Source organism: Bradyrhizobium sp. KBS0727 (assembly GCF_005937885.2).
In the GTDB taxonomy this organism is placed as follows: Bacteria; Pseudomonadota; Alphaproteobacteria; order Rhizobiales; family Xanthobacteraceae; genus Bradyrhizobium.
Window position 1 is genome coordinate 3,837,143 of the sequence record NZ_CP042176.1, and the last position, 115,343, is coordinate 3,952,485.

The following is a 115,343-nucleotide window of genomic DNA, read 5'->3' on the forward strand; positions in this document are numbered from 1 at the left end:
GACTTCAGAGCGTTACGTCGTAAAGTCGTTTCAGGCGCTCGGTGATGATGTCCAGAAAATCCTGCAATTCGGTTTTATTGGGGACGGGGCCAGCTTCGGCGCCAAATGACAGCCACGCATTCCACGGGTTCGATCCGTAAACCGTGACTTTCAATCCGCGGCTCGGGCAGCCTTCGACCTCTCTCAAGTCAGCAGCGATCATGGCTGCCAGCTCATCGGCAGTTTTCCTTTCTTTGGCCGACGTCATGGGAGGAAAAAAAGCACGGTCGGGCGCCGTCGGGATGGGCGGCGGCTGTGTAGGTTCCGGCGCTTCGCTTGCCGGGCTGGCCTTGGTAGCTGGGTTCAACTCCACCGGGTAGCGTTCCTTGTTGCGAAGAACAAAGCCGCCATGCGGAATATAATCGCCTGACGGCTTTGTCAGTGTGGGCTCGGACCCTTGGGGGAAATTGTCCGATGTTTAAGAGTAACGCTTACGAATGAGTTGACAACAAAACTCCGGTATTAAGCTTGATGGAGACTCCACAGGTTAATTCTGGAACCGACTCCGCGGTCTCCGGATTGTTCGCCCGGGACTGGGTCACCAACTCTCAGCAGGAGGCTCCTAATGAATATGTTCGTCTCGTCCGCGGCGGTTGCCGCTGCGCCAGCTGTTGCCATGAACTCGGCCGCCCATGAGCCGCCCTCGGTCGATCACAAAGCCATCCTGGCTCGCGTCGAGCAAATCGTCGATCTGCTCCGCACGCGATATATCTGCGAGGGGTGGAAGATGGATGAGGGCAGTGCGGCGCGCGCTTTGGATTATTTCAAGCGGCACGTCTATGGGCCTGCCTTCAAGGATGAAGATGAGGACACGGCTGCATACTATCAGGCGTTAGAATTCTTCAGTTCGCACGGTCAGAGCCTTGACTGGATCCATGGCGGCAATCCCGGGGGGATGATTTGCACGCTTGCGCACCATTCGAAGCGCGCAAACGAAGCCGGAGACGCTCAACTGAGTGCGCTGGAGGAGGAGATCTTCGAGCTCAATGAATTGTACCATGAGCATGACGAGGAAATATGTCGGCTCCAAGCCGCCTGGGTGGGCGAACTTCATCGGCTCGAGGATCTTCGGTGGACCGGAGGCGTCTACTCAACCGCAAAGGAAAACTGGGAAACCGTTAAAGCTATGCCAGAAGCCAAGGAGCAGTCCCGCCTTGTCGCACTCACTGAACGGCATGGGCAGAAGATGGATGCGCTGATCAAGCAGATGTGGACGACACCCGCGAGTACGCCGGAGGGGCGGCGCTCGAAGCTGTTAGTCCTGCTCGTTTGCGTCATGGGAGACAAATGGACTGTGGTCGATGAAGACGCGGACTGGGAGATTGAGCTGGCCCGAAAGCTGATGATCGAGTTTGTGGGCGGTGAGCCGGCGAGGGAGCTACTGGGCCAATTTGCCTGAACACCCGGGCAATCGTGAGGGCCGCCCGCCGGTTCACGCCCGGCGGGCCAACACGACGAGCGCGGCGATACAAAACAGAATTATCAGCAGTGCACCTATACCAAGCGGGCCTTCGGCCGCGAGCCTTGCAAGTAGTCTCCGAGCTTGATGGCGATCGTGTTGGGTCCGGTGAACATGGTGGCCTCCGATTCTTCGAGGCTTCCCATTCGTGGCAGATCGAAAAAATCGGCAACGCACCGGATGAAGTGTAAGTGTACGCTGAAACGCGCGTAGAACTGCGCTAATTTAGCATTATATAGCAATATCAATATGTTATGATGTATATGGCGGAAGGGGTGTCCTGTCAACCACATTGATTTTGCTTGTTTTTCCGAGGTCAAAATAGCCAAACCCACGGTCTCGCCTACGGCATTGACAGTCACGCAGGTCGCCGAAATCAGAATAGTTAAACCGAACCCGGCGGTCGGACGCCGGACATGCATTTCCGCTCTGCCCAAGCAACTCAGACATCAACTTGTTCCGCAATCGCCAGCGCATCATCAACCTCGATGCCGAGATACCGAACCGTACTTTCGATCTTAGTATGTCCGAGCAACAGTTGGACGGCCCTTAGGTTGCCTGTCCGGCGATAGATCAAGGTAGCTTTTGTGCGGCGCAATGAATGCGTCCCAAACAGTCTCGGGTCCAGTCCGACGCTGCCGATCCACTCCGAGACGAGGCGGGCGTATTGGCGGGTTGTCAAACTGCGCTCAGGACCGCGACGGCCGGTCGCCAGGCCGTTTACCTGTGGCCTGTAGATAGTCATCGACCGCGCGGCGGGTCTGTTCGCTCAATTCAAATCTGACAGGCCGCCCGGTTTTCTTTTGCCGGACAGTTGCGCGATCGGCCGTATGTCCGCCTGCGGCGATATCCTCGACTCGGATTGCGACGACATCACAGCCACGAAGAAGCTTACTGTCGATTGCCAGATTGAACATTGCCAGATCCCGAACGCGGCCATCGATCTGGAGCTTTGTCCGGATCGACCAGACGTGTTTGGGTCGCAGCGGCGGCTTTGCCCCGGTCAGCTTTCCCTTGTTCCACGGCACTCGCTTGGGCGAGGGGGCAGCTTTCACTTGATCCTGCATGGCCATACTCCTCGGCTCGGTTACAGAGGCGAGAAGCGTGTGCCACCGGATTAGGCATTGGTTATCAGTTCGGTTTTCGGACTAACCGGTCGGGCGGAAAACGCCCTTTGGCGTTTGACCTTCTGACCATGTCCGCTCCTGAGGGGATTTTGTTGCAAAAGTCGAAAATCGAATGACCGCAAAAATCTCGCAAAAGCTGATCTTTGGACTTCTCTGCTGCTGCATCGTTCTTCAGCGCCACTACTGAGACCCGTGATCGATTCTGGATGAAGCGATATGGTCCCTCACGCCGCGGCGGGTAAAACGCCTCAGTGGCTCTAAGAATTTTTGTTCGCCACCCCAAAAAGACTTTTGCAACAATATCGGCACTTTTCGGACATGGTGCGATGTCCGAGTTGAGTCTGCTTTCGGGGGTAATGCGGAAGTTGGATTTCGAGCCCACCAAGGGCAGCTTATGGCGCGAAACGGTCATTCGTGCTCCCTGAATCCATCGCAAGCCCATGGTATCTTTGAGAACTACCAAATTAACACTCAGTAGCGAGTGATGAACGGCTTGAGTTGGTGTGGCGGGAGAGTAGGTGCTCGCAGGGCGAATTGCGGTAAACGGAATCTCACGAGATGGTCATTGCGGTAGCGAGCCTCGTTCAGCTCCCTCAGTTGCGACTCTGGCGTCGGAGTAGAAGCAGGAGATAATCGTGGTTACTCGGCATGCGACAAAACGCCAGCGGCACTTGATATGTCTTAGTGCGGTACGCGCCATAATCAAGATATCGCTTACAGCTGTGTTGATGTGTTGCACCGGCACAATGGCGACCGAAGCGGCTGACCTATATCGAGCGCAGGCAATCGTCACGGGCCAAGGCGAGGCAAACCGCATCATCGGCTTCGCCTCTTGTTTGGAGGACGTTCTCATAAAAGTATCCGGTGCGCAGAAGCTTGCGGGCGACCGTCGATTGGCAGCATACAAACCGAAGGCGAAAGGTTTCGTCAGGGCATTTAGCTATCACGACCAAATGTCGGGCACTCCAACTCGCGACGAGCAGGGCACCCGCGATCGACCATACGATCTGATCGTCGACTTTGATGAAAAGAAAATCGACGACGTTCTCAAGGCACTTGGCCTCAAGCCGTGGCTTTCACGCCGTCCGGTCCTTGGGGTCTTTGTCGAGATGCAACAAGACCTGAAAAAGTACATGGTCACAGCTGATGCAGACCAGTCCGAATTACAACGTGAATCACTGCTCGCAGCAGCCGGCAAGCGGGGGATGACTATTGCGTTGCCCGGCGTGGCAGCATTGGCGAAATTGAGCATCAATGGCGTGGGGCTCAGGACGATGACTTCCTCGACATTGGCTTCGGTCGCGGCCCAGCAGGGTGGGGAAATCGCTCTGGTCGGGCGATTGGTCTGGGTCGATCGGGAGCTCGGATGGGCCACGCAGTGGCAGATGGACTGGCAGAGCCGGACACACCGATGGCAGGTTCGCGGAGTCACGTTTGATGAAGCTTTCCGACGCGGCATCGGCGGCGCTGCTCAGATTTTATCAAACAACGGCGATCCGGCATAGCCGGGCAGAACGCGACGTTGATAGAATTAGACCGTCATGAAGGCTGTCGAACGACCGCTCCTGGCGCAAAGCGGCCGTTCGACAAAGTTCCGACGTCAGCAAACCCGAAATCAGCCAAGGCTAAGCGCGTCGTGCGCTTTTCCGAGCCGAGCCTTTGATGGACGCTGCAAGGCCGGCTACCAGTCATCGTCGTAGATCCACTCTCCTCGGAATCGAGGCGGCGCTCTTGCGTGCGGCGACTGAAGTGTCCGCTCGGGCTTGCGCAAGGTCGGAGTCGGCTGCGCAGGAGGCGGTGACTTCTTGAGCGGATTCTGCTCGGAGACCCTCGCTAGTACGCGTTTCATCTCTTCCTGGTTCGCCTTTAGCTCCTCAATGGCCTTTGAACTGTCGCGGACCAGTTGTTGTTGGTTCGCCTTGAGCTCTTCGATGCTTCGCTCCAGATTCGCGAGATCGCGTGCTCACACGCGCAAGCTCTTCACCCGCGCGTGTGATCTGTCCGTAGGCGTGGGCGAGTCGTTCATCGGCGCGCGGGACCGGAGCATCGGGGGGCTGATTTGCCTTCGAAGTGGGTATGGAGTTCATTGGCGTTTCCTTTTCCGTCCAACGTCATCCCAAGGTTGAGGTCGACTGTTCGTCGGGTCGAACAGCCGCCAACGCCGCGTTTAGTCTTGTTCAAAGAATGGCCGTATGATGGAGAGAACGCTCGTCTGATGTTCGGACATCAGCGGAGCGGCTGGTCCGTTTCGTGCCATCGTCCGTTTCTGGCGCTGCTCAAGCCGTCGTCTTGTTGCGACCTTGGGCCTTAGCGCGCTCCGGCGAGGATCGTCGCACACCGGGACCCGGATGCACATGAACGGCCTTGGCGGTCAGCGGTTCACCGCATTCCGAGCAGACCATGACGGGATCGAACATCTTCTTGCAGCTCTTGTGTTCGTGCAGCAGCGGCCGACCGCGCGAGTCGACCATGTGGATGTTGCCCCAGTGCACGATTGACATGATGATCGGATAGAGGTCGAGACCCTTCTGCGTCAGGATATACTCGTAGCGCTTGGGCGCTTCCTGATAGGGGATTTTGCGAAGTACGCCAAAACGGACGAGCTTTTTCAGCCGGTCGGCGAGCAGGTGCCGGGTTATCCCGAGCGACGACTGAAACTCGTCGAACCTGCGGATCCGAAGAAAACATTCGCGCAGGATGAGCAGGCTCCAGCGGTCACCGATCACCGCCACGGTGCGCGCCAGCGAGCACGGCTCCTCTTCGAGGGCATCCCATTTCATCAACGTCTCCAGCAAATCTGCAGCGGCAAACAAATAAATTCTAAATTAGAACTCACGCCATTTCAATGGGATATCGCATTACCAGCCGATCAGCGGAAGATGGAATGATAAACATCATATTGACAGTTCTAAAATAGAACTCTATCGGTGGCGACAAGGTCAACCGGGCGGCGAGCAATTCTTCGCCCATCGAAGGGAAGGGCGTTCCATGGCTGCTCCGCTCAAGGTCGAGTTTCACTTCGATTTCGGCAGTCCCAACGCCTATCTCGCCGAACTGGCGCTGTCGGCGATCGAGCAGCGTACGGGCGTCAAATTTGATTACGTTCCGGTGCTGCTCGGCGGCGTCTACAAGGCGACCGGCAACATGTCGCCCGCCGAGTCGCTGCGCGGGATCAAGAACAAGCCTGAATACAATGCGCTTGAAACCGAGCGTTTTCTGCGCCGTCACAACATCGCGAAGTTCAAGTCGAACCCGTTCTTTCCGGTGAACACCCTGACGCTGATGCGCGGCGCCGTCGCAGCCGAGTTCGAGGGGCTGTTTGAACCCTATTTCCGCGCCGCCTATCACCACATGTGGGTCGAGCCCAAGAAGATGGACGATCCCCAGGTGTTTCGCGAAGCATTCCTGGCTTCCGGGCTCGACATCGATCGCATCGTCGCCCGTGCCCAGCAGGACGACGTCAAGAAGAAGCTGATCGAGAATACCAACAGCGCGGTGACGCGCGGCACGTTCGGTTCCCCGACCTTCTTCGTCGGCAACGAGATCTATTTCGGCAAGGACAGTCTGCGCGAGGTCGAGGACGAAATCCTGGCGCAGTTGGGCACGACGCAGCGCAAGACCGCGTGAACATACTTCAGGCTCCAGAGCGAATTGAGCCCGAAAAGGGCCTTGCAACGGGAGGTGTCATCGGTGGGTAGGCAGCAGCGTACAGTCGAGATCGTGAACATGTTGCCGCACCGTATCCATGAGGTGATGGATCCGCATGTTGCCGCCTCGCCGGATCGGACGGCGCTGATCGATGACAACGGCACGCTGACCTATCGCGAGCTCGATCGTGCGGTTGAGGGCACCGTGGACGCGCTGCGGGCGCTCGGCATCCGCGCCGGCGATCGCGTGATGCTCGTCAGCGAGAATTCGATTCCGCTCGCCTGTCTGCTGTTCGCCGCCAGCCGCCTCGATGCCTGGGCGATTGTTGCCAATCCGCGCCTTTCGCCCCGCGAACTCGACCAGATCAGGGACCACAGCGGCGCCCGGCGCATGTTCTTCACGGCTGGCGTCTCGGAAGAGGCGGCCGCGCACGCCGCGCGCTACGACGCGCCGGTGCAGGATGTCGGGACGCTGCGCGGCATCGGCGTTTCCGCGCTGAACAAGGCGACGCAGCCCGAGCCGGTCGAAGCCGACGGCGCACAACAGGTCGCGGTCCTGATCTACACCTCCGGCACCACCGGAGCGCCCAAGGGCGTCATGCTTACGCACCGGAACCTGCTGTTCTCGGCCAGGAGTACCGCGAGCTTGCGCAACATGACGGCGGAGGACGTACAGTATTGCGTCCTGCCGATCTCGCACATTGTCGGCATCTCGCTGTTGACGATGACGCTGATGGTCGGCGCGGTGACCCGGCTGGTCAGCAAGTACAGCCCGGCCGGACTCGCCAAGGCGCTGGCCGAGGAAGGCGTCACGATTCTCAACGGCGTGCCGGCCACCTATCAACGACTGCTGGAATACAAGCAGACGGCAGGCTTGCCGAAACTGGAGCGTGGCGCGCTGCGGCTGATGGGCGTCGCGGGGGCGCCGCTCGATCTCGAACTCAAGGTGCGCGTCGAGAAGGAACTCGGACTTCCCCTCTTCAACGCGTTCGGCATCACCGAATGCTCGCCCGGGATTTCCAGCGTTCGGCCGGAGGCGCCGCGCAACGACAACTCGGTCGGTCCCCTGATTTCGGGCATCGAGGCCCGAATCGTCGGGCACGACGGCGCCGCGGTGGCGAACGGCGAGATCGGCGAGCTGCATGTCCGCGGGCCCAACGTGATGCGCGGCTACTACCGCGCGCCTGATCTCACGGCGAAAGCGATCGATCCGGGCGGCTGGTTCAACACCGGTGACCTCGCGCGCTTCGAAGGCGATGCGCTGTTCATCGTCGGCCGCACCAAAGAGATGATCATCCGTTCCGGCTTCAACGTCTATCCGGCCGAGATCGAGGCGGTTCTGAGCACCCATTCCGACGTGGTGCAATGCGCCGTGGTCGGACGGCCGGTCGAGGGCAATGAAGAGATCGTAGCCTTCGTTCAGCTGCTGAAAGGCACCGGAGCTACCGCGCAGGACCTGATGGCTCATGTCGCGCCGCAGCTCACTTCCTACAAGCGGCCATCCGAGATCATCCTGATGGACGCGCTGCCCGCTACATCGACGGGCAAGCTCCTGAAACACAAATTGGCGGAGTCGCTGCGCAAATGAAGCGGGCGAGATCGCTTCACCCTTAGCAAATGCGGAGAATATCCTTGCAGAAGAGAAACAGAACAGTCGCGGTCATCGGCGCTGGCGATTTTATCGGCGGCGAGATTGCCAAGAAGTTCGCCTCCGAAGGCTTTACGGTGTTCGCCGGTCGCCGTAACGGCGACAAGCTCGCACCGCTCGTCAAGGATATCGAGGCCGCCGGCGGCGAGATCCATGCCCGTTCGCTCGACGCGCGCAAGGAAGAGGAGATCATCTCCTTTCTCAACGATGCCGACAAGCATGCACCGATGGAGGTCTGCATCTTCAACATCGGCGCCAACGTCAATTATCCAATCCTCGACACCACCGAGCGCGTGTTTCGAAAGGTCTGGGAGATGGCGTGCTACTCCGGCTTCCTGGCGGGTCGCGAGGCGGCGCGGCTGATGCTGCCGCGCGAGGGCGGCAAGATCTTCTTCACCGGCGCCACCGCGTCCTTGCGCGGCGGGAGCGGCTATGCCGCCTTTGCCAGCGCCAAGTTCGGCCTGCGCGCCGTGGCCCAGGCGATGGCACGTGAATTGGGTCCGAAAAACATCCATGTCGCGCATCTCATCATCGATTCCGGCGTCGATACCGAATGGGTTCGCCAGCGCCGCATCGAAGCGCTGGGACCGAACGCGCTCGACAATCCCGACCTGCTGATGCCGCCGTCGTCGGTCGCGACATCCTACTGGCAGCTCTACCAGCAGCCGAAAAGCGCCTGGACGTTCGAACTGGAAATCCGCCCATTCGGCGAGAAGTGGTAGGGAGCATCTGCGATGGAGCTCGCGCTTTCGCCTGAAGATGCCGCGTTCCGCGACGAGGTCCGTGCCTTCATCGCGGACAATTATCCGGCGGAGATGCGGGTTGCCAATCCAGAGACCGATTTGAGCAAGGAGCAGATGCTGCTGTGGCATCGCATCCTGCACAGGAAGGGCTGGATCGCTCCGCTCTGGCCGAAGGAATATGGCGGACCCGGCTGGCCGATAACCAGGCGTTTCATCTTCGAACAGGAGACGACGCGCGCCGGCACGATGCCGCCATTGGCCTTTAGCGTCACCATGGTCGGACCCGTCATCTACACCTTTGGCAATGAGGCGCAGAAAAAGAAGTTTCTGCCCCGCATATTGTCGGGCGAGGACTGGTGGTGCCAGGGCTATTCCGAGCCGGGATCGGGCTCCGACCTCGCCACCGTCCGCACCAAGGCGGTGCGTGACGGCGACCACTATATCGTCAACGGTCACAAGACCTGGACCACGCTGGCGCAGCACGCCGACTGGATCTTTTGTCTGGTCCGGACCGATCCGACTGCAAAACCGCAATCCGGTATTTCGTTCCTCCTGATCGACATGAAGTCGCCGGGCGTCACCGTGCGCCCGATCATCACCATCGACGGCTCGCACGAGGTCAATGACGTGTTCCTGGAAGATGTCCGGGTTCCCGTCGCGAACCTGATCGGTGAGGAGAACAAGGGCTGGACCTACGCGAAATTCCTGCTCGGCAACGAACGTACCAGCATGGCCGGCATTGGCCGTTCGACCCGCTACATCGACAGACTGAAGAAGATCGTGAAGGCTGAGATTCCGGTCGACGACCCCGCGCATCTCGAATTCGTCAAAGAAATCGCCCGCGTCGAACTCGACGTGTTGGCGCTGGAGGCGACCGAGCTGCGCGTCGTGGCGCAGATGGCACGCGGTATCGATCCAGGGCCGGCGGCATCGCTGTTCAAGATCCGTGGCACCGAAATCTTCCAGAACATCACCGAACTGACCCATCGCGCGATCGGCAATTACGGCCTGGCGATCCGCGAGCATCCGGTCAGCGCCAATCACTTCATGCCGGGACCGGACTACGGCCACACCGCGTCGGAAAAATACCTGAACTCGCGCAAGCTCAGCATCTACGGCGGATCGAACGAGATCCAACGCAACATCATCGCCAAGGCGGTACTCGGCCTCTAGAGCACGATCCGGAAAAGCGGGTACCGGTTTTCCGAAAAGGTCATGCTCGAACAAAAGATAGACCGGCAAACAGGGGAATCGGATGGATATCCAGTTCACGGAAGAGCAGGAACTGCTGCGATCCAGCGTCCAGCGCCTGTTGCGCGACCAGTATGACTTCAACGCGCGCCGCAAGATCGTCGCGAGCGAAGAAGGCTGGAGCCGCCAGCGATGGCAGGCGATCGCCGAACTCGGCCTGCTTGCTGCGCCGTTCTCCGAAGACGCCGGCGGGCTTGGCGGCGGACCGCTATCGACCATGATCATCATGCAGGAGTTCGGCCGTCATCTGGTGGTCGAGCCATTTGTCGAAACGGTCGTGCTCGCGGGTGGCCTGATCGAACGGCTCGGCTCCAGCGAACAGAAACAGGGCCTCATCCCCGGCATCATCGCCGGCGAGAAGACCTGGGCGCTGGCCTGGACCGAAAAGGGCGCGCGTTTCGACCTCGCCAATGTTGCGACCACGGCGCGCCGCGACGGCAAAGATTTTGTGCTGAGCGGCGAAAAGACCGTCGTCATCGCCGCACCCTGGGCGGACTATCTGATCGTCTCCGCCCGCACCTCCGGCCATCACCACGATCGCGGCGGCGTCAGCCTGTTCGTGGTCGATCGCCGTGCCGCCAATCTCGACCTGCAGAGCTTCAAGACCATCGACGGCCGCCGCGCCGCCGAGATCGGCCTGCGCGACGTCAGGGGACAATTGCTCGGCAGCGAAGGCGAGGGCGTGGCCGCGCTGGAAGCCGGTCGTGACCGCGTAATCGGCGCGCTCTGTGCGGAAGCGGTCGGCGCGATGGCCGAACTGAACTCGGCGACGCTGGAATACGCCAAGACCCGAAAACAGTTCGGCGCGACGATCGGCTCCTTTCAGGTGTTGCAGCACCGGATGGTCGACATGTTCATCGCGCACCAGGAAGCGCTTTCGCTGATGCAGCACCTCAGTCTCAGCCTGAACGCCGGCGAGACCGATATCTCGCGGCTCGCTTCCGGTGCCAAGTCGAAGATCGGTTATGCCGGCAGGTTCGTTGCCGACCAGGCGGTTCAGTTGCATGGCGGCATGGGCATGACCGACGAACTGAATGTCGGCCATTACTTCAAGCGGATTTCTTCCATCAACATCCAGTTCGGCGATCCCGCGTTCCATGTGTTGCGCTACGCGCAGCTCGATGCGGCCGCCTAAGCAGAGAGGCAAGCATGACCACAGGAGCAGTTATCGTTTCCACCGCCCGCACCGGCGTCGGCAAGGCCTATCGCGGCGCACTCAACAACACCGAAGGCCCGACCCTGGCCGGCCATGTGATCGCCGAAGCCGTGAAGCGCGCCGGCATCGCTCTCGGCGAGGTCGAGGACGTGGTGATGGGCTGCGCCATGCAGCAGGGCACCATGGTGATGAACGTCGCGCGCAAGGGCGCGATCCGCGCCGGCCTGCCGGTGACGGTCGCCGGCACCACCATCGACCGGCAGTGCGCCTCCGGCCTGCAGGCGATTGCGGTCGCCGCGCGTTCGGTGATTCATGATGGCGTTGAGATCGTGATCGGTGGTGGCATCGAGTCGATTAGCCTGGTGCAGAACGAGCACATGAACCGCTTCCATGCCGTCGACGACGAGTTGATGGCGATGAAGCCGGAAATGTACATGTCGATGCTGGAGACCGCCGAGGTCGTCGCCTCGCGCTACAACATCGGCCGCGATCGGCAGGACGAGTACTCGCTCGAATGCCAGCGCCGTGTCGGTGCGGCGCTGCAGGGTGGCCGTTTCAATGACGAGATCGTGCCGTTCACGACCAAAATGGCCGTCGTCAACAAGGACACCAAGGAGATTACCTATCAGCAGGTGACGCTGACCAAGGATGAAGGCCCGCGCCCCGACACGACGGCCGAAGGTCTTGCGAAGATCAAGCCGGTGTTCGAGGGCAAGACCATCAGCGCCGGCAACGCCAGCCAGCTCTCCGACGGCGCCTCGGCCTGCGTGATCATGAGCGACAAGATCGCAGCGCAAAAGGGCCTGAAGCCGCTCGGCATCTTCCGCGGCTTCGTCGCCGCTGGCGTCGAGCCGGATGAGATGGGGGTCGGCCCGGTGGTCGCGATCCCGCGGCTCTTGAAGCGGCACGGCCTGAAGATCGACGACATCGATCTCTGGGAGCTGAACGAGGCCTATGCGGTGCAGGTGATCTATTGCCGCGACAAGCTCGGCATCGACCCGGAAAAGCTCAACGTCAATGGCGGCTCGATCGCGATCGGGCACCCCTATGGCATGACGGGATCGCGGCTGACCGGCCACCTCCTGATCGAGGGCCGGCGGCGCAAGGCGAAATACGGCGTGGTGACCATGTGCATCGGCGGCGGCATGGGCGCAGCGGGCCTGTTCGAAATCGTCCACTGATCGGAAAAATGGAGTTTTCACGTGAAGACAGCAATCACTGAACTGTTCGGCATCCAGCATCCGATCATCCAGGGCGGCATGCACTATGTCGGCTTTGCCGAAATGGCCGCAGCGGTGTCGAATGCCGGCGGTCTTGGCATCATCACCGGCCTGACCCAGAAGACGCCGGAACTGCTCGCCAAGGAAATCGCCCGCTGCCGAGACATGACCGACAAGCCGTTCGGCGTGAACCTGACCTTCCTGCCGAGCTTCACCGCGCCGCCCTATCCGGAATATATCGCCGCGACCAGGGAAGGTGGCGTCAAGGCGGTCGAAACCGCCGGCCGCAGTCCCGAGCAATACATGCCGGCATTGAAAGCGGCCGGCATCAAGGTGATCCACAAATGCACCTCGGTGCGGCACTCGCTGAAAGCCGAGAAGATCGGCTGCGACGCCGTCAGCGTCGATGGCTTCGAGTGCGGTGGCCATCCCGGCGAGGACGACATTCCGAACATGATCCTGTTGCCGCGTGCCGCGGATGAACTGAAGATCCCGTTCGTCGCCTCGGGCGGCATGGCGGATGCCCGCAGCCTGGTCGCCGCGCTGTCCATGGGTGCCGCCGGCATGAACATGGGCACGCGCTTCATCGCCACCAAGGAAGCACCTGTTCATCCCAATGTGAAGAAGGCGCTGGTCGAGGCCAGCGAGCTCGACACCGCGCTGGTGATGCGCGCCCTGCGCAACACCGAGCGCGTGCTGAAGAACAAGGGCGTCGATCACCTCCTCGAGATCGAGCGCGAGAAGGGCGCCAGCCTGAAGATCGCTGATATCCACGAGCAGGTCGCGGGCGTGTATCCGAAGGTGATGCTCGACGGCGAAATGGATGCCGGCGCCTGGAGCTGCGGCATGGTGGTCGGGCTGATCCACGACATCCCGACGGTGAAGGAACTGATCGATCGCATCATGGCCGATGCCGAGCAGATCATCCGCCAACGTCTGGTCGGGTTCCTCGACGGCGTTGAACCGGCAAAGGCGATGAAGGTCGCATGACGTGAGCCGTGACCATCCGAACCTGACGGCCTGAGAAGCAAAGCGCACGGCTCGAACCGGCGCAAAGGGAGAGAGACATGAGTATCAGACTGGGTTTCGCGGCCGCATCTGTGGCCGCATCGCTGCTCGCGTCGTCAGCTCTGGCCGCCGACGAACCCGGCGTCACCGCGACGGAGATCAAGATCGGCGGGATATTCCCGTTCAGCGGTCCGGCGTCGTCGATCGGCCTGGTTGGCAAGGGCGTGGTGGCCTATGTGCAGTTGATCAACGATGGCGGCGGCATCAACGGCCGCAAGATCAACTACATCGCGATGGACGATGCCTATAGTCCGCCGAAAGCGGTAGAGCACGCCCGCAAGCTGGTCGAAAGCGACGAGGTATCGTTCATCTTCGGACAACTCGGCACACCCGGCAATTCGGCGACGGCGAAATATCTCAAGGGTAAAGGCGTTCCCTCGATCGCGATCGTCAGTGGCTCCAGCAAATTCACCGAGATCGCAGATTATCCGCTGACCACGACCGGTCTCGTCAGCTACCAGACCGAAGGAAGAATTTACGCCAAATTCCTCGACAAGGCCTTGCCCGGCGCAAAATATGCGATTCTTTTTCAAAACGACGATCTCGGCAAGGACTACGTCAGCGCCTTCAAATCGTTCCTGAAGGGAGAGTTCGACAAGCGTGTCGTCACCGCGGCCTATGAGGTGACCGAGCCGACCGTGGACTCCCAGGTCGTCAACCTCAAGAGCTCGGGTGCGGAGGCGCTGTTCATCGCCGGGACACCGAAATTCGCCGCGCAGGCAATCCGCAAGGTTGCCGAGATCGGCTGGAAAGCCAAGGTCATCGTCAACTTTCCGTCGGGTTCGATCGGCGGCACGTTGAAGCCGGCCGGCCTTGAGAATTCCACCGGCGTCATCGTCGGAACCATCAACAAGGATCCCACCGATGCGAAGTGGAGCGGCGACGAAGGCATCCAGGCTTACAAGGCGTTCTTTGCCAAGTACCTGCCGGGCGCGGATTTCGAGAACACCAGTTATCTCACCGGTTACATGCAGGGCATGATCCTTGAAGCGGTACTCCGGCAGTGCGGCGACGACCTTTCCCGAAAGAACATCGTCAAGCAGGCCAAATCGCTCAGTCACGTCGTGCTTCCCACCGCCTTTCCGGGAATCGAAGTGAACACCAGCGAAACCAGCAACATGATCTGGAGCCAGATGCAGTTGCAGCGCTGGAGCGGCAGCATCTGGGAACCGTTCGGCGGGATTTTGGACGCAAGCTCCGAGTGATGCAGGAGAGGATGGGGAGCCGTGAAGCACGGCCGAGCCCCCATCTCGCGGATTAATGGCATGAATGGAGAAGCAGCATGACTAAAGTCGGGTTTCATCAATATCCGCCGATGGACCAAGTGATCTTCGGAAAGCCTGCGGGCCAGGCCTTGCGCGAGGAGGCCGAGCGGCGCGATGCCAAGCGCGTGTTCCTCATCGTCAGCAAAACGCTGAACACGCAGACCGACGAGATCGAGAAGATCCGCAGCGCGCTCGGCGGCAGATATGCCGGTACCTTTGACGGCGTTCCGCAGCATACGACGCGTGCGTCGGCCGTTACGGCGACGGCGGCGGCTGCCGCGGCGAAAGCGGATTTGATCGTCGCCGTGGGAGGCGGATCCGTCGTCGATGCGGCCAAGATCGTCCTGATGTGCCTTGAACACAATATCACCGACGAATCCGGCCTCGATGGATTCGAGTTGGTCTCGACGCCGGAGGGGCCGCGGCCCGGACCATTTCGCGTGCCGAAGATAAGGATGATCGCGATCCCCAGCACGCTGTCGGGTGGAGAGTATAACTCCGGAACGCTGGTGACGGACTCGCGCAGGAAGCTGAAGCAGATATTCAGTCATCCCATGATGATGCCGCTGTCGATCATCCTGGATCCCCAGATCACGCGGCATACCCCGCAGACGCTGTGGCTCGGATCCGGGACGCGCGCGATGGACCACGGGATCGAAGCAATTTGCTCGCCGGGAGGCAACCCGCTGGTGGAAAGTGTGTGCCTGCGAGGTCTGCGGTACCTGCATGATGGCCTGTTGGCCACGAAGGAAAACCCGGACGATCTGGAAGCCCGGCAATTTTGCCAGCTTGGCTCCTGGATGTCCGCCTTCGGCTTGCAATGCCGCGTTCCGATGGGCGCAAGCCATGCGATCGGACACGTGCTGGGCGGTACTTGCGATGTTCCGCACTATCTTTGTACAGCCGTCATGATGCCGAGCGTGCTGAAATACAATCAACCGGTAACGGACGAAGCGCAAAAGCGAATCGCCGAGGCATGGCGCGCGCCGGACGCCAGGGCCAGCGATACCTTCGCCCGGTTCATCGGTCGACTGGAACTGCCCGGCCATCTTTCGGAGGTCGGCGTGACCAAGGACAAGTTTGAACTGATCGGCCGCAACGCGATGCTGTCGGTATTCGCCCGAGCGAACCCGAGGACCATCAAGGGTCCGGAAGATATCGTCGAGATTCTCAGGCTTGCTGCATAGAGGCGCATTCAGCGCGAAGCATCGATCGTCAGACAGGAGCAACGGCCGCATGACCCTTCACCAATCTCCAGATGCCCTCTCTGAAGGCCCCAAATTCGCGCCACGTGAAATCCGGATCGAGAAACGCCCCGACGGGACGCTCGTCCTGCGGTCCCCGATCGCGTTCGAGGACCCGCAATGGTCGATCCTGGATTTCATTCCGGAATGGGCGGAGAGGGCGCCGCAACGGGTATTCCTTGCCCAGCGCGGCCGCGACGGCGAGTGGCAGGAGATCACCTACGCCGAACTATGGCAACGCGTGCAATCGGTCGGGCAGGCCATGATCGATCTCGGCGCCAGGCGCGGCGACAGATTGGCGATCCTCTCCGGCAATTCGATCGAGCATGCGATCGTGATGTTCGCGGCGATGTCGGTCGGGGTCGTCGCCGCTTCGATATCACCGAACTATTCACTGATGCCAGGCGGACTGGCTCGCCTGCAGGATATCGCAACGCTGCTGCAGCCTTCTCTCGCCTTCGTGCAGGACAGTGAGGTCTTTTCGGGCGCACGCAAGATTCCGGAGCTTGCGTCCGCGATCTGGATTGCGGCCGATCAAAAGCCCGGAACCGTTTCAATCCAGTCGCTCTACTCGACGACCCCCGGCGCGGAGTTCGAGCAGGCCGTTCGTTCGATCGACAAGGAGGCCGCCGCAAAAATCCTGTTCACCTCGGGTTCGACGGGGCTGCCGAAGGGTGTGATCAACACGCACAAAATGATGGCAAGTTCGCTGCAGATGGGTGCGTTGCTGGTATCGCCCCGCGAGGCACCGGTGCAGGTCGAGTGGCTTCCGTGGCATCACACGATGGGAAGCAACGTCATCCTGAACGGCATTCTGAAACATGGCGGCACGCTCTATATCGACGAGGGGCGTCCGGTCCCGCAATTGTTTCACAAGACGATTGCCAATCTGAAGGACGTATCGCCGACCGCCATGTTCAACGTGCCGGCGGGATACACGCTGCTGTGCGAAGCCCTCGAAACCGATCCGGATTTGCGGACCAGTTTTTTCCGGCAACTCGACCGGATGAGTTACGCCGGCGCGGCGATATCGCGGACCACGCTCGACAAGCTCTATCAGTTGGCGAAGGCCGAAACAGGCAGGCCGATTCCGGTGATGTCCGGGTACGGTGCCACCGAAACGGCTCCCACGATCAGCACCACGCACTGGGCGACCGACACGCCGGGCGAGTTGGGACTTCCGGCTCCGGGGGTGGAATTGAAGCTCATCCCCGCCGGCGACACTTATGAGGCCCGCGTGCGTGGCCCGAATGTGACGCCAGGTTACCTCGGCCGGCCGGATCTGACGTTGGCGGCGTTTGACGATGAGGGTTTCTATCGGGTCGGCGACACCATATCCTTTATCGATCCTGCCAACCCAGGTCGCGGACTTCGCTTCACCGGCCGGGTTTCCGAAAATTTCAAGCTCGCCAACGGGACATGGGTGGCCGTCGGCAGTCTGCGAGCCGCACTGCTGGCGGCCACGCACGGCGTCTTGCAGGACATCGTCATTGCCGGCGAAAATCGTCACTCATGCGCCGTGCTGGGCTGGCTAAATCCAGTCATGGCCAGGAAGCACGCTGCCAATCCCGATGGCAATCTCAACTGCGACCCGGGCGTGATCGCAGTTCTCCAGCAGAGCCTTCGGCTTTACAATGCCGGTGTCGGAAGCAGCGAGCGCATCTGCGCCCTGACGCTGCTCGAAGAGCCGCCTTCGCTGGCGGCCGGCGAGATCACGGACAAAGCCTACGTCAATCAACGCGCCGTCCTGATCAATCGGGCGGCGCAGATGGAACTTGTCTATTCGTCCGAGCCGTGTGGCCAGGTGGTGGTCATTTAGGAGACAACGAGATATCCCGGCTTCGGCAGTCGAAACAGGAGCGGTTGAGATGGCAAACGATCGGATCGAAATCGACACCGGAACCGGCGAGTTGTTGTGCGAAATCCGCGACCGCGTCGCGGTCATCACGCTCAACCGCCCCGAGGCGCGCAACGCGCTCTCCGACCATCTGACGCCGGCCCTGCGACGGATGATCAAGCGATGCGGCGATGACCCTGCCGTCGGTGCGCTGCTGATCACGGGTGCCGGCAATGCCTTTTGCGCCGGCGGCGATGTCAAGGGCATGGGTGGCAATTCCAACAAAGCCGAAATGCCGTTCGAAGAACGCGTCGCCGACTTGCGGACCAAGCAGCGCACCTTGACCGGCGCGCTGGTAGCGGTGAGGAAACCGACGATTGCAGCACTTCCAGGTCCCGCGGCGGGCGCGGGGATGGCGCTCGCGCTTGCCTGCGATATTCGCGTTGTCGGCGAATCCGCGATCATGTCCACCGGATACGCCCGCATCGGGTTGACGGGCGATTACGGTGTCGCGTGGTTACTGACCCGGTTGGTCGGAACCTCGCGCGCGAGGGAACTGATGTTCCTGTCGGAAAGGATCGATGCCCGCCGCTGCGAGACACTCGGTCTCGTCAATCGCGTGGTGCCCGATACCGAGCTTCGCGAGGCCGCCTTTGCGCTCGCGAAATCGCTGGCCGAGGGGCCGTCGATCGCGCTGGCCCACATCAAGGACAACCTCGACCACGCCCTGAAGTCGGATTTTCTGGATTCAATGGATCAGGAAGCGGAAAACATGGTGCGGTCGTCGCGCACGGCCGATCACAAGGAGGCGGTGCGCGCCTTCATCGACAAGCGCAAGCCTGCGTTCGCAGGCCATTAGAGCCGTCTGGCCCGTTAGCTCACGCCGAATTTGATTGTGTTATATTATGAATGTCATCTAACATAATGAATTCAAGACCGAGCGTTCGGTGCCCAATGCTGTTGAAAACCCTGTCACGGCGATGCAAGTCTTTTGGAGGCGCCGATGCCTGACAAGCCGATTGCCATAGTCACAGGCGTCGGTCCGGGCACCGGCTCCGCGATTGTTCGGCGCTTCGCCGCAGAGGGATTTCGTGTCATTGCGCTGGCGCGCTCGCCGGATCGCATCCGCGCGCTGGAACAGGAACTCCCCGATACCCACGCGATGATCTGCGATGTCTCCAGCGAGAGCCAGGTCGCGGAAGTCGTTGCCGGCATCCGCAAATCATACGGCTCCCCGAGTGTCCTCATCCACAACGCGGTGGGAGGCGGGTGGGGAACATTTCTTGAGATCGAGCCGAAAATGCTCGATCGGAATTTCCAGGTGAACGTGATGGGACTGTTGTATCTGGCGCGCGAGGTGGCGCCGGACATGATCAAGGCAGGCAACGGCGCCATCCTCGTCACCGGCAACACATCCGCCATTCGAGGCAAGGCGAATTTTGCCGGCTTTGCCCCGACCAAGGCAGCCCAGCGCATTCTTTCGGAATCGATCGCGCGTGATCTCGGGCCACGCGGTATCCACGTCGCCTACGTCCTTATCGACGCGGTGATCGATGTGCCGCGAATGCGCGAACGTCTGCCAGCCGCGCCGGACGAGTTCTTTATCAAGCCGTCCGCAATCGCCGACGAACTGTGGCATCTCTACAAGCAGGACCGCTCGGCATGGTCCTTCCTCAGCGAGATTCGCCCATTCGGGGAAAAATGGTGAGCATGAGCATATGTGAGAGCCCGCCATGCGCTACGTGAAAGGCCACGGCCTGCAGACCCGGAACCGGATCGTCGAAAATGCTTCCCGTGCGCTTCGGCAAAGCGGTGCCGAGGGCATGAGCGTGGCCGACTTGATGAAGCTCGCGGGTCTCACGCATGGCGGCTTCTATTCTCATTTTGAATCACGCGAAGCGTTGGTCATCGACGCATTTACCCTGGCGATGGACCGAACGGTCGCTCAATGGATGAGCCTTACGAAAGCAATGCCGGTCGAGCAACGGTTTGAGGTCTTCGTTGAGGCTTATCTGACCCCGAAGCATCGGGATGATCGCGCACAGGGTTGCGTGCTGCCGGCGCTCGGAGCCGACATCGCCCGTTCAAGCAAGCAGGCGCGGCGCATATTTGCGCGGAAGCTCGACGAAATGATCGACGTGGTCGCCGGGTTCTTCCCGGGAGAACCACCGAAGCAGGCGCGCCAGATCGCGACCGCCGCGCTTGCAACCATGATGGGCTCGATCGCCCTCGCGCGTGCGGCCGGCAACGACAGGCTATCGGACGAGATTCTTGGCGCCGGCCGCCGGGCCCTGAGCGGCAGATCCGCGAGACGAAAATCACCGACGGCATCGAATGTTCGACGACCGAACAAAACCCGTAAGGAGACGAGCGATCATGACTGAACATGTGAAAACCGAGATCGACGCTGGCATCATGACATTGACGCTGGCCCGTGCCGACAAGAAGAATGCCCTGAGTAACGCCATGTATAGCGCGCTGTCGGATGGGCTGGAGCGCGCGGAGAAGGATCCGGCTATCCGTGTGGTCCTGTTCCAGGGCGACGGCGACAGTTTTACGGCCGGAAATGATGTTGCCGATTTCAGCGCCCAGGCCAATGGCAAGGACACTGGCGAGCCGCAGGCGCATCGGTTCGTCAGCAATCTCGGCAAGGCCACCCGTCCGCTCGTCGCCGCTGTGCAAGGCAACGCGGTGGGTGTCGGCACCACGATGCTACTCCATTGCGATTTGGTATTCCTGGCCGACACCGCAAAGCTGATGACGCCGTTCGTCAACCTGGCGCTGGTTCCGGAAGCCGCATCGAGCTGGCTGATGCCGGCGCGGATCGGGTACGTCCGTGCCTATGCGATGTTTGCGCTGGGAGAACCGCTCGACGCCGCCAGTGCGTTGGCCTGCGGTCTGGCCAACGCCGTGGTGCCGGTCGCCGATCTGCGCGCGAAGGCCCGGGCCGCGGCCGAAGCCCTGACCCAGCGGCCGGCCGGCTCACTGAACCACACCAAGGCGTTAATGCGCGACATGGACAAGATCGCCGCTCAAATCAGCCGGGAAGGCGCGTTGTTTCGCGAGCGTCTACAGACTAGCGAAGCCCGCGAGGCATTCGCGGCGTTTGCCGAGCGCCGCAAGCCTGACTTTTCGAAGTTTGCGGGATAGATCGCATTCCTCTGATTGCAAGCAAGGGGGCCATGCATACGTTGATCCATCCAGGTTTTGCGGCGGCTGACTGAAAGCAAGTAATCGGAGGTTTGTCGGTTATTGGATGGCCGCTTTTGGCGGATTTTGTTGCAAAAGTCGAAAATCGAATGACCGCAAAAATCTCGCAAGAGCTGATCTTCGGACTTCTCTGCTGCTGCATCGTTTTTCAGCGCCACTACTGAGACCCGTGATCGATTCTGGATGAAACGATATGGTCCCTCACGCCGCGGCGGGTAAAACGCCTCAGTGGCTCTAAGAATTTTTGTTCGCCACCCCAAATAGACTTCTGCAACAATATCGGCGCAAAGCCGACGTTCGCCGGTGTGCGGAGTGCCAGAACCGGTCTTTGCGTGCACTGTGTTAGGGCGGTGGGCCCGCGTTGCGACATCGGATTGCCGCGTTTCAGCGCGCTTTCAAGGGAAGGACAAAGATCTGGCCGGGATATATACGATTTGGATCTCGGATCCGGTCTCGGTTCGCTTTGTAAATGACCGCGTATCGCGTGCCCACGCCGTAGGTGACATGGCTGATGCGCCACAGGCTGTCGCCACGAGATACGACCGTGGTCGCAATCTTGGGCCCGACCACGGGGGACGATGAGCCTCCATCTGACAGACGGGCGGCAGCAGTTGCGCGCGGCAGCTCTGAAACAGCAACGTCCTGCCGCTTCGCAATATGCAGAGGAGGCTGGGAGAGCAGGCGCGCTTGAGACGACCTAGTGGCGCGATCCAGGGATAATCGATTTGTCGCCGCCGTCTCTGGAACATTGAACGGCACGTCAGCGCGCGATCGGTTCACGTCGACCACGACGCCTTGTTTGGATGTTGCCATCGTGCCGTCGGGCAATCTGGACCTCAACCTCAGCTCGTAATCCCCAAGCGGCAGGCGGGGAGGGACCATAACGAATTGTCCAGATTGATCTGCTGTCGCTCCATCAAGGCGCTCGCCGTTTCGCAACAGTTCCACAATCGCGCCTGGCGCTGCCCTGCCAGCGATGACTGCGTCGCCCGTTCGCTCAATGCGGGCGATGTCGAAAACGGGCACAGACCCGTCGGTGACCGGCGGGGGTGGCGAAACGGCAAGTTCAGCTGCCACGGCGTTTGCGTCAGCTTGCGCTGTTGCGAGCGCCGCCGAACTCTCATCTCGAGCGCTCGATGCAGGTGACGAAACCGTTGGCGCCGCGGTTGCGGCGCCCGTTTCAACCGGCGGCTCGCGCCGTATGTGCGTGATGCCGAAGACAAGTGCTGCACCACATGCTGCAACAAGCGCGAGAGACGGCACAACTGTTCGGCTCATCGATGTGGCCGTCATTTTACGCGATCCTCAGCCAGATCGTCACCGGCTGACCCTGCGCTGATTTTTTCCACTCATCAAGTCCGACCAACCGGATATTCTATCGGTCAGTTCTGCTGACCAATGCACATCGTGGAGAAACGCGGATAGATAGACCGTGTGAGCCCTCGCGACCTGTGCAGAAGCTTGACGTCTGCCGGTGGCGCAAGGCAGACCCGTGCGTCTGCTGTCAAAGGCCGTTGTCGGTTCTTGCGCTGGCTCTCACGCAAGGAGTGCAGCTATGCCTCGTTCAAAGCCTGCGCGATGTCCGCGATCAGATCGGACGGGTGTTCGATGCCGATCGACAGCCGGATCGTGGAGTCGAGAACGCCTATCTTTTGGCGGATGTCAGCCGGAACGCCGGAGTGGGTCATGCTTGCGGGCAGGCTGGCAAGCGACTCGGTGCCGCCCAGGCTCACCGCCAGCTTGAAGAGTTGCAGCGCGTTCAAGAATTTGAATGCGGCGGCTTGGCCTCCGACAATGTTGAACGAGAACGTGGAGCCCGCGCCGGTGCATTGCCTCGCAAACAGACGGCCGGCGGGGGAGGCCTCTTCGTGGTGAGCAAGATAATGGACCTTCGCGACCTTGGTGTGGTCGCGCAGGTAATCCGCCACGAGCCGCGCGTTTCTGTCAGCTTTTTCCATGCGGATGCTCAGTGTTTCGAGCGACCGGCTGATCATCCAGCAGGAATGGGGGTCCAGTTGGGTGCCGATGGCGCCTCGCAACGCTTTGATGTCTTTCATGAGGGCTCTTGAGCCGAGCGCAGCGCCCGCGATCAGGTCGGAATGACCGCCGATATATTTGGTTAGCGAGTACAACGAAAGATCCGCGCCGTGTTCGATCGGCCGCTGAAACACTGGCCCCAGCAGCGTATTGTCGCAGGCGACGATCGGCGTGTGCCCCTGAGCCTGGCCGATCATCTCGGCGACGCGGCGGACCATCGCGATATCGACCAGGCCGTTGGTCGGAGTTGCGGGGGTTTCGATGAAGATCACCACCACCCGGCCCTTTCGCATGGCATCCTCCGCCGCCAGCCTTACGGCAGATTCGTCGATGCCGTCGGCAAAGCCCACGGCGCCGATGGAGAGGCCCGCAAGCGTCTTCGCAAGCAGAGTTTCCGTCCCGCCATAGAGCGGTTGAGAGTGCAGAATGACGTCGCTAGGGCGGGCGAACGCGAGAATCGTGGTCGCAATCGCCGCCATGCCGGACGAGAACAGCGCGCATTTCTCGGTGCGCTCGTAGACAGAGAGCCTGTCCTCGACGATCTCGCTGTTGGGATGATTGAACCGCGAATAAACCAGGCCCGCACTCATCCCCTCGGGAGGCTCGCGCCGACCCGAGACGAAATCGAAGAAGTCCTGTCCGTCTTCGGCGGTCCTGAAGACGAAGGTCGAGGTCAGAAAGACCGGTGGTTTGGCGGCTCCTTCCGACAGTTGCGGATCGTAGCCGTAGTTCAGCATGAGCGTTTCGGGATGCAGCATGTGGTTGCCGATGTGGGTCTTCGACGGAAACGGTTTCACCATGGCCTGCCTCGCTGTCTTGATTCGGAACGTTGCCCTGCGTTGGGGTCTTCCGCAATGACGATGCGGTCAGGAACGGTGGATGCGACGGCATCCAACGGCTCCAGTCAACGTTGCCAGTATCAGCGTAGCAACATCCGGAACTGATTTCACCGCGCCCGAGGCTGATTTCGCAGCGCTCATCTGGGCTGCTGGCTTCTGTCCTGGGAGATCACATTGTCACGTGGGAGCGGCAGGAGCGCCTGGTCCGCTCCTGGCGCGTAAGCGATCACCGGCATGACGCCGGTCGTCGACGATCAGAGCTCGATCTGCTCGGCGATATTTAGAGCGTCATCCACCTCGATCCCGAGATATCGGACGGTGCTCTCCAGCTTCGAATGGCCCAGGAGGAGTTGCACAGCGCGCAGGTTGCCAGTCTTACGATAGATCTGGGCAGCCTTCGTGCGCCGGATCGAGTGCGTGCCATAAAAGGTCGACTCTAAGCCGATGCTTTCAACCCAGCGATGCACCAGCCGGGCATATTGGCGAGTGGATATGTGGGGTCTTGCATGAAGTCGACTTGGGAAGAGATATCGGGAGCCAGTGGTCCCGAGCATCGGTAACCAGGCTTCAACGGAGCTCCTCGACTGCTCCGTGATCTCGAACTGGACTGGTCGACCTGTCTTCTTTTGCACGATCGTTGCTCGGTGCCGCACCTTTGCTCCTGAACAAATGTCGTTTAATCGAAGTTTGACCAGGTCGCAGGCGCGAAGCTTGCTGTCGATCGCCAAGTTAAAGATGACAAGGTCGCGCCACGATCGTGAGATTTCCAGGCGAACGCGAATGGACCAGACGTGCTTCGGTTCGAGAGGTTTTTTCTGGCCGATGAGCAATCCCTTATTCCAAGGTCGTTGGTCTCTGCCGACAGGACGTACAAGCATGGGGGCTCCTCCGCCACCCCGCCCTCCGCGTCGCTCTATCGCGAGCGTATTATTTATGACGACTGAGCAGTCTGGCTCTCCCCAAAAAGAATTCGCGACCGACCACTTCTGGCGCAAAGCGGTCTTCCACCAAATTGTGCCTTCAAAAATAATATTGAAGATAGCCAAAAAGCATACCGCTTCGTGGCTTTCGACCGTAGGTTCACAACCGCTCGGCCGAGCACCGAGGTCAATGTTGAATGTTTTCAATGATATCGAAGAGCGGGTAGGGAGGATTGGTGATCACCGCTCATGCTAAGATGGCCGAGGCCCGCTCCACGGTCTCGACCATCAAGATTAGAAAACGTCAGTCGTTTATGAGCAATACGGTCGGCAGCCGGAGCGTGCTTCGGCGGCTTTCGCCTCCCGCTCGATCCGTTTGACCTGAACGATGTCAATGCCAGCGCGGACCTCCTGGCGGGCAGCGTCTCGCTTGATCCGGGCGTCGCGTAGCGAGACGTCCTTCAACGGGCCCAAGCCGTGCCAACGTTCCTTGCCAGCGAACCAGTAGCGATATGACCGGTTTCGAGCCGTTGCACTGGCGACGACGAGGTAAAGGCCGTCGCCGTCTGGATATTTCCCCGGCGTGATCTGGCGAGCGACTTCCAAAGGCGTAAGTTTTCCAGCCATCGCTGTTCCTCCGAAAAGCGTCCGCCAAACTCACGGTGGAAAACCACGGTCGACGCTTTGATTAGGGAGAACACTGGAGAACATCCAAGTACAGCGTTCTAACTCAAAGCACTGAAATTACTGTGGATTTCGAACAATGGCGAACAAGGGAGGACAGTATACTGGCGGAAGGGGTGGGATTCGAACCCACGGTACCCTTGCAGGCACGCCGGTTTTCAAGACCGGTGCCTTAAACCACTCGGCCACCCTTCCGTTGCAGCGACATCAAGCACTTAGGGGGCGGGAGATCAAGAACGGTCTGTGAACAAGTCGTTTTGGGGCAATCTAGGGGCCAATCCTGGGAACGATCGAGCAAACCGGCCGCGAATTTGTCGATTGCGTCAGCCGGGTTGGCATCGGGGCCCAGGTCCGTTTCCGCTTGGCGTAGGTCCGGAGATCGACCGCCGGGTCATCGCCGATGCGCTCGGGGTGCTCTCAAAACCGACAAGCCGTCCTGGCGGGAGTATATTAGCGAGCGTGGCGCTGAGCCCGTTGAGCAGGATCAAAATCGATCTCGTAACGTTGGGTACGGTGCACGCGTTGATGTGAGGACTGCCACGACATGCGCGCAATGGTTCTGACGGCGCCCGGTTTGCAGCTCCAGTTTCAGGAACGAGATGATCCGGTGCCGGGGCCCGGCGCGGTACGTATCAGGGTCAGCGCTTGCGGCGTGTGCCGGACCGATCTGCATGTTGTGGATGGAGACTTGCCGGTCCCAACCTTTCCCATCATCCCCGGCCACGAGGTTGTCGGCCGGGTCGAGGCGCTCGGTGACGGGGTAACCGCCCTTGAAATCGGCACGCGCGTGGGCGTTCCCTGGCTTGGGTATACCTGCGGTCAATGTGACTATTGCAGGAACGGCCGCGAGAACTTGTGCGATCGTCCGCAATTTACCGGCTACACGTGCGACGGAGGCTTTGCCTCCCACCTGGTCGCTGACGCCCGCTATTGCTTTCCGCTCGGCGAGGCAGACGACGACGTTGCCATTGCGCCCTTGCTGTGTGCCGGCCTGATCGGTTGGCGCTCCCTGGTGATGGCGGGCGAGGGAAAGCATCTTGGAATTTATGGCTTTGGTGCCGCCGGACATATCATCGCCCAGGTGGCTCGCTCGCAGGGACGCTCGATCTATGCGTTTACGCGCGCTGGCGATATCGAAGCGCAGCGCCTGGCGCGATCGCTGGGAGTGGATTGGGCGGGAGGATCGGACGAGCAGCCGCCGGTCCCTCTGGACGCCGCCGTCATTTACGCGCCGGTCGGCGCGCTGGTGCCGATCGCGTTGCGCGCCGTGCGCAAGGGTGGCCGCGTGGTTTGCGCCGGGATTCACATGTCGGATATTCCTTCGTTCCCCTACAACATCCTGTGGGAAGAGCGGCAACTTGTTTCGGTCGCCAATTTGACGCGCCGCGACGGCGTGGAATTTTTCAATGTTGCGGCTCGAGCCGGTATCAAGACGCATACCACTGTCTTCCCACTGAAGCAGGCGAACGAGGCGCTGGCGAAATTGCGCGCGGGACAGATTACCGGCGCCGCGGTGCTGCAGCCATGACGGCGCCGACAGCAGCCGCGCTGGCGAAAGATTCCGAGGCCGCGACCCAGGCGCACGTGCTCGGTTTCCTCGATGCCTCCGGTTTCAAGCGGATAGACACCCACGCCTCCGTGGTGTTCCTGGGCGGCAACCGCGTGCTGAAGATCAAGCGCGCCGTGAAGCTGCCCTTCCTGGATTACTCGACGCTGGAAAAACGCCGGCTTGCCTGCGAGGAGGAGCTGATGGTCAACGCCGGCAACGCTCCGGAAATCTACCGGGGCGTGGTCGCGATCACGCGCGGCGGCGACGGCGGTCTTGCAATCGGCGGCGCCGGGGTGCCGGTCGAATGGGCGGTCGAAATGGCGCGCTTCGACGAGACACAGACGCTCGACCATATCGCGGCTGCGAACGCTATCGATCAGCCGCTCGCGCTGGCGATGGCCGATACGATCCTGCTAGCGCACGACAAGGCGCCACGCGCCGGCGGCGAAACCTGGCTTGATTCCATTCCGGAGATTATCGACCGCAACACCGATAAGTTCCACGCGGTGCGCGGTCTCGATGCGGCCGCCATCGACCGGCTCGACGCGACCAGCCACGATTACGTCAAGCGTCTGCAAACCCTGCTCAGCCGTCGTGTCAAACAAGGCTTCGTGCGGCGGTGCCACGGCGATCTCCATCTCGCCAACATCGCGCTGGTGAACGGCCGGCCGCTGCTGTTCGACGCCATCGAATTCGACCCGTCGATCGCCACTACGGATATTCTCTACGATCTCGCCTTCACGCTGATGGATCTGGTTCATTTCGGCGCGCTGCACGCCGCCAACGCGCTTTTCAACCGCTATCTCTCCGGCGCGGAAGATGATCTCGACGGCCTCGGCCTGTTGCCGCTGTTCCTGTCGATGCGGGCGGCGATCCGCGCCCACGTGCTGTTCACTCGAAGCGAGCAGGCCGCACACGGCGAAGCAGCCTGGCAGGAAGCGAAGCGCTATTTCGACCTGGCCGGGCGGCTCATCAAGCCGGAGCCGCCGCGCCTGATTGCGATCGGCGGCCTGTCGGGAACCGGCAAGTCGGTGCTCGCGCGCGAGCTGGCGGGTCTGATCGGGCCGCCGCCGGGGGCCGTTATGATCCGCTCGGATGTGGTTCGCAAGCGCCTGTTTGGCGTCAGCGAAACCATGACGTTGCCGGAAACTGCCTATCGAGCCGCGACCACCAAGCGCGTCTATGATCTTCTGTCGTCGACCGCGGAGCGAATTCTCGCCCAGGGTTGTTCGGTCGTGCTCGATGCGGCCTTCATCCAGGAGATGGAGCGGACAGCCGTCCCGGATATCGCACGCAAACAGAATGCTGCATTCTCCGGACTGTTCCTGACGGCTGATCTTGCGACCCGGATGGCCCGGATCGAACGGCGTCAGGGCGATGCGTCGGACGCCACACGCGAGGTTGCCGTGATGCAGGAGACGTTCGCGACCGGCCATGTGGAATGGCAAATGGTCGATGCTTCCGGAGCGCCCGGCGACACGCTGCGCCGCGCCTGTGCCGGCGTGCCCGGTCTCGCACCGGCCGTGGGGCGATGATGCTGGCCGGCCGAGCCAGAGCCTCCGGCCGGAACGCCGTCCGGATGGCCCGCCTCGATTGCGCGAGCGCCTTTCGCAAGATGGCACAGGATTGCGTTGCCGGCATCAAGGCGCAACACGGCAGTGCTTGTGCCGGCGATGCCGAGGCCGTGCACCGGATCCGGGTCGCCATCACCCGGTTGCGTGCCGCTGTAGCGTTCTTTGCGCCGATTGCGGTCGACGCGGAATGGCTTCGTTTGAAGCAGGAAATCGCCTGGCTCAACACCGCGCTCGGGGCCGCGCGCGACAGCGATGTGATGACGGAGTATGCAAGCCGCAGGCGCTATCAGGCCTGGGCCGTTCGCGTGATCGGCGCGGATCTCCATCGGCGACGGACGCAGGATCACCGGCAGCTGGTGCGCTGCCTGCGGTCGGCCCGCGCCCGGCGGCTGATCGACGCGCTATCGGTCTGGACAAGGCAGGGGGCATGGCTGGCGCGCTGGGAAGCGACCGTCCGCCGCGGTGACGCGGAGTCGCTGCAAGCCTATTGCGCGCGCGAACTCAACCGCTGGCGCCGGCGGTTGATCCGCAAGGGGCGGCATCTTTCGACCTTGGGCGCGGCGCGCCGTCACCGTCTCCGGATCAGGGCCAAGCGTTTCCGCTATATGCTGGAAGCATTGACGAATATATTCACGACGCGCAGCCGTGCCGAGATTCGTCGCATGCACAGTGCGGCGAAACGGCTGCAGCGCACGTTGGGCGATTTGCGCGACCTCAAGCGTTTTGCCGGACTGTCGCCCTCATCGGCTGCCAAGCGCGACAAGGGCCGCCCGCCGGGCTATCGTCGCCAGCAGGAAAAGCTCGGAAGCGCGGCGGTCAAGGCCTGGCGCGAGCTGAAGCGGGCCGGAGCATGCTGACGCCTCCTGTGACCAGCGTCGGACGCCGGGCTTGATGTGCGTCAACGCCCGCCGCGGATGCCTCGGCTAGTCTTTCTATCATCGTTCGGAGCGCGCGCACAGCGCGATCCCATCAATATCGGGGAGAACGGCCATGTTCAGAAATATGTTGGTCCACGTTCCGACGGAGCGATCGGTCAGGCCGGTCATCGACGTTGCCATCGCGCTTGCGGCCGCGCGTCGGTCGCATCTCGATGCGGTTGCGATCGGCTACGAATCCATGAGCGCGGTCGGGATGGTGGTAGAAGGCGGCAGCGCCGCTGTTACCGCGGTCATGGGTTTCGAGGAGGCGCGGGCCCAGGAGCGCGCAAATGCCGCGATCTCGGTGTTCGAGGTCGAGGCCAAGCTTGCCGGGATCGATTACGGCACGCGGACATTCACGGCAATCCCTGCCGATGCCGAGCAGGACATCGGCGCGCTGTCGCGGCTTTACGACATGACCATCGTGCTGCAGCCGGAAGCCGGCAATGCCAGTTATGACAACATCATTCCGCAGGGAATTCTGTTCAATTCCGGTGGACCGATGCTGATGGTTCCGCACACCCACAAGGGACCGCTCGAAACCCGTCACGTCGGCATTGCCTGGGACGGCAGCCGGCTGGCCGCCCGCGCGGTGCGCGATGCGATGCCATTCCTGATGGGAGCCAAGGCGGTCACCGTGATCGCGGTCAATGAGGACGCAAGTGCGGCTTCGTCGAACGATCTGGTCGGCCATCTCGGCCGACGCGGCATTGCGGCGCGTGCCCAGCGGTTGAGGGTCGACCGCGGCAATATCCAGGGCGCTATTCTGTCGATCGCCGCTGAAAGCGATATCGGCCTGCTGGTGATGGGCGGGTTCGGCCATTCGCGGATGCAGGAGCGAATTCTGGGCGGCGTCACGCGGGACATGTTCGCCTCGATGACGGTCCCGGTGCTGATGTCGCACTGATCGGCCGACATGCCGCAACAGTCTGCGGAGCGCGGCAAATGCGCCTTGCCGTGGCGCGAGGTGTCATGGAACCGACGTTCCCGTCGCAGTCTTGCTGGGCGACCGGTTTGATGCATCTCAATGTCCCGATGGATGCCCGCCGCTATCCTTTCCCGAGACCCCTGAAATCGGAGATCGCCATGACCGAACTGTCTGAACAGGTTGTTTCCGGTTCGCAAGAATCGGCTGCCAACGGCGAGGTGCAAGCCTCGCAGTTGAACCGGAATGCTGTGGAATTCATGATCGGCGCTCAAAAGCTGATGTTCGAGGAATTCGTGTTCTACACCGACGAGATGCTGGAGCGGACACGGACCGAGATGAAGCTTTTCACCGAATTCGCTGCAAAGATGGCGGGCGCACATTCCGTCAAGGACGTCAACACGATGTGCCGGGAATGCGGCCAGCACCAGCTCGACTTCCTGCGTCGTGACTCCGAGCGGCTGTTCAGGCATGGCGAGCGGATCATCGCGACGACGTCCCACCTGATCAGCGGCGATCCCTTGAATTGACGGGCGGCTATCCGGCATCCGTTGAAACAGACCAGCGATAGACAGCATGCAGCCACAACCGACCCTGCCGACGGCGGAAGCCACCGTCCTGCCGTTTCGTACCCAGGTCCCGGGCGGGGGCGATGACCGGCAACCGGCGGCGCTGCCCGAGCCGCGGACCGCACCGGCGCAGCAGGAGACAGAGACCTATCAGGCAGATCGAGCGTTTCACGCGATGCTGGCGCGGCTGAGCGGCGGCATTTCGCCGGTGGCGTTGCTGTTGGCCTATACCGACTGGCTTTCGCATCTGGCAATATCGCCGCAGCGGCAGATCGAGATTTTCCAAGAAGCGGCGGCGAATGCGAACAAGCTGGTTGGCGCCGCGCAACGCGCCTTTTCGCCGGGACAGCGGCCCTGGGCCCTGATCGAACCGCAGCCGCAGGACCGGCGTTTTGCCCGGCCGGAATGGGAAAAGCCGCCCTTCAATCTGATGGCGCAGGCGTTTTTGCTCGGCGAGCAATGGTGGCACGACGCCACCAGGGGCGTGCGCGGTGTTTCGAAACAGAACGAAGCGATCGTCGAGTTTTCGGTACGGCAGATGCTGGACGTGCTGTCGCCGTCGAACTTTGCCGCGACCAATCCGGAGGTCCTGAACAAGGCGCTGCTGAGCGGCGGCGCGAACTTCGTGTCCGGTTGGCAGAATCTCTGCAGCGACTGGATGCGGCTGTTGTCGGCGGGCAAGGATCCGGTCAAGGCCGGCGATTTCGTCGTCGGCGAAACCGTGGCGACGTCGCGCGGCAAGGTGGTGTTTCGCAACGCGCTGATCGAACTGATCCAGTATGATCCGACCACCGCCAAGACGCATCCGGAACCGGTGCTGATCGTGCCGGCCTGGATCATGAAGTATTACATTCTGGATCTGTCGCCGCAGAACTCGCTGGTGAAATACCTGACCGGTGAAGGCTTCACCGTGTTCATGATCTCATGGCGCAACCCCGGCGCCGAGGACCGCGACATTGCCTTCGACGATTATCGCAGGCTCGGCGTTGAGGCGGCTCTCGACATGATCGGAGCTATCACGCCCGGCCATCGGGTCCACGCGCTGGGCTATTGCCTTGGCGGCACGTTGCTGTCGATCGCCGCAGCCACCATGGCGCGCGACGGCGACGACCGCCTGAAGTCGGTGACCCTGCTGGCGGCGCAAACCGATTTTACCGAGGCAGGCGAACTGACCTTGTTCATCAACGAAAGCCAGATCGCGTTCCTCGAAGACATGATGTGGGAGCGCGGCGTGCTTGACACCACGCAGATGGCCGGCGCGTTCCAGTTGCTGCGTTCCAACGATCTGATCTGGTCGCGGTTGACCCGTGACTACCTGATGGGCGAGCGGGCGACGCCGAACGATTTGATGGCGTGGAATGCGGACGCCACCCGGCTGCCGTACCGGATGCATTCGGAATATCTGCGCAAGCTGTTCCTCAACAATGACCTCGCCGAGGGCCGCTATCTGGTCGAGGACAAGCCGGTGTCGCTGTCCGATATTCACATGCCGATGTTCGTGGTCGGCACGGTTCGCGATCACGTCGCGCCGTGGAAGTCGGTCTACAAGATCAACCACCAGGCCGATGCCGACATCACTTTCGTTCTGACCAGCGGCGGCCACAATGCGGGCATCGTGGCGCCGCCCGGCGAGCAGGGGCACACCTACCGGATCAAGACCAAGGCCGCCCACGATGCCTATACCGGTCCTGACGATTGGCTGAAGACGGTGCAGCCGGTCGAGGGATCGTGGTGGCCGGAATGGACGCGATGGCTGGCGGCACAATCAGGAGAACCGGTCGCGCCGCCGCCGATGGGTATCAGGCTCGCGGACGGGCAAGGCCTGCCCGACGCGCCCGGTGACTATGTTCGCCAATAAGCTCGTCGTATCGTATCTGGCGAAGCCGCCGGTCTACTGACGCGCGGAGCGGCTCGAAAAGCCCAGCACGGTATAGAGCGGGCAGCTCTTGAAGAACGCGGTCACCAACAGCACCAGCCCGATCAGGCCGGCCCAGTGCCATCCCTGAATCGAAAGCCCGTCCTGGAGAGCATAGGCAACCAAGGCCAACCCGACCACGATGCGCACATACTGATCGATCGTTCCGACATTTACCGGCATGGTACGTCTCCTCGGATGAATGAACGCCACACAACTGTCGCATACGCCGCCGGACTGGGCCTTGATCTGTCGCAACGCCGACTGGCCCACAACTCGTAGAGAAGACAGGCGCGGATCTGTCATCTGGCCGAGATCGTGCCGGGTTACACCATCGCGCCGGCGCGGGTTAGGCGACACCGAGTGCCGGTCTTTCGACAAGACTGGACTCCAACAAAACCAGCGAACGGGACGGCGATCCGAGGCGAGCTCTTCCCGCTCCAGCGACTCGTTGCACACGCCACGCGACTGGTTCACAAAGGCCGGCACCGGCCGGATAACAAACACCGATGTCGACCTATCGCCTGAAACATCTGCTGTCGCCCCGATCGGTCGCGCTCGTCGGCGCCAGTCCGCGCCAGGGCTCGGTCGGCCGCGCCATTCTCAGCAATATTCGCAAGGCGCAGTTCAAGGGCGAATTCGCCCTGGTAAACCCGCGCTATCCCGAGATCGACGGCGTCACCGCGGCCGATAGCCTCGAAAAGCTAGGTTTTGCGCCGGAACTGGTTGTCATCACCACGCCGGCAAAATCGATTCCCGGCTTGATCGACGAGGCAGGCCGTTGCGGTGCCGCGGGCGCGGTCATTGTCAGCGCCGGGCTCGGCCATGGTCCGGGTTCGTTGGCGGACGAGTCTGAAAAAGCGGCGCAGAAATACGGCATGCGGCTGATCGGACCGAACTGCCTCGGCATCATGATGCCCAACGCCGGCCTCAATGCGAGCTTTTCCGCGCATATGCCGGAAAAGGGAAGCCTGGCGCTGATCTCGCAGTCCGGCGCTATTGCCGCGGCCATGGTGGATTGGGCGGCGCAGCGCGCGGTCGGCTTTTCCGGCATTGTGTCGATCGGCGATCAGCTCGACGTCGACATCGCCGACCTGCTCGATTATTTCGCGATGGACGAAAAGACCAACGCCATCCTGCTCTACATCGAAGCGATCAAGGATGCGCGCAAGTTCATGTCGGCGGCGCGTGCCGCCGCCCGGATCAAGCCCGTCGTCGTGGTCAAATCCGGCCGCATGGCGCAGGGTGCCAAAGCGGCCGCGACCCATACCGGCGCGCTGGCCGGATCGGACGCGGTCTACGACGCCGCATTCCTCCGCGCGGGCATCCTCCGCGTTTCCGATCTGCGCGAACTGTTCGACTGCGCCGAAACGCTCGGGCGGCTCAAAGCGCCGCCGGGCAAGCGGCTGGCGATCCTGACCAACGGCGGCGGCATCGGCGTGCTCGCGGTCGATCGTCTGGTTGACCTCGGCGGAATTCCCGCCACCATCGCTCCGGAAATCAAGGCCAAGCTCGACGCGGTATTGCCGCCGACCTGGTCGGGCTCGAACCCGGTCGATATCGTCGGCGATGCGGACGCCGCGCGCTACGCGGCGGCGCTCGAAATATTGCTGGCCGATCCCGGCAACGACGCTGTGCTGGTCATGAACGTGCAGACCGCGATCGCTCGCGCCGACGAGATTGCCGCGGCCGTGACTGACGTGGTCCGGAATTACCGCACTTCGCATCGGATGTCGCCGAAACCGGTGCTGGCGGCCTGGGTCGGCTCGGAGCCGGCGATCGGTGATCTCCTGAGCGGCGCGGGGATCCCCAGCTATCCGACCGAAGACGACGCGGTGCGTGGCTTCATGCACCTGATACGGCACCGCGAGGCGGTGGAGGCGCTGGCGCAGGTGCCGCCGGCGATGCCGAGCGAGTTCGCGCCCGACATCGACGCGGCCCGGAGAATTGTCGAGGCAGCGCTGGCCGACGGCCGCCACTGGCTCGACCCGATCGAGATCAAGCGGCTGTTCGATGCCTACGACATCGCCATGGTGCCGATCTTTGCCGCTGCCGATGCCGAGGAGGCCGTGGCCCATGCCGAGGCAATCTTCGCGCAAGGCTCGACCGTCGTGCTCAAGATCATGTCGCGCGATATCACGCACAAATCCGACGTCGGCGGCGTCGTGCTCAACCTCACCGGCGCCGACGCGGTACGGCGGGCGGCAACCGAGATCCTGGCGCGGGCGCGATCGATGCGGCCGGACGCCCGGATTTCAGGCGTGATGGTGCAGGCGATGGTGGTGCGGGCGAAGGCCCGCGAGCTCATTCTCGGCCTCGCCGACGATCCGACCTTCGGCACCGTCGTCGTGTTCGGCCACGGCGGGATTGCCGTCGAAATCATCAACGACAAGGCGCTGGCGCTGCCGCCGCTCGATCTGCAACTGGCGCGCAGCCTGATCGAGCGCACCCGCGTGTCGCGGCTGTTGCGCGCCTATCGCGACGTGCCGGCGGTGAAGCAGGACTCGGTCGCGATGGTTCTGGTCAAACTGGCGCAGATGGCGGCCGACATTCCGGAAATCCGCGAACTCGACATCAATCCGCTGCTGGCCGATGAGAACGGCGTGCTTGCGATCGATGCCCGCGTCGCAGTCGGTCGCGTGGAGCGCAAGTTCCGAGGCTCCGGGCCGGCGAATTTCGCCGTGCGGCCCTATCCGTCGCAATGGCAGCGCCATCTCACGATCAAGGAGGGATGGCGGGTATTCGTCCGCCCGATCCGTCCCGAGGATGAACCGCTGATCCATGAGCTGTTGCAGCATGTCACCCTGCAGGATTTGCGGCTGCGGTTCTTCGCGCCGATGAAGCATTTTTCCCACGAATTCATCGCGCGCATGACCCAGCTCGATTACGCCCGCGCGATGGCCTTTGTCGCATTCGACGAAGCCACCAACGAACTGGTCGGCGTGGTCCGGATTCATTCGGACTCGATCTATGAGAGCGGCGAATACGCGATCCTGCTGCGATCCGATCTCAAGGGCAGGGGACTTGGCTGGGCCCTGATGCAGATGATTATCGAATATGCGCGCGCCGAAGGGCTGAAGACCATCTCGGGCGACGTGCTGGCCGACAACACGGTGATGCTGGCGATGTGCCGCAGCCTCGGCTTCGAGGTCAAGACGGATCCGGTCGAGCACGACATCTGCGACGTCAGGCTCACGCTCTGATCATTCTTGCAAGGCGCGCCGCGAGACCACGACCATGTTCTCGCGGCTGTTAGTCCGCTTCCGTGGCGTATACCCGTCGTCAGAGATACGACACTGTCGTCACGCGATAGGTGTGCATCTTGCCCTGCTCGTTGATCGAGACATATTCGCCGACGATGAAGCGCTCATCCTTGAAGTGATATCCGAAGTCGTCGGCCGGCGCATGTTCGCCATCATAATGGAATGCCCAGCCGCCGCCTTGTCGGTGAACGAGGTGGCCGAGCCTTTCCTGCTCGTATGGGCGCTCACGCGCCACACGGCAGGCCTCGCGATGGGCCTTCCACAGCTTGGCATCGATGCGGTCCCCGGCGTCGAGCGGCGCCACCAGGATATACGCCACTTCGGCATCGCCGTCGGGATGGCCGGGTTCGCGGGCAAGCGCGATGCGGATCTGCCGGAACTGCGCCGGCAGGGATGCGTTCAGGATCGGTTGGCGATGGGTCTCGGACATGTCGGTGGGGGCTCCCTGGTATGGCGGGCGTGAGGCGCGTGCCTCCGCGGCGATCAGCTCTGTTCGGGTGTGGCGGCAGCCACAGGGGCCGCCCTGGATTTTTTCAGGCTTTTGACGATGATCGTGATCAGCGGCAGCAGAATGAGCGGCAGCGCGCTGTTGAGGGGATGATGGACCATGCCGGCGAATTGCTGTTGCATGCCCCGCGCCTCGGTCTGCAGCGCTTCGACCGCCGATCCGTGAATTTCGTTTGCGAGTTCGAGTTCACGCCCCGCAGGCGGCCTACCCGCGATCACGAACAGGACCGCTGCAATCACGAAATTGACCGCCCCGAGGACCGCGGCCGCTGAAATTGCGCTCCAGATCTGCACCAGCGCGAAATAGGCCGCCAGTTCCAGCATCAGCAGGCCGAAAGCTGCGATCAGCGCGGCAAATGCCCGCAGGCCAAGTCCGACCAGCATGTGCCGCATCCGCAGTTCGGCGATGATACGATCGGTCCGCCACAGCGCGCGCAGGTTCTTGACGACGTTGTCGCTGTTCACGTCAGTTTCTCCTCAGCATGAAGCCGATGACGACGCCGAGCGCGAAAGCCGAAGCCATGGTCGCGATCGGGCGTTCGGCGATCAACCGTTCGACGTGCCCTTCTTCCTCACACAAGGTCTCGCCGAGCTCGGCCAGTGCGGCCTTGATCTGGTCGGCCAGCGCGCCCGCGCGGCTCTTCGCGGCGTCGAAAATATCGTCGCCACTCGGATTCAAAAGGCGCGATACCTCGCTTTCGAGCGCTTGCAGCTCGTCACCCAGTTCGCTCGATCTGAACATCGCGTCCACTCGCATTGCTTGACGAGGCGAACTCTACGGGCGCCGGCATATTTGCCATTGATTTGAGTCAACAGGCGGCGTGCCGGGAAGGCATGAGTGCCTTGAGGCAGGTCAACATCGGTGTCGCGCCGCCACCTAGAAGAGGGTGCTATCCAGTTGGGGGAACATCATCTTGACGTCCGCACCTGTGCTTACGGCCACCCCGTCTGGAGACACGCTTGAGCTTCGGCCGGGCGGATCCTGGACCGCGGTCAATGCCGCTGTGCTGGAAAGCCTCTCCAGCGACGTGACGCCGCAGCTCGACCAGGCCCCCAGCGTCAAGGTCGACATGACTGATTTGCGCGAGCTCGACACGCTCGGCGCCTGGATGCTGGAGAAGATGTCGCGTCGGGTGGCGTCGGCCGGCCATCGCGCCGAGGTCGTCGGTGTGGCTGACAATTACGCCGGCCTGATCGAGGAAGTCCATCAGGTCAACCGCCACAACCCGGCGCCGGTCCGGCCCCTCAACCCGGTCGTGGTCAAACTCAACGACGTCGGCCGCTCCGCCATCAGCGCGACGGGTGATGTGAGTGCGTTCCTGCAGATGCTGGGCTCGCTGTTCATGGCCCTAATCGGCGTGCTGCGCCGACCTCGATCGCTGCGGATCACGTCATTGGTCTATCAGCTCTACCGGGTCGGCTGGCAGGCGATCCCGATTGTGGTGCTGATCACCTTCCTGATCGGCGCCATCATCGCCCAGCAGGGCTTTTTCCATTTTCGGAAATTCGGCGCGGATTCCTATGTCGTCGACATGGTCGGCATTCTGGTGCTGCGCGAACTCGGCGTCCTGATCGTTGCCATCATGGTCGCCGGCCGTTCGGGAAGCGCCTATACCGCCGAGCTTGGCGCGATGAAGATGCGCGAGGAAATCGACGCCCTGTCCACCATGGGCCTCGATCCGGTCGAAGTGCTGATCCTGCCGCGCGTCATCGCGTTGGTCTGTGCGCTGCCGATCCTCAGCTTCATCGGCTCGCTCGCCGCGCTCTATGGGGGCGGCCTGGTGGCGCAGTTCTATGGCGGCATGGGGCCGCCAATCTACCTCGCGCGGCTGCACGACGCGGTTTCCGTCACCCATTTCGAGGTCGGCATCCTCAAGGCGCCGTTCATGGCGCTGGTGATCGGCATCGTCGCCTGCAGCGAAGGCCTGCGGGTGAAGGGAAGTGCGGAGTCGCTCGGCAAGCAGACCACGACGTCGGTGGTGAAGTCGATCTTCCTGGTGATCGTGCTCGACGGCCTGTTTGCGATCTTCTTTGCATCGATCGGAATGTAACGATGCAGGAGCAGCTCCCCGAGTTTGCCATTCGTGTGCATGACCTTGTGGTCGGTTTTGGCCGGCAAGTCGTGATCGACCATCTGACGCTGGATGTCCGCCGCGGTGAAATCCTCGGTCTGGTCGGCGCTTCCGGCGGCGGCAAGTCGGTGCTGATGCGAACCATCATCGGCCTGATTCCGCGGCGGAGCGGAGACATCGAGGTGATGGGCGCCATGATCGGCGGCGCCAATCAACTGGTCACGCAGAGTGCGGCCGGCCGATGGGGCGTGCTGTTCCAGCAGGGCGCGCTGTTCTCGTCGCTCACGGTGCGGCAGAACGTTCAGTTTCCGCTGCGTGAAAACCTTGTGATGTCGCAGCCGCTGATGGACGAGATCGCCACCGCGAAACTGGAAATGGTCGGACTCAGGCCGGAGGATGGCGACAGGTTTCCGTCCGAACTGTCCGGCGGCATGACCAAGCGTGTGGCGCTGGCGCGGGCGCTCGCGCTTGATCCGGCGATCGTATTCCTCGACGAGCCGACCTCGGGGCTCGACCCGATCGCGGCCGGCGAATTCGATACGCTGATCAAGACATTGCAGAAAACGCTGGGACTAACGGTGTTCATGGTCACCCATGACCTTGCCAGCCTCAATGTGGTCTGCGACCGCGTCGCGGCACTGGCGGATGGCAAGATCGTCGCCGTCGGAGCGATGCGCGAACTGCTTCAATCCGGGCATCCCTGGGTGCGGGCCTATTTTCACGGCAAGCGCTCCCAGATGCTGCAACCCAAAGCGAGTTAACACAGATGGAAACCCGCGCTCCCTTCGCTGTTGTCGGCGCTTTCGTCCTGGCGGCCATCGTCGCCGTGTTCGGCTTCGTCTACTGGCTCCACAACACCGGCGGGCTCGGTCCGCGCATCGCCTATCACATCCAGTTCGATGGCCCGGTGCCTGGCCTGTTGATCGGCGCCGGCGTGCTGTTCAACGGTATCCGTGTCGGCGAGGTGACGGATCTCGGCCTCGCGCCGGACAATCCGCGCCGCGTCAATGCTACCATCTCGGTGACGACGACGACGCCGGTGCGCGCCGACACCAAGGTCGGCCTCGAGTTCCAGGGCCTGACCGGCGTTCCCGTCATCGCGATGGAAGGCGGCAGGATGCTGGCGAACAACGGCGAAGTGCCGACGCTGATCGCCGAACCCGGCGCCGGACAGGGCATGACCCAGGCCGCGCGCGACGCGCTGCGCAAGGTGGATTCGGTGCTGACGGAGAATTCCGACGCGCTGAAGGACACCATCGGCAATTTCAAGATTTTTTCGGAAGGCCTGGCGCGCAACACCGGCAAGCTCGACGGCATCGTCGCCGGCCTCGAACGCATGACCGGCGTCACCGCGCCGCCGCCGAAAATCACCTACGATCTGCGCGCGGTGCCAAGCGCCGGCGCCGCCGGCAAGACCATCAACGTGCCATGGGCCATTCCCGAACCCACCGCGGTGGTGATGCTGGAGACGCAGCGTTTTCTGTTTTCGCCGCCCCAGGAAGTTCCGGGTTTTGCCGAGGCGATGTGGGCTGATGCGCTGCCAAAACTGATCCAGGCGCGGCTGATCGAGAGTTTCGAGAATTACGACCTCGCGCACGCTCCGCTGCGCGTGGCGGATCTGGGCCAACCCGAGTTTCAGTTGCTGATCGATGTCAGACGGTTCCGGATTGCGCTCGACCAGCAGCCGGCGGTCGAGATCGGATTGTCAGCGCGGATTGTCGACAAGAACGGCAAGGTTGTCGTCTCCCGCCTGTTTGAAGATAGCGAGAAAATCGATTCAGTTGCGCCGGCGCCGGCCGTCGCCGCGTTCAGCGACGTGTTCGGCCGGATCGCGAAAGACATGATCGCGTGGACCGTTGGTGCGATCTGAGCGACGGCAGGCGCCTATTCGAGGTTCTTTATGTACAGGGCGTGCGACCGGGGAAAGCGGCAATTCGGGCGAGGGAACAGCCCCCGGTCGACGCCGTGGTTCTAGCCGAACGCAAAGGCCAGCAAACTCGAACACAGCAGCACGAGGCTGGCTGTGGTCAATGCGAGGAATCCGTTGGAGACATAGTCGTGGTTGCGCATGATACACCTCACGCTCACGATGCTCGTCCGAATTGATTAAAGCTTTCGTAACTTCCCAAAGGGGCTGGTGGCGCGCTTTTCAGCGATCCACCTAGCCTTAAAGCAGCCGAAAATCAGGCCCTGGAACGAAAACCTTCGAAAGCATGGGCGAGGAAAATCCCGGCGCTCACCAGGCCCATCACAGCAGTTACCGTCTCAATCATCGCAAAGTCCTTTTGCGCCCCGCACGCACCAAACGACCGCGCCGTTGCACAGTCAAAAAGATTCACAGGGCGGAATCCAAGATCGCACCCGAGTGATGATTTGCTGCAACAGTCGTCTGAAACTAGGACAGGCGGGGGCGGGCCGGGCGCATTTTACGGGCGGCAGCTTCGGTATTTCGACGGATCCGCACGGCAACCATTCATTCACCACGCAGGCGCTGACCCCATTTCCGCCGCGTTCGGGTTGCGATATCTTTATGACTTGATGCGGAGGTGGGCCGTATCGTGATTCAAGGTCGTGGCTACCTCAACGCAGGTGTCCGGCCGCTGGAATGGTAATTGGGGCGAATGGGGATTCGGCGGTCAAAATCGATTGTGCTGGCGCGTGGCGCTGCGGCGGTGGCAGCGTGCCTCGTCCTCGCCAACTGCGCCTCGTCGAACAAATTCGCCAGCCGTGTCGATCCCAAATACGGCGTCTCCTCCAGCCCCCGCGTGGTGGCGCTGGGCGACCCCGTGCCGAAGGGTGGCGGTACCTATCGCGTCGGCAAGCCCTACACCGTCGGGGGCCGGGTTTACGTCCCCGAGGAAGATACCGAGTATCGCGCTGAGGGCATGGCCTCCTGGTATGGCGATGATTTCCACGGCCGGCTGACCGCCAATGGCGAAGTGTTCGACATGGGCTCGCTGACGGCGGCCCATCCGACCCTGCCGATGCCGAGCTATGCGCGGGTGACCAACCTTCGGAACGGCAAATCCCTGATCGTTCGTGTCAACGATCGCGGCCCGTACCACGGCAACCGCCTCATAGACGTCTCGAACAAGGCCGCCGAACTCCTTGATTTCAAAGGAAATGGCGTCGCCAAGGTTCGGGTTGAATATGTCGGACGGGCCCCCCTCGAGGGCTCCGACGACCGCCAGTTGATCGCAACCTTGCGGACCGGCGTTCCCGCGCCGTCGCCGTCGACGGTCCGAATCGCCTCAGCACGGCCGTTCGTGCCCGAGCTGCCGTCCTCCTCAGGCCGGATCCGGGGCGAGGTTCCAATGCCGGAAGGCCGCCCCTATAGCCTCGGCAACAGTTCGGCCGACTACGCCTCGATCAATGCGACCTCGGAAATGTCGGCGTCCAGCCGTTCCCGTGGTCGGGCGCTCGAAAACCCGCGCGCCGTTTCCTATGAGAACGACGCGAATTATGCGGCCCCGACCGCAGCCTATCTGCCGGTCGACCCACGCGGTCCGAGCGAAGTGCTCAGCGGCCGCGGCCTTTACTAGAGTCGTTAGTTTGACGCGTTTTCTTCACGCGAACCGGTTCCCACTTCGCTCGAAAACGCTTTAGCCCTTCAAGAAGGCGATCAACGCTGCGTTGACCTCGTCCGGGCGCTCCTGCTGCACCCAGTGACCTGCGCCCTCGATGATTAGCTTGTGCTGCAGATTCGGCAGCGCCCGGTCCAGTTCCGTGACGCGCTTGGCGCCGATCAGCCCGGTAATGACCGAATCCCTCGATCCTGCGATGAACAATGACGGCTGATGGATTTGCGCGCCCTGCCAGGGGGCGGTCAGGTCCCAGTTGCGGTCGAGATTGCGGTACCAGTTCAACCCACCGCGGAAGCCGGACTTTTGGTAGGCGTCGGCGAAGGTAGCGATGTCGGCTTCGCTGAGCCAGTCCGGCAGGGTCAGGACAGGCGGGATGTTGCCGAGAAAGCCCTTGTCCTCGCTGACGAACAGCGCGGCGGGATCGGAGACGCCGCGCCCGAGGATCTTGCGCATGGTGGCGGCGACGTCGCGCTCGAATTCGGCCTCGGCGACCCCGGGCGTCTGGAAATACTGCCAGTAGAAATTGGTGACGCCACCGGCGCTGAGGCTGTCGAGCGGCCGGGCGCGACCGCGAAAGGGCGGGGGAACGCTGAGACCCGCGACCTTGGTGAACATGTCCGGGCGGAACAGCGCCGCATGCCAGGCGACCGGCGCACCCCAGTCGTGGCCGACGATGACGGCCTGCGTTTCGCCAAGCGCCGTGACCAGGCCGACCATGTCGCCGACCATGTCGAAGATACTGTAGGCGCTGATGTCGTCGGGCGCGCTGGTCCCGCCAAACCCGCGCATGTCGGGGGCCACGACATGAAAGCCGGCGTCGGCGATCGCAGCGATCTGGTGCCGCCACGAATAGGACAGTTCGGGCCAGCCATGGCAGAGCACGACCAGCGGACCCTGGCCCTGCTCAAGGAGAAACTGCTCGATCCCGTTGGCGGAAATGGTGCGTGTGGATGGCATCGCGTTTCCGCCCTGATTTTCGTATTTTGTCGGGAAATTGGAGTATCCGCACGATACGGTCGTCCAACCGGCGCTGCAATCGGATCGACACGGCGGCGAGTCCCAAAAGCCGTGTTGTTTGCGATACTTCCACCTGTTAGAACGCACGGATTCAGGACATCGCAAATGGCCGTCGAGACCCCCGTTTTCCGCAAATTGAGAGCCGCGGCCGCGTTCCCGTGGCGCAGCCTCGTGGCGGCCGCGTTGGCGCTTGCGATCGGCTGGGGCGGGATCGTCTACGCCGCCAACAACAGTGTGCAGGGCGCCAAGAAGGAAGTCGAAAACGGCTTTGACGGCGACGCCCCGACCGCGATCCTGATCGAGGCCGCCAGCGGCAGCGTGCTGTTCGAGAAGAACGCCGACGAGTTGCGCGCGCCTTCCAGCATGATGAAGCTGATGACCGCCGAGGTGGTGTTCAACGCCATCAAGAAAGGCGACGTCAAGCTGACCGACGAATATCGCATCAGCGAGAACGCCTGGCGCAGGGGCGGTGCGCCGGCGGGCGGCTCGACGATGTTTGCGATCCTCAACAGCAAGATCTCGGTGGACGATCTCCTGCATGGCGCGATCATCCAGAGCGGCAACGATGCCTGTATTGCGCTCGCCGAGGGCATGGCCGGCAACGAACGCATCTTCGCCGCGGATTTCATGACCAAGCGCGCCCGCGAGCTCGGCCTGACCCGGTCGACCTTCGGCAATTCCAACGGGCTGCCCGACCCCGCCAACAAGATGACGGTGCGGGAACTGTCCAAACTCGCGCGTTATGTGATCCAGACCTATCCCGACATGTACAAACTGTTCGGGGAGAAGGAATTCACCTGGAACAAAATTCGCCAGCCGAACCGCAATCCGCTGTTGAACTCGCTCAACGGCGCCGATGGCCTGAAGACCGGCTACACCAAGGATGGCGGCTACGGCATGGTCGGCTCGGCCGTTCAGAACGACACCCGGCTGATCGTCGTGATCAACGGCCTGGAAGATCCGGACGATCGCGCCACCGAAGCCAAGAAGATGCTGGAATGGGGGTTTCGCAACTTTGAAACCCGGACGCTGTTCGCGGCGGATCAGCCGGTCGGCTACGCAAAAGTGTTCGGCGGCGACAGCCGTTCGGTCAAGCTCGCAAGCCCCGAGCCGATCAAGCTGATGGTTCCGAAGAACGGCAGCGAAAAATTGATCGCCCGCATCATCTATAACGGCCCGGTGCGCGCGCCGGTGAAGTCTGGCCAGCCGGTCGGCATCGTCAGGGTCTGGCGCGGCGCCAACATCGCGATGGAAGCGCCGGTCTATGCGGCCGAATCCATCGGCACCGGTTCCACCATGCGCCGCGCGATCGACGGGGCCAGCGAGCTCGTGATCGGCATGTTTCGCGCGAGCGCAGAGAAGCTCTGACCATGGCCGAAGTAGCGCTGAACCAACCTTCCGGACGCGGAAAGTTCATTTCGTTTGAGGGCGGCGAGGGCTCGGGAAAGTCCACGCAGATCAAGAAGCTCGCCGAGCGTCTGGCGACCGCGAAGTTGCGCGCCATCGTCACGCGCGAGCCCGGCGGATCGCCCGGAGCCGAGATCATTCGGCATCTGGTGCTATCGGGGATGGGCAAGCTGCTCGGACCCGATGCGGAGACGCTGCTGTTTGCGGCGGCGCGTGACGACCATGTCCACACGGTGATCGAACCCGCGCTCAATCAGGGAACCTGGGTGCTGTGCGACCGCTTCTTCGACTCGACCCGTGCCTATCAGGGCAGGCTGGGGCAGGTCGCGCCCGGCGTGCTCAACGCCATGCAGCGGGTCACGATCGGCGATCTGAAGCCGGACCTGACCATCATTCTGGACGTTCCGGTCGAAGTCGGCATGCAGCGCGCCGCGGCGCGGCGCGGCAAGGGCGTGCCCGATCGCTTCGAGGCGGAAGATCTCCAATTCCACCAGGACCTGCGCGAGGCCTACAAGCAGATTGCCGCGGAGGATCCGCAGCGCTGCGTGCTGATCGACGCGAACACCGATGCCGACGCGGTCGCTGCCCAAGTCTGGAAGGCCTTGCGCGATCATCTGTTCACCGTCCCGGCGGCGACCACCGCATGAGCGCCCGCAAGACCGAGCAGGAGATTGCCGTCCGGCACCCGCGCGAAACGTCGGAACTGTTCGGCCATCGCGAGGCCGAGGCGGCATTGCTCAATGCCTATCGCAGCGGGAGAATTCCGCATGCCTGGCTGATCGGCGGCCCGCAGGGCATCGGCAAGGCGACGCTGGCTTATCGCATGGCGCGGTTCGTGCTCGCCAACGCCAATCCATTGGCGCCGTCGGTGCAGCGCGCCGAGACGCTTGCCGTGGACCCCGCCGATCACGTGGCGCGCCAGATCACGGCCGAGGCCCATGGCGGGCTCCTGGTACTCGAGCGCGGCCTCAACGACCGCGGCGTGCTGCGCACCGTGATCACAGTCGATGAGACGCGGGAGACGATTTCGTTTTTCGGCTCCACCGCGGCCGTGGACGGCTGGCGCGTCTGCATCGTCGATACCGTCGACGAGCTCAATCCGAACGCCGCCAACGCGCTGCTGAAAATCCTGGAGGAGCCGCCGCAGCGCTCGCTGTTTCTGCTCGTCAGCCATTCGCCGGCGCGGGCGTTGCCGACGATCCTGTCCCGCTGCCGCAAATTGCCGTTGCGGCCGCTCTCGACCGGGGACGTGGTCCGGGCTGCTGCCCTGGCGACTGACAAGCATGCAAACGATCCAGCGCTCACGGAGGCCGCCGAGGCATCCGAGGGCAGCGTATCGCGCGCGCTGACGCTGCTCGGCGGCGACGCGCTGAAGCTGCAGCAGCGGACCGCGGCACTGCTGGCGACCCTGCCCAGGGTCGATCCGCGCGAACTCCACGCGCTGGGCGATGCGCTCGGCACCAGCGACCGCGTCGCGCTCGCGGCCTTCATCGACGGTATCGACCGCTGGATCGGTGAAAAGCTGCGCGCCGGCGATGCCAACGCGAATCTGGCGCGCCTTGCACGGCTGGCGGAGGTATGGGAAAAGATCGTCCGCGCCGCGCGCGACACCGAATCGTACAATCTGGAACGAAAACCGCTGGTTTTTTCGGTTTTCGGGATGCTCGCGGAAGCGACGCGGTAGTGCTCCGCCCGACATCCATCCAGATCATCTTTCATTTGACTGACAATTAAGGAATTCGCGGTGGCGACGTCTAAGAAAAAAGCTCCCAAAAAACGCAAGGCGAAGAAGGCTCGCAAGGCCGCACCCGCCCGCGCCAGCAAGAAGGCGACGAAGAAGCGCGCAGCGAAGAGCACGCGCGGCGTGAAGAAGGCCGGCAAGACCCCGAAGCGAGCTGCCAAAAAGGCGCCCGGGAAGGTCGCGAAGAAGACGCCCAAAAAGACGGCGAAGAAATCCGCCAGGAAGGTTGCCAAAAAGGTCGCGAAGAAAGCTGCAAGGAAGACGGTAGTCAGGAAGGTCGTTGCCGCGCCGAAGAAAGCCGGCACCGTCGACCGGACTCCTTCCGTTGAAAAAAGCCCGAAGATCATTGCGCCGCGAACCGTTGCGCCGCGGGTCGTGAAGGCCGCTCCGGCGCCCAAGCCCGCACCGGCAACCGAACGCAACACCTACTTCATCACCACAGCGATCGCCTATCCCAACGGCAATCCGCATATCGGGCACGCCTACGAAGCGATCGCGACCGACGCGCTGGCGCGCTTTCAGCGGCTCGACGGCAAGGATGTGTTTTTTCTGACCGGCACTGACGAGCACGGCCAGAAGATGATCCAGACCGCGGCAGCCGAGGGCATGACATCGGCCGACCTCGCCACCCGCAACGCCGGCCGGTTCCGCGACATGGACCAGCGTCTCAATGTTTCTTTTGACCGCTTCATCCGCACCACCGAGCCCGCGCATCATCATTCGGTGCAGGTGGTCTGGAACCGGATGCAGCAGAACGGCGACATCTATATCGATGCCTATTCCGGCTGGTATTCGGTGCGCGACGAGGCCTATTACGCCGAGGAAGAAACCGTCCTCGGCGAGGACAATGTGCGTCGCGGGCCGCAGGGTTCGCCGGTGGAGTGGGTCGAGGAGAAGAGCTACTTCTTCAAGCTCTCCGCCTATCAGGACCGGCTGCTGGCGCTTTACGAAAACCAGCCCGACTTCATTGGCCCGGACTCGCGCCGCAACGAGGTCATCAGCTTCGTCAAGGGCGGCTTGAAGGACCTGTCGATCTCGCGCACGACCTTCGACTGGGGCGTCAAGGTCCCCAACGACCCCGAACATGTGATGTATGTCTGGGTCGATGCGCTGACCAACTACATCACCGGCGTCGGCTTTCCCGACGAGAGCGATCCGAACTGGCGCTACTGGCCGGCCGACGTGCACATCATCGGCAAGGACATCATCCGCTTCCATGCGGTGTACTGGCCGGCGTTCCTGATGTCGGCAGGCATTCCCGTACAGAAGCGGGTTTATGCGCACGGCTTCCTGTTCAACAGGGGCGAGAAGATGTCGAAATCGGTCGGCAACGTCGTCGACCCCTTCAACCTGGCCGACCAGTATGGCGTCGACCAGATGCGCTATTTCTTCCTGCGCGAGGTGCCGTTCGGGCAGGACGGCAACTACAACCACGACGCCATCGTCGCGCGCATCAATGCCGATCTCGCCAACGATCTCGGCAACCTGGCGCAGCGCTCACTGTCGATGATCGCCAAACAACTCGGCGGCGTATTGCCCGAGCCCGGCGAATTCACTGACAACGACAAGGCGATGCTGGCAATGGCGGATGGCATGCTGGAAGCGTCGCGGACCGCGATGGCGACCCAGCAGATCCACCAGTGGCTGAACGCGGTATGGACCGTGGTCGCGGAAGCCAACCGTTATTTCGCAGGCGAGGCGCCGTGGGCGCTCGCCAAGACCGATCCGGCACGGCAGAAAACCGTGTTGTACGTGACCGCGGAAGTGGTGCGTCAGGTCGCGATCCTGACACAACCCGTCATGCCGGACGCCTCGGCCAAGCTGCTCGACAGCCTCGGCGTGCCTGCGGGTGCGCGCGACTTCAAGGCGCTGGGCACGCGGATCAGGGCTGGCACGCCGTTGCCGGCGCCGGTCGGGGTGTTCCCGCGCTATGTCGAGCCGAAGACGGATTAGCTGGATAAGCCATGCTCATCGACAGCCACTGCCATCTCGACTTTCCGGATTTTGCCGAAGACCTCGACGCCATCGTGGCGCGCGCCGAGACCGCCGGCATCGGCCGCATCGTCACCATCTCGACGCGGGTGAGGCGGCTCGGCGGGCTGCTTGCGATCGCCGAGCGGTTTCCCAATGTCTATTGCTCGGTCGGAACCCATCCGCATCATGCCGATGAGGAAGACGGCATTCCGGCAAGCGAACTGATCGAACTGGCAAAGCACCCGAAGGTCGTGGCGCTCGGCGAGGCGGGGCTGGACAATTTCTATGAGCACGGCTCAAGCGGGGCGCAGGAGCGCGGCTTTCGCGCGCATATCGCGGCGGCCCGCGCCACCGGCCTGCCGCTCGTCATTCACACCCGCGAAGCCGACGAGGATTGCGGCCGCATCCTCGAAGAGGAGATCGCCAAGGGACCGTTCAAGGCCGTGCTGCATTGCTACACCGGCGGGCGCGATCTGGCGATGAAGGCGATTTCGCTCGGCCTGTCGATCTCCTTCACGGGCATCCTGACGTTCAAGAAGTCCGAGGCGTTGCGCGAGCTCGCGGCCGAATTGCCGGCGGATCGCATCATGGTCGAGACCGACGCGCCATATCTGGCGCCCGGCAAGTTCCGCGGCAAGCGCAACGAGCCGTCCTATGTCGTCGAGGTAGCCAAGGTGCTGGCGGAAGCGCGCGGGGTGTCACTGGAAGAGATTTCGCGGCAGACGACTGAAAACTTCTTCGGCCTGTTCTCCAAGGTTCCCGCGCCGAAGGCGACCGCATGACGTTGACACTGACGATCCTCGGCTGCGGTTCCTCAGCCGGCGTGCCGCGTCCGGCGCTGGGCTGGGGCGCCTGCGATCCCAACAACCCCAAAAACCGCCGCCGCCGCTGCTCGCTGCTCGTCGAACGTGCCTCGGAGAAGGGCACCACGCGGATCGTGATCGACACCTCGCCCGACCTGCGCGAACAGTTGATCGACGCCGAGGTCGATCACATCGACGCGGTGTTCCTCACCCATGAACATGCCGACCAGACCCACGGCATGGACGATCTGCGTTCGGTCGTGCTGCATCAACGCCGGCGCATTCCGGTCTATTTCAACCAGTCGACCGCCAAGGATATCATGGCACGATTTTCCTATTGCTTCATCTCGCCTGAAGGCAGCGATTATCCGCCGATCCTGAACCGGCATTCGATCGAGGCAGGCGAGAGCCGCAGCATCGACGCGAAGGGCGGGCCGGTGACTCTGTCCGCCTTCATCCTACAGCACGGCAACATCCCGGCGCTCGGCTACCGCATCGGCGACGCCGCCTACACGCCCGATGTCAACGACATCCCGGCCGAAAGCTGGCCGCAGCTCGCAAACCTCGAACTCTGGATCATTGACGGGCTGCGCTATGCCGGCCATCCCAGCCATTTCAGCGTCAACGACGCGCTGTCCTGGATCGAACGCTTCAAGCCGAAACGTGCCGTCATCACCAACATGCACTCCGACCTCGACTACGAGGTGTTGCGGAAGTCGCTGCCGGCGAGCGTGATACCGGCCTATGACGGGATGCGGCTGACGCTGGAGCGCGCGGGCTGAGGCTGGCCCTGGCTTCTTGGGACCGACCGCGGACGGCAGAGGAGGGCTTCGATGATTGCGCTGTTCTTTGAAGTCCAGACCAGGCCGGGGCATCGGGATCAATATCTCGAGCTTGCCGCGTCGCTGCGGCCCCAGCTCGATGCGGTGGGCGGCTGCCTTTTCATCGACCGCTTCAGCAGCTTGACCCGTGAAAACCTGCTGCTGTCGTATCAGATCTGGCAGGACGAAGGGGCGATGACGGCGTGGCGGGTCCACGGCTATCATCACGAGGTCCAGACCATCGGCCGCGAAAAGGTATTTTCGGACTATCGCATTCGCATCGCACAGGTGATCCACGAGGAAAGGCCGGGTCAACCGATCTGGCAGCCCGAGCGGCGCACGCCGTACAATGACCCGGCGAGGCGTCCATCAACCTTTGTCCTTGTCGCGGAATCGAAGCGCGCCGAACTTCCCGTGGAGACCGAATGGCGCCATGATTCATTCAAGAGCGTCTATCGCGACGGCTATTTCGCACACCTGATCGATGTGCCGGATCAACAGTCCGGCCTCGAACTGGGCCGCCGCCTGCTGGCGGATCCGACAACGGAGTATTTCCGCATCGTCGAAGTGATGCGCGACTACGGCATGTACGATCGAACCGAGGCGCCGCAATATTATCCGCCGGTGGTGAGGGAAGGCTAATGACGCGGGACGACGCTGCAACCGTCATTCCGGGATGGTGCGTTAGCACCAGACCCGGAATCTCGAGATTCCGGGTGCGATGCTTTCGCATCGCCCCGGAATGACAGTCAGGCCGAAATCGCCTTCGCCGAATCCACCTGGTTGCGCAGCAGGAACTTCTGGATTTTTCCGGTCGACGTCTTCGGAATCACGCCGAACACCACGGCCTTCGGCGTCTTGAAGCCCGACATGTGGCTGCGGCAGAACGCGATGATCTCGGCCTCGGTGGCTTTTGCGCCTTCCTTCAATTCGACGAAGGCGCAGGGCACTTCGCCCCATTTGGAATCCGGCTTGGCGACGACGGCGGCGAACAGCACCGCGGGATGCTTGTAGAGGATGTCCTCGACCTCGACGGAGGAGATATTCTCGCCGCCGGAAATGATGATGTCCTTGGAGCGGTCCTTGATAATGACATAGCCGTGCTCGTCGAGCACGCCGAGATCGCCGGTGTGAAACCAGCCGCCGGCAAAGGCTTCCTCGGTCGCCTTCTCGTTCTTCAGATAGCCCTTCATCACGATATTGCCGCGGAACATCACCTCGCCGATGGTCTCGCCGTCATGCGGCACTTCCCGCATGGTTTCGGGATCGATCACGGTGACGCCTTCCTGCAGCGGGTAGGGCACGCCCTGCCGCCGCTTGAGCTGGGCGCGCTGGTCAGCCGGCAGTTCGTCCCAGCCCGGCTGCTCAGCACAGACCGAAGCCGGGCCATAAACCTCGGTCAGCCCGTAGACATGCGTCAGCTTGATGCCGATGCTTTCGGCGCCTTCGAGCACGGCGACCGGCGGTGCAGCGCCCGCGATCAGGCCAACCACGGGACGCGCGGCTTTGCCCTCCACGCTCGAAGATTTGGGCGCGCCAGGCGCATTGATCAGCGTGTTGTAAACGATTGGCGCGCCGCACATGTGGGTGACGCCGTGCTGCGGGATCAGTTCGAAGATCTTCGCCGGATCAACCTTGCGCAGGCAGACATTGATGCCGGCGGACGCCGCGACCGTCCACGGAAAGCACCAGCCGTTGCAGTGGAACATCGGCAACGTCCAGAGATAGACCGGGTGCTGGCCGAGATTGCCGGCCAGGATGTTGCTGACCGCGTTCAGGTAAGCGCCGCGGTGATGGGTCACGACGCCCTTCGGATTGCCCGTGGTGCCCGAGGTATAGCTCAGCGCGATCGCGTCCCATTCGTCGGCGGGCGGCCTTGCGATGAAGGTGGGATCACCCTGGGCTACGACGGCCTCATATTCGATTTCGCCAATGCGCTTGCCACCCTCGAAGGCGGCGTCATCGACATCGACGACGAATGGTTTGGCGCCTTTCATTAGCGTCAGCGCTTCCGCGATCACGCCGCCAAATTCCGGGTCGACCAGAATGATCCTGGCGCCGCCGTGGTCGAGCTGGAAGGCGATCGAGGCGGCATCGAGCCGGATGTTGAGCGCGTTCAGCACGGCGCCCGCCATCGGTACCGCGAAATGCAGTTCGTTCATCGCCGGGATATTCGGCAGCATCGCCGCCACCGTGTCGCCATGACCGATGTCGCGGCCGGCGAGCCAGGACGCGAAGCGCCGGCAGCGCTCATGGGTCTGCGCCCAGGTAAAGCTGCGGCCTTCATAGACGGTGCTGATGTGGTCCGGATAGACCGCCGCGCTGCGGGCAAGGAAGCTCAGCGGCGTCAGCGGCACGTAGTTTGCCGGCGTCTTGTCCAATCCGATTGCGTACTGGTTTTGGGCTGCGCTCATCGGCTCCGTCCCATTTGCAAAGTTGAAGTTACAGGAACCCGATCGAAATCCACGGGAAGATCGCCACGATCGCCAGGCCGACCATCAGCGCCAGCAGATAGCCCCAGATCGGCCGAATCCCCTCGGCCGGATCGACCTTTCCGATGGCGCAGGCCGCATAGTAGCCGACGCCGAACGGCGGCGCGAATAATCCGATTCCCATCGCGAGAATAATGATCATCGCATAATGAACCTCATGCACGCCGACGGCGCGCGCGATCGGAAACAACAGCGGCCCGAACAGCACGATCGCCGGAATGCCCTCCAGCACGCTGCCGAGGATCGTGAACGCCACGATCGACACCGCGATGAAGGTCGCCGAACCACCGGGCAGGCCGGTCATGGCAGCCGCCAGCGCCCGCGAGAAGCCGGACTGCGTGAGCCCCCAGGCCATGCCGGTGGCGCAACCGATAATCAACAGGATCGCGCCCGACAGGCACGCGGTCTCCATCAACATTGGCACGATCCGCCGCCAGTCGAAGTTGCGGTAGATCAAAAGGCCGTAAATCAGGAAGCCGACAATGAAGGCATAGACGATGCCGATGGTCGAGACTTCGGTCGCGGTCGCAATGCCCTCGACCACGGCATAACGGATCACGAACGGCAGCGCGATGGCGGGCAGGGCGATGATCAGCGCGCGGGCGATTTCGCTCCCGCTGGCACGGGTGACATGCTGCAGGTCTTCCCCGCGATAGCGCCACCACACCAGCGCCGACAGCGTGATCGCCAGCACCACGCCCGGCAGCAATCCGCCGGTGAACAGCGCCGCGATCGAGACACCCGTGACCGAGCCGATCGTGATCAGCACCAGGCTCGGCGGAATGGTTTCGGTCTGGGCGCCGGTGGCGGCGAGCAGGGCGACCAGATCGCCCGGCTTGGCGCCGCGCGCCTTCATTTCCGGAAACAGCACGGGCGCCACGGCAGCCATGTCGGCGGCCTTGGAGCCCGAAATACCCGACACCAGATACATGGCGCCGACCAGCACGTAATGCAGTCCGCCGCGGACATGGCCGAGCAGGCTCGCCAGGAAGGCCACCATGGCGCGCGCCATGCCGGTCATCTCGATCAGAAGCCCCAGGAACACGAACAGCGGCACCGACAGCAGGATGAGGTGGCTCATGCCCTCGTCCATACGGCCGACCAGCACCATCAGCGGCGTGTTGGTGGTCAGCGCCAGATAGCCATAGGTTGCGAGCCCGAACCCGAACGCGATCGGCACGCCGGCGAACACGCAGAAGCCGGCAACGCCGACAAAGAAGATAATCAGGTTGAGATTGCCGAGCGGCTTGAGCGAGCCCTTCAGCAGCCAGAACACCGCGATCACAAGCGCGACCGACAGGATTGCCCGCAGCACCATCCAGAAATCGCCCGAGCGCGCCAGCCGCAAGAAGGCAAACAGCGCCATAAGGACGATGCCGACCGGCAGCGCCGCGGCGCGCCAGATGTTCGGGATCTGCAGCGCCGGCGTGGTGATGAAGCTTTCCTCGTAGGCGTATTCATAGGCCGGCCAGGCGATCAGCAGCAGGAACGCCAGCGCGGCCGATGTCGCGACCAGGTCGAGATAGGCGCGCATCGCCGGCCTGGCGCTGGCGACGACTGCCGTCATCCGCATGTGCTCGGCGCGGTGGAACGCAACCGCAGCGCCCAGCATCGCCAGCCACAGGAACAGGATCGACGCCAGTTCGTCCGACCAGATCAGCGGTCGGTGCAGCCCATAGCGCGCCACCACGCCGGCAAACAGGATGACGATCTCTGCGACGACCAGAATGGCGGCCGGTATCTCGACCAGCATTCCCAGGAAGTGTTCGAACGACGCCGCAAGCGAACGGCGGCGAGGGGGCTGTGCCACCTCTCCGGCCGCCGCTTGGACGAGTTCTACATGAGCCATGACGGCCCCCGCACAAGAGTGTTTTTGCCTGACGCGTTTTCTTTACGCGAACCGGTACCCACTTCGCTCGAAAACGCTGGGCGCCTAGGACAGCTTGCCGACCGACTTTTCCAGCAGATCCCAAGCCTGCTCGCCGTACTTGCCCTTCCATTCGGCATAGAAGCCGGCGGAACGGAGTTTGTCGCGGAACGGCGCCACGGTGGGCTGGTTGAACGTGAGGCCCTTGCCGGCCAGGTCCTGCTGCAAGCCGGCATTCAGCTTGGCAACGTCCTCGCGCTCCTTGACGCCGGCGGCGTTGATGTTCTTGGCGACGATGGCGCGCACGTCCTCGGGCATCTTCTCCCAGGCGCGGCGGTTGGCGAGGAACCAGAAGCCGTCCCACATGTGGTTGGTCAGCGAGCAGAACTTTTGGACTTCGTACAGTTTTGCAGTCGAGATGATCGCCAGTGGATTTTCCTGGCCTTCGACGATCTTGGTCTGCAGCGCCGAATAGACTTCGCTGAAATTGATCGAGGCGGGGGCTGCATCGAACGCCTTGAACATCGAGGTCCACAGCGGCGACACCGGCACGCGGATTTTGAAACCCTTGAAATCGTCCGGGCCAGTGATCGGCTTCGACGACGACGTGGTCTGGCGGAAGCCGTTGTCCCAGATCTTGTCCATGACCACGAGACCCGCCTTGGAGATCTCGCCGCGAATATAAGCGCCCAGCCCGCCGTCCATGGCCTTCCAGACCGTGTCGTAGTCCGGGAAAGCGAAACCGATGCCGCTGATCGAGGCCGCCGGCACCAGGGTCGCCAGGATCAGGCCCGACAGCGTGAAGAATTCGATGCCGCCGGAACGAATCTGGCTCAGCATGTCGGTATCGGAACCAAGCTGGTTGTTCGGGAAAATCTGCAGGTCGACCTTGCCATTGGTCTCGGCCTTGATCGCCGCCGCCATCTCCTTGGCCCGGGCGTTCATGGGATGGCCGTCAGGCAGATTGTTGGCGTACTTGTAGGTAAATTCGGCCGTCTGGGCCCGCGCTACCATCGGTGCGCCAATGCCGCCCAAAACCGCTGACGCAGCGGATGCCTTTAGAAGCGTGCGTCGTGAAAAGCTCATCTGTATCTCCCTTGAGACTTTTTGTTCTTGAGATGCAATTCTATACGGACCTGATGCCAACAGGTCATCAGCGATCTCGCGTTCGCGTGGCTTATTGCAGCGGACACAAGCCACGGCAATATCGGCTTTCGGACCGGGTGACGCATGCGAAGGCGCGACGCTTTCGGCATGCGTCTGCCGGGCAGAAGCCGTGGCGAACCTGAAGGGACGTGGAAGCAAATCCACCTAAATATCTGATGTAATTATACATATTTATATTCCATAATATACCTTATGCGAATTCCAGATGTAGACGCCGGATAGAGAAGTCACCATTGGCCCAGATTGAGATGTCACTCTCCACGGTTTCCGTTGGGGAGTATTTGGCCGATGACGGTGATTGCGATGAGCCGGACGGAGATCGACCGGATGAGCGTGTTGCAGGATCTGGCTGCAAGCAGGATCAAGGTTGCGGACGCCGCGACGCTGATGGGTGTTGGCCGGCGTCAGGTGTTCCGGCTTGGCAAGGCCTTTGCGCGGCACGGTCCGGAGGCCCTGGTGTCGCGCCGGCGAGGCCGGCCGAGCAACCGCAGCTATCCGAGCGGCTGGCGCGCCAAAGTGCTTGGCATCATCCGGGAGCGTTACCCGGACTTCGGTCCGACGCTGGCGGCCGAGAAGCTGGCGGAGCTGCACGGCATTCACCTTGGGCGCGAGACGCTGCGGCAATGGATGATCGCGGCGGGCCTGTGGAAGGACCGCCGAGCGCGATTGAAGGCTGTTCACCAGCCGCGGTACCGGCGGGATTGTTGTGGCGAGCTGATCCAGATTGACGGGTCGGAGCACTGGTGGTTCGAGGGCCGCGGACCGCAATGCACCCTGCTCGTCTACATTGACGACGCCACCAGCCGACTGATGCATCTGCAGTTTGTCGAGAGCGAGAACACCTTCGACTATTTTGCGGCGACCCGAGCCTATCTAGAACGTTACGGCAAGCCGGTGGCGTTCTATTCGGACAAGCACGGCGTGTTCCGGGTCAACAAGAAGGATGCGGTCCGCGGCGATGGCATGACCCAGTTCGGACGGGCTTTGCATGCGCTCAATATCGACATCATCTGCGCCAACTCCTCGCAGGCCAAGGGCCGTGTCGAACGGGCCAATGGCACGCTGCAGGACCGGTTGGTCAAGGAGATGCGATTAAGCGGCATCGATACGATTGAGGCCGGCAACGCATTCCTGCCGGCGTTCATGGAGAAGTACAATGCGCGCTTTGGCAAAGCGCCGTTAGAGGATCGCGACCTGCATCGGCCGCTCGCCAGTCATGAAGATATCGATGATGCTTTCGCCTGGAAGGAAGAGCGCTCGGTCTCGGTGAACCTGACGCTGCAGTATGACCAGGTGCTCTTCATTCTCGAGCCAACCAAGATCGCACGGTCGCTGGCGCGCAAGCGGGTCACCGTGATTGACTACCCTGATGGGCGGCTGGCGATCCGCTACAACGGCGTCGATCTACCCTACCGCACTTTCGACAAGCGCCCGCAGGTCAACCAGGCCGCCCTCGTCGAGAACAAACGACTAGGGCCGATCCTGGCCTATATCGCCGAGCAGCAGAAGGAACTCGACATGTCCCGTTCCGCCAAGGCGCCGCGGCGACGAGGTCAAAAGAACCACATGTTCAAGGTCGGATAGATAGCGCCCGGGCGGCGCGCTACGCTATCTGAAGGCTTCACGCGCGCCCTCTCGAGCCAACAAAACTCAACCCCAACCAAAGGAAAGGCGGCTAACCTACCCCCACCCGAGTGACATTTCTAACTGGCTCAAATCGTGACTTCCCTAATTGGCGGCGACACAGATATGGCTTTCGGGATTCATGGCATAGGCCGAGCCAAGCCCACTCCCACTATCTCCAGCCCCTGGTCAACACCTGCGGAGGCGCAATCAGCACCAGCAATAGCGGTGCGGCGGCGCCGCCGGTGAAGGTTGCTGCCGAAGCCAATGCGGCCTGGACCGGTCGCGCGGTCGTAGCCTCGGAGATGCCGAATTCGTCGCGCGCATGGGCACCGTCCCTGGACATCAATTCCGGGGCAACCTCGCGGGCAAGACCGGGTTCGACTCCCCTCGCCACATAGACCTGGGCCAGCTCTTCCCGTTCGAAATCCGGGTTGTCCGCCAGTTCCTGTTTTTCGCGGGCGAGGTCGGCATGCTCCGTGTCGGACTGCGAACTGACCGAGACATATTCGCCGGCCGCCATCGACATCGCGCCAGGCCGGTCAGCAGGATGTCGCTTCTGGACGCCGCGGCGAACGCAACGCCAACGATTAGGCTGGCAGTCGAGATGATGCCGTCGTTTGCGCCGAGCACGGCCGCCCGCAGCTACCCGATACGCTCGACAAGATGATTTTCACGATGCAGCCGACTCATGTTCGATCCATATCCGCCGCCTGCCCCGCAAGCGGCATTTTGAAAACCTGCGACAATGAGGGGCTCGCCTTTGCGTCACATCATGGCGAGCACAACAGCCGAAGCTCAGCCCTTCTCCACCTCTCCGCCCGCATCCAGCCAGCCCTTGAAGCCGCCGAGATTGCGCACGTTGGTGTAGCCCATCTCCTTCAAAGTTTTGCCGACCAGCGCCGAGCGGCCACCGGACGCACAATAGGCTATCACCGTCTTCGCGCGGTCGAAGGCCGCGTCATGCATGGGCGAAGCTGTATCAGCCCGAAACTCGACGAGCCCCCGCGGTACGGCGAGGGCGCCCGGAACCTTTCCCGACGTTGCGACCTCTGCCGGCTCGCGAACATCGAGGAACAGGACGTCAGCCCTGCCCAGCATTCCCTTAGCTTCATCCGGGCTGATCCGCGGCACCTGGGCTTCGGCTTCCGCCAGCATCGTTTGAACCGTCTTCATTGGGGCTCCCTCCCTGTGTCAATCGCAGCCGCGCAACACGAAACCGCTCTAGTAAACTATTCGCAATTGCGGAAGCACAAACTGTGAGCTTGGATCGTCATTGATCTTGATCAATGGCACAAGTTGAGAACTCCGCTATCTTTTTTTGATGCAGCTTTTCAATTCCTCGACGCGCTATGGCGCGATTTCGCAGTCGCTCCATTGGAGTGTCGTTTTGCTCGTCGCGTTGACGTGGGTTCTGGGCCTTGTCGGCGACGAGCTTCCAAACGGCGCTACCGAAGCCGCGGCCTTGTTTATACACATCTCCGCTGGGCTGCTGGTGGTCCTCCTGACGGTGCTGCGCCTGTTCTGGCGCGTTGCGGACAAATCACCGCAAGCCGAGAAGACCGAATATGGCGAATGGGCGTTTGCCGGCTGGATGGGCTTGGGGGCCAAACTGGCGCACCTCGGACTATACCTGTTGCTGATCGCCGTCCCCCTCCTCGGCATTGCCGTGCAATTTGCACGCGGCAAGGGCCTACCTGTGTTTGGATTGTTCGAAATTGCGTCGCCGTGGCCCGCCGACCGAGCCTTCGCGCGAAATCTGAAGGAAATCCACGAACTGGCAGCACATGGGTTGGTAGCGCTCGCCGGCCTGCATGCAGCCGCCGCGCTAGTCCATCACTGGGTGTTCGGCGACCGCACGCTGCGTCGCATGCTGCCGGGCTCGCGCGCCTAATCAGCGTCCCCTAAACCGCGGCTTGCGCCGGTCGAGAAACGCGCTGACGCCTTCCTTGTGATCCTCGGACATGCTGGCCAGCGCGAACTGGTCGAGGTCCATATGGCTGGCGAGATCGTCGAGTGCATGTGCCAGCCGATTGACGGTGAGCTTGGTCATCGCGACCGACAGCGGCGGTTGGGCGGCGACCTTGCCGGCGAGCACCATCGCGGTGTCGAACGCCTTGCCGGGATCGGCCACCTCTTCCACCAAGCCCCATTCGTAGGCTTCCGCCGCCGAGATGCGCTGGTCGGCCAGGATCACGGCCTGCTTGGTGCGGGCCGGTCCGATCAGGTGCAGCATGCGCGGCACGCTCTGCCAGCTCATGTTCATGCCGAGCCCGATCTCGGGCACGCGCAGGTGGGCGTCACGCGCCATGACGCGGAAGTCCAGCGCCACCGCCAGCGCCACGCCGCCGCCGACGCAAAAGCCTTCGATAGCGCCGATGGTGATCTGCTCCATCTCCTGCCACGCCCGCGTCAGCCGCGGTCCGAGCTTGAGATGCCGGCGCAACGTGCCGAGGTCCATGCTCTGGCGCGACCGTCCCTCTGGATCCTTCAGATCGAAGCCGGCGCTGAACGATTTGGCGCCGCCGGTCAGCACCACGACCGAGGTGTCGCCGTCATCCTCAAAGCTGCGGGCGGCATCGGTCAACTGGCGCAACGCCTCCGGCGACAGCGCATTGATGCCGTCGCCACGGTCGAAACGCACGACCGCGATACGGCCGTCGGGCCCGAGGCCCTTCTCGATGGTCACAAACTTCGTCAAGCCGCGTCTCCCTGCCCTTGTTCTTGTAAGGTCGTTTCGCGCTCACAAATGGCCGCTGCGCTCGCGTGCGGGCCTGCCCTCGGGTACCGGAAAACGGATCGTGGTGCCTAGCGTGATCCAGTTGGCATTCTCGCCGTTGATGTTGTGGCCGTAAATGAGATCGACCGAGAAAATCTCGTTGGGCCGGTAGCGCACCCCGGTCTGGAACCGCGGCCGCACCACGCTTGGAATATCCGACTGGCCGGCCTGGCCGTAGGCCTCGATGGTCCACTGCAAGGTGTCGGTGAATTTCCAGTCGAAGCCGATCCCGTAGGTGAAATAGTGCCGGTCAACGGTGCGGTCCCACAGCCAGCCACCGTTGAGATTGATGCGGGTGACCTCGGACAACCGGAACGTTGCCGGGATCGTCGCAAAGACAGTCTGGTTTTGTCCGGCCAAGGCGTCGAACTGTCCGCCGGCAGAAAACGCGAAGCCGAACTTGCCGACCCCTGTCGGCACCAAGTTCATCTTGGCCTTCGGCGCGAATGTCGTGCTCCAGTCGCCGCCGCTGCGCGCTTCGTTGCTGAGCATGCTCAGTTCGACCGGCTTGAGTTTGAACGGATCGACCACGCAGGACGGGTTGGCGACCATCGAGACATCGGTGTTGGTCGCGGCCTGCATCCAGCTCTCGACCTTGCAGGATCCGGTCTCGGAAATGTCGGCGGCATCCACCGCATAGGCGCCGTTGGCCGCCCGCGCCTGTCCGGCCGGAAGCCCGGCCAAAACGACCGCTATCACCGCGATTCCGATGCGCCCTGCCCCAGCAGCCATCGGGGACTCCTAGCAGAGTCTGCGCCTCGACATAGCCCGGATTTTGCGACTATCCTTGCGGCATGAGCCAGCATGATCACGACCATCACCACCACGATCACGACCATTCGGAACTGTCGGAGACCGAGCTGCGCGTCCGCGCGCTGGAGACGATCCTGACCGAGAAAGGTTACGTCGAGCCGGCGGCGCTCGACGCCATCATCCAGGCCTATGAGACGAAAATCGGCCCCCACAATGGCGCGCGCGTCGTCGCCAAGGCCTGGACCGATCCCGCCTTCAAACAGGCGCTGCTGGACGACGCCACCAAGGCGGTGAGCACGCTCGGTCATGTCAGCCGGGTCGGCGACCATCTCGTCGCTGTCGAGAACACGCCACAACGCCACAACATGGTCGTGTGCACGCTGTGCTCCTGTTACCCTTGGGAAATGCTGGGACTGCCCCCCGTCTGGTACAAAGCGGCTCCCTATCGGTCTCGCGCGGTCAAGGACCCGCGTGGCGTACTGGCCGACTTTGGCGTCAGCCTGCCAAGGGAGATCGAGATACGGGTCTGGGATTCAACCGCCGAGACGCGTTTCCTGGTGCTGCCGATGCGCCCGCCGGGCACCGAGGGCTGGAGCGAGGCTCAGTTGACCGAGCTCGTGACGCGCGATTCGATGATCGGCACCGGCTTTGCAAAAACGCCGGGAGCGCCGTCATGAACGGCGTACACGACATGGGCGGCATGGACGGCTTCGGCAAGGTCGAGCCGGAGCCGAACGAGCCGATGTTTCACAGCGTATGGGAAGCGCGCGTGCTGGCGATGGTACGCGCGATGGGCGCGGCCGGCGCCTTCAACATCGATACGTCGCGCTTTTACCGGGAGATGTTGCGGCCGGACGTCTATCTCGGCAGTTCCTATTACAGGAAATGGCTGCTCGGTCTGCAAGACCTGCTGGTCGACAAGGGTTTTATCTCCACCGAAGACGTCGCGGCCGGGCATGCGGTCCAACCGGCGAAGCCGCTCAAGCGCGGAAAATTCGGGATCGACGATGTCGAGCGCGTGATGGTGCGCGGAAAATTCGGCCGCGCCGCACCAGCCCCGGCGAAGTTCAAGCCCGGCGATCGGGTACGCGCCCGGAACATTCACCCCACGACCCATACGAGGCTGCCGCGCTACGTCCGCGGCCACGTCGGCGTGATCGAGCGCGACCACGGCTGTCATGTATTCCCGGATACCGCCGCCACCGAATCCGGCGAGAACCCGCAATGGCTCTACACGGTCGTGTTCGACAGCGCCGAATTGTGGGGCCCGGACGCTGACCCGACGCTCAAGATATCCATCGATGCGTTCGAGCCGTATCTGGAGCCGGCCTGATGGACGCCACGGTTGCGCGCGCGGCCGCCGCCGTGCCGGGTATTCCCCGCGACGAGGACGGCCCGGTGTTCCGCGAGCCCTGGGAAGCGCACGCCTTTGCCATGGCGCTGACCCTGCATGACCGCGGCGTCTTCACCTGGACCGAGTGGGCCAGCGCGCTCGCGACCGAGATCAAGCGCGCGCAGGCCAATGGCGATCCGGACACCGGTGAGACCTACTACCGGCATTGGCTGGCGACGCTGGAAAACCTGGTGGCGGAAAAGGGCGTCACGACCTCCGAAACCCTAAATCGCTATCGCGACGCCTGGGACCACGCCGCCGACCGCACGCCGCATGGCGCGCCGATCGAGCTGATGCCGCAGGATTTCGGAACTTAGGCTAGAGCCAGGTTCTGATTAAATCAGAAACTGGCTCTGGTCCTTGTTTGACGCGTTTTCTTCTCGCGAACCGGTTCCCACTTCGCTCGAAAACGCTATCGCCCCGCATATTCCCGCCAGCCCTTTGCGCGCAGCGCGCAGGCCGGGCATTCGCCGCACCCATAGCCCCAGTCATGCTGCGCGCCGCGCTCGCCGAGGTAACAGGTGTGGGAGTGCTCGCGGATCAGATCAACCAGCCCTGCCCCGCCGAGATCATGCGCGAGTTTCCAGGTCGCGGCCTTGTCCAGCCACATCAGCGGCGTGTGCAGTTCGAAGTTTCTGGCCATGCCGAGGTTGAGCGCGGACTGCAATGCCTTGATGGTCTCGTCGCGGCAATCCGGATAGCCGGAGTAATCGGTCTCGCACATGCCGCCGATGATGTGACGGATGCCGCGCCGGTAGGCCAGCGCCGCGGCAAAGGTCAGAAACACCAGATTGCGGCCGGGCACGAACGTATTGGGCAGGCCATCCGCGCCCATCGTGATTGCGACATCACGGGTCAGCGCGGTGTCGGAAATTTCGGCCAGCGTTGGAATCTCCAGCGTATGGCTCTCGCCGAGTTTCGTCGCCCAATCCGGCCGCAACGACTTGATGCCCGACAGCAGCCGATCGCGGCACGCCAATTCGATCGCGTGGCGCTGACCGTAGCTGAAGCCGATCATCTCGACGCGCGCAAAGCGCTGCAACGCCCAGGCAAGGCAGGTGGTGGAATCCTGGCCGCCGGAAAACAGCACCAGTGCGGTTTCGGATGGAAACTGATCGTTCATGGACGCCCCATTAGCACCCATCGATCTCGGGGCCAATCGGTGGAAATCGCGGCCGTTCCGGCTCGTTTTGCTGGGATCGGCGGACCGCTTGCGGCATAAAGCCTGAACCTCGAACGTTCGGTGCCACATGACCCCTTCCCGCGATATTTCAAGACTGCTCGAAATCATGGCGGCGCTGCGCACGCCGGTGACCGGCTGCCCGTGGGACCTCGAACAGGATTCCGCGACGATCGCGCCCTACACCATCGAGGAAGCCTATGAGGTGGTCGATGCCATCGCGCGCGGCGACCTCGACGATCTCAAGGATGAACTCGGCGATCTCCTGCTGCAGGTGGTGTTCCACGCCCGGATGGCGGAGGAACAGAACGCGTTTGCTTTCGGCGACGTCGTCGAAGCCATTTCGCGAAAGATGATCCGGCGGCATCCGCATGTCTTCGCCGACGAGAACGGGCGTTTGACACCCTCCCATGTCAAGGAAGCCTGGGACCGCATCAAGGCCGAGGAAAAGGCCGAGCGCGCCGCGCGCCGACCGCAGCCGCCCGCCGAACACAAGTCGCTGCTGTCAGGCGTCAAGGCCGGCCAGCCGGCGCTGACGCGCGCGATGGAATTGCAGCGGAAGGCATCAACCGTTGGCTTCGACTGGAACGACCCGCGCGCGGTGCTGCACAAGATCCGCGAGGAGGCCGACGAGATCGAGGCCGCGCTCGATGGCGGCAATGCCGAGGAACTCGCGGCCGAAACCGGCGATCTCCTGTTCGCGCTGGTCAACCTGGCGCGCCATGTCGGCGCCGATCCGGAAACCGCGCTACGCGCCACCAACGCCAAATTCGAACGCCGCTTCGGCTATATCGAACGCGCCCTGGAAGCCAAAGGCCGTTCGCTCGAAGGCGCAACGCTCACCGAGATGGATGCATTGTGGAACGAGGCCAAGGGTGCGGAACATCAGGCGCAGCCGGCATCACCGAAAATTCAGGGCAGCCGCCGCTCATAACAACGTGCCCCTGAGAATGAGCGCGGCGACGCCAAAGTAAATGACCAGACCGGTGACGTCGACCAGCGTTGCGACAAATGGAGCCGACGCACTCGCCGGGTCGAAGCCGACGCGCTGCAGGATAAACGGCAGCATCGAGCCCGCCAGCGATCCGAACGTCACGATGCCGACCAGTGCGGAGCCGACCGTAATCGCGACCAAAATCCAGTGTTCGCCGTAGTCGAAAATGCCCAGCGTCTGCCAGAGCGTTATCCTGGCTATTCCGATCAAGCCGAGAATGGCCCCCAGCATCAGGCCGGTCGGCAGTTCGCGCAACGCGACCCGCCACCAGTCCCGCAGCCTAAGTTCGTGCAACGCCAAGGCGCGAATCAACAGCGACGTCGCCTGCGATCCCGAATTGCCGCCCGAACTCATGATCAGGGGAATGAACAACGTCAGCACGATGGCCTTCTCGAGTTCGCCCTGGAATGTCTGCATCGCGCTGGCCGTCAGCATTTCGGACAGGAAGAGCGCGCAGAGCCAGCCGCCCCGCTTCTTGATCATCTCGGGAAAACTGATCCGCAGATAAGGTTCGTCCAGCGCCTCCATGCCGCCGAACTTCTGAACGTCTTCGGTGGACTCCTGGATGATGGCGTCGATGACGTCATCGACGGTGACGATGCCCAGCACATGGCCCAGCCCGTCCACAACGGCCACGGCGAGCAGGTCATATTTCGATATCAGACGCGCGGCGTCCATGCGGTCGGATTGCGGCCCGACCGTCAGTGGCTTGCGGGCGGGCGCCGCGGTAAGGACGTTGGCATGCGGATCGCCGGAGATCAGACGGCGCAGCGGGACCGCCTGGATCAGGGTCTTTTTGATGGGGTCGACGACGAAGATGGAATAGACGGTTTCGCGGGTGCGCTCGACCATCCGGATGTGATACAGCACCTCCGCGATCGTCCAGTTCGAGGGCACGCTGACGAACTCGGTCGTCATGATGCTTCCGGCGCTGCGCTCGGGATAGGCCAGCAGTTCCGAGATGGTCTTCCGGGTTTCCTGGTTCAGGCCATTTAACAGCGTGCTCCGGAGCGGCTCGATCAGCTCCCTGAAAATATCGGCGGTGCGGTCCGCCGACACCGCCGACAACAAGGCAACGGCCGTCGCGGTGGGGAGTGCCGCGATGATCTCGCAGACATCGTCAATTCCGGGCTGATCAAGAACCTCGACAGCCTTTTCCGAAGACAAATGCTGAAGGATCTCGGCGGCAGCTTCCGGTGGGCGGGCGTTGAGCGCCACAATGATATCGGGCGCCCTTTCGAGCGCGAGGCCGCCTGCCTCATGCGCGGCCTTATCGGCAGCAGCGGTCGTCTCGGAGGAATTTGGCATCACGGACCTCGCTCTTCGCCCAGAGCGGAATGGACCAAGCCCGTGAAAAACTCAAACACAAAGTGGATTGGCGAGGTTCGGACGCAAGACATCAAGGCCGCAGCCTCGTGAGCCCCGCCCTGGTCATACTGCTGTTACAATCGGTGTCGTGAACAGGGGCGGCTCCCGGATGCGCCGGCGTCACGCCACGTGCGGCACCGCGTCGAACCGCGAGACCACAATATCCCGCTTGGTCTCATCGACGCGCACCGTCATGTCGAAGCGGTCGTCGTGCAATTCCTTGGCCAGAACCTCGGCGTTGCGATGCAGCCAACTGATGCCCGCGCCATCCGATGCCTCGATCGACAGATCGAGCGTAATCCGGCTGGCCGCCAGCCGGTCCTCGATCGCCGTCAGGAGCGCATCGATCCCTTCGCCGGTTTCGGCGGAGACCAGGTAGCACGGCCGCTCCGGCGGACTACGGGCGGCGATGTTGCGCAGGTTTTCGCGTTCCTCGGGATCGAAACGATCGATCTTGTTCCAGACCTCGAGGAGGCGTGCGCCGGCATCGGGATCGATGCCGAGCTGACGCAGCACGGCTTCGACGTCGCGCTCCTGCGCCTCCGCATCCTCATGCGAGATGTCGCGGACATGCAGGATGATATCGGCCTCCAGCACCTCTTCCAGCGTGGCGCGAAATGCGGCGACGAGTTGCGTAGGCAGATTGGAGATGAAACCGACGGTGTCCGACAGCATCGCCTTGCCGCCGTGCGGCAGGCTCAGTGCGCGCAGGGTCGGATCGAGGGTGGCAAACAGCATGTCGGCGGCCTGCACCTCGGCGCGCGTGAGCCGATTGAACAGCGTCGACTTGCCGGCATTGGTGTAGCCGACCAGCGCCACCACGCGGTACGGCACGCGCTGCCGCCCGGCGCGGTGCAGCCGCCGCGTCGCCTGCACCTTCTTGATTTCGTTTTCCAGCCGCGTGATGCGATCACCGATCAGGCGGCGGTCGGCTTCGATCTGGGTCTCGCCGGGACCGCCCATGAAGCCGAAACCGCCACGCTGACGCTCCAGATGGGTCCAGGACCGCACCAGCCGGCTGCGCTGATAATTCAGATGCGCAAGCTCGACCTGAAGCGAGCCTTCCTTGGTCTTGGCGCGGCGGCCGAAAATTTCCAGGATCAGTCCGGTGCGATCCAGCACCTTGGTGTTCCAGGCCTTCTCGAGGTTGCGCTGCTGGATCGGCGACAGCGCGCAATCCATCACCACCAGTTCGATGTTGTGGCCGGCGATGAGACCCGTGATCTCCTCGACCTTGCCCTTGCCGAGATAGGTTGCAGGGCGGATCTGGCTGATCGGCGCGATCAGCGCTTCCACGACGGCAAGGTCGATGGCGCGCGCGAGCCCGGCGGCCTCGTCGATGCGCGCTTCGGAATCGCGCACGCCATCGTTCGTCTGCGCCTCGGCATCGCCGCGGCGCATCCGCAAATACGGGCCGATGACAATCACCCGCCCGGTTTCGCCGCCCCCTGCCGACCTCGGTCGATCGGCGGCCGCCTCACGGTCCAGGGGTTCCAATCAGATCACTCTCAAGCCGGAGCATCCTCGCCGCCCTCGAACAACTGGATCGGAGCGCCGGGCATGATGGTCGAGATCGCATGCTTGTAGACAAGCTGCGAATGACCGTCGCGCCGCAGCAACAGGCAGAAATTGTCGAACCAGGTGACAATCCCTTGCAGCTTCACTCCGTTGACCAGGAAGATCGTGAGTGGCGTTTTGGTTTTACGAACGTGGTTGAGGAAGGTGTCTTGTAGATTTTGTGCGCGGTCTGCCGCCATTGTTTTTATCCCGCCGTCTTGTGTTTCTTTTTATTAAACCGGTTGTTGCTCTCTCACGGAGCCTCCCCCGATCGCCGTCCACCCCTGAGATCCCCCTCCGGTCGGCTCGGCGGTACGATTAGAGGGCACGCGCGGTTTTTAGGCAAGCCGGTTCGCGCGTCACCCACGAGGAACCTGCTTTTCATTCTCCGCAAAAGTACGGAAAGAGATGAATATTCCCAAGCATTTGCATGGATCGCCGTCCGCGCAGGAGTGCGGCAGGTCGAGCCCTACCCCACTCCCAGTGCCTTGAGCTTGCGGTGCAGGGCCGAGCGCTCCATGCCGACGAATTCCGCCGTTCGCGAAATATTGCCGGAGAATCGGCTGATCTGGGCAATCAGATAATCGCGTTCAAAGACTTCCCGTGCCTCGCGGAGCGGCAGCCCCATGATATGTTCGCCGTTGTTGCTGGTCGGCATCGCCGGCACCATCGAACCGACGTCCTGCGGCAGCATGTCGGCGGTGATGATCGCTTCCGGACCGCCGCCGGCGAGAATCATCACGCGCTCGACGTTGTTGCGGAGCTGGCGCACGTTGCCGGGCCAGACATGTGACTGCAGCACCGCCATCGCGTCCTGGCCGATCTGGCGTTTCGGCAGGCCGCTGGCCGCCGAAATCTGGTCCATGAAATAGTCGATCAGCTCGGGAATGTCCTCGCGGCGCTCCGACAGCGGCGGTACCCTAATCGGCACCACCGAGAGCCGGTGATAAAGATCCTCCCGGAACCGCCCTTCCGCGATTTCTTCCTCCAGATTACGCGCGGTCGAGGAAACGATCCGGACGTCGACATGCACCTTGGCGGTGCCGCCGGAACGCTGAAAAGTCTGATCGACCAGCACGCGAAGAATCTTGTTCTGGGTCTCGCGCGGCATGTCGGCGATTTCGTCGATGAACAGCGTGCCGCTATGGGCCTCTTCCAGCGCGCCGGGCTTGCGCGCCTGCTCGCCGTTCGACTCCTCGATCCCGAACAGTTCGACTTCCATCCGCTCCGGCGTGATCGCGGCAGCATTGATCACGACGAACGGTCCTTCGGCTCGACTTGAGGCATGATGCAGCGTGCGCGCCGCCAGTTCCTTGCCTGAACCGGAGGGGCCGACGATCAGGATGCGGCTGTTGGCCTTGGCGGCCCGGTCGATGGTCTGGCGCAGTTGGTTCATGCACGCCGAACGCCCGGTCAGAACGCTGGCGGCGGGCGCCAGTTGTTTCAGTTCCTTCACCTCGCGCTTGAGCCGCGAGGTTTCCAGGGCCCGTGTCGCGACCAGGATCAGCCGGTCCGACTTGAAAGGCTTTTCAATGAAGTCATAGGCGCCGCGCTTGATCGCCGCGACCGCGGTTTCGATGTTGCCGTGGCCGGAGATCATCACCACGGGCACGTCGGCGTGATCCTTCTTGATCTGCTCGAGCAACTGAAGGCCGTCGAGCTTGGAGCCCTGCAGCCAGATATCGAGAAACACCAGGTGCGGCCGCCGGTTGGTAATCTCCGCGAGCGCCGAATCGCTGTCGCGCGCCGTCCTGGTCTGGAAGCCCTCATCCTCCAGAATACCCGCAACGAGATCGCGGATATCTGCCTCGTCGTCGACAATCAGAATGTCACTGGCCATGGGTTACACCTGTCTTGTCAGTTGCCGGTTGCGGCTTGGATTTTTGTGTCATCATTGGTCGCAGTACCAGCCTCGTTGGTTTCGGAGGCAGGCACCTTTGTTTCGCTGCCCGGCTCGCTCGTTTGCCGAGCCTGCTCTTTCGCCTCGCCCTTCGCTGCCTGCCCGGTTACGGAAAACCGTAGCCGCATCCAGGCGCCGCGCTGACCGGGACGGAAATCGGAGGCGTCCTTGAGTTCGATGCGACCGCCATGGTCTTCGAGCACGCGGCCGACGATCGCGAGGCCCAGCCCGGTGCCCTTCTGGCGCGTCGTGACATAAGGCTCCAGCAAGCGGGCGCGGCTCACCTTGGGCAGACCGATGCCGTTGTCGATCACGTCGATCAGGATGTCGTCGTTCTCGCGCGTCGCGATGACATCGATGCGCCCCTTGCCGAGTTCTTCCGGCGGAACCTGTTCGATCGCTTCGGTCGCATTCTTGATGATGTTGGTCAGCGCCTGCGAAATCAGTCGGCGGTCGAACTGCGCCCGCATCGGATCCTGCTTGATGTCGGCCACGATATCGAGATCGGGATGTCCGACCTTCATCAGGAACACCGCCTGGCGCACGGTATCGGCGACGTCCTCGCCCTCCATCACCGGCTTCGGCATCCGCGCGAAGCGGGAGAATTCGTCTACCATCCGCCTGATGTCGTCGACCTGTCGCACGATGGTGTCGGTACACTGCTCGAAGATGCCTTTGTCCTCGACGATGACCTTGCCGAATTTGCGGCGGATACGTTCGGCCGAAAGCTGGATCGGCGTCAGCGGATTCTTGATTTCATGGGCGATGCGGCGGGCGACGTCGCCCCAGGCCGAGGTGCGCTGCGCGGAGACGAGATCGGTGATGTCGTCGAGCGTGATGATGTAGCTGTCGCGCGAATGGCTGGTCTGTTCGGCGCTGACGCGAACCGACAGATTGCGCTCCTGGCCGTCGCGCGTGATGGTGATCTGGCCCTGGACCAGGCGCTGGGTGCCCTCGCGCGCGGTTTTCATCATGTCATCGAGCTCGGGCAGCACGTCCGACAGCGGGTGGTCCAGCGTTTCCGATTCGGCGTGGCCGATCAGCTTTTCGGCCGAGCGGTTCAGAATACCGACGCTGCCGGAGGCATCGACGCCGATGATGCCGGCGCTGGCCGACGACAGCACTGCCTCGATGAAGCGGCGGCGGCTGTCGATCAGGTCCGAGGCGCTCACCAGTTCGTCGCGCTGGGTGCGCAATTCCTGCGTCATCTTGTTGAAGGTCTGGCCGAGCTGGGCGAGATCGCCCTCGGATTTGTGGACCGGCACCTGCACGTGCAGGTCGCCGGTCGACACGATATTGGCGGCGCTCATCAGGTTACGGATCGGCGCCACCAGCCAGTTGGCGAAATTCAGGCCGATCAGCACTGACGCCATCAGGATGGTCAGTGCAATCACCGCGAACATCAGCGCGAAGGCGACCTGAATGCCGAGCCGGCGCGATTCGATCTGGGCGTATTCGGCGACGCTGGCCTCGGTTTGCTTGAGCTGCGCCACCACGTGGGGATCGAGCAGGCGCGCCACATAGAGGAAGGTATTGCTGAACGTCCGCAGCCTGATCACCGCTGCGACGTAGTTAGCCTCCGGAAATACCGCGATCTGAGGCTCGTTTTCATCGACATTGCTGAGGAAGTCCGGTGCGGGCGTCGTAAACTCCTCCCGGATACCCGTCTGCGCCGTCTCCAGAACGTGCCCGTCCTTGTCGAGCAACATGGCGCCCGGCAAATTGCGAGACGCCGCGTTGGCCGTCAGCAACTCCCTGAACGACCTGCGGTCCTGGTCGAACAGGGTTCGTTGCGCCGGGTTTCCGAGATCGTTGGCCATTCCCAGGATGTCACCGCGAATGAGCTGGGCATGCTCATAGGTATAGGCGCGCGCCACGATCAGCGAATTCTGCATGACCTCCTTGGTCGGACCCGAGAACAGCCGGTCGAGACCACGGTCGATGGTGACGTTGGCGACGACCGCCACCAGCACCGCCGGCAACACTGCGATGACAGAGAACAGGCTGACAATCTGGACGTGCAGCCGCGCCGCCGCCCGGCCGCGGCGCCGGGCCTGAATCACCAGCCAGACTTCGCGGACGATGATGCCGATCAGCAGCAGAATGGTCGCCGCATTGATCAGCAGGAAGGAATAGACGACATGGCGGGTCGGCTCGATCGGCGTCAGGCCGCTCAGCACCATGAAGGTCAGGAACGCCGACAGCAGTGCGATTCCGACCGCAAACGGCGCCACCCACTTCCGCAGGATTCCTCCCGTGGATTCGGTAAGCGACGGGTCGAACGATGGCGCCGAGGTCTCTGCGGTGGTCATTCCGGCAATCGGTGTGATGAAAGACTTGAGGTCCGCTGGCTGCGGACTGATGCATTCATACCACAATGTTGCCAAATTACGACAATTCCGCGGCGCATCCGGCCGCGAAACCAATCGATCCCCAGCGGCTATCGGCCCCATTGCGCGGCGGTTGGCCCCCCGCGCAATGGAATGGTGTCAGCCGCCGCTCCGGTAGACCTGAATATCGAGGTCACGGATCTTCTTGCGCAGGGTATTGCGGTTCAGCCCGAGCAGGTCGGCCGCGCGGATCTGGTTGCCGCGGGTAGCCGCCAGCGCCGCCGTCAGCAGCGGTACCTCGATCTCTTTCAGGATGCGATGGTAGAGGCCGGGCGGCGGTACGCCGTTCGGAAAGCCGGAGAAGTGCGAGGACAGATAGGCCTCGACCGCGCCGCCGAGATTTTCCACCCCCAGCGGGGCATTGCCACCCGATGCGACGGCCGGCGGCGCCAGCTCGCCATCGATCACCGAGCCCGTGATCACGTCCTGCGGGTAGAGTGCAGCCAGCCGCCGCGCGAGGTTTTCCAGCTCGCGCACGTTGCCCGGCCAGCGATGCTGCTTGAGCCGTTCCAGCGCCAGCGTGTCCAGCTTCTTCGGCGGCAGTCCGTCCTTTTCCGCCAGCGAGAAGAAATGCCGGATCAGGTCGGGCAGATCCTCGATCCGTTCGCGCAACGGCGGCAGCCGCAGCGGCACCACGTTGAGGCGGAAGAACAGATCTTCCCGGAACAGGCCCTGCTGAATCAGGATGCGCAAGTCCTTGTTGCTCGCGGCAACGATCCGCACATCGGTCTTGATCGGGGTCCGGCCGCCGACGGTGGTGTACTCGCCCTGCTGCAGCACCCGCAGCAGTCGCGTCTGCGCTTCCATCGGCATGTCGCCGATTTCGTCGAGGAACAGCGTGCCGCCTTCGGCCTGCTCGAACCGGCCGGAAGCGCGGGTATTCGCGCCGGTGAACGCGCCGCGCTCATGGCCGAACAATTCCGATTCAATGAGGTCGCGCGGGATCGCCGCCATGTTGACCGCGACGAACGGGCCGTTACGGCGCTTGCCGTAGTCGTGCAGCGCGCGGGCGACCAGTTCCTTGCCGGTGCCGGATTCGCCGGAGATCATCACGGTGAGGTCGGTCTGCATCAGCCGCGCCAGCACCCGGTAGATTTCCTGCATCGCCGGCGAGCGGCCGACCAGCGGGATCGAATCGAATTCACCCTCGTCGGGTGCGTGTGCCACCCGCTCCTTCGGCTCCGCCAAAGCGCGGCCGACGATGGTGATCAGCTCCTTCAGATCGAACGGCTTCGGCAGATATTCATAGGCGCCGCGCTCCGAGGCCCGGATCGCCGTCATGAAGGTATTCTGCGCACTCATGACGATGACGGGCAGGTTCGGCCGCATCTTCTTGATCCGCGGCAGCAGGTCGAACGCGTTTTCGTCGGGCATCACCACGTCGGTGATGACGAGATCGCCTTCGCCCTGGCTGACCCACCGCCACAGCGTCGCTGCGTTTCCGGTCAGGCGCACCTCATAGCCGGCGCGCGAGAGAGCCTGGTTCAGAACCGTGCGGATGGCGGTGTCGTCATCAGCAACTAGAATACTACCTGCGGGCATTGTTATTCCTCATCTTGCATTGTCTGAGGCAGGCGACGGCGTACCCGAAACGTCATCGCGATTGCTTTGGTCGAAATGTTTGGTGGAGTTGAACATCGGTAGCAGCACGCGGAACGTGGTCTTCCGCGGCTGGGATTCGCATTCGATGATGCCGCCGTGATCGCCGACGATCTTGGCCACCAGCGCCAGCCCGAGCCCGCTGCCGGTCTGCTTGGTCGTGACAAAGGGGTCGAACAGGTTCGGCAGCAGATCTTCCGGCACGCCGGAGCCGTTGTCCTTGACGCAGAATTCGAGCGGCAGCGACACCCGCGATTTCTTGCCCGGCACCGACAGCCGGACGCCGGGCCGAAACGCGGTGGTAAGCTGGATTTCCGCATCGCTGCCGAGATCGGCGACCGCTTCGGCGGCGTTCTTCACCAGGTTGAGGAACACCTGGATCAACTGGTCCTGATTGGCCAGCACCGGCGGCAGTGACGGGTCGTAGTCCTCGACGAAGCGGATGTTTCGGGCAAAGCCGGATTGCGCCAGCCGTTTGACGTGGTCGAGCACGGAATGGATGTTAACCGGGCCGCGCGCCACCGGGCGATCGTCGCCGAACACTTCCATGCGGTCGACCAGCGTCACGATACGGTCGGCCTCGTCGCAAATCAGCCGGGTCAGCATGCGGTCTTCGGACGAGGCCGCCTGCTCGAGCAATTGCGCAGCGCCTCGGATCCCCGACAGCGGGTTCTTGATTTCATGGGCCAGCATCGCCGCCAAGGCGATCACCGAACGCGCCGCGCTGCGATGCGTCAGTTGCCGGTCCATCTTGTCGGCGATGGTGCGCTCCTGCAGCATGACAACGATATGGCCAGGCCGCTCCGTCAGCGGAGCCACGTGAAGATCGACCTGCCGATCGCCGCCGATCCGCGGCGTGCCGAGATCGACCTTGTATTCATTGACCGGCGAGCCGCTCGATCGCACCTGATCGATCAGCGCCAGCAGCGGACTGCCGAACGGCACCAGCTCCTTCAGCGATTGCCGCCGCAGGAACTGGGTCGAAATCTCGAAGAAGGATTCGGCGGCGATGTTGGCGTCGACAATGCGGCCGTCCGGCGCCACCAGCAGCACGGGATTGGGCAATGCGTTGAGGATCGCCTCACCGTCGGTGGGCAGGTGCCGGCGATGTTCTGCGACGGACGTCATGCAGCTGCACTCCAAGCAAAATCGTCGAACGCGTCCTGGAGCGATCGATGCACCCGGTGCGGATCCTCCGACGTCAGAATGTTCTGACGCCAGGTCTTGAGTTTTTCGGCCGGGGCTCGGCTGCACTGCGCTGCGACCTCCAGCGCCCAGCCGAGATGCTTGCGCGCGTGCTTCAAGCCGATGCGCAATCCATATAGTCGGCAGACCTCGTCATAGAGGGCGCGAATATGCGCGAGCTGTTCGGCGAGATCAGGTGAGGATTCGGCTTTTCCGGTTTCAAGCCGGCGTCCGATCTGGCCCGGCAACCACGGCTGGCCCTGTGCGCCGCGGCCGATCATCACGGCATCGGCGCCCGACATATCGAGCGCGCGCACCGCCTTTTCGAACGAGGTGATGTCGCCGTTGACGACGAGCGGAACCGAGACCGCGTCCTTGACGGCGCGCACCGCGCCCCAATCCGCCTCGCCCTTGTAGAACTGGCAACGCGTGCGCCCGTGCACCGTGATCATCTGCACGCCGGCGGCTTCGGCGCGACGTGCCAGTTCGGGCGCGTTCTGCGAACGATCGTCCCAGCCGAGCCGCATCTTCAGCGTCACCGGCACCTTCACTGCCGATATCGTCGCTTCGATGAGTTTCAGCGCGTGATCGAGATCGCGCATCAGCGCCGATCCGGACTGGCCGCCAGTCACGTGGCGCGCGGGACAGCCCATGTTGATGTCGATGATGTCGGCGCCCGCGGCTTCCGCGACCCTCGCCCCTTCCGCCATCCAGTGCGTTTCGCAGCCGGCGAGTTGAACCACATGGGTTCCGATGCCGGTCGCCTCGCAGCGCAGCCGCGACATCGGCCTGCCGTTCACGAGGTCGTCGCTCGCGGTCATCTCTGACACCACCAACCCGGCGCCGAGGGCGGCGGCGAGTCGTCGAAAGGGAGCGTCAGTGACACCAGACATCGGCGCCAGGAGAACCCGATTGGCGACGGCAATCTCGCGTATTTTCAACGGCTTATGGCGTGAACTTTCCAGGCCGGTCACGGAGTTCTCATGGTTGGCGCGGCAGCGTCATTGCAACCGTCGACGCATATTGTGAGCACAAATCTTGTGCAGTCAAGCTTCATGCCTACACTTTAGACAGTTCTATCATTTGTGCAAGTGCACTGCAACAAAATCTGCTTTTCCCACAGCTATTGGGAATCGCTCTGTTTTTGCGCATTCGGCATGGTAAGGGCTGTGCGCCAGCGAACGCCGCAACGCCGTCCCTCAACCCCAATTCGTCCGTCATTGAGTCTGATGCCCAAATCCAAGCGTACAGCCGCCATCCTCGTCGCAGCCGGGCGCGGCCTTCGCGCCGGCGCCGGCGGGCCCAAGCAATACCGCACTATCGGCGGCCAGACCGTCATCTTCCGCGCCATGGAGGCGTTTTGCGAGCACCCGGACGTGTTCGCCGTGCAGCCCGTGGTCAACCCCGATGACGCCGCGATCTTCAACGAGGCCGTAGCGGGGCTGCGCCATCAGCCTCCGACCAACGGCGGTGCGACGCGCCAGGCCTCGGTGCATGCCGGTCTTGAGGCGCTGGCCGCCGAGAAGCCCGACATCGTTTTGATCCACGACGCCGCCCGTCCCTTCGTGACGCCGGCGGTGATTTCGCGCGCGATCGCCGCCGCGGAGCGCACCGGCGCCGCGGTTCCGGCGATCGCCGTCACCGATACCATCAAGCAGGTCGGTGATACCGGCGATGTCGAGGCGACGCCTGAACGCGCGCGGCTGCGGATCGCGCAAACGCCGCAAGCGTTTCGCTTCGACGTCATCCTCGAGGCTCATCGCCGCGCTGCGCGCGACGGCCGCGGCGATTTCACCGACGATGCGGCGCTCGCCGAGTGGGCGGGATTGACGGTGGCGACCTTTGAAGGCGATCCTGCGAACATGAAACTGACCACCCCCGAAGACTTCGTCCGCGAGGAAGCCCGCCTCGCCAGCCAGTTCGGCGACATCAGGACCGGCACCGGCTATGACGTACATGCCTTCGGCGATGGTGATCACCTGATGATCTGCGGCGTCCGCGTGCCGCACACACGCGGCTTTCTCGCCCATTCCGACGGCGATGTCGGCCTGCATGCTCTGGTCGACGCCATCCTCGGCGCGCTGGCGGACGGCGACATCGGCTCGCATTTTCCGCCCAGCGACATCAAGTGGAAGGGTGCCGCGTCCGACAAATTCCTCAAATACGCCATCGAGCGCGTCACCGCGCGCGGCGGCCGGATCGCCAATCTCGAGGTCACGCTGATCTGCGAGCGTCCGAAGATCGGTCCCCTTCGCGACGCCATGCGCGCACGCATTGCCGAGATCACCGGCGTCAACGTCTCGCGCGTCGCCGTCAAGGCGACCACCAGCGAGCGGCTCGGCTTTACCGGCCGCGAGGAAGGCATCGCCGCGACCGCCAGCGCCACCATCCGTTTGCCCTGGAGCGAATAGCATGAGCGGCAGCGACGCCCGCGCCCTCTCCCGCTCGCTGCTCGACCTGTGCCGGATGCGCAAGCTGACGGTTGCGACCGCTGAATCCTGTACCGGCGGCCTCGTCGCCGGCGCGCTGACTGACATTCCCGGTTCCTCCGACGTGATCGATCGCGGCTTCGTCACCTATTCCAACGACGCCAAGCGCGCGATGCTCGGCGTCAAGGCGACCACGCTGGCGACCTTCGGCGCCGTCAGCAAGGAAACCGCCACCGCGATGGCGATCGGCGCGTTGGAACGCGCCGGCGTCGATCTCGCGGTATCCATTACCGGTATCGCCGGTCCCGGAGGTGCGACGCCGGGCAAGCCGGTCGGCCTGGTGCATTTCGCCGTCGCCGCCCGCGACGGCCGCATCCTGCACCGCGAATGCCGGTTCGGCGCCATCGGCCGCACCACCGTGCGCCAGCGCTCCGTGGTCGAGGCCCTGCGCATGCTGATGGAACTGGCGCGCGGACCGCAGGCGCCGGCGAAGCCACGCCGCGCTGCCGCGAGCCGGCTGCGCCCCCGCGTCGCCCGGACGCCCCGCGGCGGCGCCGTCAAACGCCGGCGGCCGCCAGCACCGCGCTAGCCCTTGCCGTACACCGCATCGGCGCGCTTCTCGAACGCTGCCGCAAAGCGCTGGAACGCCGCGTCGAACATCGTGCCCATCAACATCGCCAGCATCCGGCTCTTGAATTCGTAGCTGAGGAAAAACCCGACGTCGCAGTCGGTTTCGGACCGAGGCTCAAAGGTCCAGCGGTTTTCGAGATTGCTGAACGGCCCCTTCAGGTACTCGACCAGGATCTTGAGGTTCGGCCGGTCCAGCGTCACCCGGCTGGTGAAGGATTCCCGCACCAGCTTGAACGACACCGTCATGTCGGCGACGACGATCTCGGTACCGTCGGGCTTTGGCGTGCGCTGGCGGATCTTCAGCGAATGGCACAGCGGCACGAATTCCGGATAGCGCTCGACGTCGGCGACCAGATCGAACATTTGGGCCGCGGTGTGATGAACCCGGCGTTTGCTGGAAAATCTCGGCATCGGCTCAACGCGACAGTGCAGCCCGGGCCGCTTGCAGTTTGGCGAAATCGTCGCCGGCGTGGTGCGACGAGCGGGTCAGCGGGCTCGCCGACACCATCAGGAAACCCTTGGTATAGGCGACCTTCTCGTAGCCCGCGAATTCGTCCGGGGTCACATAACGCATCACGGCGTGATGCTTGCGGGTCGGCTGCAGGTATTGCCCGATGGTGAGGAAATCGACGTCCGCCGAACGCAAGTCGTCCATCACCTGCAGCACCTCGTGCCGCTCCTCGCCGAGGCCGACCATGATGCCGGACTTGGTGAAGATGGTGGGATCGATTTCCTTGACCCGCTGCAACAGCCGGATCGAATGGAAGTAGCGCGCGCCCGGGCGGACCGTGAGATAACGCGATGGCACGGTTTCCAGATTGTGGTTGAACACGTCGGGCTTGGCCTTGGCGACCACTTCGAGCGCGCCTTCCTTGCGCAGGAAATCCGGGGTCAGAATTTCGATCGTGGTGGTCGGGCAGCGGGCGCGGATCGCGCGGATGGTCTCTGCGAAATGTTCGGCGCCGCCATCGCCGAGATCGTCGCGATCGACCGAGGTGATGACGATATGGGCAAGCCCGAGCTTGAAGGTCGCTTCCGCGACATGTTCCGGCTCCGACGCATCGAGCGCGCCGGGCATGCCGGTCTTGACGTTGCAGAACGCGCAGGCACGGGTGCAGGTGTCGCCCATGATCATGAAGGTGGCGTGCTTCTTGTCCCAGCACTCGCCGATGTTCGGGCAGCCGGCCTCCTCGCACACCGTGACGAGACCGTTCTCCTTGACGATTTTCCGCGTGTCGGCGTAGCCGCGGGTGTTCGGCGCCCGCACCCGGATCCAGTCCGGCTTTGGCGGCGACAGCGCGTCCGGCCGGTTCACCTTTTCGGGGTGACGCGGGCGTACCTGGTTGGTGGAGACGGTATCGACAAGGACGACCATGTTAAGTCCGGCAGTTGCTGAAACACCTAGCTAGTCCGTGTCGCCGACGGCCGCAACCCGATTGCGGAATACCGCCATCCGATTGCGGAAGTCCGCAATCCGGCATCGCCGAAGCTAGCAGAAACGTGCAAGATATTGACAGTTTTCACCTGTTCCACAGCGATTCTCACCTGAAATGGTTCGAAGTCCCAAGCCGGCCGTTGCCGCCGCCCGCAGCCTCGGCAAGCCGCTGAAACGCTCGTTTTTTGCCCGCAGCGTGCACGAGGTCGCACCCGACCTGATCGGGGCGACGCTGCTGGTCGACGGCGTCGGCGGCATCATTGTCGAGGTCGAGGCCTATCACCATACCGAACCCGCCGCGCACTCCTTCAACGGGCCGACGCCCCGCAACATGGTGATGTTCGGCCCTCCCGGCTTTTCCTACGTCTACCGCTCCTACGGCATCCACTGGTGCGTCAACTTCGTCTGCGAAAAGGAAGGCTCGGCCAGCGCGGTGCTGATCCGCGCACTGGAGCCGACCCACGGCATTCCAGCGATGCGCCGCCGTCGCGGCCTGCACGACGAGCGGGCGCTGTGTTCCGGCCCCGGAAAACTCTGCGAAGCGCTCGGCATTACCATCGCGCACAGCGAACTGCCGCTCGATGCCTCGCCGTTCGCGCTGCATGCGCGCATGGGGAAGCCCGAGATCGTCGCCGGCGTGCGGATCGGGATTACCAAGGCCGTCGATCTGCCATGGCGGTATGGGCTGAAGGACTCGCGGTTTCTGAGCAAGCGATTTTGACAATGGGCGCATCGAAGCTGTCACGGTGAGAGACTGTCGTTCCGGGGCGTGCGAAGCACGAACCCGGAACTTCGAGATTCCGGGTTCGCCGCGTTGCGGCGCCCCGGAATGACGGGGGATGCAAACATACGACTTCGCAATCTCGCGGCATGATCTGCCCGAAGTTTTTCATTTCGTTTGCCCTCTCAGAAGATAGAGGGCGCGGGGAAGACCGGGTGCGCGCTGCACCCGCGGTCTCGCGTGCGATAGATGCAACAAGATGTGCACACGAGCATACAGGTTCAGCGGAGAACACCCGGCCTCCCCCACGCAATGGCTTTACGGCTTATACGTGATCGCCCTGGTGACCGGCTTGCTTGCCACCATCATCATTGGAAACTTTCGCTTCCGCCGACTTGACGCCAGCACCGGGACGTCAGGCCCATACGACTTCGCCGTACGCTTTTGCCGCGCTCGTCAGTCGCAGCCTTCGCGTCCATCGCATCCCACCGCACGGTCGTGACGATCGCGATCGCCCCTCTTGTCGCGGTAGACGGGCGGAGTTGAACTCCTGATTTGCCCGACGGAGCAACGGGAATATTTTTTCGAAGAGGGCTGGACAGACTTTGGGTGATTTGCCCGACGGGTTGATTTGTCGCAGAGCGGGAAATGAATTCGTCATTGCGCGCGCAAGCGAAGCAGTGCATGCGGCCACCCGCCGAAACCGACGAGAATACGTGCGTCAAGCCAAGCGCAGTGAGCCCCCTCTTACACCGCGTGATGGCAGACCGCCTCGATCCGGTTGCCGTCGGGATCGCGCAGGAACGCGGCGTAGTAGGAAGCGTGGTAGTCGCGCAGGCCCGGCACGCCGTCATCCTTGCCGCCGGCGGCGATGCCGGCGTCCCAGAACGCGTCGACCTGGGTCCGCCACTTCGCCTTGAAGCACCAATGACGGCCGAGGGCGTCCTCCGGCTTTGGGCCCTTGCGGATCGTGAGATAAACGCGGTCGGGATAGGCCGAACGTGCCCGCTCGCCATAGCCGAGCCAGTCGTCGCGGCGGCCGACCTTGACGACATCGAGCGTCTTCATGATGGCGTCATAGAACCGCTCGGCCGCGGCGATGTCGGATACGGTGATGGAGACGTGGTCGAGCATTGTTGGCTCCGCTAAAGGATTCAGCTCCTTCGTCCGACTTCGTCATGCCCGGCCTTGCGCCGGGCATCCACGTCTTCGGCCCACAGCAACAAGAAAGACGTGGATGGCCGGGACGAAGCCCGGCCATGACGGAGACCCCGTTCAAGACGCTTTCTTCAGCCGCTCCAGCGCCTCAAGAATCTTCGCTTTACGCGCGACCGCAGCCTCGCGTTTTTCCTTTTCCTCTTCCACGATCTCGTCTGGCGCATTCGCCACGAATTTCTCGTTGCCGAGCTTGGCGTCAACGCGCTTGATGTCGGCGTCGGCCTTGACGATTTCCTTGTCGAGCCGGGCCTTCTCGGCGGCTAGATCGATCACGCCCTTCAGCGGCAGCGCCACCACTTCGCCGCGCACCAGGAGTTGCACGGCGCCTTCCGGCGCGCGATCGGCGATGGAAATCTCGGCCAGGCGCGCCAGGCGCTTGACGATGTCGTTCCAGCGCTGCGCGCGCTCCCTGGTCTCGGACGATGCGCCCGGCAGCACCAGCGGGATCAGGGTCGCGGGCGGAATGTTCATTTCCGAACGCACCGAGCGAATGGCGGTGACGAGATCGACCACCCAGCCGATTTCGGCTTCCGCTGCCGGATCGCTGAAATCCCCGGCGTCGAGCGCGCGGATGACCGGCGGAATGATCGCGTCGCTGGGGCTCGCGATCGCGATCGAGGCCAGTTGCTCGGCGGACAAGCCCTTGCGCGGCCATTCGGCCAGCACCAGCAGCCCATCGCGTTTGGCCGTCACCGCCCAGAGTTCCTCGGTGATGAAGGGCATGAACGGATGCAGCAACTTGAGAATCTCGTCGCGCGCCCAGGCGACCATGGCGCGGGTCTCGGCCTTGGCGGCGCCCTCCTCGCCCATCAGTACCGGCTTCGCCAGCTCCAGATACCAGTCGCAATAGACATTCCAGACGAAACGGTAGATCGCACCGGCGGCATCGTTGAAGCGATAGGCCTCGATCGCCTCGGTGACCTCGCGCGTGGCGCGCGACGTCTCGTGCGCGATCCAGCGGTTCAGGGTTTCCTTTGCGTCGTGCGCATCGAAACCGGCCGGCTTGTCGCAGCCGTTCATCTCGGCAAAGCGGCAGGCGTTCCACAGCTTGGTTGCAAAGTTGCGATTGGTTTCGACGAGCTGCGGCGAGAGCTTGATGTCGTGGCTGTGGGCAGCCCCACGCGCCAGCGCAAAGCGCAGCGCGTCGGCGCCGAAGTCATCGATGACGCCCAGGGGATCGATGACGTTGCCTTTCGACTTCGACATCTTGGCGCCCTTCTCGTCACGGACGAGACGGTGGATATAGACCGTCGAGAACGGCGCCTCCTTCATGAAATGGAGGCCCATCATCATCATGCGGGCGACCCAGAAGAAGATGATGTCCCAGCCGGTGACCAGCACGTTGGTCGGGTAATAGCGCTTCACTTCCGCCGTATCGTCGGGCCAGCCCAGCGTCGAGAACGGCCACAGCCCTGAGGAGAACCAGGTGTCGAGCACGTCCTCGTCGCGGACGATGAAGCCCTCGCGCTTGGCAGGGTCCTGCGCCATCTCCTCGCCCTGCTCCGGCGTGATGACTTCCTGCTCGACGTAATAGCCGAGCGCGTTGCCGACGGCTTCCTCCTCGGTCTCGGCGACGAACACCTTGCCGTCGGGCCCGTACCAGGCCGGGATCTGATGGCCCCACCAGAGCTGACGCGAAATGCACCAGGGCTGGATGTTTTCCATCCATTCGAAATAGGTCTTTTCCCAGTTCTTCGGCACGAACGCCGTTGCGCCGGAGCGCACGGCGGCAATGGCCGGCTGCGCCATGGTCTTGGCGTCGACGTACCACTGGTCGGTCAGATAGGGCTCGATGACAGCGCCGGAACGATCGCCGTGCGGCACCATGTGCGTGTTCGGCTCGATCCGCTCCAGGAAACCGAAATCCTCCAGCCGCGCCACGATCTGTTTTCGCGCCGCAAAACGATCGACATGGTTCAGCTCTTCGGCGAGCTGGGCGGCGCCTTCCGGCAGGCCGCGCAGATAATCCTCGTTATCGACGAGCGCGAGACGGCCTTCGCGATCGAGCACGCTGATCTGCGGCAGCCCATGCCGCTTGCCGACCTCGAAGTCGTTGAAGTCGTGTGCCGGCGTGATCTTGACCGCGCCCGATCCCTTCTCGGGATCGGCATAGTCGTCACCGACGATCGGAATCCGGCGGCCGACCAGCGGCAGGATCACATGCTGGCCGATCAGATGCCCGAGACTCTCATTCTCCGGATGCACCGCCACGGCGGTATCGCCCAGCATCGTTTCGGGACGCGTGGTCGCGACCACGATAAAGGTCGAGGCGTCGTCGGGATTGAAGGTCTTGCCCTCGATCGGATAGCGCAGATACCAGAGATTTCCTTTGACCTCGGTCTGTACTACCTCGAGATCGGAGATCGCGGTGAGCAGTTTCGGATCCCAGTTGACCAGCCGCTTGTCTTTGTAGATCAGGCCTTCGCGGTGCAGTTCGACGAACACCTTCACGACCGCGCGCGACAGCCCTTCGTCCATGGTGAAGCGTTCACGCGACCAGTCGCAGGACGCACCGAGCCGCTTGAGCTGGTTGACGATGACGCCGCCGCTCTCCGCCTTCCACTGCCAGACGCGTTCGAGGAATTTGGCGCGCCCCATGTCGCGCCGGCCCGGCTCCTGCCGTTCCAGCAACTGCCGCTCGACCACCATCTGGGTCGCGATCCCGGCGTGATCGGTGCCGGGCTGCCACAGCACGTCACGGCCGCGCATCCGCTCGAAGCGGCACAGGATGTCCTGCAGCGTGTTATTGAGCGCGTGGCCCATGTGCAGCGAGCCGGTGACGTTCGGCGGCGGGATCACGATGGTGAACGGTGCCGCGTCCTTCCGTTCGGGCCGGCCGGCCTTGAAGGCGCCGCTCGCCTCCCATATGGCGGACATGCGGCTTTCGATATCGGCGGGCTGGTAGTTTTTCTCGATCATGACAACGCTGTTGAATCTGGAGGGCGTTTTGGACCGCCACCTGACCCGGCTAGCGGGCTAGAAAACGTGTCAAAACAATGAGCTAGCGCCCGATTTGGATGTGGACGGAACCGGACAGGTCCCTAGAAAGCCACTGGGAAGCCGCAAGTCAACCTGACCGGCCGCAAGAAGCCGCAATAAAGCCGGTCGGGGTGGCTGAATCAGGGCCGGACGCGGGTTCGCCGGGTGCTGGAGCCCCGTTCCGATGGAATCGGAACGGGGCTCCAAGTTTTTATTTGACGCGTTTTCTTGACGCGAACCAGTTTCCACCCACGGATCAAGTCCGAGGGCGTGCTTCGCTGGAAAACGCTCTAGCGTCCGCGCGACACCCGTTCGATCTCGGCCTTGACGATGCGCTCCACCAATCCCGGCAGATTGTCGTCGAGCCAGGATTTCAGCATCGGCCGCAGCATTTCCTTGACCAGGTCTTCCAGCGTCCGCGCGTTGTTGCTCAGCACGGTGTTGGCCAACGAATTGAAGGCGGATTCGACCGCTGACACCGTCGAGTGCGACAGCATCTGCTGCAGTGGTGGTGCGGGTGCGCTTTCAAACGGCGGCGGCTCGTAGGCCGGCTGCCGGTGCAGCGCCCTGGCGCCCGCGCTCTCGGAAAATTCGAGGTCGTCCTGCGGATCGATCTTGTGGAATGAAGCGGCTTGGGGAGCGGCTGGCGTCGGATCCGGCAACGCCATGTCGTCGGTGAGCTCGAACACGTCGGCTTCGGGTTGAGCTTCGGGCTGTGACGGCCTTATGTCTGCCTCGGGCGTTGCCGCGTCGAGGCTTGCCAGCATCGCATCGATGTCATCCTGGTTGTTGCTGACGGCTGGCTCGGGCGCAGGCGGTGGCGCGGGCTTGGCAACGGCGGCGGGCTTTGGCGCCGGAGCAAAGGCCGACGGCGGGATATCCTTCATCGCGGGCTTGGCCGGTGTCTCCGGCCTGGCTGCCGCGGCCCGGCTCACTGCCTTTTCTGCCGGCTTCTCGGCGGACGCAGGCTTTTCGGCAGAAGCAGGCTTGGCCTCGTCGTCGGCAATGATGCGACGGATCGACGCCAGAATCTCCTCCATCGAGGGCTCTTGGACCTTTGCAGGTTGCGTCATCTCCGACTCCACATCGAAACCAATTTACACCAAGCCAGGAAGGATTTTCCGGTTCCGGATGTGCAGGCCGGGATTTTCATCGCGCAGCCTGACTTGTCCCCAGATCAGGCCCACCCGATGCATCGCACAGGCGTCCTGCTCCCCCAAGGTTACCCCCAGGCTACCCGGCGTGCGGCCGTGAGATGTAAAAGACGCGGCGCGAATCGCTCAGCTCACCCCGAGAACGGTACGTCATGCCGATAAATATTTGCAAGCAAACGCGCCGGGCACATGCCGCCAGACAACGATTCATTCCGCGTGCACGGTAATGCTACGGGAGTAACGATACAGCGGAGAGCATCGACGAAGCTGCTATGAGGGCGAACGCCGCAGCGAGCGTAAACGCCGCAGCGAGCGTAGACGCCGCTGATATCAGCGGCCGTCCGGCGTGCGTACGCCGGCCCAGCTATCGCGCACCTGCTGATAGTGCACGCTCGGATCGTAAACCGTTGTCGGCAGATTAAGCACCTGCGGCGACAGCCGGCCCACCGTGCTCAGCACCGAGTAGGATGCAACGACACGGTCATGCTGTGCCGTGACCAGCGCAACGCGTGCGTTGACCAGCGCCTGCTGCGCGTTCAACACGTCGAGCGTGGTGCGCTGTCCGGCCTTGGCTTCCTCGCGGACGCCGTTCAGTGCGATTTCGGACGCCGTGACCTGCGATTGCGCGGACTGCACCTGCGCCTTGCCGGCCACCAGTTGTCCCCAAGCGGTGGCGACGTTGGCGCGGGTCTGATCGCGAGTCTGTTCGAGCACGAGGCGCTGCTGCGCCAGCGTTTCCTTGGACTGGCGGATCAGCGAGTATTCGGCGCCGCCCTGATAGATCGGAACCGTCAACTGCGCGGTCGCGGACGCGCCGAACGACCGTTGCAGCGTCATGGTGGTTTCATAGGTCTGCTGGACGGCGGCCTGCAGGGTCACGGTCGGCAACAGCGCGCCTTCGTTGACCTTGACCTGGAGATAGCTGACGTCGATGCCGAACATCGCCGCGGTGACGTTGGGGTTTTCCGTCAGGCCGAGATCGACGGCGCTGGGCAGCGTTCCCGGCAGGAAGCGATCGACGGGCGAGCCCGGCGCCAGCGCCACCGGATCGTTGCCGATGATGCGGCGGAAGTTCGATTTCGTGGTGACGAGATTGGCATCCGCGGTCAGAAGCTGGGTCTTGCCGGCGGCGAGCTGCGCCTCCGACTGCGCGACGTCGGTGCGGGTCACTTCGCCGACATTGAAGCGGTCGCGCGTCTGTTTCAGCGTCTGCTCGAGCACGCGCACGTTGCTGCGCTGAACCTCGACGATGGCGGAGTCGCGCAGATAGTCCATGTAGATCGTGGCCGCCGACAGCAGCACGGTCTGTTCGAGCACCCGCAACGCTTCGCGCGCGCCCGAGACCTGGCTCTCCGCTGCGCGGGTCTTGTTGGCGGTCTGCAGGCCGTTGAACAGGGTCTGCGTGACGGTGGCGCCGACGCTGCGCGGCGGATTGGCGCCGTGAACTTGGGTGCGTAAAAGATGGTTCGCGTCGCCGCCGGCGGTGGCGAGCGTGTCGGTATATTGATAACCGGCGCTGGCCGTGACGCCGACCTTCGGGCGATAGCCCGACAACGCCTGCGGCACGTTTTCATCGGTGAAGCGCACCTGCGCGCGCTGCGCGTTGAGCTGCGGATTGTTCTGATAGGCGCGTACCAACGCCGCCTCGATCGTGTCCGCCAGGGCAGGCACCGGGCCCATACAAGCTAACAGAAGGACCGAAGCCGCAGCTCCAGTGAAAGCCTTCACCCCATGCATCCCTGGAAATCCATTCATTTCGTTTCGCCGCGCCACACCCATGAACAGACCCATGAACGTGGAGCAGCTTCGCTTCGGTCGAAGTGAGTCCCGGCTCACCTTATTCCGCCGCTGAGCCGGACGGAACCTCCCCGCGAGCGAACGCAGACGAAACTCTTAACGTGGGGCAATCCGGCCACACTTCTGATTCAGAACGGGATTTTAACGGCGTTCGCAGCAGCCGGGCGCCCAAAGCGGGCCGGAAAGACTAGAAAACGAAGGCGGGAAGCCGTTCCATGCCCGGCAGCACCGGCGCGAAGGCGTCGAACAGTGTCCGGTGCCCGAAATCCCCGGGGGAGCGGGTCACCAGCGTGGCCAGCGGCGGCTGTGACATCGCGAAAACGCCAGCCAGCCGGCCGCCGTTCCGCAGTTGGCCATAAAGCCGCTCCGGCACGATCTCGGTCGCGCCGTTGAGCAGGATGACGTCGTAGGGCGCGTTCGCCGGGTCTCCGTCCACCGCAGCCGACGTCCGGACCGCGACATTTCCACAGCCATTCTGGGCGAGGATCGCCGTGGCTTTCGCCGCAAGCGCCGAATCGCTCTCGGTCGCCGTCACCTGCCCCGCGAATTGAGCGATCACGGCGGCGGCGTATCCGGTCGCGCAGCCCACCACCAGCACGCGATCGGTCTCCTTGATTTCGGCCGCCTGCAGCAGCTTCGCCAGCACCGCCGGCTTGATCAGGAACCGCTTGGCTTGCCCCTGCCCGCCTTCGCTGACATCGAGATCGAGGTCCAGATAGGCCAGTGCGCGCTTGTTTTCGGGCGCGAAGGCCTCGCGCGGCACCGCCAGCATGGCATCGATAATTCTGGCATCGGTGACGTCGCTCGGGCGCACCTGACCATCGACCATGTTCTGGCGCGCGGTCGAAAAACCGGACATAGGCTGAGACCCTGAAAGCATGCGGCGTTGCCGCAAGAGAGTTGGAACCGAGAGCTAAAACCGGGTCATCTTTGGTACAAGCTCCGGCAAAACGCAACACACCGGTCGCGCCTTCCGAATACCCGCTATTCGATGGTCACGATCAGCCGGCCGATCAGCCGCGCAACCTCGTCCAGATCTTCGGAATCGTGGTGGTCAACGGCGCGCGCCAGCCGAAGCAGGCACTCGTCGTCGCTCAGGGCCGGGACGTCGCTTGGGACAATCGAGGGTACCGCTCGTATCAGGTCGGTCGCAATGATGGGCATGGAATCAGCTCCCGTGAACCAGACAATCCGCGGAGGCTCAGGCCGGATTGAGTCGATTTGGCGGCCAGCCCATGACATCAGGGGATGGCGGCATTGCGCGGTTACGTTACAGATCGTGTCCGACAAAGGCGAAAAACCGGCCGCAAACCCTTGCAGGACAGCGCCTTTACGCTTCCGTGCGATACCAGGCTCCGAGCCGCCATTTGGTCCTTTGCAAGCCCGAAAGGCTTTGTTATACGCTCCCGGCTCGCGAACGATTGTTCGCCTGTTCCTCGGTAGCTCAGCGGTAGAGCATTCGACTGTTAATCGAATGGTCGCTGGTTCGAATCCAGCCCGGGGAGCCAGACGGCCTGTTCCTATCCTTATCCCCCGATCCTGCTGCCCCCGCTGCGTGTCGCCGTGGACGCGTCGCCGTGCCCTGCGACGTTGCGAAGCACGAAGGCAAAGCAGCCAGACGCTGCCGTTTTGCGACCAGCAATGGCAACCGCTACTTTACCCGCGCGCCCTCCACGAAGGTAACCTGGATGCCTTTGGCTACGCGTTCGGCAACGCGTTCAGCGTCCCAATTCGTCAGCCGGATGCAGCCATGCGACTCGGCCTTGGAAATCTGCCCCGGAAAAGGCGTGCCATGGATGCCGTAACCCTCGGCCGAGAGGTTGATCCATACCGTGCCGACCGGGTTGTTCGGACCGGGTCGGATCGTAAAGGCCTTCCGCGAGTGGACCCCCTTGAAATGATAGTCGGGATTGTAGCGGTAGACTGGATTTCGACTGATCTCGGTCACCTTCAAGGTACCGGAGGGCGATGGTTTCTCTTCGCTGCCAACCGTCGCGGGGTAAAAGCCGATCAAGGTATTCGTCTTGTCGAACAGCTTGACGGCTTGCCTTCCCTTGTCGACCTCGACCCTGTCGGCCTTGATGGGGACCGTAGCCTGTCCGGCGCGCGTATCGACGACAATGATCTTGTCTCCGGCGCGATCGAAATGCTGGGCCGGGTTCAAGGCTGAGAGGAGCTGTTCGCTCATATGGAATTTCTCGGCAAGCCCCTCTCGCGGGCTGGTAAAGTCCAGCCTCGGAATGTCCTTCATGTCCTCCATTCTGGAGGGCAGCTTCGGCAGGAAAGGTCCGGAGACGTCCTTGTTCACGATGGTGTAGTCGGTGAGCACGGGCCGATCGTCCTGGACCAGTTTTCTCCAGGTCTCGTCGGTCACGGTGTCTGAACCCGGCAATTGCTGCGACTCAGCGTACGCGCGCAGCGCCTTCCTGGCGTTCTCTCCGAACTTGCCGTCGATCTCACTCGGAGAGAAGTGTGCACGATCCAGAAGCACCTGCAGACGAATGCCAAACGGCGTCGCTTTCTCGCTGGACAGAGCCTTCACCGATGGTTCGGCGGTGTCGATCACGTCCGGCTTCATCTCGGCGGCCGACACCGAATTCGCCATCAGCGAGAGCGCGACGCCGATGCAGAAGCGCTTCATAGGGAGCGCCATTCCAGGAGCCTTTTTCTCTTTCCACCCACCGCCGAGAAACTTTCGACGGCGCTCCAGGTTCCAGAATGACCAGAACGAACTGCCGATTTTTCCCGGTCATTCGCAAGGCAATGCTACCGAGTTGTTGCTCCCGGCTCACCGTTCACAGTGTCCGCCTTTCTCTGCGTTCAGCCGCGCAATGGAGTCTCTTCCTTACCGGCACCGTCGGACTACCGGTTGACCCAGAGCACATCACCGGTAGAGGCTTCGACTGCCACCTCGATGTAGCGGCCCGCCCTGTCCCGCCCCTGGATTTCCCATTTGTCGCCGGCAAATTGAGTATGGGATACCGTGGTCAAACCAGTATTGGCCGCAACTTCCAGCGCTTCCTGCATCGAAAGAATACCGCCCGCGTCATACGCCATGGCCGGTGTTATGGCCGGTGTTGCCATTCCCAGCGCCACGACCGCGACGATTGGCATGATGTATTTTCGCATCGGATACTCCTGCTCGATTCCATCCTGTCGTACTTCACTGCAGCACGACATGACTGCAGCCCGACATGGCTGAGAAACTATTCGAAGGCCGGCGCATTCCCATTTCTGACATCACGAAGCTGCGCAAACTTTTGGCTGCTGCGGCAAATTGTTGACGATTCCTTGGCAACGAGGCCGCGGCACCAATGAATGATTTCCAGCGGCAACCGGCATACTTCCTCACCATCCTGGTGGACGGGCTCAATTTATTGGAGCGGTGCTTTATTGGAACGGTGCTCCGAGCAAGACGTTTCTTTAGGGAGGTCCCACTCAGAGGAGAAATGAACATGAGAAGACTGATAGTCACGTTTCTCGCGGGCGCTGGCGCCCTCATGGCGTCGAGCGTCTATGCGGCTGACGAGATCCAGGTCGGAGAGAGTTCGCCTCTGCTTCATCAGGCGAGACTCGTTTGTAACGACGCCGGCCAATGCTGGCATACCCGCGGTGACCGTCGGGTAATCACCAGAGACGACTATTATGTTCCCCGGCAGCGCTACTATGGCTACGATCGCGACTACTACCGTGAGCCCGGCATTGGCGTTTATGGACCGGGGTTCAGCGTCGGTGTTGGCCGAGGCTGGTAGCGCGCCAGCTTGAGCCGCGTTCCCAAACGGCGCGCAGCCTCTCCGCGAACTCCCTCAGACTAAGCGCAACTGGAGAGAGCTGATGCGCAACCAGATTCCCGCAACCTGATTCCCTTGGGCCATTCAATGCAGCCCCGGGGGAATCTGTGCGTGAGACCGCCCTGTCGCCCACCACCGACCGCGTCTCCCTGATCCGACCGCGCCTTGACAAGGCAAGCGTCATCCCGGCCAACGCGAATTAATTTTCGCGAATGTGATTTTTCTCACAAGTGACCCCGCACAAGCGGGGATAGCGTCGATCCGGGGAAACTCTTTAGTAACCAAACTTGCCGCGATCGCGCATTCATTAAAATGCGAGCGATCCGTTCAATCTGGAAACAAAACCCTTTTGGCATCGTGAGCTCTCGAACGTTGGAGAGCGCGATGAGTGAAGTTGAATTCGACCTGTTGCTGGATGCCGTGCAGACGGCAATTGCGCCCGAACCGGAGGATGATTTCTTGGCCCAGTCCCTGCCCCGTTATCAACCGCCGCGCGCCGCCAACGATAACCGCGCGCCCTGGCCGCTGGTTCCGTTTCCTGAAGGCTGGTACGCCGCCTGCTGACAAGACACCGGGATTGCTTAAATCCCGGGGAGATTGTAGCTAGTCCGCCGATGGGGCCACGTGGCGGAGTGGTTACGCAACGGTCTGCAAAACCGTGTACTCCGGTTCAATTCCGGACGTGGCCTCCATCCATAAAATCAATGGCTTAGCCTAATTGTGTGAGAGATCGCGGGAACTGCCGCCGCGGTCATTCCGCGCCGGTGATCGCTCGATGCTTTCGAACAAGCCCGCCCCGGCGGCCATACACGATGGCGTGCGGCAGTGTCAGCGGATGAATTCCCGCCCGAATCAGCAGCCAGTAGATCGGCCGTAGTAACAGCGGCCGCAGCAGCCTGACTTGCGGATACCGCTCGTTGCGAAATCGATCCATCGCTTCGTTCACAGCCGCTTCCTGCAGAATTCGCTCCCGGTATCTCGGATCCTCCCGAAGCGATCTGGTGATCAGATCATGCTCCGGGCTGGTTGTACGCGCATAGCTGCCGGGCCGCGGCCCTGCGAGTACGACGATCACCGTTACAGCGGGCAGGAATCGCAGCACGGCCCCGGAACGCCACGCCCGAAACAGCCAGTCCATCGACGGCGTCACGTGCAGCCTGTCCGCCGGCTGCCACGGCCCGACGCGATCGGCGAGACCTCGCCGAAACACCCACGACGAGGCCAGACAGGTGGCAAAGGGAGAAAAACCGGAAGCGGTCTGGGGGACGCCGATAAGGGCGAATGAGAACGGACGGCCGCTATCGGCCGCGGCCTTGGGGCGGGCGACGGCGCACGGCACCCAGACGAGGTCGGCGCCGCTTTGCTCCAGCTCAGCCACGCAGGTGGCGAGATGGTCGGGAAGATAGATGTCGTCGTGGTTCAGGAACGCGAGATATTTTCCGCGCGACAGGGCCACGCCGTGATTGTTGGGAGCGGACTGGTCGCCGCTGCGTTCAGGCAAATTGACAAAGCGGATCCGCGGGTCGCCAAAGGATGCAACGCATTCGGCGGTATCGTCGGTGCAGGCATCGCCGACGACAATGAGCTCCCAGTCGCCGAACGACGAATCGCAGACGCTCTGCACGGCGTGCCGGAGCGTGTGGGTCCTGTTGTAGGTTGCTATGACGACGGAAACCGCCGGCGCCGCGGCCGATGCGGCGGGGTCATTGTCCACGATGCACAACTCGCCACGGACCAGGCATAAGGATTCTCGTCTGCTCAGGCAATAAACGACATCGCCTCATATTGGGTCACCATATCGGCAAATGATCCCGACTCCGTATCCCGGGATGAAAGCCGTGCGCTCTCCACCGGCCATTTCAACGACGGGTCGAGATCATCCCAGCGGCAGCCCAGCACATCGAGTTCGGCCTTCCAGTACCCGCTTAGACCAAAGGCGAGAACGGAGTCGTCGAGGAAAAATACCGCGTGGGCAACGCCCGCGGGCACCGGAATGGCGAAGCCGTCGGCGGCCGACCATTCGAGGCCGATGCTGTTGCCGAATGTCGGCGACGCCTTTCGGATATCCCGGAGCGCGATGAAAACCCGGCCCATCGGCAGGGTGTAGAACTCGTCATAGTCCACATGGACATGGACGCCGCGCATGACGCCGGCCCGCGAGCTGCAGGCGTTCCACTGCACGGTCTTGAAAGCCCCGACCCATTCCTCCCGGAAAATCTCGAACAGGCAACCGCGATCGTCGGCGTTGGCTTTCACCGCGACAGGCGCGCAGTCCCGGATCGGAATCGTCGGCGTTTTTTTCATCGTGGCCGTAGCAAGCTTGTCCAAGGGCGACGGGTCTGGCATCCGAATATACATCCAGCCCGCGAGAGGCAAATAGGAGCCTATGGCGCATCAGGCGGGATAGGCTTGGCGTCAAGATGCCGCACCGGCCGCTCGTCGGCGGTTTGCGGCCCGGTGGTGTCTCGCGCCCTTCGGTTGGAGGGTAATCCCGCGAGGTAGCTGCATTCCTGCCGATCGTCAGCCTTATTTGGCGCGCGGTTTTGCAGCCTTTTTCGCACCTTTCTTGACGCTTTTCTTGACACCTTTCTTGACACCCTTCCTGGCGCCTTTCCGGCCCTTGTAGCCGCGATAATCCTTTTTCTTCGGCTTGGGCGCGAGTTCCGGCATCTCGTCCTGCACCTCCCGGTAGCGCGCCAGCATCCGGTCGAAACTGCTGTTGAGCGTCTCGGCAATATCCGGCCGCTTCTCGAGCCCCGCCAGCAGCAGGCCTGCGGCCTCGATCGTGGAGAGGCCGTCCTGTCGCGGCTCCTTGCGCAGCCCCCCGTAACGCGACGCCCGCTTGGGGCCGAGAATGACCCGCTGGCACTTCAGCATCCAGGCATTGCGCCACCACAGCGCCTTGGCCTGGCTCCAGGTTCCATCGAGCAGCACGATGCCTTCGATGTCCTCGAGGATGGCGCGCTGGTGCGGCTCCAGTTCGCCCTTGCGGTTGATCGCGACGATTTCCTTGTCGGTATCGAGGTCGGCGACCTTGGCCGAACCGAGATAGAGGATCGCCCAGCGCGACGGGTCATGGACGGTGCGGCCCAGTGCCTTGGACAGGCTTGGCCAGGACAGGCCGATTTTGACGACCGCATCCGGGAAATGCAGTGCTGCCAGCCGCGCCGTGCCGAGCGCCCTGTCCTGCTCCTGCGGGTGCTGCAGGATCAGGAGCTGGACCTTGTTCTCGATCGGCTCGATGGTTTCGCAGATGCAGAGCGGCAGCGGCTTGCCGCAATGCGGGCAGTCCGGAATTTCCTCGGGAATGGTGCTGGTCGCGTCTGACTGGTCTGACATCCGCCCGCTATACGCTCCGCGACGGTCGCCAGCAACATCGCAGGCTCAAAGCCGCATCTGTCCCCGGATCAGCGGCCGACAATAGTCTGTAAACGGCCAAGCCACCCAAACACCCGCATCAGTATCCTTAACCTCTCCCGCCACGGCATCGCCATCAGGAGATAGATCACCGGCGTCGTATAGAGCGTCAGGATCTGCGAGACCAACAAGCCGCCGATGATGGTGATGCCGAGCGGCCGGCGCAGTTCGGTGCCGGGACCGGTGGCGATCACCAGCGGAATGCCGGCAAACGCCGCCGCCATCGTCGTCATCAGGATCGGCCTGAACCGGACGCTGCAGGCCTCGAAAATCGCTTCCGCCGACGACAGGCCGCGGTGGCGTTCGGCGTCGAGCGCGAAGTCGACCATCATGATGCCGTTCTTCTTGACGATGCCGATCAGCAGAATGATGCCGATGAAGGCGATCACGGTGAGCGGCGTATTGGTCACCTGCAGCGCCAGCAGCGCGCCGAGGCCTGCGGACGGCAGCGTCGAAATGATGGTGATCGGATGCGCGAGGCTCTCGTAGAGCACGCCGAGGACGATATACATCGCCACCAGCGCGCCGAGGATCAACAGCGGCTGCCGCCCGCTGGTCTTGTTGAAATCGCCGGCGTTGCCGTCGAAACTGCCGCGGATTCCCTCCGGCATGTGCAATTCGTCGACCGCGCGCTGGATGTTCGACGTCGCGACTTCCAGCGGCACGTCGGGCAAGAGGTTGAACGACACCGTGGTCGAGGGGAACGATTGCGAGTGAAATACCGCGAGCGCCGACAGACCGCGCTGGTAGTGCACCAGCGCCGACAGCGGCACCTGCACGCCATTGGCGCCGGCGACGTAGATGCGCTCCAGGTTGGACGGATCGGACTGGAATTTCGGGTCGATCTCCAGCACCACCATGTACTGGTTGCGTTGGGTGTAGACGATCGAAATCTGCCGCTGCGAGAACGCGTTGTTGAGGGCGTTGTCGATGTCCTGGACGCGAACGCCGAGGCTGGAGGCGGTCTTGCGGTCGATCACCAGGTTGAGCTGCAGCCCACCGGGATCGCGGTCGCTGGAGATATCGGTGATGCCTTCGACGGTCTCCATCCGCTTGCTCACCAGCGGAGCCCACTTCTGCAGCAGATCGAGGTCGGTGCTCGACAGCGTATACTGATAATCGGAATCGCTCTGCCGTCCGCCGGCGCGTATATCCTGCGCCGCGAACATGAACAGCCGGATGCCGGCGACCCGATACAGATTCTTGCGCAGCCGATCGATCACCTGCGCGGTCGACAGGCCCTCCCGCTCCTCCGGCGGTTTTAGACTGATGAACATGACGCCGCGGTTGGATCCGCCTCCGCCCGGACCACCGCCGCTGCCGAGCGACGAACCGACGCCGGCGACGGCGGGATCGGCCATGACGATGTCGGCCAGTTGCTGCTGCAGCCCGAGCATGGCCTGGAACGAGATGTCGGGCGATGCGCGCGTGGCGCCGATCACGAACCCGGAGTCGTCGGTCGGGAAATAACCCTTCGGGGTCTTGATATACAGCACCACCGTCAGCGCGATGGTCGCAAAGAACACGATCAGGGTCAGGAACGGAAATCCCAGCACCACCCGCAGCGTCCGCTCGTAGAACGAAACGATGCGCGACAATGTGCCCTCGACGATGCGATCGAACAGGGTGGCGCGAGCCGAGGTCGCTTCCTTGATATAATGCGCGCAGATCATCGGCGTGATCGTGAGCGATACCACGGTCGACACCACGATGGCGAAGGTCAGCGTCAGCGAGAATTCGCGCAACAGCCGACCTACGATCCCGTCCATGAAGATCAGCGGCGTGAAGGCTGCGATCAGCGACAGGCTGATCGACAGCACGGTAAACCCGATCTGCTTGGCGCCCTCCAGCGCCGCCGCGAACGGCGCCATGCCATGTTCGAGGTTGCGGTACATGTTCTCGATCATGACGATGGCGTCGTCGACCACGAAGCCGACCGAGATCGCCAGCGCCATCAGCGACAGATTGTCGATCGAGAAGCCGGCGAGCCACATGCCCGCGCAGGTGCCGGCCAGCGCCAGCGGCACCGAGACGCCGGCCGCAATGGTCGGCGTCAGCCGGCGCAGGAAGGCGAACACGACCAACATGACCAGGAAGGCGGTTGCCAGCAGCGTCAACTGCATGTCCCGAACGCTGGCGCGGATGGTGCCGGTGCGGTCGACCAGCGTCGAAATCTCGACGCCGCCGGGCAGCCATTCCTTCAATTCGGGGATCAGTGCCCTCACCCGGTCGACGGTGTCGATGACGTTGGCGTCGCCCTGCTTGGTGATCTGGATCAGCACGGCCGGCTGCTTGTTGAACCAGGCGATCGAGCGGCTGTTGCGGACGGAATCTTCCACTTCGGCCACGTCCGAAAGCCGGACGTAGTTGCCGCCGGAACTCTTGACGATGATGTCGCGAAACTCGGCCGCGGTACGCATTTGCTTGTTGATCGAGAGCGTTTCGCTCTGGCGGCTGCCGTTGAAGATCCCGACCGGCCCCAGCGGATTAGCGTTGATGATCGCGAGGCGAACGTCATCGGTCGCGATCCCCGCATTCGCCAGCGAGACCGGGTTGAGGGAGATGCGTACCGCGGGCTGGTCGGCGCCGCTGACGGTGACTTCGCCGACGCCAGGCACCTGCGAGATGCGCTGCGCGATCACGGTATCGGCCGCGTCGTACATCGCACTCGTCGTCAGCGTCTTCGAGGTCAGCGCCAGCACGAACACCGGCGCCGCCGCCGGGTTGGCCTTGCGGAATTTCGGCAACGACGGCAGGTCGCTCGGCAGGTCCGCCAGCGACGCATTGATGGCGGCCTGCACGTCGCGCGCGGCGCGGTCGATGTTCCGGCCAATCGAGAATTGCAACTGGATGCTGGTGTTACCGAGCGAACTGGTCGAGGTGATCTGGTCGATGCCGGCGATGGTGCCGAGCTTGCGCTCGAGCGGCGCGGCCACCGTCGCGGCCATGATTGCGGGGTCCGCGCCGGGCCGCGTGGCGGACACCCGGATCATCGGAAAATCGACGTTGGGCACGGCCGAGACCGGCAGAAATATGTAGGCGACGATACCGACCAGAAAGAGCCCGATCGCCAGCAGCGTGGTGCCTACCGGCCGGCGGATGAAGGGCTCCGAGATCGATGCCATTACTGCATCCCCTCGGTCGCACCTGCGACCGGCGGGCCGGTCGGTCCCGGCTCAGGCACCGCCTTCTCGATCTTGCGGTTGAGCCGGTCGAGCGCCAGGTAGATCACGGGCGTCGTGTAGAGCGTCAGCATCTGGCTCAGCAGCAGGCCGCCGATAATGGATATGCCGAGCGGAAACCTTAATTCGGCGCCGGTACCGCTCTCGACGGCCAACGGCAACGCGCCAAACAAGGCCGCCAGGGTCGTCATCATGATCGGGCGAAAGCGCAGCAGGCAGGCCTGCACGATCGCCTCGTCCGCCGACATGCCCTGATGCCGCTCCGCCTCCAGCGCGAAGTCGATCATCATGATCGCGTTCTTCTTGACGATACCCATCAAGAGGATGATGCCGATCAGGCCGATCACGGAAAGATCCTGCCCGAACAGTATCAGCGCCAGAATCGCGCCGACGCCGGCCGACGGCAGCGTCGAGAGAATGGTAATGGGGTGGATGTAGCTCTCATAGAGCACACCGAGCACGATGTAGATGGTGACGATCGCGGCCAGGATCAGCCATGGCTGGCCGGCCAGCGATTTCGAGAATTCGGCAGCATCCCCGCCGAACACGCCGACGATGCTGCCGGGCATGCCGATCCGGGTTTCGATGGTTTTGACCGCCTCGACCGCGTCGCCCAAGGCCTCGCCCGGCGCCAGGTTGAAGCTGAGCGACACCGCCGGAAACTGCGCCTGATGCGAAATCGCCAGTGGCGCGGTGGTGCGCGTCAATTTCGCCACCGCCGACAGGGGCACCTGGGCGCCCGCCACCCCGGGCAGGTAAAGTTTCGACAGGATCGACGGATCGCGCTGGTACATCGGCAGCGCCTCCAACACCACGCGGTACTGGTTGGCCTGGCCGTAGATGGTCGAAATCTGCCGCTGCGCGAACGCATCGTTGAGCGTGTCGTTGACGCCCTGGATGCTGACACCGAGCTGGCCTGCGCGCTGGCGATCGATGTCGAGCGCGGCGCGCAAGCCGCCATCCTGCGCCTCCGAGGAGACGTCGCGGAACATCGGATCGCGGCGCATCTCGGCGACCAGCTTGTTGGCCCACAAGGTCACCTCGGCGGCATCGGTGGCGGTCAGCGTGTACTGGTATTGCGAGCGGCTCGACTGGGTCGAGATCTGCACGTCCTGCACCGGCTGGAAATAGATGGTCATGCCGGGGATCTGTGCCGTGCGCGCCTTCAACCGGTCGATCACGACAGAGACGTCGCCGCGCCGCTCGCCGCGCGGCTTCAGCGTCATCACCAGACGCCCGACATTGGTGGTCGGATTGACCGAGCCCGCGCCGATCACCGAGACCACGCCGATGACATCGGGGTCAGCCTGGATCGCCGCTGCGGCGGCCGCCTGCCGGCTCTGCATTTCAGCAAAGGAAACGTCGGCACCAGCTTCTGTCACGGCCGTAATCGAGCTCGTGTCTTGCAGTGGCAAGAAGCCTTTCGGCGCCATCACATACATGACCAGGGTCAAGACAATGGTGGCGAAGGTCACCACCATAGTCATGGTACGATGCTGCAGCACCACGAGCAGCGTGCGATGGTAGAACGCAACCATGCCGTCGATGAAGCGGCTGACCGCCGCCAGCCCCGGAACCGCCATCTCCTCCCCGGTGTGCTTCAGCAGCCGGGAACACATCATCGGCGTCAGCGTCAGCGAGACGATCGCCGACGTCACGACCGCGATGGTGAGCGTGAGCGCGAATTCGCGGAACATGCGTCCGACCAGCCCGGACATGAACAGCAGCGGGATGAACACCGCGATCAGCGACACCGTCAGCGAGATCACGGTAAAGCCGATTTCGCTGGCGCCCTTCAGCGAGGCCTCCATCACCGACTCGCCGTCCTCCATATGACGGACGATGTTCTCGATCATCACGATGGCGTCGTCGACCACGAAACCGGTGCCGATCGTCAGGGCCATCAGCGACAGGTTGTCGAGGCTGAAGCCCGAGAAATACATGATGCCGAAACTCGTGATCAGCGACAACGGCAGCGCCACGCCCGCAATCAGCGTCGCGCGCAGCGAACGCAGGAACAGCAGCACCACCAGCGTCACCAGCACCACGCTCAGGATCAGCGTGAACTGCACGTCGTGAACGGAGGCCCGAATAGTGACGGTGCGGTCGGAGACCACGGTCAGATTGACGCCGGCCGGAATCGCCCGCTGCACCTTCGGGATTTCGGCGAGGATTTGCCGGACCACCTCGATCACATTGGCGCCGGGCTGCCGCTGGATGTCGATGATGACGGCCGGTGTGCCCTGATACCAGCCGCCGGTACGGTCGTTCTCCAGCCCGTCGATGATGATGGCAACGTCGCCGATGGTGACGGGCGCACCATTACGATAGGCGATGATGATCGGCTTGTAGGCTTCGGCCGCCGCGATCTGGTCGTTGGCGGCGATGGTGTAGGCCTGCTGCGCGCCGTCCAGCGATCCCTTTGGCCCGGAGACGTTGGCGCCGGCAATGGCGTTGCGCAAATCCTCCATCGAGATGCCGTAGGCAGCGAGCCGCGCCAGATCGGCCTGCACGCGCACCGCGGGTTTCAGCCCGCCGAGGATAGCGACACGGCCGACGCCGGAAATCTGGCTGAGCCGCTGGCCCAGAATCGTATCGGCGATATCGCTCATGGCGCGCAACGAAATCGTGTCCGACGTCAGTGCCAGCGTCAGCACCGGGGCGTCGGCCGGGTTAACCTTGGCGTAGGTTGGCGGATACGGCAGCGTCTTCGGCAGAATGCCGGCGGCGGCGTTGATCGCGGCCTGCACGTCCTGGGTGGCGCCGTCGATATCGCGGTTGAGATCGAACTGCAGCGAAATCTGGCTGACGCCGAACGAACTGGTCGACTGCATCGAGGACAGCGACGGGATTTGCCCGAGCTGGCGCTCCAGGGGTGCTGTGATCAGCGAGGCGATCACGTCGGGGCTGGCGCCCGGCAGTTGCGTGGTTACCTGCACGGTCGGGAAATCGACCTGCGGCAGCGCCGATACCGGCAGCGCCCAATAGCCGAGCGCGCCGCCGATCAACAGCGCGATCCCCAGCAGCGAGGTCGCGATCGGCCGGCGGATGAATGGTTCGGAGACGCTCATGGTGGCGTGCTGCTCATGGTTGCGTATTCAGGCACGCGAAGTCGGATATTCAGGCAACAGACATCTCGGTCATGGCTGCGACTTCGCGGCGCCGCCCGACTGTTCGTTCCCCGAAGCTGATCCCTTCTGATCGCCCTCGCCGCGCTTGCCCTGCCGGTCGTTCTTCTGCCCATCCCCGGCGGCGGCGCCATCCTTGACCTGACTATCCTTGGCTTGGCCGTCCTTTTGGCCGCCCTTGGCGTCGGGCGTGCGGCTGCGCTTGGCTTTGGGCGCGAGGTCGGCGGTCGGCGCCTGTTCGTTCTTGCCGATCAGCACCTTGGCGCCGTCGGACAGATTGGCGAAACCGGTCGTTACGACGCGATCCGAGGTGGTGAGCCCGCTCGCGATCACGGCATCGGTCTCGTTCTGCTGCGTCACCACAACCGGCTTGGCCGTCGCGATATCGCCCTCGCCGATCACATAGCTGAACGTCCCGGCAGGGCCGCGCTGCACCGCTGAGGTCGGTATCACGAGCGCCTTCGCCAGCGTTTCGACCTTCAGGCGCACATTGACGAACTGGCCCGGCCAGAGCTGGAATTTGCCGTTCGGGAATTCAGCCTTCAGCTTCAGCGTGCCCGTGGTTGGATCGACCTGGTTGTCGATGCCCGTCAGCTTGCCGGTATCGACGACGGTCACACCGTCATTGCCGAACACATCGACGGCCAGCACGCCCGTGGCCGAGGCGGCGTTGACCCGCACGATCTGCTGCTGCGGCAGGCTGAACTGCACCGCGATCGGCTGCAACTGGGTGATGATGACGAGCCCGGTCACATCGGCCGCGTGGATGATGTTGCCCTGATCGACCTGGCGCAGGCCGGCGCGCCCGGACAGCGGCGCAATGATCTTGGTGTAGCCGAGCGTCGCCTGCGCGTTATCGATCGCGGCCTGATCGGAGTTGACGACCGCTTCCTGCTGGGCGACCACGGCGCGCTGGGTATCGGCCTGCTGCTTCGATCCGGCATTGGATGCGGCCAGTTGCTGGTAACGGGCGAGATCGATGCGCTGGTTGGCGAGCAGTGCTTCATCCTGCGCCTTCTTGGCGACGGCCTGATCGTACTGCGCCTTGTAGATCACAGGATCGATTTCGCCGAGCACGTCGCCCTTCTTGACATCCTGACCTTCGGTGAAATTCACCGCGATCAATTTGCCGTCGACCTGCGCACGCACGATGACATTGTTCAATGCCCGAACCGAGCCCACGCCGTCGAGATAAACCGGGACGTCCAGCGTGCGTGGCATTGCCGCCAGCACCGGCACCGGCAAGTCGAGGCGCGCGCCGGGCCCACTGCGGTTCGCGCCGCCCTGCTTCGCTTGAAATGCGTACCAACCGATGTAACCGAGACCACCGAGGATCACGAGCAGAACGGTCAGCGACACCATGCGCCTGAGGATCCGCGAGACGAGGCTCGGCTTGCGCCCGTCCACGATCTTCGCGTTGTCCTTCTTGTCCGGCTTAAAGAGCATCGACCGGCCTCTCCATCCTAGGCTCCCAGCCGCCCCCTAGCGCCTGATACAGGCTGACGATCGCGAGCAGCCGGGCCAGTTGGGCCTGCCACAGCGAATCTTCCGCCTGGAATAAACTCAATTGCGTATTTAGCACAGTTACGATGTCAGCGGTTCCGGCCTGCAACTGCTGCTCGGACAACTGGAAGGCCCTCCGTGTGGCCGCCACCACTTCGCGCTGCAGCCGCAGCTTCTCGGTGGTCTGGCGGATCGCGAACAACGCGGTGTCCGTGTCGGCAAACGCCTGCACCACCGTCTTGCGATAGGTCTGCAGCAACTCGTCCTGCTTGGCTTTGGTGTATTCGAAATTGCCGAGGATCCTGCCGCCGTCGAAGATCGGCTGGGTCAGGCTGCCGACCATACTGAAGAACGCGGCATGCGGCTGGAACAGCGACACCAGCGCCGAGCTCTGATAGCCGCCCTGCCCGGTCAACTGAATGCTCGGAAAGAACTGCGCGCGGGCGTTGCCGACATTGGCCGTCGCGGAAGCCAACTGCGCCTCCTGGCGCCTGATATCGGGACGCTGTGTCAGCAATTCCGACGGCAGGCCCGGCGTCACCCGCGGCGGGGCGATCTGATTGAGCGACCCGCCGATGACGCGCACGGCTTCCGGCGGCCGCGCCACCAGCGTCGCCAGCGCATTGACGTTCTGGTCGAGCGTTTGCTTCAATGGCGGCACCGATGCGCGCTGGTTGGCGAGAACGCCTTCCTGCTGCGCTACATCGAGGTCGGTGCCGGTGCCGGCCTTGAACCGCTGCTTGATCGCCTCAAGGATGCGCGTGGCGCTCGCGATGTTTTGTTGCGCGGTGCGAATCCGGTCCTGCGAGGCAAGCACCTGGAAATAGGCATTGGCGACGGTGGTCAGGGTGGTCAGCGCGACGACGTCGCGGTCGAAACGGTTGGCGACCGCGGTCTCTTCCGCCGCCTGGGCGGCGTCGCGATTCTTGCCCCAGAAATCGAGCTCGTAACTGGCGCTGAGCGAGGCCGAATAGTTGACGACCTCGCGGCCGCCATTGGTGAGGCCGCTGGAGCTCGAGCCTGACGTGCGCGAATAGGTCTCCGAACCTGCGCCGTTCAGGCTCGGCAACAGCGGCGCTCCGGCGATCCGCGCCTGCGCGTCCGCCTGCACGAAGCGCGCGGTGGCGGCGGCGATGTCGAGATTGACGGTCTGCGCTTCCTCCATCAACTGGGTCAGTTCCCGCGAACGAAAACCGCGCCACCAGTCGAGCGTCGGTGTCGCATCCGTCGCCGTCGCCTGTCGCGCTGCCTTGTAGCCAGCGGGAACCTCCAACGCCGGATCGGGCAGGTCCTGGGTCAGCACGCAGCCCCCGGAACCAGCGACCAAACCGATCACCGCGAGCGATCGCGCCAGGCGCCCGCCGGCGGGCATGCGCGCCAGCCAGCCTGCAAGCCAATTCTGGTCGGGGCTGCACTGACGGCCCGGAGCCGCGGTCGCTGGAAAACGCTGGGTCACACCCGTTCTCCACCGGACAATTCCCGGCGCGGGGCGCGACGAACGCTTCTCAAGATGGCCTGCGACACGTTCACTGGGGTGATGCTTCCGTTCGAACCTGGCCGTCATACTAGCCCTGCGTTCTCCGCGCGGACAGCCCTGAGCCATCTCCGGCCATACTCTGCACAAGCGCGCCCGGCGACCGGCGGAACGCTCGGTTTCCCTTATTTTACAGGCCTTGGAACACGCTCGAGAGGGTCCGGAACAGCCGAAATCTTACCAAGATTTCATGGGGTTTTCCCCCTATTCCGAGGTCGCGAATCTGCTCCCGACGCATTCAGCAGCGCCAGCGGCCGATTCGACCCTTTTCGGGGCAACCCAAGGCATCCCGAAAAGGCGCTCGCGAGGCGGTGAATGCGGGTTGTGGTCGTCGGAGCAACGCGTAGCCGGCAGCGCGACCGCCTGCGCTCTGTCAAAAGAATTCGCGCGGTGACGAAAGACGACGGTCGATTCGAGTGGCGCGGTGTCCCATCGTCGATGGCAACGGTCCGCCGCCGCAACGCGTTGCAGGTCACGGCACTCCTATCCTCCGCTCACGCATCGTTTGTGGAAGATTTCACCAACACCCGGGCGAAGCGGCGAAGCAACTTCTGCGCGGTGGCGCCCATCGCCTTTTCCCGGCTGCGACGACGATATCTTGCGACACCGGCACATCGGTTTCGATGACGACCGTTCGCCAAATTCGGCTGACGCTGCGCCATATCGCTGGCTTGTCTGCCCTGCTGCGGTCCTTTAGGGTCGCCCACCAATTGGGCACGCAAACCGGCGATTTCAAAGACATGACCTTCAACAAAGACGTCGTGGCGGCGATCGGCAACACGCCGCTGATCAAATTGAAGCACGCATCCGAATTGACCGGCTGCACCATTCTCGGCAAGGCCGAATTCATGAATCCCGGCCAGTCGGTCAAGGACCGCGCCGGCAAATGGATGATCCTCGAAGCCGAGAAGCGCGGCGAGCTCAAGCCCGGCGGCCTCGTGGTGGAATCGACCGCCGGCAATACCGGCATCGGTCTCGCCGTCGTCGCCAGCGCGCGAGGCTACCGGACCCTGATCGTGATTCCGGAGACGCAGAGCCAGGAAAAGAAGGACATGCTGCGGCTGTGCGGCGCCGAGCTCGTCGAAGCGCCGGCGCTTCCCTTCGCCAATCCGAACAACTATCAGCATCTCGGCAGGCGTCTCGCCGAGCAGCTCCGCAAGACCGAACCGAACGGCGTGCTGTTCGCCGACCAGTGGAACAACCTCGACAATCCCAAGGCGCATTACGACTCGACCGGACCGGAAATCTGGGCCCAGACCAACGGCAAGGTCGACGGCTTCATCTGCTCGGTCGGCACCGGAGGCACGCTCGCCGGCATCAGCCGGTACCTGAAGGAAAAGAACAAAGACATCGTCACCGCCTGCGCCGATCCGCACGGCTTCGCAATGTACGAGCTGTTCAAGCATGGCCAGGTCAAATCGACCCCAGGCGACTCGATCACAGAAGGCATCGGGCTCGGACGCAAGACGTCGGTCATCGAGACCGCGAACGTCGATGACGCGTTCCTGATCTCCGATGAGGAAGCCGTGACGATCATCTATGAGCTGCTGGAGCACGAAGGCCTGTGCCTGGGCGGCTCGACCGGCATCAACATCGCGGGCGCGATCCAGCTCGCCAAGCAGCTCGGCCCCGGCAAGACCATCGTCACGATTCTCTGCGACTCCGGTAATCGCTATCAGTCGAAGCTGTTCAACCCGGCGTTCATGCGCTCCAAGAACCTGCCGGTGCCGGAATGGCTGGAGAAGCGCAGCAAGATCGAATTGCCGCTCGTGAAGGTGTAGAGGCGACCACGCGAGCACCCTCATGGAGAGGAGCGCGTCTTCGCGCGTCTCGAACCATGAGACCCGTGGCCCATCCTTCGAGACCCGGCCAAGAGGCCGCTCTTCAGGATGAGGTCGGTGGGCTTGGCCTAATGCCGCAAAATCTGGCTTAAAAACAGCTTGGTCCGCGCGTGCTGCGGGTTGGCGAAGAAATTCTCCGGCGTGTTGGATTCGATTACCTGGCCGGCGTCCATGAAGACAACCCGGTTGGCGACCTCGCGGGCAAATCCCATTTCGTGGGTAACGACCAGCATGGTCATGCCTTCCCTGGCGAGATCGACCATGGTGTCGAGCACTTCCTTTACCATTTCAGGGTCGAGCGCCGAAGTCGGTTCGTCGAACAGCATCACCTTCGGATTCATCGTCAGCGCACGCGCGATCGCGACGCGCTGCTGCTGTCCACCCGACATCTGGCCCGGATATTTGTTGGCCTGATGCGGGATCTTGACCCGTTCGAGGTATTTCATCGCCGCCGCCTCGGCATCCTTTTTCGGGACGTTGCGCACCCAGATCGGCGCCAGCGTGCAGTTCTCCAGCACGGTCAAATGCGGAAACAGGTTGAAGCTCTGGAACACCATGCCGACGTCGCGGCGGACTTCGTCGACCCGCTTCAGGTTCGGCCCGAGTTCGGTGCCGTCGACGACGATATGGCCTTCCTGGAATTCCTCCAGCGCATTGATGCAGCGGATCAGCGTCGATTTGCCGGAGCCTGACGGCCCGCAAATCACGATGCGCTCGCCCTTGGCGACGTCGAGATTGATGTCACGCAGGACATGAAAGTCGCCGTACCATTTGTTGAGGCCGTTGATGCCGACGATCGAGTCTGTTGCCATGATCATACACTCAATTGCGGCGATGCGCGTTCAGCCTGTTCTCGACGAACAGCGAGTAACGCGACATGCCAAAGCAGAAGACGAAGTAGATGATGCCGGTGAAGGCAAAGCCGGTGAACAGCGTCGTCGGCGTCGACCAGACCGGATCGGAGAACGAGGCCCGCAACTGCCCGAGCAGATCGAACAGCGCGACGATCGAGACCAGCGAAGTGTCCTTGAACAGCGCGATGAAGGAGTTGACGAGGCCCGGGATGACGTGGCGCAGCGCCTGCGGCATCACGATCAGCGCCGTGGTCTTGGCCCAGGACAACCCGAGCGCGCTCGCCGCCTCGGCCTGCCCGCGCGGGATCGCCTGCAGGCCGCCGCGAATGACCTCGGCCTGATAGGCGCCGGCGAACAGCGCAATGCCGATCAGCGCGCGCATCAGGCCGTCGATGGTAAAACCGGTCGGAACGAACAACGGCAGCATGTAGGTGGCGAAGAACAGCACCGTGATCAGCGGAACCCCGCGCCAGAACTCGATGAAGGTGATCGAGAATATTCGAATCAGGGGAATGCTGGCGCGCCGGCCGAGCGCCAGCGCAATGCCGACCGGCATAGAGGCGACGATGCCGACCACCGACACCACCAGCGTGACCAGGAGGCCGCCCCAGAGCCTGGTATCGACCACCGGCAATCCGCCGCGGTCGAGGCCCATCCCCGCGATCACGAGGCCGATGCCGGCGAAGATCCCGAGGCACGTGATCAGCGGACGCCAGCCGGTGCGCGTGCCCCCGCCCAACCAGAACAACAGACCCGACACGATCGCGGCGGTGGCCACGAAGTCCGCCCACACCGGACGACCAAACGCTTGGATCTGATCGCGCAGCCAGGTCAGCGGCAGCAATACCCAGGAAATCAGCGCGCTGATCAGCACGATCAGCTTGCCGAGGCCCCACAGCAGCGGCCCGATCACGGCCGCGGTATCGCCGGCCGCCACGACCTTCCGGCCGCCCTCTCCGATACTGTCGTTGAACCCTGACAAGATCCCCACGGTCCAGCTGACGCCGAGCCCGCCAAGTCCGCCGCCGTACAACAGGAAGAAGGCCACGACCGGAAATGCCAGGAAAAACAGAATCGCGTTCGGACCCTTGGCCGGCAGCCGCGGAATCAGCAGCGGCAGCAGCAGGATAGCGGCAAGAATGAAAGTGAGATTGACCCGCCAGCGCTCCGGCTCCGGATAAAATCCGTAGATGAACTGGCTGAACTTGGCCTGCACGAACGGCCAGCAGGCACCAACCACATCCCCCGCATTTTTAGGCAGGCAGGCGTTACGATCCGTGCCGGTCCAGACCGCATCGACGAGCACGAATTTCAGCGCGGGAACGACGATGAACCACAGCGCCAGCGCACTCACGATCGTGATCAGGATGTTGGTCGGCGAATTGAACAATCGCGTCCGCAGGAAGCCGATGAAGCCCGTGGTCTTGATCGGCGCCGGGCGCTCGGCGATCAACGTGTCGCTGACGAACGGCTGAGGGGTGAGGATGTCGGTCATGAGTTGCCCAGGCTCCGGCCAAGCCGCCATCCGTAGAAACTCATCACCGCGCTCGTGATCAGCGAGATCAGGAGATAGACGCCCATGGTGATGCCGATGATTTCAATCGCCTGGCCAGTCTGGCTCAGCGTGGTGCCGGCGAACACCGAGACCAGGTCGGGATAGCCGATCGCGACCGCCAGCGAGGAATTCTTGGTCAGGTTGAGATACTGGTTGGTGAGCGGCGGCAGGATCACGCGCATCGCCTGCGGGATCACGATCAGCCGCAGCACCGAGCCGCGCGGCAGCCCGAGCGACGAGCCGGCTTCCATCTGGCCCTTGTGCACGGACAGAATGCCCGCGCGCACGATCTCGGCGATGAAAGCCGCTGTATACGTCGACAGCGCCAGCGTGAGTGCGACGAACTCCGGAATGACGCGGGAGCCGCCGGAGAAATTAAAGCCCTTCAGCACCGGCACTTCGAACATGACCGGTGCGCCGAAAACCAGCGTGCTGACGAGCGGCAAGCCGATCAACAGACCGAGCGCATAAGGCCAGACCTTGATCACCCTGCCGCTGTCGAACAGCGCCCGCCGGGAATAACGCCAGAGCCCGATCGCGGCGACGATGGCGACCAGCAGCGCGATGACAAACGGCTCGAAACCGGGTTCGCCGATCGGCTTTGGAATTACGAGGCCGCGGTTATTGAGAAAGAAGCGGTCGAAGATCGAGATGCTCTGCCGCGGATTAGGAAGTGCGGCGAGCACTGCGAGGTACCAGAACAGGATCTGGAACAGCGGCGGCAGATTGCGCACCAGTTCTACATAGCCGCCGGCAATTTTCGACAGCAGCCAGTTCGGCGACAACCGACCGAGCGCCACGGTGAACCCGATCAGCGTGGCGAAGAAGATGCCGATCACCGACACCAGAAGCGTATTGAGCAGACCGACCAGGAACACCCGCGTATAAGTGTCGGACCCCGAATAGGAAATCAGGTTCTGGCTGACGTCAAAACCTGCGGTGTTGGCGAGGAAGCCAAAGCCGGCGGTGATCCGCTGCGCCTGCAGATTGGCGCGGGCATTGGCGACGATCTCGTAAGCGATCCAGGCGAGCACGGCGACGAACAGGAGCTGGATAACGAAGCCGCTCCAGCCTGCCCGGCCGCCAAGTGCGCGCTGCAGCCTGGGCAACAGCTGCGACGGCGGTTCTCGAGGTTCGATGGCCATCACCGCAACCCCCCGCCGGCGATCAGCGGATCGGCGGCGCGTATTGGATACCGCCCTTGTTCCAGAGCTGGTTGAGGCCGCGGGCAATGCCGAGCTTGGAACCGGCGCCGACATTGCGATCGAAGGACTCGCCGTAGTTGCCGACCGCTTTCACGATCCGCGACACCCAGTCCTTGGTCAGGCCAAGCTGTTCGCCGAGATTGCCGTCGGTGCCGAAGGCGCGCTTGAGTTCGGGCTTGTCGGACTTGGCCATTTCGTCGACGTTCTTCTGGGTAACGCCGAGCTCTTCGGCGTCGAGCATCGCAAACAGCGTCCACTTGACGAGGTCGAACCACTGGTCGTCGCCATGGCGGACCATCGGGCCGAGCGGCTCCTTGGAGATCACCTCGGGCAGCACGGCGTGATCGGCGGGGTTGGCGAGCTTCAGGCGCTCGGCGTAGAGCTGCGACACGTCGGACGTGAAGACATCGCAGCGACCGGATTCATAGGCCTTGACCGTTTCGTCGGCGGAGGCGAACGCGATCACCTCGTACTTCATGTTGTTGCCCTTGAAGTAGTCGGCGAGGTTCTGCTCGGTCGTGGTTCCCGTCTGCACGCAGACCGAGGCGCTGTTCAGCTCCAGCGCCGAATTCACCTTCAGCGACTTCTTCACCAGAAAGCCCTGGCCGTCATAATAGGTGACGCCGGTGAAGTTGGCGCCGAGCGAGGTGTCGCGCGAAAGGGTCCAGGTGGTGTTGCGCGACAGCACGTCGATTTCGCCGGACTGCAGCGCGGTGAAGCGGTCCTTGGCCGACAGCGGCACGAACTTGACCTTGGTGGCGTCATTGAAAATGGCGGCCGCGACCGCGCGGCAGACGTCGACGTCGAGACCGGTCCAGTTACCCTTGTCGTCGGGCGACGAGAACCCCGGCAGGCCCTGGCTGACGCCGCAGGACAGCAGGCCACGGTCCTTGACCGTCTTGAGGGTTTGCGCCGAAGCCGCCTGGGCCGAAAGAGCGGCGGCAACGGCAACGGTAAGAACCAGGGATACGCGTTTCATGGGCAAGGCCTTTCAGAGAGTCGTCCGGAACATTTGTTTGACAGCGCCTGCAGTTATTGGGCCAACCCGATGATCCCTCGCGCAAATGCGTCAATCCGACCAGCAGTTTGACGTGCAGTTCGGTCAGGCGATGGATCGAAGATCGCGGCAGGCCCCTCAACATGCGGCGACTGGATAGTTGTGATGCATCACAGAACGACTGGCTCGCCCGGTCAAGGGGTTGACGGCGGTCTTCTGGGCCCTGCCGTTAACTTATCCGCCGCCAACTGCGTCGCCCGGCGGTGTTTTCCGCAGACCATGGCGGCTGCGGCATAACGTCTTGGCGGCCGCGAACGCCTGAATTTTCAAGCGGCGGATCGTCCGTACAGCAAAATGCGCGAAACCCGGCCGGCGACCGCGGCGACGCGATACCGAAGCCCGGAAGGGCCTGGTCGGTCCTGCGGCTTTCGCCGGTTCCGCCCGGGCTTACGCCACGCGATTGCCAATCCGGGCAGCCCCCGCCATCTCGGCCGCCAGCAACAAGGCGGCGCGGCTGGCACCGACCGAGGCGATGCCCTGGCCCGCGATATCATACGCCGTGCCATGCGCGGGCGTGCAGATCGGAAACGGGAAGCCGCCTAGGATCGTCACGCCGCGATCGAACCCCATCAGCTTCATCGCGATCTGCCCCTGGTCGTGATACATCGTGAGCACCGCATCGAAGGCGCCGCCCTTGGCGCGAAGGAAAACCGTATCGGCCGGAAACGGCCCTTCCGCGACGATGCCTTCTGCCCGGCCTGCCTGGACTGCGGGCTCGATGATGTCGATCTCCTCGCGGCCGAAATTGCCGCCGTCGCCGGCATGCGGGTTGAGCCCGGCCACCGCGATGCGCGGCTCGGTAAAACCGGCGCGCCGCATGCAGGCGTTCGTCAGCGTCAGCGCGCGATGAATGCGTTCGACCGACAGCCGCGAGGCCACGTCCTTGAGCGCGATATGCGAGGTGACCCGCGCGTTCCACAGCTTGTCGAGCACGTTGAATTCGCTGGCCGGTGTTTTCAGCCCGGCGATCTCGGCGGAAAACGCGATCTCGTCGTCGTATTGCGGACGCGCTAGCCGCATCGCCTGCTTGTTGAACGGGGTAAAGCAGACCGCATCGGCCTGCCCGTCCCGCGCCAGCGTGAGCGCGCGGCGATAATTTTCGAGTGCAAACGCGCCGCCGGCCTGGCAAGCGACGCCCCGTTCGATCGTGGCGGGATCGAGATGCGCCAGATCCATGAAGGCGGCATCGCCGATCGACCGCGGATCGACGGCAGCCGTCACGCTCGGCAGGTCCGGCGTGACGCCGGCGACCCGCGCGCCCGCGTCGAAAACCCGGCGGTCGCCGATCACGATGAGGCGCGCGCAGGCACGGACCTCGTCGAGGCAGGCGAGCTTTGCCGTCAGCTCCGGGCTGATGCCGGCCGGGTCTCCCATCGCCAGTGCGATCACTGGCTTATGAGGGGTCTGAACGGTCATATGATCCTCGCTTTCTCCTGCGCGGCTTCGCCGGGTCCTCGCCACAGACGCAATATCTGCAAGGCGAGCGGAAGCAGCAACAGCGCCATTCCAGCCACGACGAGACTCGTCACCAGCCGGTTCTCAAAAAATATTCCGAGCGATCCCTTCGACATCAGCATCGATTGCCGAAACGCGTCCTCGGCCTTGTCGCCGATCACGATCGCAAGCACCAACGGCGCCAACGGGTAGTAAAGCTTCTTGAAGAGATAGCCGACGATGCCAAATCCGAGCATCAGGACCACGTCGAGATAGGAGTTCGAGACCGAATAGGCGCCAACCGCACAGATGATGACGATCAGGGGCGCGATGACCACGAAGGGTATCCGCATCAAGGCAGCGAATACCGGAACGGTGAGCAGCACGAGCACGACGGCGACGATGTTGCCGACATACATCGAGGCGATCAGCCCCCAGACGAAGTCCTTCTGATCGACGAACAGCATCGGCCCGGGGTTCAGGCCCCAGATCATCAGCCCGCCCATCATCACGGCGGCGGTCGCCGAACCGGGAATGCCCAGTGACAGCATCGGCAGCAGCGCACTGGTGCCGGCGGCATGGTCGGCGGTTTCCGGCGCGATGATGCCTTCGACCTCGCCGGTGCCGAAGCGATGACCGTTGCGCGAGAAACGCTTGGCGATCCCGTAGCTCATGAAGGACGCGGCGGTCGGCCCGCCCGGCGTGATCCCCATCCAGCAGCCGATCGCGGCGCTGCGCAGCAAGGCTACGCTGTGCCGCGGCAATTGGCCCAGCGCCCGGAATACTTCCCGCCACTCAACCTTCGAGGAGACCGCGCGCGCCTGGAACTCCTCCTCGACGGCGATCAGCAGTTCGCCGATGCCGAACAATCCCATCACGGCGACGACGAAGCTGACGCCCTTGACCAGTTCGTCGACGCCCATGGTCAGCCGCACGCTGCCCGACACCGTATCGATGCCGATGGCGGCGATGGCAAAGCCGATTGCCAGCGCAACCACGGTCTTGATCGGCGCCGAACCGCCCATGCCGACGAAGCTGGCGAAGGCGAGGAAATAGACCGCGAAATATTCGGCCGGTCCGAAGGCGAGCGCCACCTGAGCGACCCAAGAGGCGAGAAAGGTAATCAGGATCACCCCGACCAACGCGCCGAAGGCCGCCGAGCCGAACGCCGTGGCCAACGCCGTCGTCGGCCTGCCGTCGCGCGCCATCGGATAGCCGTCGAACGTCGTCGCGACCGACGACGGCTCGCCCGGGATGTTGAACAGGATCGAGGTCACCGAGCCGCCGAACAGCGCGCCCCAATACATGCTCGACAGCAGGATGATCGCCGAGACCGGCTGCATGCCGAAGGTCAGCGGCAACAACAGCGATACTCCGTTCGGCGCGCCCAGCCCCGGCAGCACGCCGACGAGAATACCGAGCAGCACGCCGACCACCATCAGCGCCAGATGCGGCACGGTGACCGCGATGGTGAACCCGTGCAGCAGCGATTCGAGATTTTCCATTCGTCGCCCCCACTCAGTAGCCGAGCGCGCCGGCGAGCGCGCCGTGCGGCAGGGACACCTGGAACAGGCGCTCGAAGACGACATAGAGCGCGACCGGCGTCACCACGGCGATGACGATCGCATGAAGAACCGACTGCCGTTTCGGCAGTGCCAGCACGGCGAAAACATAGCCGGCCGAAGCGACATACATTCCAAGGATTGGAATCGCGGCGACGAAAATCGCAGCCGGGACGAACAGCCCGGCAAGGCGGCCGAGTTCGGATCGCGTGACCGCTACCGTTACGCTGGCGAGCGTGCTCCGTCCGAGCGCGCCCTGCGCCAGATTGTAGAGGCTGCCGAGCACGACGATGGTTCCGGTCAGGAACGGAAACGTGCCGGCATCGACGCCCGCGCTCGACCATCCGATGCCGTTGTCGATACTCGATACGACGACCGCGACACCGAAGATTCCGGTCAGGGCCGCCGTGACTATCTCAAGTGCACGTCGCGATATCATCGATGCCTCATCCGTCAGCGCCTCGACTTACTTGACGAGCCAGCCCTGTTCGCCCGCGACCTGCTTCAAATGCTCGAGGTCCTGCTTGATGAAGGCGTCGAAGGCAGCGCCGGTCAGGAACGTATCGACCTGCGAGGTCTTCTCGATGTAGTCCTTCCACTCCGGCGTCGCCTGCACCTTCTTCATCAGGTCGACATAATAGGCCGCCTGCTCGGCACTGACCTTGCCGGGCAGCCACACGGTGCGGGGCTGCTCATATTGGGTGATCGCCAGCCCCTGCTCGGCGCAGGTCGGCACGTCGCTCCAGCCCTCGGTCGCCGTCACTTTCGGCCCCTGCGGCAGCCGCTTCGGACTGAAGGCGCAGAGCGGACGCTGGGTGGAGCCGCGCCATTGTCCGAGGCTCTCGGAGGGATTGTTGACGTGGGAATCGATGTGGCCGCCGGCCAGTTGCACCGCGGCCTCGGCGCCGCTCTTGAACGGGATGTAGGTGAATTTGACCTTCGCCGCCTTCTCGATCATGCGGGTCAGCACCTCATCGGTGTCCTTGGACTGCGCGCCGCCCATCTTGAATTCGGTGGCGGCTGCCGCCTTGAGGAAATCGCCCGCGGTCTTGTAGGGCGCGTCCTGTTTCACCCAGAGCAGGAATTCGTCCTGCGCCATCGCCGCGATCGGCGTCAGGTCGGTGTAGTTGAAGGCAACCTTGGAGACGAGCGGCTGCTGCCAGGCGTTCGAGGTGCCGAAGATCAGCTTGTAGGGATCGCCGGCGGAAGCTTTGCCGTAGACGTACCCTTCCGCCCCGCTGCCGCCGCCCTTGTTGACGACCACGACCGGCTGGTCGATCAGCTTGTACTTGGTGACAATGCTCTGGACGGCGCGCGCCAGATTGTCGGTACCGCCGCCCGGCCCAGCGGTTGCGACGAACTCGATCGGCTTCTGCGGTTGCCATGCGGCGTGCGCCGGAATTGCGCCGGCGAGCATGATCGCCGCCGTGGCCAGCAATAGTCTCGAAGTGATTCTCATCATTTCCTCCCGGTCGCTATTTTTGTTGTCGTTGGTGTCGATAAATCGTCAGGCGACCTGTTCCTTGCGGGGCAGCGAAGCCGAGACGATCGCGCCTTCGCGTTCGAACGCCTCGATCTGCGCGGGCTCGAAACCATACTCGCGCAACACTTCGCGCGTGTGCTCGCCATAGACCGGCGCGCCCGAGTTCACCTTGCCTGGCGTCGCCGAGAACTTGATCGGAAGCCCGATGGTTTTCACCGGCCCCACCGTCGAATGCTCGACCTCGACCACCATCTCGCGCGCCAGGGTCTGCGGATCGTTCAGCGCTTCCAGCATGTCATGGACGGGACCGCAGGGCACGCCCTTGTCGTCGAGCGCGGCCAACCAATGCGCCCGGCTCTCGGTGCGAAAGCGCGCGCTCAACTCGGCTTCCAGTTGCTTCAGGTTCGCCATCCGGTCGGAGCCGTTGACGAAGCGCGGGTCGGCCGCGAGTTCGGACGCGCCGAGTGCCTCCAGCATCAACAGCCAGTGCTTCTTGTTGGCGCCGCCCACCACCAGCCAGCCGTCGGAAGCCTCGAAGGCCTGGTACGGCGCATTGAGCGGATGCGCCGAGCCCATCGCGCGCGGCGCCACGTCGGTAGCGAGTGCAATCGTCGACTGCCAGTAAGTCTGCACCAGCGCCGCCTCGTAGAGCGAGGTTTCCACCCACTGCCCTTCGCCGGTCTTGAGCCGGTGCGAATAGGCGGCAAGGATCCCCATGCAAGCGAGCAGGCCCGCGGTGATGTCGGACAATGGCGGGCCGCATTTCACGGGCGGGCCGTCCGGCCGCTCGCCGGTAAAGCTCATGATGCCGCTCATCGCCTGCGCCACCAGATCGAAGCCGCGGCGATCCTTGTACGGGCCAGTACGGCCGAAGCCCGACAGCGAGCAGTAGATCAGCTCCGGAAACTCCCGGTGCAGGTCCTGATAGCCAAAGCCGAGCCGCTCCATCGCGCCCGGTGCAAAGTTCTCGACCAGCACGTCGGCGTCGGCGATCAGCCGCCGCAGCACCTGCTTGCCGCCCGCGGTCTTCAAATCCAGCACGATGCCGCGCTTGTTGCGGTTCATCATCAGGAACGAGGCCGCCTCGTCGCCGATCGTCGGCGGCACCGAATGCCGAGTGTCGTCGCCGTTCGGCGACTTCTCGATCTTGATGAC

At 62.9% G+C, this 115,343-nt stretch carries 99 protein-coding genes, 3 tRNA genes and 2 pseudogenes (1 of these 104 cut by a window edge); 47 read left to right on the forward strand and 57 right to left on the reverse strand.

What is annotated here, in order from left to right:
- Window positions 1-4 precede the first annotated feature (4 nt).
- The gene (locus tag FFI89_RS17725; RefSeq protein ID WP_138838730.1) at window positions 5-352 is read right to left on the reverse strand and encodes a hypothetical protein; all 348 of its coding nucleotides are present in this window, start codon (window positions 350-352) and stop codon (window positions 5-7) included.
- 252 nt (window positions 353-604) lie between these two features.
- Between FFI89_RS17725 and FFI89_RS17730 the strand changes: the two genes are divergently transcribed.
- Complete coding sequence (locus FFI89_RS17730; protein WP_138838732.1) at window positions 605-1,438, forward strand: hypothetical protein; 834 nt, start codon at window positions 605-607, stop codon at window positions 1,436-1,438.
- 95 nt (window positions 1,439-1,533) lie between these two features.
- Here FFI89_RS17730 and FFI89_RS17735 read toward each other — a convergent pair whose 3' ends face one another.
- The 3 genes and pseudogenes from FFI89_RS17735 to FFI89_RS17745 all read right to left on the reverse strand — a co-directional run bounded on the left by FFI89_RS17735 (window position 1,534) and on the right by FFI89_RS17745 (window position 3,037).
- A complete protein-coding gene (locus FFI89_RS17735) occupies window positions 1,534-1,920 on the reverse strand; it encodes a hypothetical protein (RefSeq protein WP_138838735.1) in 387 nt (128 codons plus the stop codon).
- A gap of 20 nt (window positions 1,921-1,940) precedes the next feature.
- Window positions 1,941-2,571 (reverse strand): annotated as a pseudogene (locus tag FFI89_RS17740) (tyrosine-type recombinase/integrase).
- A 58-nt stretch (window positions 2,572-2,629) separates the two neighbouring features.
- A complete protein-coding gene (locus tag FFI89_RS17745) occupies window positions 2,630-3,037 on the reverse strand; it encodes a hypothetical protein (protein WP_138838737.1) in 408 nt (135 codons plus the stop codon).
- Between the two features lie 334 nt (window positions 3,038-3,371).
- Between FFI89_RS17745 and FFI89_RS17750 the strand changes: the two genes are divergently transcribed.
- Entirely contained in the window at window positions 3,372-4,130 is a 759-nt protein-coding gene (locus tag FFI89_RS17750; protein WP_246669183.1) for a DUF2066 domain-containing protein, read from the forward strand.
- A gap of 771 nt (window positions 4,131-4,901) precedes the next feature.
- Here FFI89_RS17750 and FFI89_RS17755 read toward each other — a convergent pair.
- Window positions 4,902-5,405 carry a helix-turn-helix domain-containing protein gene (locus tag FFI89_RS17755; RefSeq protein ID WP_138838739.1) on the reverse strand — a complete coding sequence of 168 codons (504 nt, stop codon included), beginning with the start codon at window positions 5,403-5,405 and terminating at the stop codon, window positions 4,902-4,904.
- A 208-nt stretch (window positions 5,406-5,613) separates the two neighbouring features.
- On the opposite strand from FFI89_RS17755, the gene FFI89_RS17760 reads away from it, so the two are divergent.
- From FFI89_RS17760 to FFI89_RS17825, 14 genes are all read left to right on the forward strand, one after another.
- Window positions 5,614-6,252 (forward strand): 2-hydroxychromene-2-carboxylate isomerase, encoded by a 639-nt coding sequence (locus tag FFI89_RS17760; RefSeq protein WP_138838741.1) that lies wholly within the window; start codon window positions 5,614-5,616, stop codon window positions 6,250-6,252.
- Between the two features lie 63 nt (window positions 6,253-6,315).
- A complete protein-coding gene (locus tag FFI89_RS17765) occupies window positions 6,316-7,860 on the forward strand; it encodes a class I adenylate-forming enzyme family protein (RefSeq protein ID WP_371721298.1) in 1,545 nt (514 codons plus the stop codon).
- Window positions 7,861-7,904: 44 nt separating this feature from the next.
- A complete protein-coding gene (locus FFI89_RS17770) occupies window positions 7,905-8,642 on the forward strand; it encodes an SDR family oxidoreductase (RefSeq protein WP_138838743.1) in 738 nt (245 codons plus the stop codon).
- Between the two features lie 12 nt (window positions 8,643-8,654).
- On the forward strand, window positions 8,655-9,836 hold the full coding sequence (locus FFI89_RS17775; protein ID WP_138838745.1) for an acyl-CoA dehydrogenase family protein: 1,182 nt from the start codon (window positions 8,655-8,657) through the stop codon (window positions 9,834-9,836).
- Window positions 9,837-9,918: 82 nt separating this feature from the next.
- On the forward strand, window positions 9,919-11,049 hold the full coding sequence (locus FFI89_RS17780) for an acyl-CoA dehydrogenase family protein (RefSeq protein ID WP_138838747.1): 1,131 nt from the start codon (window positions 9,919-9,921) through the stop codon (window positions 11,047-11,049).
- A gap of 14 nt (window positions 11,050-11,063) precedes the next feature.
- Complete coding sequence (locus FFI89_RS17785; protein WP_138838749.1) at window positions 11,064-12,251, forward strand: acetyl-CoA C-acyltransferase; 1,188 nt, start codon at window positions 11,064-11,066, stop codon at window positions 12,249-12,251.
- Between the two features lie 21 nt (window positions 12,252-12,272).
- Window positions 12,273-13,280: a nitronate monooxygenase family protein gene (locus FFI89_RS17790; RefSeq protein ID WP_138838751.1), complete on the forward strand. Its 1,008-nt coding sequence runs from the start codon at window positions 12,273-12,275 to the stop codon at window positions 13,278-13,280.
- Window positions 13,281-13,357: 77 nt separating this feature from the next.
- A complete protein-coding gene (locus FFI89_RS17795) occupies window positions 13,358-14,563 on the forward strand; it encodes an ABC transporter substrate-binding protein (protein ID WP_138838753.1) in 1,206 nt (401 codons plus the stop codon).
- Window positions 14,564-14,640: 77 nt separating this feature from the next.
- Window positions 14,641-15,810 (forward strand): iron-containing alcohol dehydrogenase, encoded by a 1,170-nt coding sequence (locus FFI89_RS17800; RefSeq protein WP_138838755.1) that lies wholly within the window; start codon window positions 14,641-14,643, stop codon window positions 15,808-15,810.
- Between the two features lie 49 nt (window positions 15,811-15,859).
- Entirely contained in the window at window positions 15,860-17,686 is a 1,827-nt protein-coding gene (locus tag FFI89_RS17805; protein WP_138838757.1) for an AMP-binding protein, read from the forward strand.
- Between the two features lie 49 nt (window positions 17,687-17,735).
- Entirely contained in the window at window positions 17,736-18,563 is an 828-nt protein-coding gene (locus tag FFI89_RS17810) for an enoyl-CoA hydratase-related protein (protein ID WP_138838759.1), read from the forward strand.
- A gap of 144 nt (window positions 18,564-18,707) precedes the next feature.
- Window positions 18,708-19,412 carry an SDR family NAD(P)-dependent oxidoreductase gene (locus tag FFI89_RS17815; RefSeq protein WP_138838761.1) on the forward strand — a complete coding sequence of 235 codons (705 nt, stop codon included), beginning with the start codon at window positions 18,708-18,710 and terminating at the stop codon, window positions 19,410-19,412.
- A gap of 25 nt (window positions 19,413-19,437) precedes the next feature.
- Complete coding sequence (locus FFI89_RS17820; protein ID WP_138838763.1) at window positions 19,438-20,088, forward strand: TetR/AcrR family transcriptional regulator; 651 nt, start codon at window positions 19,438-19,440, stop codon at window positions 20,086-20,088.
- Window positions 20,081-20,854: an enoyl-CoA hydratase-related protein gene (locus FFI89_RS17825; RefSeq protein ID WP_138838765.1), complete on the forward strand. Its 774-nt coding sequence runs from the start codon at window positions 20,081-20,083 to the stop codon at window positions 20,852-20,854. The genes FFI89_RS17820 and FFI89_RS17825 overlap by 8 nt, the downstream gene beginning before the upstream one ends.
- A 444-nt stretch (window positions 20,855-21,298) precedes the next feature.
- Here FFI89_RS17825 and FFI89_RS17830 read toward each other — a convergent pair whose 3' ends face one another.
- The 5 genes from FFI89_RS17830 to FFI89_RS17850 form a co-directional block, all read right to left on the reverse strand.
- Window positions 21,299-22,207 carry a LysM peptidoglycan-binding domain-containing protein gene (locus FFI89_RS17830; protein ID WP_138830079.1) on the reverse strand — a complete coding sequence of 303 codons (909 nt, stop codon included), beginning with the start codon at window positions 22,205-22,207 and terminating at the stop codon, window positions 21,299-21,301.
- Window positions 22,208-22,467: 260 nt separating this feature from the next.
- Window positions 22,468-23,751, reverse strand: coding sequence for a cystathionine gamma-synthase family protein (locus FFI89_RS17835; RefSeq protein WP_138830078.1), 1,284 nt, complete (start codon window positions 23,749-23,751; stop codon window positions 22,468-22,470).
- Between the two features lie 293 nt (window positions 23,752-24,044).
- The gene (locus FFI89_RS17840; RefSeq protein WP_144642451.1) at window positions 24,045-24,668 is read right to left on the reverse strand and encodes a tyrosine-type recombinase/integrase; all 624 of its coding nucleotides are present in this window, start codon (window positions 24,666-24,668) and stop codon (window positions 24,045-24,047) included.
- A gap of 354 nt (window positions 24,669-25,022) precedes the next feature.
- On the reverse strand, window positions 25,023-25,337 hold the full coding sequence (locus tag FFI89_RS17845) for an Arm DNA-binding domain-containing protein (RefSeq protein ID WP_138838773.1): 315 nt from the start codon (window positions 25,335-25,337) through the stop codon (window positions 25,023-25,025).
- Between the two features lie 162 nt (window positions 25,338-25,499).
- A tRNA-Ser gene (locus FFI89_RS17850) sits at window positions 25,500-25,589 on the reverse strand.
- Between the two features lie 349 nt (window positions 25,590-25,938).
- On the opposite strand from FFI89_RS17850, the gene FFI89_RS17855 reads away from it, so the two are divergent.
- The 6 genes from FFI89_RS17855 to FFI89_RS17880 all read left to right on the forward strand — a co-directional run bounded on the left by FFI89_RS17855 (window position 25,939) and on the right by FFI89_RS17880 (window position 32,786).
- The gene (locus FFI89_RS17855) at window positions 25,939-26,922 is read left to right on the forward strand and encodes a zinc-dependent alcohol dehydrogenase family protein (protein WP_138838774.1); all 984 of its coding nucleotides are present in this window, start codon (window positions 25,939-25,941) and stop codon (window positions 26,920-26,922) included.
- Window positions 26,919-28,478 carry a bifunctional aminoglycoside phosphotransferase/ATP-binding protein gene (locus tag FFI89_RS17860; RefSeq protein WP_138838777.1) on the forward strand — a complete coding sequence of 520 codons (1,560 nt, stop codon included), beginning with the start codon at window positions 26,919-26,921 and terminating at the stop codon, window positions 28,476-28,478. Before FFI89_RS17855 ends, FFI89_RS17860 begins: the two co-directional genes overlap by 4 nt.
- A gap of 44 nt (window positions 28,479-28,522) precedes the next feature.
- On the forward strand, window positions 28,523-29,374 hold the full coding sequence (locus FFI89_RS17865; protein ID WP_168212924.1) for a CHAD domain-containing protein: 852 nt from the start codon (window positions 28,523-28,525) through the stop codon (window positions 29,372-29,374).
- 133 nt (window positions 29,375-29,507) lie between these two features.
- Entirely contained in the window at window positions 29,508-30,341 is an 834-nt protein-coding gene (locus FFI89_RS17870; protein WP_138838781.1) for a universal stress protein, read from the forward strand.
- A gap of 179 nt (window positions 30,342-30,520) precedes the next feature.
- Window positions 30,521-30,889 carry a hypothetical protein gene (locus FFI89_RS17875; protein WP_138838783.1) on the forward strand — a complete coding sequence of 123 codons (369 nt, stop codon included), beginning with the start codon at window positions 30,521-30,523 and terminating at the stop codon, window positions 30,887-30,889.
- Between the two features lie 46 nt (window positions 30,890-30,935).
- Window positions 30,936-32,786, forward strand: a complete 1,851-nt coding sequence (locus FFI89_RS17880; protein ID WP_138838785.1) for an alpha/beta hydrolase — start codon at window positions 30,936-30,938, stop codon at window positions 32,784-32,786.
- 33 nt (window positions 32,787-32,819) lie between these two features.
- On the opposite strand, the gene FFI89_RS17885 is transcribed toward FFI89_RS17880, so the two are convergent.
- Window positions 32,820-33,026, reverse strand: a complete 207-nt coding sequence (locus tag FFI89_RS17885; protein WP_138838787.1) for a DUF2892 domain-containing protein — start codon at window positions 33,024-33,026, stop codon at window positions 32,820-32,822.
- A gap of 326 nt (window positions 33,027-33,352) precedes the next feature.
- On the opposite strand from FFI89_RS17885, the gene FFI89_RS17890 reads away from it, so the two are divergent.
- Complete coding sequence (locus FFI89_RS17890; RefSeq protein ID WP_138838789.1) at window positions 33,353-36,046, forward strand: bifunctional acetate--CoA ligase family protein/GNAT family N-acetyltransferase; 2,694 nt, start codon at window positions 33,353-33,355, stop codon at window positions 36,044-36,046.
- Between the two features lie 79 nt (window positions 36,047-36,125).
- On the opposite strand, the gene FFI89_RS17895 is transcribed toward FFI89_RS17890, so the two are convergent.
- From FFI89_RS17895 to FFI89_RS17905, 3 genes are read right to left on the reverse strand one after another with little or no spacing between them, the layout of a single operon-like run.
- Window positions 36,126-36,536: a hypothetical protein gene (locus FFI89_RS17895; protein ID WP_138838791.1), complete on the reverse strand. Its 411-nt coding sequence runs from the start codon at window positions 36,534-36,536 to the stop codon at window positions 36,126-36,128.
- Between the two features lie 53 nt (window positions 36,537-36,589).
- Window positions 36,590-37,078: a phage holin family protein gene (locus FFI89_RS17900; RefSeq protein ID WP_138838793.1), complete on the reverse strand. Its 489-nt coding sequence runs from the start codon at window positions 37,076-37,078 to the stop codon at window positions 36,590-36,592.
- A 1-nt stretch (window position 37,079) separates the two neighbouring features.
- Window positions 37,080-37,355: a hypothetical protein gene (locus FFI89_RS17905; RefSeq protein ID WP_138839368.1), complete on the reverse strand. Its 276-nt coding sequence runs from the start codon at window positions 37,353-37,355 to the stop codon at window positions 37,080-37,082.
- A 172-nt stretch (window positions 37,356-37,527) separates the two neighbouring features.
- Between FFI89_RS17905 and FFI89_RS17910 the strand changes: the two genes are divergently transcribed.
- From FFI89_RS17910 to FFI89_RS17925, 4 genes are all read left to right on the forward strand, one after another.
- A complete protein-coding gene (locus FFI89_RS17910) occupies window positions 37,528-38,664 on the forward strand; it encodes an ABC transporter permease (RefSeq protein ID WP_138838795.1) in 1,137 nt (378 codons plus the stop codon).
- Between the two features lie 2 nt (window positions 38,665-38,666).
- Entirely contained in the window at window positions 38,667-39,446 is a 780-nt protein-coding gene (locus tag FFI89_RS17915) for an ABC transporter ATP-binding protein (RefSeq protein ID WP_138838797.1), read from the forward strand.
- A gap of 5 nt (window positions 39,447-39,451) precedes the next feature.
- Window positions 39,452-40,555 carry an MlaD family protein gene (locus tag FFI89_RS17920; RefSeq protein ID WP_138838799.1) on the forward strand — a complete coding sequence of 368 codons (1,104 nt, stop codon included), beginning with the start codon at window positions 39,452-39,454 and terminating at the stop codon, window positions 40,553-40,555.
- Between the two features lie 751 nt (window positions 40,556-41,306).
- Window positions 41,307-42,227: a septal ring lytic transglycosylase RlpA family protein gene (locus tag FFI89_RS17925; RefSeq protein ID WP_138838801.1), complete on the forward strand. Its 921-nt coding sequence runs from the start codon at window positions 41,307-41,309 to the stop codon at window positions 42,225-42,227.
- A gap of 60 nt (window positions 42,228-42,287) precedes the next feature.
- Here the strand turns inward: FFI89_RS17925 and FFI89_RS17930 are convergent, their stop codons facing one another.
- Window positions 42,288-43,226 (reverse strand): alpha/beta fold hydrolase, encoded by a 939-nt coding sequence (locus FFI89_RS17930; protein ID WP_138838803.1) that lies wholly within the window; start codon window positions 43,224-43,226, stop codon window positions 42,288-42,290.
- Between the two features lie 165 nt (window positions 43,227-43,391).
- Between FFI89_RS17930 and FFI89_RS17935 the strand changes: the two genes are divergently transcribed.
- From FFI89_RS17935 to FFI89_RS17965, 7 genes are read left to right on the forward strand one after another with little or no spacing between them, the layout of a single operon-like run.
- Entirely contained in the window at window positions 43,392-44,654 is a 1,263-nt protein-coding gene (locus FFI89_RS17935) for a D-alanyl-D-alanine carboxypeptidase family protein (RefSeq protein ID WP_138838805.1), read from the forward strand.
- 2 nt (window positions 44,655-44,656) lie between these two features.
- Window positions 44,657-45,340, forward strand: a complete 684-nt coding sequence (gene tmk, locus FFI89_RS17940) for a dTMP kinase (RefSeq protein ID WP_138838807.1) — start codon at window positions 44,657-44,659, stop codon at window positions 45,338-45,340.
- Window positions 45,337-46,377: a DNA polymerase III subunit delta' gene (locus FFI89_RS17945; protein WP_138838809.1), complete on the forward strand. Its 1,041-nt coding sequence runs from the start codon at window positions 45,337-45,339 to the stop codon at window positions 46,375-46,377. Before tmk ends, FFI89_RS17945 begins: the two co-directional genes overlap by 4 nt.
- Before the next feature lie 60 nt (window positions 46,378-46,437).
- Window positions 46,438-48,387, forward strand: a complete 1,950-nt coding sequence (gene metG, locus FFI89_RS17950) for a methionine--tRNA ligase (RefSeq protein ID WP_138838811.1) — start codon at window positions 46,438-46,440, stop codon at window positions 48,385-48,387.
- Window positions 48,388-48,398: 11 nt separating this feature from the next.
- Window positions 48,399-49,190, forward strand: coding sequence for a TatD family hydrolase (locus FFI89_RS17955; protein ID WP_138838813.1), 792 nt, complete (start codon window positions 48,399-48,401; stop codon window positions 49,188-49,190).
- The gene (locus FFI89_RS17960; protein ID WP_138838815.1) at window positions 49,187-49,993 is read left to right on the forward strand and encodes an MBL fold metallo-hydrolase; all 807 of its coding nucleotides are present in this window, start codon (window positions 49,187-49,189) and stop codon (window positions 49,991-49,993) included. Before FFI89_RS17955 ends, FFI89_RS17960 begins: the two co-directional genes overlap by 4 nt.
- Before the next feature lie 51 nt (window positions 49,994-50,044).
- Complete coding sequence (locus tag FFI89_RS17965; RefSeq protein ID WP_138838817.1) at window positions 50,045-50,674, forward strand: antibiotic biosynthesis monooxygenase; 630 nt, start codon at window positions 50,045-50,047, stop codon at window positions 50,672-50,674.
- A 107-nt stretch (window positions 50,675-50,781) separates the two neighbouring features.
- Here the strand turns inward: FFI89_RS17965 and FFI89_RS17970 are convergent, their stop codons facing one another.
- From FFI89_RS17970 to FFI89_RS17980, 3 genes are all read right to left on the reverse strand, one after another.
- Entirely contained in the window at window positions 50,782-52,446 is a 1,665-nt protein-coding gene (locus tag FFI89_RS17970) for an acyl-CoA synthetase (RefSeq protein ID WP_138838819.1), read from the reverse strand.
- 28 nt (window positions 52,447-52,474) lie between these two features.
- Window positions 52,475-54,373 carry a TRAP transporter large permease subunit gene (locus FFI89_RS17975; RefSeq protein WP_138838821.1) on the reverse strand — a complete coding sequence of 633 codons (1,899 nt, stop codon included), beginning with the start codon at window positions 54,371-54,373 and terminating at the stop codon, window positions 52,475-52,477.
- 84 nt (window positions 54,374-54,457) lie between these two features.
- A complete protein-coding gene (locus tag FFI89_RS17980; RefSeq protein WP_138838823.1) occupies window positions 54,458-55,477 on the reverse strand; it encodes a TRAP transporter substrate-binding protein in 1,020 nt (339 codons plus the stop codon).
- Window positions 55,478-55,846: 369 nt separating this feature from the next.
- Here FFI89_RS17980 and FFI89_RS17985 point away from each other — a divergent pair, with 369 nt between their 5' ends.
- Window positions 55,847-57,142, forward strand: a complete 1,296-nt coding sequence (locus tag FFI89_RS17985) for an ISNCY family transposase (protein ID WP_138831327.1) — start codon at window positions 55,847-55,849, stop codon at window positions 57,140-57,142.
- A gap of 229 nt (window positions 57,143-57,371) precedes the next feature.
- On the opposite strand, the pseudogene FFI89_RS17990 reads toward FFI89_RS17985, so the two are convergent.
- Window positions 57,372-57,826 (reverse strand): annotated as a pseudogene (locus FFI89_RS17990) (VIT1/CCC1 transporter family protein); the annotation flags it as partial.
- A 153-nt stretch (window positions 57,827-57,979) separates the two neighbouring features.
- Complete coding sequence (locus FFI89_RS17995; protein ID WP_138838825.1) at window positions 57,980-58,357, reverse strand: rhodanese-like domain-containing protein; 378 nt, start codon at window positions 58,355-58,357, stop codon at window positions 57,980-57,982.
- A gap of 214 nt (window positions 58,358-58,571) precedes the next feature.
- On the opposite strand from FFI89_RS17995, the gene FFI89_RS18000 reads away from it, so the two are divergent.
- Window positions 58,572-59,075: a cytochrome b gene (locus FFI89_RS18000; protein WP_371721312.1), complete on the forward strand. Its 504-nt coding sequence runs from the start codon at window positions 58,572-58,574 to the stop codon at window positions 59,073-59,075.
- On the opposite strand, the gene FFI89_RS18005 is transcribed toward FFI89_RS18000, so the two are convergent.
- Window positions 59,076-59,882, reverse strand: coding sequence for an enoyl-CoA hydratase/isomerase family protein (locus FFI89_RS18005; RefSeq protein WP_138838829.1), 807 nt, complete (start codon window positions 59,880-59,882; stop codon window positions 59,076-59,078).
- A gap of 42 nt (window positions 59,883-59,924) precedes the next feature.
- On the reverse strand, window positions 59,925-60,692 hold the full coding sequence (locus FFI89_RS18010) for a hypothetical protein (RefSeq protein ID WP_138838831.1): 768 nt from the start codon (window positions 60,690-60,692) through the stop codon (window positions 59,925-59,927).
- Window positions 60,693-60,754: 62 nt separating this feature from the next.
- Between FFI89_RS18010 and nthA the strand changes: the two genes are divergently transcribed.
- The 3 genes from nthA to FFI89_RS18025 are packed head-to-tail and all read left to right on the forward strand — an operon-like array spanning window position 60,755 to window position 62,423.
- The gene (gene nthA / locus FFI89_RS18015) at window positions 60,755-61,390 is read left to right on the forward strand and encodes a nitrile hydratase subunit alpha (protein ID WP_138838833.1); all 636 of its coding nucleotides are present in this window, start codon (window positions 60,755-60,757) and stop codon (window positions 61,388-61,390) included.
- Complete coding sequence (gene nthB, locus FFI89_RS18020; protein ID WP_138838835.1) at window positions 61,387-62,046, forward strand: nitrile hydratase subunit beta; 660 nt, start codon at window positions 61,387-61,389, stop codon at window positions 62,044-62,046. The genes nthA and nthB overlap by 4 nt, the downstream gene beginning before the upstream one ends.
- Complete coding sequence (locus FFI89_RS18025) at window positions 62,046-62,423, forward strand: nitrile hydratase accessory protein (protein ID WP_168212925.1); 378 nt, start codon at window positions 62,046-62,048, stop codon at window positions 62,421-62,423. The genes nthB and FFI89_RS18025 overlap by 1 nt, the downstream gene beginning before the upstream one ends.
- A gap of 95 nt (window positions 62,424-62,518) precedes the next feature.
- Here the strand turns inward: FFI89_RS18025 and queC are convergent, their stop codons facing one another.
- Window positions 62,519-63,229: a 7-cyano-7-deazaguanine synthase QueC gene (gene queC / locus FFI89_RS18030; protein WP_168212926.1), complete on the reverse strand. Its 711-nt coding sequence runs from the start codon at window positions 63,227-63,229 to the stop codon at window positions 62,519-62,521.
- A 127-nt stretch (window positions 63,230-63,356) separates the two neighbouring features.
- Between queC and mazG the strand changes: the two genes are divergently transcribed.
- Entirely contained in the window at window positions 63,357-64,220 is an 864-nt protein-coding gene (gene mazG / locus FFI89_RS18035) for a nucleoside triphosphate pyrophosphohydrolase (protein WP_138838841.1), read from the forward strand.
- Here the strand turns inward: mazG and mgtE are convergent.
- The 8 genes from mgtE to dusB all read right to left on the reverse strand — a co-directional run bounded on the left by mgtE (window position 64,215) and on the right by dusB (window position 75,220).
- Window positions 64,215-65,588 (reverse strand): magnesium transporter, encoded by a 1,374-nt coding sequence (mgtE, locus tag FFI89_RS18040; protein ID WP_138838843.1) that lies wholly within the window; start codon window positions 65,586-65,588, stop codon window positions 64,215-64,217. The two genes, mazG and mgtE, sit on opposite strands and share 6 nt — an antisense overlap.
- A 180-nt stretch (window positions 65,589-65,768) precedes the next feature.
- Window positions 65,769-67,145, reverse strand: a complete 1,377-nt coding sequence (gene hflX / locus FFI89_RS18045) for a GTPase HflX (RefSeq protein WP_138838845.1) — start codon at window positions 67,143-67,145, stop codon at window positions 65,769-65,771.
- An 11-nt stretch (window positions 67,146-67,156) separates the two neighbouring features.
- Window positions 67,157-67,405 (reverse strand): RNA chaperone Hfq, encoded by a 249-nt coding sequence (hfq, locus tag FFI89_RS18050; protein WP_006020546.1) that lies wholly within the window; start codon window positions 67,403-67,405, stop codon window positions 67,157-67,159.
- Window positions 67,406-67,674: 269 nt separating this feature from the next.
- Window positions 67,675-69,045, reverse strand: a complete 1,371-nt coding sequence (locus FFI89_RS18055; RefSeq protein ID WP_138838847.1) for a sigma-54 dependent transcriptional regulator — start codon at window positions 69,043-69,045, stop codon at window positions 67,675-67,677.
- A gap of 17 nt (window positions 69,046-69,062) precedes the next feature.
- Window positions 69,063-71,417, reverse strand: coding sequence for a PAS domain-containing sensor histidine kinase (locus FFI89_RS18060; RefSeq protein ID WP_168212927.1), 2,355 nt, complete (start codon window positions 71,415-71,417; stop codon window positions 69,063-69,065).
- Between the two features lie 177 nt (window positions 71,418-71,594).
- On the reverse strand, window positions 71,595-73,037 hold the full coding sequence (ntrC, locus tag FFI89_RS18065; RefSeq protein WP_138838851.1) for a nitrogen regulation protein NR(I): 1,443 nt from the start codon (window positions 73,035-73,037) through the stop codon (window positions 71,595-71,597).
- A 9-nt stretch (window positions 73,038-73,046) separates the two neighbouring features.
- On the reverse strand, window positions 73,047-74,222 hold the full coding sequence (locus FFI89_RS18070) for a nitrogen regulation protein NR(II) (RefSeq protein WP_138838853.1): 1,176 nt from the start codon (window positions 74,220-74,222) through the stop codon (window positions 73,047-73,049).
- Window positions 74,219-75,220: a tRNA dihydrouridine synthase DusB gene (gene dusB, locus FFI89_RS18075; protein WP_138839370.1), complete on the reverse strand. Its 1,002-nt coding sequence runs from the start codon at window positions 75,218-75,220 to the stop codon at window positions 74,219-74,221. Before dusB ends, FFI89_RS18070 begins: the two co-directional genes overlap by 4 nt.
- A 288-nt stretch (window positions 75,221-75,508) precedes the next feature.
- Between dusB and FFI89_RS18080 the strand changes: the two genes are divergently transcribed.
- Window positions 75,509-76,690 (forward strand): bifunctional 2-C-methyl-D-erythritol 4-phosphate cytidylyltransferase/2-C-methyl-D-erythritol 2,4-cyclodiphosphate synthase, encoded by a 1,182-nt coding sequence (locus FFI89_RS18080; protein WP_138838856.1) that lies wholly within the window; start codon window positions 75,509-75,511, stop codon window positions 76,688-76,690.
- Window position 76,691: 1 nt separating this feature from the next.
- Window positions 76,692-77,297, forward strand: a complete 606-nt coding sequence (locus FFI89_RS18085; protein WP_138838858.1) for a CinA family protein — start codon at window positions 76,692-76,694, stop codon at window positions 77,295-77,297.
- On the opposite strand, the gene FFI89_RS18090 is transcribed toward FFI89_RS18085, so the two are convergent.
- Together FFI89_RS18090 and lipA are read right to left on the reverse strand one after the other, a co-directional pair.
- The gene (locus FFI89_RS18090; RefSeq protein WP_138838860.1) at window positions 77,294-77,749 is read right to left on the reverse strand and encodes a type II toxin-antitoxin system RatA family toxin; all 456 of its coding nucleotides are present in this window, start codon (window positions 77,747-77,749) and stop codon (window positions 77,294-77,296) included. The two genes, FFI89_RS18085 and FFI89_RS18090, sit on opposite strands and share 4 nt — an antisense overlap.
- Window positions 77,750-77,753: 4 nt before the next feature.
- On the reverse strand, window positions 77,754-78,713 hold the full coding sequence (gene lipA / locus FFI89_RS18095; protein ID WP_138838862.1) for a lipoyl synthase: 960 nt from the start codon (window positions 78,711-78,713) through the stop codon (window positions 77,754-77,756).
- Window positions 78,714-78,888: 175 nt separating this feature from the next.
- Here lipA and FFI89_RS18100 point away from each other — a divergent pair, with 175 nt between their 5' ends.
- A complete protein-coding gene (locus FFI89_RS18100) occupies window positions 78,889-79,494 on the forward strand; it encodes a DNA-3-methyladenine glycosylase (protein WP_138838864.1) in 606 nt (201 codons plus the stop codon).
- A gap of 747 nt (window positions 79,495-80,241) precedes the next feature.
- Here the strand turns inward: FFI89_RS18100 and FFI89_RS18105 are convergent.
- The 6 genes from FFI89_RS18105 to FFI89_RS18130 all read right to left on the reverse strand — a co-directional run bounded on the left by FFI89_RS18105 (window position 80,242) and on the right by FFI89_RS18130 (window position 87,806).
- The gene (locus tag FFI89_RS18105; protein ID WP_138838866.1) at window positions 80,242-80,628 is read right to left on the reverse strand and encodes a VOC family protein; all 387 of its coding nucleotides are present in this window, start codon (window positions 80,626-80,628) and stop codon (window positions 80,242-80,244) included.
- A gap of 141 nt (window positions 80,629-80,769) precedes the next feature.
- Window positions 80,770-83,631: a valine--tRNA ligase gene (locus FFI89_RS18110; RefSeq protein WP_138838868.1), complete on the reverse strand. Its 2,862-nt coding sequence runs from the start codon at window positions 83,629-83,631 to the stop codon at window positions 80,770-80,772.
- 350 nt (window positions 83,632-83,981) lie between these two features.
- Entirely contained in the window at window positions 83,982-84,764 is a 783-nt protein-coding gene (locus FFI89_RS18115; protein ID WP_138838870.1) for a PopZ family protein, read from the reverse strand.
- 411 nt (window positions 84,765-85,175) lie between these two features.
- Window positions 85,176-86,582, reverse strand: a complete 1,407-nt coding sequence (locus tag FFI89_RS18120; RefSeq protein ID WP_138838872.1) for a TolC family outer membrane protein — start codon at window positions 86,580-86,582, stop codon at window positions 85,176-85,178.
- A gap of 247 nt (window positions 86,583-86,829) precedes the next feature.
- Window positions 86,830-87,501 carry a protein-L-isoaspartate O-methyltransferase gene (locus FFI89_RS18125; protein ID WP_138838874.1) on the reverse strand — a complete coding sequence of 224 codons (672 nt, stop codon included), beginning with the start codon at window positions 87,499-87,501 and terminating at the stop codon, window positions 86,830-86,832.
- Between the two features lie 125 nt (window positions 87,502-87,626).
- Window positions 87,627-87,806, reverse strand: a complete 180-nt coding sequence (locus tag FFI89_RS18130) for a hypothetical protein (RefSeq protein WP_138838876.1) — start codon at window positions 87,804-87,806, stop codon at window positions 87,627-87,629.
- A gap of 269 nt (window positions 87,807-88,075) precedes the next feature.
- Between FFI89_RS18130 and FFI89_RS18135 the strand changes: the two genes are divergently transcribed.
- Window positions 88,076-88,150: transfer RNA gene (locus FFI89_RS18135), tRNA-Asn, on the forward strand.
- Window positions 88,151-88,293: 143 nt separating this feature from the next.
- Here FFI89_RS18135 and FFI89_RS18140 read toward each other — a convergent pair.
- Window positions 88,294-89,283: a L,D-transpeptidase family protein gene (locus FFI89_RS18140; protein ID WP_371722520.1), complete on the reverse strand. Its 990-nt coding sequence runs from the start codon at window positions 89,281-89,283 to the stop codon at window positions 88,294-88,296.
- A 221-nt stretch (window positions 89,284-89,504) separates the two neighbouring features.
- Complete coding sequence (locus tag FFI89_RS18145) at window positions 89,505-89,771, reverse strand: PepSY domain-containing protein (protein WP_138838880.1); 267 nt, start codon at window positions 89,769-89,771, stop codon at window positions 89,505-89,507.
- A 1,046-nt stretch (window positions 89,772-90,817) separates the two neighbouring features.
- Here FFI89_RS18145 and FFI89_RS18155 point away from each other — a divergent pair.
- Window positions 90,818-90,997, forward strand: a complete 180-nt coding sequence (locus FFI89_RS18155; RefSeq protein ID WP_138838881.1) for a hypothetical protein — start codon at window positions 90,818-90,820, stop codon at window positions 90,995-90,997.
- A 54-nt stretch (window positions 90,998-91,051) separates the two neighbouring features.
- Window positions 91,052-91,125: transfer RNA gene (locus FFI89_RS18160), tRNA-Cys, on the forward strand.
- Between the two features lie 59 nt (window positions 91,126-91,184).
- Here FFI89_RS18160 and FFI89_RS18165 read toward each other — a convergent pair.
- The 7 genes from FFI89_RS18165 to FFI89_RS18195 form a co-directional block, all read right to left on the reverse strand.
- Entirely contained in the window at window positions 91,185-92,147 is a 963-nt protein-coding gene (locus FFI89_RS18165) for a glycosyltransferase family 2 protein (RefSeq protein ID WP_168212928.1), read from the reverse strand.
- Between the two features lie 44 nt (window positions 92,148-92,191).
- Window positions 92,192-92,809, reverse strand: coding sequence for a dTDP-4-dehydrorhamnose 3,5-epimerase family protein (locus FFI89_RS18170; protein ID WP_138838885.1), 618 nt, complete (start codon window positions 92,807-92,809; stop codon window positions 92,192-92,194).
- Window positions 92,810-92,959: 150 nt separating this feature from the next.
- Window positions 92,960-93,772: a tRNA-uridine aminocarboxypropyltransferase gene (locus FFI89_RS18175; RefSeq protein ID WP_138838887.1), complete on the reverse strand. Its 813-nt coding sequence runs from the start codon at window positions 93,770-93,772 to the stop codon at window positions 92,960-92,962.
- A gap of 68 nt (window positions 93,773-93,840) precedes the next feature.
- The gene (locus FFI89_RS18180) at window positions 93,841-96,975 is read right to left on the reverse strand and encodes an efflux RND transporter permease subunit (RefSeq protein ID WP_138838889.1); all 3,135 of its coding nucleotides are present in this window, start codon (window positions 96,973-96,975) and stop codon (window positions 93,841-93,843) included.
- Entirely contained in the window at window positions 96,975-100,103 is a 3,129-nt protein-coding gene (locus FFI89_RS18185; protein WP_138838891.1) for an efflux RND transporter permease subunit, read from the reverse strand. The genes FFI89_RS18180 and FFI89_RS18185 overlap by 1 nt, the downstream gene beginning before the upstream one ends.
- A 69-nt stretch (window positions 100,104-100,172) precedes the next feature.
- The gene (locus FFI89_RS18190; protein WP_138838893.1) at window positions 100,173-101,606 is read right to left on the reverse strand and encodes an efflux RND transporter periplasmic adaptor subunit; all 1,434 of its coding nucleotides are present in this window, start codon (window positions 101,604-101,606) and stop codon (window positions 100,173-100,175) included.
- Window positions 101,596-103,035: an efflux transporter outer membrane subunit gene (locus tag FFI89_RS18195; RefSeq protein WP_138839374.1), complete on the reverse strand. Its 1,440-nt coding sequence runs from the start codon at window positions 103,033-103,035 to the stop codon at window positions 101,596-101,598. The genes FFI89_RS18190 and FFI89_RS18195 overlap by 11 nt, the downstream gene beginning before the upstream one ends.
- A 902-nt stretch (window positions 103,036-103,937) precedes the next feature.
- Here FFI89_RS18195 and FFI89_RS18200 point away from each other — a divergent pair.
- Entirely contained in the window at window positions 103,938-104,978 is a 1,041-nt protein-coding gene (locus FFI89_RS18200) for a cysteine synthase A (protein WP_138838895.1), read from the forward strand.
- A 128-nt stretch (window positions 104,979-105,106) separates the two neighbouring features.
- On the opposite strand, the gene FFI89_RS18205 is transcribed toward FFI89_RS18200, so the two are convergent.
- From FFI89_RS18205 to FFI89_RS18245, 9 genes are all read right to left on the reverse strand, one after another.
- A complete protein-coding gene (locus tag FFI89_RS18205; RefSeq protein WP_138838898.1) occupies window positions 105,107-105,850 on the reverse strand; it encodes an amino acid ABC transporter ATP-binding protein in 744 nt (247 codons plus the stop codon).
- A gap of 10 nt (window positions 105,851-105,860) precedes the next feature.
- Entirely contained in the window at window positions 105,861-107,387 is a 1,527-nt protein-coding gene (locus FFI89_RS18210; RefSeq protein WP_138838900.1) for an amino acid ABC transporter permease, read from the reverse strand.
- Entirely contained in the window at window positions 107,384-108,592 is a 1,209-nt protein-coding gene (locus tag FFI89_RS18215; RefSeq protein WP_138838901.1) for an amino acid ABC transporter permease, read from the reverse strand. The genes FFI89_RS18210 and FFI89_RS18215 overlap by 4 nt, the downstream gene beginning before the upstream one ends.
- 22 nt (window positions 108,593-108,614) lie before the next feature.
- On the reverse strand, window positions 108,615-109,631 hold the full coding sequence (locus FFI89_RS18220) for an amino acid ABC transporter substrate-binding protein (protein WP_138838903.1): 1,017 nt from the start codon (window positions 109,629-109,631) through the stop codon (window positions 108,615-108,617).
- Window positions 109,632-110,096: 465 nt separating this feature from the next.
- Window positions 110,097-111,125 carry a 4-hydroxythreonine-4-phosphate dehydrogenase PdxA gene (locus tag FFI89_RS18225; protein ID WP_138838905.1) on the reverse strand — a complete coding sequence of 343 codons (1,029 nt, stop codon included), beginning with the start codon at window positions 111,123-111,125 and terminating at the stop codon, window positions 110,097-110,099.
- On the reverse strand, window positions 111,122-112,648 hold the full coding sequence (locus FFI89_RS18230) for a tripartite tricarboxylate transporter permease (protein WP_138838907.1): 1,527 nt from the start codon (window positions 112,646-112,648) through the stop codon (window positions 111,122-111,124). Before FFI89_RS18230 ends, FFI89_RS18225 begins: the two co-directional genes overlap by 4 nt.
- Window positions 112,649-112,661: 13 nt before the next feature.
- Entirely contained in the window at window positions 112,662-113,144 is a 483-nt protein-coding gene (locus FFI89_RS18235; RefSeq protein ID WP_138838909.1) for a tripartite tricarboxylate transporter TctB family protein, read from the reverse strand.
- A gap of 27 nt (window positions 113,145-113,171) precedes the next feature.
- Window positions 113,172-114,164 (reverse strand): tripartite tricarboxylate transporter substrate binding protein, encoded by a 993-nt coding sequence (locus FFI89_RS18240; protein ID WP_138838911.1) that lies wholly within the window; start codon window positions 114,162-114,164, stop codon window positions 113,172-113,174.
- Between the two features lie 48 nt (window positions 114,165-114,212).
- Window positions 114,213-115,343, reverse strand: the 3' portion of a protein-coding gene (locus FFI89_RS18245) for a CaiB/BaiF CoA-transferase family protein (RefSeq protein WP_138838913.1). The gene runs 117 nt beyond the window's last position; 1,131 of the gene's 1,248 nt are visible here — the last part of the coding sequence; its start codon lies beyond the right edge, outside the window — the gene reads right to left on this strand; it ends in the stop codon at window positions 114,213-114,215.

Coding starts and splice junctions, on each gene's coding strand:
- FFI89_RS18110 (WP_138838868.1), bottom strand. CDS start 83,631: ATGATCGAGAAAAACTACCAGCCCGCCGATATCGAAAGCCGCATGTCC.
- FFI89_RS17840 (WP_144642451.1), bottom strand. CDS start 24,668: ATGCTTGTACGTCCTGTCGGCAGAGACCAACGACCTTGGAATAAGGGA.
- FFI89_RS18200 (WP_138838895.1), top strand. CDS start 103,938: ATGACCTTCAACAAAGACGTCGTGGCGGCGATCGGCAACACGCCGCTG.
- FFI89_RS17795 (WP_138838753.1), top strand. CDS start 13,358: ATGAGTATCAGACTGGGTTTCGCGGCCGCATCTGTGGCCGCATCGCTG.
- nthB (WP_138838835.1), top strand. CDS start 61,387: ATGAACGGCGTACACGACATGGGCGGCATGGACGGCTTCGGCAAGGTC.
- FFI89_RS18205 (WP_138838898.1), bottom strand. CDS start 105,850: ATGGCAACAGACTCGATCGTCGGCATCAACGGCCTCAACAAATGGTAC.
- nthA (WP_138838833.1), top strand. CDS start 60,755: ATGAGCCAGCATGATCACGACCATCACCACCACGATCACGACCATTCG.
- FFI89_RS17925 (WP_138838801.1), top strand. CDS start 41,307: ATGGGGATTCGGCGGTCAAAATCGATTGTGCTGGCGCGTGGCGCTGCG.
- FFI89_RS18175 (WP_138838887.1), bottom strand. CDS start 93,772: ATGTCAGACCAGTCAGACGCGACCAGCACCATTCCCGAGGAAATTCCG.
- FFI89_RS17860 (WP_138838777.1), top strand. CDS start 26,919: ATGACGGCGCCGACAGCAGCCGCGCTGGCGAAAGATTCCGAGGCCGCG.
- FFI89_RS17760 (WP_138838741.1), top strand. CDS start 5,614: ATGGCTGCTCCGCTCAAGGTCGAGTTTCACTTCGATTTCGGCAGTCCC.
- FFI89_RS18115 (WP_138838870.1), bottom strand. CDS start 84,764: ATGACGCAACCTGCAAAGGTCCAAGAGCCCTCGATGGAGGAGATTCTG.
- FFI89_RS17745 (WP_138838737.1), bottom strand. CDS start 3,037: ATGACCGTTTCGCGCCATAAGCTGCCCTTGGTGGGCTCGAAATCCAAC.
- FFI89_RS18145 (WP_138838880.1), bottom strand. CDS start 89,771: ATGCGAAAATACATCATGCCAATCGTCGCGGTCGTGGCGCTGGGAATG.
- FFI89_RS17735 (WP_138838735.1), bottom strand. CDS start 1,920: ATGCATGTCCGGCGTCCGACCGCCGGGTTCGGTTTAACTATTCTGATT.
- tmk (WP_138838807.1), top strand. CDS start 44,657: ATGGCCGAAGTAGCGCTGAACCAACCTTCCGGACGCGGAAAGTTCATT.
- FFI89_RS17730 (WP_138838732.1), top strand. CDS start 605: ATGAATATGTTCGTCTCGTCCGCGGCGGTTGCCGCTGCGCCAGCTGTT.
- FFI89_RS17865 (WP_168212924.1), top strand. CDS start 28,523: ATGGCCCGCCTCGATTGCGCGAGCGCCTTTCGCAAGATGGCACAGGAT.
- FFI89_RS17935 (WP_138838805.1), top strand. CDS start 43,392: ATGGCCGTCGAGACCCCCGTTTTCCGCAAATTGAGAGCCGCGGCCGCG.
- FFI89_RS18055 (WP_138838847.1), bottom strand. CDS start 69,045: ATGGCCAGTGACATTCTGATTGTCGACGACGAGGCAGATATCCGCGAT.
- FFI89_RS17980 (WP_138838823.1), bottom strand. CDS start 55,477: ATGAGCTTTTCACGACGCACGCTTCTAAAGGCATCCGCTGCGTCAGCG.
- FFI89_RS17970 (WP_138838819.1), bottom strand. CDS start 52,446: ATGAGCGCAGCCCAAAACCAGTACGCAATCGGATTGGACAAGACGCCG.
- mazG (WP_138838841.1), top strand. CDS start 63,357: ATGACCCCTTCCCGCGATATTTCAAGACTGCTCGAAATCATGGCGGCG.
- FFI89_RS17975 (WP_138838821.1), bottom strand. CDS start 54,373: ATGGCTCATGTAGAACTCGTCCAAGCGGCGGCCGGAGAGGTGGCACAG.
- FFI89_RS18125 (WP_138838874.1), bottom strand. CDS start 87,501: ATGTCCGGTTTTTCGACCGCGCGCCAGAACATGGTCGATGGTCAGGTG.
- FFI89_RS18105 (WP_138838866.1), bottom strand. CDS start 80,628: ATGCTCGACCACGTCTCCATCACCGTATCCGACATCGCCGCGGCCGAG.
- FFI89_RS18185 (WP_138838891.1), bottom strand. CDS start 100,103: ATGAGCGTCTCCGAACCATTCATCCGCCGGCCGATCGCGACCTCGCTG.
- FFI89_RS17920 (WP_138838799.1), top strand. CDS start 39,452: ATGGAAACCCGCGCTCCCTTCGCTGTTGTCGGCGCTTTCGTCCTGGCG.
- FFI89_RS17905 (WP_138839368.1), bottom strand. CDS start 37,355: ATGTTCAGATCGAGCGAACTGGGTGACGAGCTGCAAGCGCTCGAAAGC.
- FFI89_RS17845 (WP_138838773.1), bottom strand. CDS start 25,337: ATGGCTGGAAAACTTACGCCTTTGGAAGTCGCTCGCCAGATCACGCCG.
- FFI89_RS17870 (WP_138838781.1), top strand. CDS start 29,508: ATGTTCAGAAATATGTTGGTCCACGTTCCGACGGAGCGATCGGTCAGG.
- FFI89_RS17810 (WP_138838759.1), top strand. CDS start 17,736: ATGGCAAACGATCGGATCGAAATCGACACCGGAACCGGCGAGTTGTTG.
- hfq (WP_006020546.1), bottom strand. CDS start 67,405: ATGGCGGCAGACCGCGCACAAAATCTACAAGACACCTTCCTCAACCAC.
- queC (WP_168212926.1), bottom strand. CDS start 63,229: ATGAACGATCAGTTTCCATCCGAAACCGCACTGGTGCTGTTTTCCGGC.
- FFI89_RS18130 (WP_138838876.1), bottom strand. CDS start 87,806: ATGCCCATCATTGCGACCGACCTGATACGAGCGGTACCCTCGATTGTC.
- FFI89_RS17825 (WP_138838765.1), top strand. CDS start 20,081: ATGACTGAACATGTGAAAACCGAGATCGACGCTGGCATCATGACATTG.
- FFI89_RS17855 (WP_138838774.1), top strand. CDS start 25,939: ATGCGCGCAATGGTTCTGACGGCGCCCGGTTTGCAGCTCCAGTTTCAG.
- FFI89_RS17750 (WP_246669183.1), top strand. CDS start 3,372: ATGGCGACCGAAGCGGCTGACCTATATCGAGCGCAGGCAATCGTCACG.
- FFI89_RS18235 (WP_138838909.1), bottom strand. CDS start 113,144: ATGATATCGCGACGTGCACTTGAGATAGTCACGGCGGCCCTGACCGGA.
- FFI89_RS17835 (WP_138830078.1), bottom strand. CDS start 23,751: ATGGTGAAACCGTTTCCGTCGAAGACCCACATCGGCAACCACATGCTG.
- FFI89_RS18230 (WP_138838907.1), bottom strand. CDS start 112,648: ATGGAAAATCTCGAATCGCTGCTGCACGGGTTCACCATCGCGGTCACC.
- FFI89_RS18025 (WP_168212925.1), top strand. CDS start 62,046: ATGGACGCCACGGTTGCGCGCGCGGCCGCCGCCGTGCCGGGTATTCCC.
- FFI89_RS17875 (WP_138838783.1), top strand. CDS start 30,521: ATGACCGAACTGTCTGAACAGGTTGTTTCCGGTTCGCAAGAATCGGCT.
- FFI89_RS17915 (WP_138838797.1), top strand. CDS start 38,667: ATGCAGGAGCAGCTCCCCGAGTTTGCCATTCGTGTGCATGACCTTGTG.
- FFI89_RS18220 (WP_138838903.1), bottom strand. CDS start 109,631: ATGAAACGCGTATCCCTGGTTCTTACCGTTGCCGTTGCCGCCGCTCTT.
- FFI89_RS17820 (WP_138838763.1), top strand. CDS start 19,438: ATGCGCTACGTGAAAGGCCACGGCCTGCAGACCCGGAACCGGATCGTC.
- FFI89_RS18085 (WP_138838858.1), top strand. CDS start 76,692: ATGAGCGGCAGCGACGCCCGCGCCCTCTCCCGCTCGCTGCTCGACCTG.
- FFI89_RS17945 (WP_138838809.1), top strand. CDS start 45,337: ATGAGCGCCCGCAAGACCGAGCAGGAGATTGCCGTCCGGCACCCGCGC.
- FFI89_RS17775 (WP_138838745.1), top strand. CDS start 8,655: ATGGAGCTCGCGCTTTCGCCTGAAGATGCCGCGTTCCGCGACGAGGTC.
- FFI89_RS17955 (WP_138838813.1), top strand. CDS start 48,399: ATGCTCATCGACAGCCACTGCCATCTCGACTTTCCGGATTTTGCCGAA.
- FFI89_RS18225 (WP_138838905.1), bottom strand. CDS start 111,125: ATGACCGTTCAGACCCCTCATAAGCCAGTGATCGCACTGGCGATGGGA.
- FFI89_RS18080 (WP_138838856.1), top strand. CDS start 75,509: ATGCCCAAATCCAAGCGTACAGCCGCCATCCTCGTCGCAGCCGGGCGC.
- FFI89_RS18215 (WP_138838901.1), bottom strand. CDS start 108,592: ATGGCCATCGAACCTCGAGAACCGCCGTCGCAGCTGTTGCCCAGGCTG.
- FFI89_RS17805 (WP_138838757.1), top strand. CDS start 15,860: ATGACCCTTCACCAATCTCCAGATGCCCTCTCTGAAGGCCCCAAATTC.
- FFI89_RS18210 (WP_138838900.1), bottom strand. CDS start 107,387: ATGACCGACATCCTCACCCCTCAGCCGTTCGTCAGCGACACGTTGATC.
- FFI89_RS17985 (WP_138831327.1), top strand. CDS start 55,847: ATGACGGTGATTGCGATGAGCCGGACGGAGATCGACCGGATGAGCGTG.
- FFI89_RS18060 (WP_168212927.1), bottom strand. CDS start 71,417: ATGACCACCGCAGAGACCTCGGCGCCATCGTTCGACCCGTCGCTTACC.
- FFI89_RS18155 (WP_138838881.1), top strand. CDS start 90,818: ATGAGTGAAGTTGAATTCGACCTGTTGCTGGATGCCGTGCAGACGGCA.
- FFI89_RS18120 (WP_138838872.1), bottom strand. CDS start 86,582: ATGCATGGGGTGAAGGCTTTCACTGGAGCTGCGGCTTCGGTCCTTCTG.
- FFI89_RS17895 (WP_138838791.1), bottom strand. CDS start 36,536: ATGTCCGAGACCCATCGCCAACCGATCCTGAACGCATCCCTGCCGGCG.
- FFI89_RS17785 (WP_138838749.1), top strand. CDS start 11,064: ATGACCACAGGAGCAGTTATCGTTTCCACCGCCCGCACCGGCGTCGGC.
- FFI89_RS18090 (WP_138838860.1), bottom strand. CDS start 77,749: ATGCCGAGATTTTCCAGCAAACGCCGGGTTCATCACACCGCGGCCCAA.
- FFI89_RS17880 (WP_138838785.1), top strand. CDS start 30,936: ATGCAGCCACAACCGACCCTGCCGACGGCGGAAGCCACCGTCCTGCCG.
- FFI89_RS18190 (WP_138838893.1), bottom strand. CDS start 101,606: ATGCTCTTTAAGCCGGACAAGAAGGACAACGCGAAGATCGTGGACGGG.
- FFI89_RS17830 (WP_138830079.1), bottom strand. CDS start 22,207: ATGACGGCCACATCGATGAGCCGAACAGTTGTGCCGTCTCTCGCGCTT.
- FFI89_RS18010 (WP_138838831.1), bottom strand. CDS start 60,692: ATGGCTGCTGGGGCAGGGCGCATCGGAATCGCGGTGATAGCGGTCGTT.
- FFI89_RS18100 (WP_138838864.1), top strand. CDS start 78,889: ATGGTTCGAAGTCCCAAGCCGGCCGTTGCCGCCGCCCGCAGCCTCGGC.
- FFI89_RS17995 (WP_138838825.1), bottom strand. CDS start 58,357: ATGAAGACGGTTCAAACGATGCTGGCGGAAGCCGAAGCCCAGGTGCCG.
- FFI89_RS18240 (WP_138838911.1), bottom strand. CDS start 114,164: ATGAGAATCACTTCGAGACTATTGCTGGCCACGGCGGCGATCATGCTC.
- FFI89_RS17965 (WP_138838817.1), top strand. CDS start 50,045: ATGATTGCGCTGTTCTTTGAAGTCCAGACCAGGCCGGGGCATCGGGAT.
- lipA (WP_138838862.1), bottom strand. CDS start 78,713: ATGGTCGTCCTTGTCGATACCGTCTCCACCAACCAGGTACGCCCGCGT.
- FFI89_RS17930 (WP_138838803.1), bottom strand. CDS start 43,226: ATGCCATCCACACGCACCATTTCCGCCAACGGGATCGAGCAGTTTCTC.
- FFI89_RS17755 (WP_138838739.1), bottom strand. CDS start 5,405: ATGAAATGGGATGCCCTCGAAGAGGAGCCGTGCTCGCTGGCGCGCACC.
- mgtE (WP_138838843.1), bottom strand. CDS start 65,588: ATGCCAAATTCCTCCGAGACGACCGCTGCTGCCGATAAGGCCGCGCAT.
- FFI89_RS17890 (WP_138838789.1), top strand. CDS start 33,353: ATGTCGACCTATCGCCTGAAACATCTGCTGTCGCCCCGATCGGTCGCG.
- FFI89_RS18070 (WP_138838853.1), bottom strand. CDS start 74,222: ATGACGTCCGTCGCAGAACATCGCCGGCACCTGCCCACCGACGGTGAG.
- FFI89_RS17960 (WP_138838815.1), top strand. CDS start 49,187: ATGACGTTGACACTGACGATCCTCGGCTGCGGTTCCTCAGCCGGCGTG.
- FFI89_RS18195 (WP_138839374.1), bottom strand. CDS start 103,035: ATGCCCGCCGGCGGGCGCCTGGCGCGATCGCTCGCGGTGATCGGTTTG.
- ntrC (WP_138838851.1), bottom strand. CDS start 73,037: ATGCCCGCAGGTAGTATTCTAGTTGCTGATGACGACACCGCCATCCGC.
- FFI89_RS17815 (WP_138838761.1), top strand. CDS start 18,708: ATGCCTGACAAGCCGATTGCCATAGTCACAGGCGTCGGTCCGGGCACC.
- FFI89_RS17885 (WP_138838787.1), bottom strand. CDS start 33,026: ATGCCGGTAAATGTCGGAACGATCGATCAGTATGTGCGCATCGTGGTC.
- FFI89_RS17780 (WP_138838747.1), top strand. CDS start 9,919: ATGGATATCCAGTTCACGGAAGAGCAGGAACTGCTGCGATCCAGCGTC.
- FFI89_RS17800 (WP_138838755.1), top strand. CDS start 14,641: ATGACTAAAGTCGGGTTTCATCAATATCCGCCGATGGACCAAGTGATC.
- FFI89_RS18140 (WP_371722520.1), bottom strand. CDS start 89,283: ATGAAGCGCTTCTGCATCGGCGTCGCGCTCTCGCTGATGGCGAATTCG.
- FFI89_RS18180 (WP_138838889.1), bottom strand. CDS start 96,975: ATGGCATCGATCTCGGAGCCCTTCATCCGCCGGCCGGTAGGCACCACG.